Annotated in this window: 114 protein-coding genes and 1 tRNA gene (1 of these 115 running past the window's edge); 52 read left to right on the top strand and 63 right to left on the bottom strand. The window is 38.5% G+C overall.

What is annotated here, in order from left to right:
- From A3854_RS07415 to A3854_RS07380, 8 genes are all read right to left on the bottom strand, one after another.
- Positions 1-274: the 5' portion of a YwqG family protein gene (locus tag A3854_RS07415; RefSeq protein WP_084041944.1), read on the bottom strand. The gene continues 578 nt to the left of window position 1, outside the view; the window shows 274 of its 852 coding nt (coding positions 1-274); the start codon lies at positions 272-274; the stop codon falls past the left edge of the window.
- Positions 275-284: 10 nt separating this feature from the next.
- Entirely contained in the window at positions 285-1,139 is an 855-nt protein-coding gene (locus tag A3854_RS07410; protein ID WP_084041943.1) for a CbrC family protein, read from the bottom strand.
- Between the two features lie 192 nt (positions 1,140-1,331).
- On the bottom strand, positions 1,332-2,267 hold the full coding sequence (gene accA / locus A3854_RS07405; RefSeq protein ID WP_084041942.1) for an acetyl-CoA carboxylase carboxyl transferase subunit alpha: 936 nt from the start codon (positions 2,265-2,267) through the stop codon (positions 1,332-1,334).
- A gap of 1 nt (position 2,268) precedes the next feature.
- Positions 2,269-3,480 carry a beta-ketoacyl-ACP synthase II gene (locus A3854_RS07400; protein WP_084041941.1) on the bottom strand — a complete coding sequence of 404 codons (1,212 nt, stop codon included), beginning with the start codon at positions 3,478-3,480 and terminating at the stop codon, positions 2,269-2,271.
- A 34-nt stretch (positions 3,481-3,514) separates the two neighbouring features.
- On the bottom strand, positions 3,515-3,748 hold the full coding sequence (acpP, locus tag A3854_RS07395) for an acyl carrier protein (RefSeq protein WP_021091725.1): 234 nt from the start codon (positions 3,746-3,748) through the stop codon (positions 3,515-3,517).
- A gap of 88 nt (positions 3,749-3,836) precedes the next feature.
- Positions 3,837-4,580 (bottom strand): 3-oxoacyl-ACP reductase FabG, encoded by a 744-nt coding sequence (fabG, locus tag A3854_RS07390; protein WP_084041940.1) that lies wholly within the window; start codon positions 4,578-4,580, stop codon positions 3,837-3,839.
- Positions 4,581-4,636: 56 nt separating this feature from the next.
- Positions 4,637-5,056, bottom strand: coding sequence for a pyridoxamine 5'-phosphate oxidase family protein (locus A3854_RS07385; protein ID WP_084041939.1), 420 nt, complete (start codon positions 5,054-5,056; stop codon positions 4,637-4,639).
- Positions 5,057-5,425, bottom strand: coding sequence for an L-arabinose ABC transporter (locus A3854_RS07380; RefSeq protein ID WP_257639893.1), 369 nt, complete (start codon positions 5,423-5,425; stop codon positions 5,057-5,059).
- 84 nt (positions 5,426-5,509) lie between these two features.
- Between A3854_RS07380 and A3854_RS07375 the strand changes: the two genes are divergently transcribed.
- Complete coding sequence (locus A3854_RS07375; RefSeq protein ID WP_072594531.1) at positions 5,510-6,031, top strand: ATP/GTP-binding protein; 522 nt, start codon at positions 5,510-5,512, stop codon at positions 6,029-6,031.
- 18 nt (positions 6,032-6,049) lie between these two features.
- On the opposite strand, the gene A3854_RS07370 is transcribed toward A3854_RS07375, so the two are convergent.
- Both A3854_RS07370 and dut read right to left on the bottom strand, forming a co-directional pair.
- On the bottom strand, positions 6,050-6,790 hold the full coding sequence (locus A3854_RS07370) for an EI24 domain-containing protein (protein WP_084041938.1): 741 nt from the start codon (positions 6,788-6,790) through the stop codon (positions 6,050-6,052).
- Positions 6,787-7,482 carry a dUTPase gene (gene dut, locus A3854_RS07365; protein WP_084041937.1) on the bottom strand — a complete coding sequence of 232 codons (696 nt, stop codon included), beginning with the start codon at positions 7,480-7,482 and terminating at the stop codon, positions 6,787-6,789. Before dut ends, A3854_RS07370 begins: the two co-directional genes overlap by 4 nt.
- 129 nt (positions 7,483-7,611) lie before the next feature.
- Here dut and A3854_RS07360 point away from each other — a divergent pair, with 129 nt between their 5' ends.
- Positions 7,612-7,800 carry a hypothetical protein gene (locus A3854_RS07360; protein ID WP_021091806.1) on the top strand — a complete coding sequence of 63 codons (189 nt, stop codon included), beginning with the start codon at positions 7,612-7,614 and terminating at the stop codon, positions 7,798-7,800.
- On the opposite strand, the gene A3854_RS07355 is transcribed toward A3854_RS07360, so the two are convergent.
- Positions 7,797-9,869, bottom strand: coding sequence for a bifunctional diguanylate cyclase/phosphodiesterase (locus A3854_RS07355; protein WP_257639892.1), 2,073 nt, complete (start codon positions 9,867-9,869; stop codon positions 7,797-7,799). The genes A3854_RS07360 and A3854_RS07355 overlap by 4 nt on opposite strands.
- A 373-nt stretch (positions 9,870-10,242) precedes the next feature.
- On the opposite strand from A3854_RS07355, the gene A3854_RS07350 reads away from it, so the two are divergent.
- Positions 10,243-10,782: a hypothetical protein gene (locus A3854_RS07350; protein WP_084041935.1), complete on the top strand. Its 540-nt coding sequence runs from the start codon at positions 10,243-10,245 to the stop codon at positions 10,780-10,782.
- Here the strand turns inward: A3854_RS07350 and A3854_RS07345 are convergent.
- Positions 10,775-12,577 (bottom strand): putative bifunctional diguanylate cyclase/phosphodiesterase, encoded by a 1,803-nt coding sequence (locus A3854_RS07345; protein WP_257639891.1) that lies wholly within the window; start codon positions 12,575-12,577, stop codon positions 10,775-10,777. The genes A3854_RS07350 and A3854_RS07345 overlap by 8 nt on opposite strands.
- A 534-nt stretch (positions 12,578-13,111) precedes the next feature.
- Positions 13,112-14,953 carry an invasion protein CiaB gene (gene ciaB / locus A3854_RS07340; RefSeq protein ID WP_084041933.1) on the bottom strand — a complete coding sequence of 614 codons (1,842 nt, stop codon included), beginning with the start codon at positions 14,951-14,953 and terminating at the stop codon, positions 13,112-13,114.
- Between the two features lie 90 nt (positions 14,954-15,043).
- Here ciaB and A3854_RS07335 point away from each other — a divergent pair, with 90 nt between their 5' ends.
- Together A3854_RS07335 and A3854_RS07330 are read left to right on the top strand one after the other, a co-directional pair.
- Positions 15,044-15,457: an acyl-CoA thioesterase gene (locus tag A3854_RS07335; RefSeq protein WP_084041932.1), complete on the top strand. Its 414-nt coding sequence runs from the start codon at positions 15,044-15,046 to the stop codon at positions 15,455-15,457.
- 143 nt (positions 15,458-15,600) lie between these two features.
- Positions 15,601-16,239, top strand: a complete 639-nt coding sequence (locus tag A3854_RS07330) for a Crp/Fnr family transcriptional regulator (RefSeq protein ID WP_084041931.1) — start codon at positions 15,601-15,603, stop codon at positions 16,237-16,239.
- An 80-nt stretch (positions 16,240-16,319) separates the two neighbouring features.
- On the opposite strand, the gene A3854_RS07325 is transcribed toward A3854_RS07330, so the two are convergent.
- The 11 genes from A3854_RS07325 to A3854_RS07275 all read right to left on the bottom strand — a co-directional run bounded on the left by A3854_RS07325 (position 16,320) and on the right by A3854_RS07275 (position 26,825).
- On the bottom strand, positions 16,320-17,186 hold the full coding sequence (locus tag A3854_RS07325; protein ID WP_072594540.1) for a formate/nitrite transporter family protein: 867 nt from the start codon (positions 17,184-17,186) through the stop codon (positions 16,320-16,322).
- Positions 17,187-17,349: 163 nt separating this feature from the next.
- Complete coding sequence (locus A3854_RS07320) at positions 17,350-17,796, bottom strand: hydrogenase 3 maturation endopeptidase HyCI (RefSeq protein ID WP_072594541.1); 447 nt, start codon at positions 17,794-17,796, stop codon at positions 17,350-17,352.
- Positions 17,796-18,140: a formate hydrogenlyase maturation HycH family protein gene (locus A3854_RS07315; RefSeq protein WP_021091884.1), complete on the bottom strand. Its 345-nt coding sequence runs from the start codon at positions 18,138-18,140 to the stop codon at positions 17,796-17,798. The genes A3854_RS07320 and A3854_RS07315 overlap by 1 nt, the downstream gene beginning before the upstream one ends.
- Positions 18,137-18,961, bottom strand: coding sequence for an NADH-quinone oxidoreductase subunit B family protein (locus A3854_RS07310; RefSeq protein WP_021091627.1), 825 nt, complete (start codon positions 18,959-18,961; stop codon positions 18,137-18,139). The genes A3854_RS07315 and A3854_RS07310 overlap by 4 nt, the downstream gene beginning before the upstream one ends.
- On the bottom strand, positions 18,958-19,497 hold the full coding sequence (locus A3854_RS07305) for a formate hydrogenlyase complex iron-sulfur subunit (RefSeq protein ID WP_054197155.1): 540 nt from the start codon (positions 19,495-19,497) through the stop codon (positions 18,958-18,960). Before A3854_RS07305 ends, A3854_RS07310 begins: the two co-directional genes overlap by 4 nt.
- On the bottom strand, positions 19,494-21,230 hold the full coding sequence (locus tag A3854_RS07300) for a hydrogenase large subunit (protein ID WP_084041930.1): 1,737 nt from the start codon (positions 21,228-21,230) through the stop codon (positions 19,494-19,496). The genes A3854_RS07305 and A3854_RS07300 overlap by 4 nt, the downstream gene beginning before the upstream one ends.
- Positions 21,227-22,708, bottom strand: coding sequence for a hydrogenase 4 subunit F (locus tag A3854_RS07295; RefSeq protein ID WP_084041929.1), 1,482 nt, complete (start codon positions 22,706-22,708; stop codon positions 21,227-21,229). The genes A3854_RS07300 and A3854_RS07295 overlap by 4 nt, the downstream gene beginning before the upstream one ends.
- Before the next feature lie 2 nt (positions 22,709-22,710).
- Complete coding sequence (gene hyfE, locus A3854_RS07290) at positions 22,711-23,355, bottom strand: hydrogenase 4 membrane subunit (RefSeq protein WP_072594544.1); 645 nt, start codon at positions 23,353-23,355, stop codon at positions 22,711-22,713.
- A gap of 1 nt (position 23,356) precedes the next feature.
- Positions 23,357-24,277, bottom strand: coding sequence for a respiratory chain complex I subunit 1 family protein (locus tag A3854_RS07285; protein WP_084041928.1), 921 nt, complete (start codon positions 24,275-24,277; stop codon positions 23,357-23,359).
- Positions 24,278-24,286: 9 nt separating this feature from the next.
- On the bottom strand, positions 24,287-26,254 hold the full coding sequence (locus A3854_RS07280) for a proton-conducting transporter transmembrane domain-containing protein (protein WP_084041927.1): 1,968 nt from the start codon (positions 26,252-26,254) through the stop codon (positions 24,287-24,289).
- Position 26,255: 1 nt separating this feature from the next.
- Positions 26,256-26,825 (bottom strand): 4Fe-4S dicluster domain-containing protein, encoded by a 570-nt coding sequence (locus A3854_RS07275; protein ID WP_021091760.1) that lies wholly within the window; start codon positions 26,823-26,825, stop codon positions 26,256-26,258.
- 414 nt (positions 26,826-27,239) lie between these two features.
- On the opposite strand from A3854_RS07275, the gene A3854_RS07270 reads away from it, so the two are divergent.
- From A3854_RS07270 to A3854_RS09845, 3 genes are all read left to right on the top strand, one after another.
- Entirely contained in the window at positions 27,240-28,325 is a 1,086-nt protein-coding gene (locus A3854_RS07270) for an MBL fold metallo-hydrolase (RefSeq protein ID WP_084041926.1), read from the top strand.
- A 44-nt stretch (positions 28,326-28,369) separates the two neighbouring features.
- Positions 28,370-28,657 (top strand): hypothetical protein, encoded by a 288-nt coding sequence (locus tag A3854_RS07265; RefSeq protein WP_021091759.1) that lies wholly within the window; start codon positions 28,370-28,372, stop codon positions 28,655-28,657.
- Positions 28,658-29,284: 627 nt separating this feature from the next.
- Positions 29,285-29,410 (top strand): hypothetical protein, encoded by a 126-nt coding sequence (locus A3854_RS09845; protein WP_257639890.1) that lies wholly within the window; start codon positions 29,285-29,287, stop codon positions 29,408-29,410.
- Here A3854_RS09845 and A3854_RS07260 read toward each other — a convergent pair.
- The 4 genes from A3854_RS07260 to mnmG form a co-directional block, all read right to left on the bottom strand.
- Complete coding sequence (locus A3854_RS07260) at positions 29,407-30,450, bottom strand: c-type cytochrome (RefSeq protein WP_084041925.1); 1,044 nt, start codon at positions 30,448-30,450, stop codon at positions 29,407-29,409. The genes A3854_RS09845 and A3854_RS07260 overlap by 4 nt on opposite strands.
- Positions 30,451-30,452: 2 nt before the next feature.
- Complete coding sequence (locus tag A3854_RS07255; protein ID WP_084041924.1) at positions 30,453-31,697, bottom strand: cytochrome b; 1,245 nt, start codon at positions 31,695-31,697, stop codon at positions 30,453-30,455.
- Positions 31,698-31,707: 10 nt separating this feature from the next.
- Positions 31,708-32,211 (bottom strand): ubiquinol-cytochrome c reductase iron-sulfur subunit, encoded by a 504-nt coding sequence (gene petA, locus A3854_RS07250; protein WP_021091707.1) that lies wholly within the window; start codon positions 32,209-32,211, stop codon positions 31,708-31,710.
- 345 nt (positions 32,212-32,556) lie between these two features.
- Positions 32,557-34,419, bottom strand: a complete 1,863-nt coding sequence (mnmG, locus tag A3854_RS07245; RefSeq protein ID WP_084041923.1) for a tRNA uridine-5-carboxymethylaminomethyl(34) synthesis enzyme MnmG — start codon at positions 34,417-34,419, stop codon at positions 32,557-32,559.
- 169 nt (positions 34,420-34,588) lie between these two features.
- Between mnmG and A3854_RS07240 the strand changes: the two genes are divergently transcribed.
- The 6 genes from A3854_RS07240 to A3854_RS07215 all read left to right on the top strand — a co-directional run bounded on the left by A3854_RS07240 (position 34,589) and on the right by A3854_RS07215 (position 41,385).
- Complete coding sequence (locus tag A3854_RS07240; protein ID WP_084041922.1) at positions 34,589-38,041, top strand: acyl-[ACP]--phospholipid O-acyltransferase; 3,453 nt, start codon at positions 34,589-34,591, stop codon at positions 38,039-38,041.
- Between the two features lie 178 nt (positions 38,042-38,219).
- A complete protein-coding gene (locus A3854_RS10030; RefSeq protein WP_257639889.1) occupies positions 38,220-38,432 on the top strand; it encodes a transporter substrate-binding domain-containing protein in 213 nt (70 codons plus the stop codon).
- 9 nt (positions 38,433-38,441) lie between these two features.
- A complete protein-coding gene (locus A3854_RS07230) occupies positions 38,442-39,194 on the top strand; it encodes an amino acid ABC transporter substrate-binding protein (RefSeq protein ID WP_084041921.1) in 753 nt (250 codons plus the stop codon).
- Between the two features lie 9 nt (positions 39,195-39,203).
- Complete coding sequence (locus A3854_RS07225; RefSeq protein WP_084041920.1) at positions 39,204-39,956, top strand: amino acid ABC transporter substrate-binding protein; 753 nt, start codon at positions 39,204-39,206, stop codon at positions 39,954-39,956.
- A 23-nt stretch (positions 39,957-39,979) separates the two neighbouring features.
- Positions 39,980-40,648, top strand: coding sequence for an amino acid ABC transporter permease (locus tag A3854_RS07220; RefSeq protein WP_084041919.1), 669 nt, complete (start codon positions 39,980-39,982; stop codon positions 40,646-40,648).
- Positions 40,648-41,385, top strand: a complete 738-nt coding sequence (locus tag A3854_RS07215) for an amino acid ABC transporter ATP-binding protein (protein WP_084041918.1) — start codon at positions 40,648-40,650, stop codon at positions 41,383-41,385. The genes A3854_RS07220 and A3854_RS07215 overlap by 1 nt, the downstream gene beginning before the upstream one ends.
- A 33-nt stretch (positions 41,386-41,418) precedes the next feature.
- On the opposite strand, the gene fldA is transcribed toward A3854_RS07215, so the two are convergent.
- The 4 genes from fldA to A3854_RS07195 form a co-directional block, all read right to left on the bottom strand.
- The gene (gene fldA, locus A3854_RS07210) at positions 41,419-41,910 is read right to left on the bottom strand and encodes a flavodoxin FldA (protein WP_084041917.1); all 492 of its coding nucleotides are present in this window, start codon (positions 41,908-41,910) and stop codon (positions 41,419-41,421) included.
- A gap of 11 nt (positions 41,911-41,921) precedes the next feature.
- A complete protein-coding gene (locus tag A3854_RS07205) occupies positions 41,922-42,635 on the bottom strand; it encodes a UDP-N-acetylmuramate--alanine ligase (protein WP_084041916.1) in 714 nt (237 codons plus the stop codon).
- Positions 42,636-42,638: 3 nt separating this feature from the next.
- Entirely contained in the window at positions 42,639-42,950 is a 312-nt protein-coding gene (locus A3854_RS07200; RefSeq protein ID WP_084041915.1) for a DUF2325 domain-containing protein, read from the bottom strand.
- A gap of 132 nt (positions 42,951-43,082) precedes the next feature.
- Positions 43,083-44,246, bottom strand: coding sequence for a sugar transporter (locus tag A3854_RS07195; RefSeq protein WP_084041914.1), 1,164 nt, complete (start codon positions 44,244-44,246; stop codon positions 43,083-43,085).
- A gap of 169 nt (positions 44,247-44,415) precedes the next feature.
- On the opposite strand from A3854_RS07195, the gene nifJ reads away from it, so the two are divergent.
- From nifJ to A3854_RS07170, 5 genes are all read left to right on the top strand, one after another.
- Positions 44,416-48,018, top strand: coding sequence for a pyruvate:ferredoxin (flavodoxin) oxidoreductase (gene nifJ / locus A3854_RS07190; RefSeq protein WP_084041913.1), 3,603 nt, complete (start codon positions 44,416-44,418; stop codon positions 48,016-48,018).
- Positions 48,019-48,152: 134 nt separating this feature from the next.
- Positions 48,153-48,659: a DNA-deoxyinosine glycosylase gene (locus tag A3854_RS07185; RefSeq protein ID WP_084041912.1), complete on the top strand. Its 507-nt coding sequence runs from the start codon at positions 48,153-48,155 to the stop codon at positions 48,657-48,659.
- A gap of 107 nt (positions 48,660-48,766) precedes the next feature.
- On the top strand, positions 48,767-49,912 hold the full coding sequence (locus tag A3854_RS07180; RefSeq protein ID WP_084041911.1) for a toxin-antitoxin system YwqK family antitoxin: 1,146 nt from the start codon (positions 48,767-48,769) through the stop codon (positions 49,910-49,912).
- A gap of 321 nt (positions 49,913-50,233) precedes the next feature.
- Positions 50,234-51,628 carry a C4-dicarboxylate transporter DcuC gene (gene dcuC, locus A3854_RS07175; RefSeq protein ID WP_084041910.1) on the top strand — a complete coding sequence of 465 codons (1,395 nt, stop codon included), beginning with the start codon at positions 50,234-50,236 and terminating at the stop codon, positions 51,626-51,628.
- Positions 51,629-51,637: 9 nt separating this feature from the next.
- Complete coding sequence (locus A3854_RS07170; protein ID WP_084041909.1) at positions 51,638-53,365, top strand: peptidase M3; 1,728 nt, start codon at positions 51,638-51,640, stop codon at positions 53,363-53,365.
- A gap of 9 nt (positions 53,366-53,374) precedes the next feature.
- Here the strand turns inward: A3854_RS07170 and A3854_RS07165 are convergent, their stop codons facing one another.
- From A3854_RS07165 to A3854_RS07125, 9 genes are all read right to left on the bottom strand, one after another.
- Positions 53,375-53,797 (bottom strand): Sua5 YciO YrdC YwlC family protein, encoded by a 423-nt coding sequence (locus A3854_RS07165; RefSeq protein ID WP_084041908.1) that lies wholly within the window; start codon positions 53,795-53,797, stop codon positions 53,375-53,377.
- Complete coding sequence (locus tag A3854_RS07160; RefSeq protein ID WP_084041907.1) at positions 53,794-54,681, bottom strand: DMT family transporter; 888 nt, start codon at positions 54,679-54,681, stop codon at positions 53,794-53,796. The genes A3854_RS07165 and A3854_RS07160 overlap by 4 nt, the downstream gene beginning before the upstream one ends.
- A 5-nt stretch (positions 54,682-54,686) precedes the next feature.
- Positions 54,687-55,364 carry a DUF799 domain-containing protein gene (locus tag A3854_RS07155; RefSeq protein WP_084041906.1) on the bottom strand — a complete coding sequence of 226 codons (678 nt, stop codon included), beginning with the start codon at positions 55,362-55,364 and terminating at the stop codon, positions 54,687-54,689.
- Positions 55,354-55,758, bottom strand: a complete 405-nt coding sequence (locus tag A3854_RS07150) for a DUF4810 domain-containing protein (RefSeq protein WP_084041905.1) — start codon at positions 55,756-55,758, stop codon at positions 55,354-55,356. The genes A3854_RS07155 and A3854_RS07150 overlap by 11 nt, the downstream gene beginning before the upstream one ends.
- A complete protein-coding gene (locus A3854_RS07145; RefSeq protein WP_084041904.1) occupies positions 55,743-56,411 on the bottom strand; it encodes a CsgG/HfaB family protein in 669 nt (222 codons plus the stop codon). The genes A3854_RS07150 and A3854_RS07145 overlap by 16 nt, the downstream gene beginning before the upstream one ends.
- A gap of 47 nt (positions 56,412-56,458) precedes the next feature.
- Complete coding sequence (locus A3854_RS07140) at positions 56,459-57,817, bottom strand: MATE family efflux transporter (RefSeq protein WP_084041903.1); 1,359 nt, start codon at positions 57,815-57,817, stop codon at positions 56,459-56,461.
- A gap of 78 nt (positions 57,818-57,895) precedes the next feature.
- Positions 57,896-59,227, bottom strand: a complete 1,332-nt coding sequence (locus tag A3854_RS07135) for an acetyl-CoA carboxylase biotin carboxylase subunit (RefSeq protein WP_084041902.1) — start codon at positions 59,225-59,227, stop codon at positions 57,896-57,898.
- Complete coding sequence (gene accB / locus A3854_RS07130; protein WP_084041901.1) at positions 59,227-59,673, bottom strand: acetyl-CoA carboxylase biotin carboxyl carrier protein; 447 nt, start codon at positions 59,671-59,673, stop codon at positions 59,227-59,229. The genes A3854_RS07135 and accB overlap by 1 nt, the downstream gene beginning before the upstream one ends.
- A gap of 109 nt (positions 59,674-59,782) precedes the next feature.
- Positions 59,783-60,625 (bottom strand): DUF3737 family protein, encoded by an 843-nt coding sequence (locus A3854_RS07125; protein WP_084041900.1) that lies wholly within the window; start codon positions 60,623-60,625, stop codon positions 59,783-59,785.
- Positions 60,626-60,743: 118 nt separating this feature from the next.
- Between A3854_RS07125 and dcd the strand changes: the two genes are divergently transcribed.
- The 8 genes from dcd (at position 60,744) to A3854_RS07085 (ending at position 68,676) form a co-directional block, all read left to right on the top strand.
- Complete coding sequence (gene dcd / locus A3854_RS07120) at positions 60,744-61,304, top strand: dCTP deaminase (RefSeq protein WP_084041899.1); 561 nt, start codon at positions 60,744-60,746, stop codon at positions 61,302-61,304.
- Positions 61,305-61,521: 217 nt separating this feature from the next.
- Positions 61,522-62,517, top strand: coding sequence for a UDP-N-acetylglucosamine 4,6-dehydratase (inverting) (gene pseB, locus A3854_RS07115; protein WP_084041898.1), 996 nt, complete (start codon positions 61,522-61,524; stop codon positions 62,515-62,517).
- Positions 62,514-63,626: a UDP-4-amino-4,6-dideoxy-N-acetyl-beta-L-altrosamine transaminase gene (gene pseC, locus A3854_RS07110; protein WP_084041897.1), complete on the top strand. Its 1,113-nt coding sequence runs from the start codon at positions 62,514-62,516 to the stop codon at positions 63,624-63,626. Before pseB ends, pseC begins: the two co-directional genes overlap by 4 nt.
- 3 nt (positions 63,627-63,629) lie before the next feature.
- On the top strand, positions 63,630-64,307 hold the full coding sequence (gene pseF, locus A3854_RS07105; protein ID WP_084041896.1) for a pseudaminic acid cytidylyltransferase: 678 nt from the start codon (positions 63,630-63,632) through the stop codon (positions 64,305-64,307).
- On the top strand, positions 64,308-65,180 hold the full coding sequence (gene pseG / locus A3854_RS07100; RefSeq protein WP_084041895.1) for a UDP-2,4-diacetamido-2,4,6-trideoxy-beta-L-altropyranose hydrolase: 873 nt from the start codon (positions 64,308-64,310) through the stop codon (positions 65,178-65,180).
- Positions 65,165-65,623, top strand: a complete 459-nt coding sequence (gene pseH, locus A3854_RS07095) for a UDP-4-amino-4,6-dideoxy-N-acetyl-beta-L-altrosamine N-acetyltransferase (RefSeq protein ID WP_084041894.1) — start codon at positions 65,165-65,167, stop codon at positions 65,621-65,623. The genes pseG and pseH overlap by 16 nt, the downstream gene beginning before the upstream one ends.
- A 3-nt stretch (positions 65,624-65,626) precedes the next feature.
- Positions 65,627-66,658 carry a pseudaminic acid synthase gene (gene pseI / locus A3854_RS07090; RefSeq protein WP_084041893.1) on the top strand — a complete coding sequence of 344 codons (1,032 nt, stop codon included), beginning with the start codon at positions 65,627-65,629 and terminating at the stop codon, positions 66,656-66,658.
- Entirely contained in the window at positions 66,655-68,676 is a 2,022-nt protein-coding gene (locus A3854_RS07085; RefSeq protein ID WP_084041892.1) for a motility associated factor glycosyltransferase family protein, read from the top strand. The genes pseI and A3854_RS07085 overlap by 4 nt, the downstream gene beginning before the upstream one ends.
- Positions 68,677-68,992: 316 nt before the next feature.
- Here A3854_RS07085 and A3854_RS07080 read toward each other — a convergent pair whose 3' ends face one another.
- Positions 68,993-70,498, bottom strand: a complete 1,506-nt coding sequence (locus A3854_RS07080) for a flagellin B (RefSeq protein WP_021091720.1) — start codon at positions 70,496-70,498, stop codon at positions 68,993-68,995.
- Between the two features lie 187 nt (positions 70,499-70,685).
- Between A3854_RS07080 and topA the strand changes: the two genes are divergently transcribed.
- The 3 genes from topA to crcB all read left to right on the top strand — a co-directional run bounded on the left by topA (position 70,686) and on the right by crcB (position 74,685).
- On the top strand, positions 70,686-72,806 hold the full coding sequence (topA, locus tag A3854_RS07075) for a type I DNA topoisomerase (RefSeq protein ID WP_180378668.1): 2,121 nt from the start codon (positions 70,686-70,688) through the stop codon (positions 72,804-72,806).
- Between the two features lie 686 nt (positions 72,807-73,492).
- On the top strand, positions 73,493-74,332 hold the full coding sequence (locus A3854_RS07070) for a biotin synthase (protein ID WP_084041890.1): 840 nt from the start codon (positions 73,493-73,495) through the stop codon (positions 74,330-74,332).
- Positions 74,332-74,685: a fluoride efflux transporter CrcB gene (crcB, locus tag A3854_RS07065; RefSeq protein WP_084041889.1), complete on the top strand. Its 354-nt coding sequence runs from the start codon at positions 74,332-74,334 to the stop codon at positions 74,683-74,685. Before A3854_RS07070 ends, crcB begins: the two co-directional genes overlap by 1 nt.
- Before the next feature lie 669 nt (positions 74,686-75,354).
- On the opposite strand, the gene A3854_RS07060 is transcribed toward crcB, so the two are convergent.
- A complete protein-coding gene (locus A3854_RS07060; protein WP_084041959.1) occupies positions 75,355-75,837 on the bottom strand; it encodes a hypothetical protein in 483 nt (160 codons plus the stop codon).
- A gap of 117 nt (positions 75,838-75,954) precedes the next feature.
- Here A3854_RS07060 and A3854_RS07055 point away from each other — a divergent pair, with 117 nt between their 5' ends.
- From A3854_RS07055 to A3854_RS07045, 3 genes are read left to right on the top strand one after another with little or no spacing between them, the layout of a single operon-like run.
- Positions 75,955-77,118, top strand: coding sequence for a cation:proton antiporter (locus A3854_RS07055; RefSeq protein WP_084041888.1), 1,164 nt, complete (start codon positions 75,955-75,957; stop codon positions 77,116-77,118).
- A 2-nt stretch (positions 77,119-77,120) separates the two neighbouring features.
- Positions 77,121-78,398 (top strand): citrate synthase, encoded by a 1,278-nt coding sequence (locus A3854_RS07050; RefSeq protein ID WP_084041887.1) that lies wholly within the window; start codon positions 77,121-77,123, stop codon positions 78,396-78,398.
- Positions 78,395-79,201, top strand: coding sequence for a 3'(2'),5'-bisphosphate nucleotidase CysQ family protein (locus A3854_RS07045; RefSeq protein WP_084041886.1), 807 nt, complete (start codon positions 78,395-78,397; stop codon positions 79,199-79,201). The genes A3854_RS07050 and A3854_RS07045 overlap by 4 nt, the downstream gene beginning before the upstream one ends.
- Positions 79,202-79,204: 3 nt before the next feature.
- Here A3854_RS07045 and A3854_RS07040 read toward each other — a convergent pair whose 3' ends face one another.
- The 7 genes from A3854_RS07040 to A3854_RS07010 are packed head-to-tail and all read right to left on the bottom strand — an operon-like array spanning position 79,205 to position 84,773.
- The gene (locus tag A3854_RS07040) at positions 79,205-80,761 is read right to left on the bottom strand and encodes a class I SAM-dependent methyltransferase (protein WP_084041885.1); all 1,557 of its coding nucleotides are present in this window, start codon (positions 80,759-80,761) and stop codon (positions 79,205-79,207) included.
- An 8-nt stretch (positions 80,762-80,769) separates the two neighbouring features.
- Positions 80,770-81,267 carry a redoxin family protein gene (locus tag A3854_RS07035; RefSeq protein ID WP_084041884.1) on the bottom strand — a complete coding sequence of 166 codons (498 nt, stop codon included), beginning with the start codon at positions 81,265-81,267 and terminating at the stop codon, positions 80,770-80,772.
- Positions 81,268-81,314: 47 nt separating this feature from the next.
- The gene (modB, locus tag A3854_RS07030; protein WP_084041883.1) at positions 81,315-81,992 is read right to left on the bottom strand and encodes a molybdate ABC transporter permease subunit; all 678 of its coding nucleotides are present in this window, start codon (positions 81,990-81,992) and stop codon (positions 81,315-81,317) included.
- On the bottom strand, positions 81,989-82,846 hold the full coding sequence (locus A3854_RS07025; protein ID WP_084041882.1) for a sulfate/molybdate ABC transporter ATP-binding protein: 858 nt from the start codon (positions 82,844-82,846) through the stop codon (positions 81,989-81,991). Before A3854_RS07025 ends, modB begins: the two co-directional genes overlap by 4 nt.
- Positions 82,843-83,238 carry a TOBE domain-containing protein gene (locus A3854_RS07020; RefSeq protein WP_084041881.1) on the bottom strand — a complete coding sequence of 132 codons (396 nt, stop codon included), beginning with the start codon at positions 83,236-83,238 and terminating at the stop codon, positions 82,843-82,845. Before A3854_RS07020 ends, A3854_RS07025 begins: the two co-directional genes overlap by 4 nt.
- Positions 83,235-83,990: a molybdate ABC transporter substrate-binding protein gene (gene modA / locus A3854_RS07015; protein WP_084041880.1), complete on the bottom strand. Its 756-nt coding sequence runs from the start codon at positions 83,988-83,990 to the stop codon at positions 83,235-83,237. Before modA (A3854_RS07015) ends, A3854_RS07020 begins: the two co-directional genes overlap by 4 nt.
- Positions 83,991-84,773 carry a TOBE domain-containing protein gene (locus A3854_RS07010; protein WP_084041879.1) on the bottom strand — a complete coding sequence of 261 codons (783 nt, stop codon included), beginning with the start codon at positions 84,771-84,773 and terminating at the stop codon, positions 83,991-83,993.
- A gap of 160 nt (positions 84,774-84,933) precedes the next feature.
- Between A3854_RS07010 and A3854_RS07005 the strand changes: the two genes are divergently transcribed.
- Genes A3854_RS07005 through A3854_RS06995 form a run of 3 tightly spaced genes read left to right on the top strand, consistent with a single transcriptional unit; the run spans position 84,934 to position 88,693 of the window.
- Positions 84,934-85,644 carry an MlaA family lipoprotein gene (locus A3854_RS07005; protein WP_084041878.1) on the top strand — a complete coding sequence of 237 codons (711 nt, stop codon included), beginning with the start codon at positions 84,934-84,936 and terminating at the stop codon, positions 85,642-85,644.
- A gap of 2 nt (positions 85,645-85,646) precedes the next feature.
- Positions 85,647-86,249: a Tgt2/MlaC family protein gene (locus A3854_RS07000; protein ID WP_084041877.1), complete on the top strand. Its 603-nt coding sequence runs from the start codon at positions 85,647-85,649 to the stop codon at positions 86,247-86,249.
- Positions 86,249-88,693 (top strand): efflux RND transporter permease subunit, encoded by a 2,445-nt coding sequence (locus A3854_RS06995; protein WP_084041876.1) that lies wholly within the window; start codon positions 86,249-86,251, stop codon positions 88,691-88,693. The genes A3854_RS07000 and A3854_RS06995 overlap by 1 nt, the downstream gene beginning before the upstream one ends.
- On the opposite strand, the gene A3854_RS06990 is transcribed toward A3854_RS06995, so the two are convergent.
- The gene (locus A3854_RS06990) at positions 88,690-89,265 is read right to left on the bottom strand and encodes a BON domain-containing protein (RefSeq protein WP_084041875.1); all 576 of its coding nucleotides are present in this window, start codon (positions 89,263-89,265) and stop codon (positions 88,690-88,692) included. The genes A3854_RS06995 and A3854_RS06990 overlap by 4 nt on opposite strands.
- Before the next feature lie 75 nt (positions 89,266-89,340).
- Here A3854_RS06990 and A3854_RS09650 point away from each other — a divergent pair.
- Positions 89,341-89,438 (top strand) — tRNA-Sec (locus A3854_RS09650).
- 6 nt (positions 89,439-89,444) lie between these two features.
- Here the strand turns inward: A3854_RS09650 and A3854_RS06985 are convergent.
- Together A3854_RS06985 and modA (A3854_RS06980) are read right to left on the bottom strand one after the other, a co-directional pair.
- Complete coding sequence (locus A3854_RS06985; RefSeq protein ID WP_084041874.1) at positions 89,445-90,104, bottom strand: molybdate ABC transporter permease subunit; 660 nt, start codon at positions 90,102-90,104, stop codon at positions 89,445-89,447.
- Between the two features lie 8 nt (positions 90,105-90,112).
- Positions 90,113-90,811 carry a molybdate ABC transporter substrate-binding protein gene (modA, locus tag A3854_RS06980; RefSeq protein ID WP_084041873.1) on the bottom strand — a complete coding sequence of 233 codons (699 nt, stop codon included), beginning with the start codon at positions 90,809-90,811 and terminating at the stop codon, positions 90,113-90,115.
- A gap of 124 nt (positions 90,812-90,935) precedes the next feature.
- Here modA (A3854_RS06980) and A3854_RS06975 point away from each other — a divergent pair, with 124 nt between their 5' ends.
- The 11 genes from A3854_RS06975 (at position 90,936) to A3854_RS06925 (ending at position 99,717) form a co-directional block, all read left to right on the top strand.
- Entirely contained in the window at positions 90,936-92,024 is a 1,089-nt protein-coding gene (locus tag A3854_RS06975) for a nicotinate phosphoribosyltransferase (RefSeq protein ID WP_084041872.1), read from the top strand.
- Between the two features lie 8 nt (positions 92,025-92,032).
- On the top strand, positions 92,033-92,530 hold the full coding sequence (locus tag A3854_RS06970; RefSeq protein WP_084041871.1) for a chemotaxis protein: 498 nt from the start codon (positions 92,033-92,035) through the stop codon (positions 92,528-92,530).
- Positions 92,531-92,642: 112 nt separating this feature from the next.
- Positions 92,643-93,458: a menaquinone biosynthesis family protein gene (locus A3854_RS06965; RefSeq protein ID WP_374057406.1), complete on the top strand. Its 816-nt coding sequence runs from the start codon at positions 92,643-92,645 to the stop codon at positions 93,456-93,458.
- On the top strand, positions 93,455-93,724 hold the full coding sequence (fliQ, locus tag A3854_RS06960) for a flagellar biosynthesis protein FliQ (RefSeq protein WP_223154231.1): 270 nt from the start codon (positions 93,455-93,457) through the stop codon (positions 93,722-93,724). Before A3854_RS06965 ends, fliQ begins: the two co-directional genes overlap by 4 nt.
- Positions 93,721-94,518 (top strand): UDP-N-acetylmuramate dehydrogenase, encoded by a 798-nt coding sequence (locus A3854_RS06955; protein WP_084041869.1) that lies wholly within the window; start codon positions 93,721-93,723, stop codon positions 94,516-94,518. Before fliQ ends, A3854_RS06955 begins: the two co-directional genes overlap by 4 nt.
- An 8-nt stretch (positions 94,519-94,526) precedes the next feature.
- Positions 94,527-95,015 carry an addiction module antitoxin gene (locus tag A3854_RS06950; protein WP_084041868.1) on the top strand — a complete coding sequence of 163 codons (489 nt, stop codon included), beginning with the start codon at positions 94,527-94,529 and terminating at the stop codon, positions 95,013-95,015.
- A 63-nt stretch (positions 95,016-95,078) separates the two neighbouring features.
- Positions 95,079-96,176: a recombinase RecA gene (gene recA, locus A3854_RS06945; protein ID WP_002940852.1), complete on the top strand. Its 1,098-nt coding sequence runs from the start codon at positions 95,079-95,081 to the stop codon at positions 96,174-96,176.
- Positions 96,176-97,426, top strand: a complete 1,251-nt coding sequence (gene eno, locus A3854_RS06940; protein ID WP_084041867.1) for a phosphopyruvate hydratase — start codon at positions 96,176-96,178, stop codon at positions 97,424-97,426. Before recA ends, eno begins: the two co-directional genes overlap by 1 nt.
- A gap of 104 nt (positions 97,427-97,530) precedes the next feature.
- Complete coding sequence (locus tag A3854_RS09935; RefSeq protein ID WP_180378667.1) at positions 97,531-97,713, top strand: hypothetical protein; 183 nt, start codon at positions 97,531-97,533, stop codon at positions 97,711-97,713.
- Between the two features lie 5 nt (positions 97,714-97,718).
- Positions 97,719-98,579 carry an AMIN domain-containing protein gene (locus A3854_RS06930; protein WP_084041865.1) on the top strand — a complete coding sequence of 287 codons (861 nt, stop codon included), beginning with the start codon at positions 97,719-97,721 and terminating at the stop codon, positions 98,577-98,579.
- Positions 98,580-98,655: 76 nt separating this feature from the next.
- Positions 98,656-99,717 (top strand): tyrosine-type recombinase/integrase, encoded by a 1,062-nt coding sequence (locus A3854_RS06925; protein ID WP_084041864.1) that lies wholly within the window; start codon positions 98,656-98,658, stop codon positions 99,715-99,717.
- Between the two features lie 222 nt (positions 99,718-99,939).
- On the opposite strand, the gene A3854_RS06920 is transcribed toward A3854_RS06925, so the two are convergent.
- From A3854_RS06920 to A3854_RS06890, 7 genes are all read right to left on the bottom strand, one after another.
- Positions 99,940-102,930 (bottom strand): molybdopterin dinucleotide binding domain-containing protein, encoded by a 2,991-nt coding sequence (locus tag A3854_RS06920; protein ID WP_084041863.1) that lies wholly within the window; start codon positions 102,928-102,930, stop codon positions 99,940-99,942.
- Positions 102,931-102,943: 13 nt separating this feature from the next.
- On the bottom strand, positions 102,944-103,681 hold the full coding sequence (locus A3854_RS06915) for a 4Fe-4S dicluster domain-containing protein (RefSeq protein ID WP_084041862.1): 738 nt from the start codon (positions 103,679-103,681) through the stop codon (positions 102,944-102,946).
- Between the two features lie 192 nt (positions 103,682-103,873).
- Positions 103,874-105,007, bottom strand: coding sequence for a glycerate kinase family protein (locus A3854_RS06910; protein ID WP_084041861.1), 1,134 nt, complete (start codon positions 105,005-105,007; stop codon positions 103,874-103,876).
- Entirely contained in the window at positions 105,004-106,398 is a 1,395-nt protein-coding gene (locus tag A3854_RS06905) for a GntP family permease (protein WP_084041860.1), read from the bottom strand. The genes A3854_RS06910 and A3854_RS06905 overlap by 4 nt, the downstream gene beginning before the upstream one ends.
- Positions 106,399-106,563: 165 nt before the next feature.
- Positions 106,564-107,532 carry a phospholipase A gene (locus A3854_RS06900; protein ID WP_257639888.1) on the bottom strand — a complete coding sequence of 323 codons (969 nt, stop codon included), beginning with the start codon at positions 107,530-107,532 and terminating at the stop codon, positions 106,564-106,566.
- Positions 107,522-108,097: a molybdenum cofactor guanylyltransferase gene (locus A3854_RS06895; protein ID WP_084041859.1), complete on the bottom strand. Its 576-nt coding sequence runs from the start codon at positions 108,095-108,097 to the stop codon at positions 107,522-107,524. The genes A3854_RS06900 and A3854_RS06895 overlap by 11 nt, the downstream gene beginning before the upstream one ends.
- A 105-nt stretch (positions 108,098-108,202) precedes the next feature.
- Positions 108,203-108,691, bottom strand: coding sequence for a DUF7832 domain-containing protein (locus tag A3854_RS06890; protein ID WP_084041858.1), 489 nt, complete (start codon positions 108,689-108,691; stop codon positions 108,203-108,205).
- A 127-nt stretch (positions 108,692-108,818) separates the two neighbouring features.
- Between A3854_RS06890 and A3854_RS06885 the strand changes: the two genes are divergently transcribed.
- Complete coding sequence (locus tag A3854_RS06885) at positions 108,819-109,076, top strand: SemiSWEET family transporter (RefSeq protein ID WP_021091682.1); 258 nt, start codon at positions 108,819-108,821, stop codon at positions 109,074-109,076.
- Positions 109,077-109,141: 65 nt separating this feature from the next.
- Here A3854_RS06885 and A3854_RS06880 read toward each other — a convergent pair whose 3' ends face one another.
- The 3 genes from A3854_RS06880 to A3854_RS06870 all read right to left on the bottom strand — a co-directional run bounded on the left by A3854_RS06880 (position 109,142) and on the right by A3854_RS06870 (position 113,079).
- A complete protein-coding gene (locus A3854_RS06880) occupies positions 109,142-109,609 on the bottom strand; it encodes a hypothetical protein (RefSeq protein WP_084041857.1) in 468 nt (155 codons plus the stop codon).
- Between the two features lie 8 nt (positions 109,610-109,617).
- The gene (gene leuC, locus A3854_RS06875) at positions 109,618-110,883 is read right to left on the bottom strand and encodes a 3-isopropylmalate dehydratase large subunit (RefSeq protein WP_084041856.1); all 1,266 of its coding nucleotides are present in this window, start codon (positions 110,881-110,883) and stop codon (positions 109,618-109,620) included.
- An 84-nt stretch (positions 110,884-110,967) separates the two neighbouring features.
- Positions 110,968-113,079: a TonB-dependent siderophore receptor gene (locus A3854_RS06870; protein ID WP_084041855.1), complete on the bottom strand. Its 2,112-nt coding sequence runs from the start codon at positions 113,077-113,079 to the stop codon at positions 110,968-110,970.
- Positions 113,080-113,313: 234 nt separating this feature from the next.
- Between A3854_RS06870 and A3854_RS06865 the strand changes: the two genes are divergently transcribed.
- From A3854_RS06865 to A3854_RS09700, 3 genes are read left to right on the top strand one after another with little or no spacing between them, the layout of a single operon-like run.
- Positions 113,314-114,636: an NFACT RNA binding domain-containing protein gene (locus tag A3854_RS06865; protein ID WP_084041854.1), complete on the top strand. Its 1,323-nt coding sequence runs from the start codon at positions 113,314-113,316 to the stop codon at positions 114,634-114,636.
- Between the two features lie 3 nt (positions 114,637-114,639).
- Positions 114,640-114,984, top strand: a complete 345-nt coding sequence (locus tag A3854_RS06860) for a hypothetical protein (RefSeq protein WP_084041853.1) — start codon at positions 114,640-114,642, stop codon at positions 114,982-114,984.
- Positions 114,981-115,247: an Rrf2 family transcriptional regulator gene (locus tag A3854_RS09700; RefSeq protein ID WP_084041852.1), complete on the top strand. Its 267-nt coding sequence runs from the start codon at positions 114,981-114,983 to the stop codon at positions 115,245-115,247. The genes A3854_RS06860 and A3854_RS09700 overlap by 4 nt, the downstream gene beginning before the upstream one ends.
- The last annotated feature ends 96 nt before the right edge of the window (positions 115,248-115,343 follow it).

The raw sequence follows: 115,343 nt of genomic DNA, 5'->3' as shown, positions 1-115,343 counted from the left end.
TTTTTGGCAGTAGTGAGTCAATGTCAAATTTGCTAGCTTCAGCAAAATTTATCTGTGCCACAAAACTCAAAGCGCCGTTTTCATTTGAAGGCCACGATAAACCATCTGGTAGATCTGGCGAGCCGCCAAATTTAGACGCTCCAACGGCGATATCATCGTCATTTTTAGCTTGGGTATCTATCCTTATGGCATTTCTTGCTAGTGGCGATAAAAGCTTAAAAAGTTCATCCAGCCCACGTTTTTTACAACCTTTAGAAATTTTTATAATATCCATATTTTCCTCTTTAACAAGCATCAACGTATATATGATACTTCTTACAATGCAAACAACGAAACAAATATCCGGCAATATCGCCAGCTTTAACAAGATGTTCGCGTAGCATTTTATCGTCATATTCGGCTCTTTTTGCGTAGTCCTCAAAAACCTCGTCTGCTATACCCATTTCTTCAAGCTCTTTTGTGCCAACGTTACCTAAAAATTCGCAGTAATCATCACAACAAACTATCCAATGCTCGCCCTGCCAGCTCTCGTAGCCCGGGGTTCTTCTAAAAAGTTCGTCATCCTTTTTAGCATCACTTGTAGTTAGTTTATCAGCATCTTGCACAAATGTTGCGTCAAATTTCTTAGCAGCCTTACCACTAGAAATACAAGTAGGACAAAGATACGAAATATCCTGCTCGCAATAAATGCTACCGCTATAATAAACTTCAGTATCTTTGCCACAACACTCACACAAGATACTAATATCATCTTTAAATGCGCCAGTTTTTAAAGGGTTAGGATGGTAGATAAATTTTGGTAGTGTGGAGGCTTTATCTTCTTGAGCCAAAATTTGACCTCTACTTTTTGGGCGAGGCAGCGCCCATTTATCATTTTCGTCAATGAATTGCACTAGATAGCCAAGTGTCTTTAGCTGCTTTTTATCACTTTTGTCATGTATTTTTAAAAGTAAGTCGTAAGCACTCTTTCTCATAGATAAAAGCTGATAAACATCGACTAAAACATACTTTGCGTGAATGTCATCACAATTTTCCAACTCTTCTTTAAACTGATAGAGCGCCTCAATACTAGAAGCATTGCCATTATTTTTATAATATTCTTTTGAAAGAGTGATATATTTTTCTTGAAATTTATTCATTAATACTCTTTATATGGATTTGATATTAACAATTTTAGTGTTTAAATCTTAAAGATATAAAAGCTAGTGTAAAAATTATGGCCGTTAAAGCGACTAAATTTATACCGATTTTTAAATTGTTTTAGTATTTTAGTAGATGATGCCACAAACAAATTTGATAAATACTCTTATAAAATTGTTGTGACTATAAATTTATTCTTCAAATGCTCCGATAGAGAGAATTTTTTCTATTCTTTTTGCAACAAGATCATTTATATCAAGCTTTTCAAGCTCAGCTAGCTCTGAGATAAAATAATTTGCAAGTGCTTTTGCAGCACCATCTTTATCTCTATGGGCTCCATTTATCGGCTCATCTATAACGGCATCAATCAGCGATAAACTTTTTAAATCATCAGCTGTTATTTTCATAGATTTTATAGCTTGTTCTTGTTTAGCTGGGTCATTCCAAAGTATTGCCGCACAGCCTTCTGGAGAAATAACTGAAAAAACGGAGTTTTTCATCATGGCAAGTCTATCAGCCACACCAATAGCTAAAGCACCGCCACTTCCACCTTCGCCGATAACAACAGCAATTATTGGAGTTTTTAAATTTGCAAACTCGAATAAATTTCTAGCTATAGCTTCACTTTGTCCTCGCTCTTCAGCTCCAACACCTGGATATGCGCCTGGAGTGTCTATGAGAAATAAAATAGGTAGATTAAATTTCTCAGCCATTTTTGCAACTCTAAGAGCTTTACGATAACCCTCAGGATGAGGCATACCAAAATTTCTTCTTAATTTGTTTTTAGTGCCACGGCCTTTTTGCTCGCCTATAACGACAGTCTTTTTGCCTCCGATATAGCCGATGTAGCAAACTATCGCTGGATCATCTCTAAAAGCCCTATCTCCATGAATCTCATATCCATCAATTAAAAACGCATTAATATAATCAATAGAATATGGTCTATCTGGATGACGAGCAAGTTGTAAACGTTGATATTCGTTTAAATTTTTATATACTTTTGAGATTTCTTTAGATAGGTTTTTATTTAAAATTTCAACAGCATGTTCATCGCCTCTGATCTTAGCATTTGCTATGTCTTCATCAATTTGCTTTATGCTCTTTTCAAAATCTAAATAATTTGACATCTTAATCCAACTTTTTAAATATCACGACACCATTCGTGCCGCCAAAGCCAAATGAGTTACTCATAACAGCTTTTATATCAGCTTTTCTAGCTTTATTTGGAACGTAGTCTAGATCGCACTCTGGATCAGGAGTTTCGTAGTTTATTGTTGGAGGGATAATGCCGTCTCTCATTGCCATTATAGATATAACTGCCTCGATAGCACCAGCACCACCTAGACAGTGTCCAGTTTGACCTTTTGTTGAGCTAACTGGTGGACATTTATCACCAAAAACCGCTTTTAGTGCCGCAGTCTCATTCTTATCATTTACAGGTGTTGAAGTACCGTGCGCATTTACATAATCTATCTTTACACCTTTTGCCATATCAAGTGCTTGTTTCATCGCACTTAATGGACCTTCAAGTGTTGGTGACGTGATATGATGAGCATCTCCACTCTCACCAAATCCAACCACTTCAGCATAAATTTTAGCACCTCTTGCAATAGCCGACTCATACTCTTCAAGCACAAGTGCACCGGCTCCTTCACCCATTACAAAACCATCACGATTTGCGTCAAATGGCCTTGATGCCTTACTTGGTTCATCATTTCTAGTTGAGAGAGCTTTCATTGCTGCAAAGCCACCTATGCCTACACCACAAATAGTAGACTCAGCACCGATAACTAACATATTTGTTGCTTGACCGATCATAATGCATTTTGCAGCTTGCGATATCGCATGAGTGCTTGCTGCACATGCTGTTACGCTAGACAAATTTGGACCCTTAAGTCCGTGATTTATAGAAACTATGCCACCTAGCATATTTACAAGTGCAGATGGAATGAAAAATGGTGAAATTCTCTTTACGCCTTTTTCAAAGTATGTGATTGAATTTTTTTCAATATTTGGCAAACCACCTATGCCAGCTGCCGAACTAACGCCAAATTTATGAGCATCAAACTCTTTAAAATTTGCATCAGCCATAGCTTCATTAGATGCTTTTATGCCAAGCTGTATGAAACGATCTACTTTTTTCACCTCTTTGCCGTCCAAAATACTATTTGGATCAAAATCAGTTATCTCTGCAGCAATTTTAACAGGAAAGTCACTTACATCAAAACTTGTGATCTCTTTCACACCTGTTTTACCCTCACAAATAGCCTTAAAAGAGCTCTCTTTATCAAGACCAAGTGCGTTTATCATGCCTATACCAGTTACAACGACTCGTTTCAATACATCTCCTTAAATCAAACTGTGCAAATTTAAATTATTTACCTAGTTTTTCTATATAATTTACAACGTCTTGAATGCTTATTAATTTCTCTGCTTCGCTATCAGGAATTTCTACTTCAAATTTCTCTTCTAAAGCCATAACTAGCTCTACAACGTCAAGTGAATCAGCGCCTAAATCTTCGATGATTTTAGACTCTAGTTTTACTGCTTGTGGATCTACACTTAGTTGCTCTACAACTACGTCTCTTACGTCTTCAAATACTGCCATTTTAAGGTCTCCTTATAAAAAATGTCTGTTATCTTATAATATTTACGCTTTTATTTATTTTAAATTTCAAAACTTGTCTGAAATTTACCTACATGTAAAGTCCGCCATTTATTTTAAGCGTCTCGCCAGTTACGTAGCTTGCGTGATCACTTAGTAAAAACGCCACTGACTCAGCTACTTCACTAGCACTGCCGAAACGTTTTAACGGGATGTTATCGCTATAAGTTTTTTTCACCTCATCACTTAGTCCATGCGTCATATCAGTCTCAATAAAACCAGGAGTTACACTATTAAAGCGGATATTTCTGCTTGCACCCTCTTTTGCAAAGCTCTTGCTCATGGCGATTAGTCCACCTTTGCTAGCTGAATAATTAACCTGTCCTGCATTTCCCATCTCACCAACGATAGATGCGACATTTACGACCGCTCCAAAGCGCTTTTTGCTCATCACTTTCAAAGCCTCTCTACATCCTATGAAAGCTGAAGTTAAATTTGCATTTATCACATCTGTAAATTCGCTAGTTTTCATGCGAAGCGCTAGCTTATCGTTTGTGATGCCAGCGTTATTTACAAGGTAGCTTAGCTCGCCGTCGCTATCGACTATCAAATTTATACCTTTTATAAACTCATCTTCGTCAGTTGCGTCAAATTTTATCACTGCAGCCTTGCCACCATTTTGCTCGATCTCAGCCTGCAAAGCGTCTGCTATCTCAGGCTTTGAGCGGTAATTTATCCACACTTTTAAGCCCATATTTGCAAGCGTCTTTGCGATCTGTGCGCCGATACCTCTACTTGCACCTGTTATTAGCACGTTTTTTCCGCTAAATTTCATAAATTCTCCTTATTTTTCTAATTTTTCAATGATTGTAGCTTATATAAGCTTAACGTCTAAATTTTATCGTTTCTTTCCCACCTTATCTTTTTGCCAAAACCAAGGACATTACTCGTAAATTTTAGTTTTTCAAGGCTTATAGACCAAATTTTTGGATTCATTGCCTTTGAATAAAAAAACCTTTTGAAATAAATTTCTATTTCGTTTTCTTTAGCTTCTCTCATCACTCCTTGAAACTGTACGCCCTCTATCTTGCCAACAATCTTTGTATCAAGAGCGACCGTACCAGCAACAAGCTTTGAGTTTTTTAAAAATTTAACATGTGAGCTCTCATCAGAGCTAGCTAACAAAAGGCTAAAATTTAGCTCATCAAAGGCGTAAAATGCGCTAAAAGCATAAGGCTGCCCCTCATCATCAATGGTGCAAACACTTGCAAGATGCATCTTTTTTAAAAATTTTACTATCCTCTCATCCATCTAAATTCCCCTAAAAATGTCAAGAATGGCTTGAAATTTAAAGATGACTATGGCGATTATTAGCACCCAAAGCGTAAAAATAATAAGCTCTATTAGAGTAAATTTATCTTTTGCGACCTTTTTAAAAACAAGCATCGTTAAAAATGCCCCTAAAAAGCCGCCGATTAGCGAAAAATAGTGGATCGCATTAACCTTTACAAAGCTTGGCAAAAGCCCTTTAAAAAATAGTGAAAACATCAAAATAGCAAGCAAATTTGCAAGTATCAAATAATAGCCAACGACTGGTAAAACTGGGTAGAGCCTAGCAAAGCCAAAGCTTAAAACAGTGATAAGCATAAGCAAAAAGATCCTAGTCCCAAAACAACACATCGCCCGTCCTTTTTTGACGCATTTTACAAAATTTTGCTTTATGAAATTAAAATTTTGCCGATTTAGCCTCAAAAGGATTTAAAAATGCAAACAAATTTTTACTCTCAAGGAAGCTACAACAACATGAGCTTTTCGATGAAAACTAGCTCAGGCGATGAGATAAGCTTTTCGATGTATGACAACAAAAGTTTGGAATTTTCCAGCCAGAAAAATGGCACTTCTAGCCAAAGAAGTCTTACTCTCACGCACGAATACGGCTATGAGTTTTTATATAAAGGAAACGGCATAGACGAGCAAGATATGAAAGAGATCGAAGAGGCGATGAAGCAAATTCGCCCACAAGTTGATGAATTTATGAAAAACGTCAAAGAGGGCGACAAGATCGCTGGTAGTAGCCAAAGCATAAGTGATCTTTCAAACAAGATCAAGCAGATGCTGCCTGACGCAAAAGATCTAAATCACAAAAATTTCATAAATGACAATATGCTAAAGATGTTTGACGAACTTTTAGCTAAAAATAATGCGAACAAAAATCTACTAAGTGCGACAAAAAGACTATTTGATACCTTACTTGACGAGAGCAAAAAAGTATCTTACTATGCGTAAATTTAGGGCCTTTTGGCTCTAAATTTTTATAAGTGCTTCTTTCTCAAAAAAGAGGTGCGACAAGACTATCACGAAATAAAGCTGAAAAAATAGTCCCACAAGCGGCACAAGCGAGATGAGATAAAACAAAAGCGTAAAAGCTATAAATTTTATCCCGCCACCTTCAAGCAGTGCTAGCTCAAATTTATCACTATCAAGAGTGTTTGAGCCAACGTCTATCAGTAAAAGTTTGTAATAGATATAAAAAAACGGCACATTTATGATGAAAAAATTTAATACTGGTACAAATAAAAGCGGTAGGCAAACGAGCAATATCCCAAGAAATTTCATAATCTCAATCATCATCACCTTTAGCACTCTAGCCGTGCTAGCCTCGCTTTTAAGCACGTAGTTGTAGTGCCTTTTGTTTATCTCTTTAGCCACAACTGGTGTTAAAAAGCCAGCTACGATTAGAGCAATCACGATGCTAACAATGATCGTTAAAAAGGTGCTCAGAATATAAAAAAGTATACTAACTATCCATTTTGTGGCGCTAAAGCTTAAAATTTTAATAGCGATAAAAGAAAGCGCCGAGTTTGTCTCTAAAAAGGTAAAATTTTCATTTTTGGCACTATCACTTAAAAAATCAAATATCTCACCGCCACCCCAGATCGTAAGCCACGCAAGACTAAAAATACTAAGGCAAAGCGGCAAGATGGATAGCACTATAAATTTGGCTGTAAAAAAATCTTTAAACCCAAGGCGAAGAAGGTTTATCATTTCACCTTTTTATATTCATGCTCAAGTGCTGCGTAAATTTCACCTATCTTACTAACGCCATTTGACAAAATTTCACTCATCACTTCATTATCTTCGCGTCCGTTCCAATTTTTCTTATAGCTACCTTCTTTGTAGCCATTATTTTGACGGAAGCGATTTAGCACGTTTTTAGCGATGTAGCACTCATAAAGTGAGTATAAATTTACGCCACATTTTAAAGACATAGAGAAGTAAATTTTTAAAATATCAAATATATCGTAGTCAAACCCGCTGCACTCATGTATAAGCATCTCAACATCATTCATTATCTCATAAATGCTCTCGTCTTCGATCTTTAGTGGCTCTTTGCAAAACTCACTAAATCCGCTTGATTGACAAATATCATCAGCTAAAGTTTCTATATCCCCAAGCTGTTTTGATTTATAAATTTGCAAAGCCAGACTCATTATAAAGTGCCAGATATCAACAACTTCTATGCGTAAATTTTGCTCATCAGTCTTAGCATCGATGCTCTTCCAGTGTTTCCATGCAAAGCTATCAATCAGCTCAGCGCACTCCATATATATGCAGCGTCTCCAGCTAATTAATTTATTTTTATTAGTATAACCATTTTCCCAGCCAAGTCCATTTGTCTCATCATTTAGGCTTTGCTGCATCTTTAACATCTCTAAAATAATCGTTCTTTCATTCATTTTAGGCCTTTTAAAATTTTAAAGGATTATAACAAAAAATTATTAAATGCCACGAGACAAGCTTGACTTAAATCATTTTATGTATAAAATTTAGGAGCTAAAATAGGCAAAAATTTCAAAGGAGAAAAAATGAGAGAAAAAGATCTAGTGGTTTGCAATGTTTGCGGACTAAAAAGCAGTGATGATACAAATGCAGTTTTTATCCACGCTCATAAAAATGGCGAAGAAGTTGATATCTGCACCAGTTGTGTTCCAAGCGTAATCCATGGCTCAGGCATGGTTGTAAAATCAAACGAAGAGATAAAGGCTGAAATTTAAGCTTTAGCTATCATTTGAGGATCTTGTCTTACAAGGTCTTCAAATTCTTCTGCACTCATAGGACGAGATAAGAAAAGTCCTTGCACCTCATTACAATCAAGCTCTTTTAAGAAACGAATGTCTTCTTCTTTTTCTATGCCTTTTGCGCCAACTTTTATCTTCATTGCCTTTGCTAAATCGATAATTGCAGATACGATTTGTGCATCTATTTTGCTATTTGATGCTTGAGCAACAAATTCACTCGCTATTTTTATACGCTTAACACCGTATTTTCTAATATAAATAAATGAAGTATATCCGGAGCCAAAATTATCTATGCAAACATTTATATTATTTTCTTTAAGAATAGAAAAAATTTTATCAAGCGTCTTAGTATTGTTTGTCCATATTTCTTCGCCAAATTCTATTTCAAAAAGCTCTGGATTTATATGATGCGAACGTAAGCTAGAAACAAAATCTAAAACAAATTTTTCTGATTTACTTTGAATCTGCGCAACATTTATGCTTATTTTTGGTATCAAGAGTTTTTCTTTTTGCCATATATCTATATACTCTATAGTCTTTGAAACCAAAAGCGAGCAAATATCGTTTAAAATATCACTATTTACATTGACCTCTTTCATAAATTTGCTTGCTTCCATCAAGCCAAATTTTTCTGACTTCCAATATAAAAAAACCTCCGCATAGATCATTTTTTCGATTTTTAGATCAAATATTGGTTGAAAATATACATGAAGGTCTTCTTGTAAATTAGCTTTTTTAAGTGCGATCTCAATACTTGAGCTTAGGTGCATTTCATTGCTAATTTTATCACTATAAACCATAGGATTTAAAGCTGGATTTTTCTTGGCGTAATACATTGCCATATCTGCATTTTTTATAATATTTCTTGGATTTGACGAGCTATTTTTTGTTGCTACGTCTATGCCTATTATGCACTTAAGTCCAAAGTGATATCTATCTATTTGAATTGGTTTTTCAATAGCATCTTTTAAGGCAATTCCAAGATTTAAGCGTTTTGTATGACTATTTATCTCCATTTTTGCTAGTACGATAAATTCGTCCGCACTAATCCTTGCTATGGCTTCTTGTCTATTGCAAACTTCAAGTATCCTTTTTGCAACTAGCTTTAAAATTCTATCGCCTATTTCATGCCCGTAAGATGTATTTATGCTTTTAAAACGGCTTAAATTTATATAATAAACTGCGTTTTCCTCATCTTCGGAGATGCTTTTGCACATTCTTTCAAGCTCATTTACTATAAAATTTCTATTACCAAGATCTGTCAGATAGTCTTTCTCGGATATATCTTGAAGTCTTAAATTTGCGAGCATAAGTTCATTGGTTCGCTCATGCATCGACTTTTCCATCTCTCTATGAAGATTTCTCTCATAATCTAATATTTTTCTACTTGCGATAGAGCTTTTAACGTAGTAATTAACAATAGCATTTACAACCAAGATAAATAGTGAGATAAGTGCGCTAAAAGATGTTAGATCTTCTTGTAATAGCAAAGGTAGAACTATTATTATTGGTAGCCATTTTGATCCTATTGAGATATCTTTATCGGTATTTGTAACATATTCGTTTTTAGCTTTTAAATGAAAAGCTCCTATCATCAAAAAAAAGAAAGGAACGATATACAATAAATCTATTTTATGGCCAAAATTTACATTTGAGATCTGACTATAGAAAATAAATAAATTTAGCATCGCAAATAAAATACTAGCTGATATAAGGTAAAAGCCGCTAATTTTTATATGAAGCAAACTGCTTGTAAAAATTTCACTTAAAGTAATAAAAAGTATAAGAAAATTTATGGCTACAATAGAGAGAAAAACGATATTTGACCTATTATTTATCATCGATGAAATATCTATTTCGTCAAAAATACCATATATTAACATTGCTATTAAAAAAAAGACACTTATGCTATCCATAATAATGGCTAGTTTTTCTTGACTGGCTGCAAATTTAGAATACAAAAATATACTAATGCCAGCCAAAATAGATATCATCGGCAACATAAAAAACACATCAAGATACGCATAAGAACTATGAGCCCGCAATAGTACATCTTGATTTAACACCATTAATGCATCGCAAATAGACCATAAAAAAACACCAAAACATATTGCAAGCCAATGCGTTATTTTGGTTTTTACTTTATCCATTGAAGTATAAATGCCAAAAGTTATTATAAAGAAACTAAGCAAAATAGATATTTTTCCAATTAGATTATAGTCTAGCAAAGATGCTAATAGTGCAAATACGAATAGAGCTACAACTGCAACTAAGATCCATTTTCGCATGCCAGTTATAGATGATTTTGATATTAAAAAAATAGTGTCCCTCTCCTAAGAAATAGTCCAAATTATACAAAAATTGACTTTGCTTTTGGTTATAATTTCCCAAAAATTTTAAAATTCACAAAGGTATCTTATGAAGTGCAATATCGTCATAAATGGACAAAATTTAATAGATTATAAATCTTTTATCTTATTTTTCTCAAAGGCAGCAAGAAAGCAGTATTTTATAAACACATTTATGATATTTACTGAAGCCATCATAGCTGGTTTTGTTGCTGATATGCTATTAAAAAGTAAAATTTTTACTGTTATTGGGGCTGTTTTTGCTATATTTTGGATCATTTTTTATCCTATTTTTTTAAAAAGAAGTCGCATAGCTGCATTAAAGAGAATTGAAATTTCAGACGTTCAAAAGCAAATGAATTTTGAAGTAAATGAGAAATTTCTGGCTTACTATGAAGGCGAACCCAAAGAAAATGAAAAATTTGACCTAAATGAAGTTAGTGAAATTTATGAGCTAAAAAATATCTTTATCATTTTTTTAGAAGAAAAAATTCATCTAATAATCCCAAAAGATGAAGTTAGCTCAAAAATGATAAATGAGCTGGCCAAACTTTGCTATAAAGATATTTTGAAATTTGAAAATTTTAGCGCAAAAAGCGTGCTTAAATAGCACTTATTATAAGCTTTTCAAAATCCTCTGCACTCATTGGCTTGCCCCAAAGATACCCTTGCACCTCATCGCATCCAAGCTCTCTTAAAATTTCAAGCTGGGTTTCATCTTCGACGCCTTCAGCAATAGTCTTTAGCTCCACATTTTTAGCCAAAGCTATAACGCTTTTTACTACGTCTTTATCTATATCATTTTTAGCAATATTATCTATCAGCTCTTTAGCGATCTTTAGGCGACTCATAGGATATTTTTTGATGTAACTCATCGATGAAAAACCGGTACCAAAATCGTCTATGGATATGCAAATTCCTCTATTTGAAAGCTCAGATAACGCACTTTGCATCATCTCTTCAGCATTGACAAGACTGGCCTCAGTGATCTCGACATCTACACAAGATGGATCGATGCCGTATCTATCTATATAACTTAAAAATTTAGATGCAAAATTTATATTATCAATCTGTTTTGGTGAGATATTTATACCTATTTTTAGGTTTGTATTATATTTTTCATTCCAAAAGGCCATTTGTTTTATAGCATTTTTTGCCACCCATTTTCCTATCGCATTGATAATAGAGCTTTGTTCGGCTATTGGGATAAATTTTGATTGATCTACCGGACCTTTTATAGGAGAGTTCCACCTAACAAGAGCCTCTGCTCCTACTATTTTTTTACCTTCTATTAGATACTGAGGCTGAAATTTTAGTTCAAATTCTTCATCAAAGCTTATGCTATTTAGCAATATTTCTATGTAGTTTCTATCCTGAATCATGCTTTTTATATCACTATAAAAAACGTACTTTTCAGATGCATCTTTCTTTGCTGCTTCTAGTGCTGCTTCTGATTGCATGATAAAATCATCAGCTAAAATTTCACTAGTTTGTGTCGAGCTAATCCCTATTTTCGCATCAAGTACAATTTTATAATCATCTATAACGATTGGCTCTGAAATAGCTTTTAGTAGATAGTGCAAAAATTCTCTGCAATGCACATTTTCGTTTTGCTTGATAACAACAATGAAGTCATCTCCACCAGACCTTGCAAATAAGGAATCGTTTAGTGGTAATATTGACTCAATATTTGAAGCAAACTTTGCTATTACATCATCGCCTATATAATGCCCATATGAGTCATTTATCGCTTTAAAATGGTTTATGTCAATACTATAAATATCTATCTTTTCGCCAAGTGCCTTTGACTTTATCATCTCTTCAAGCCTTGCGATAAAATACTGGCGATTTAGAGCATTCGTTAGATAATCATATTTACTGATCCTTTGTAGGTGCCTATTTGTCTCTTCAAGCTCTTTTACTTTACTTTCTATCTGATTATTTAATACTTTTTTGATGTGTATTTCACGTTTAATTAAAATATCCATCTTTCTAACATTAGAAAATGTATAAGATAATGCCCCGTATGCAAGCAAAGTAACTAAAATAGAAAATAACCATGTCAAATTTATCTTCCAAGAGTACAAGATCATGATCGTCAAAAATGCGGCAAAAACAAATAGCTTTTGTATTAAAATTTTATCAAAATCGTTTCTAAGTGCCCTAAATTTTAGATTTGCCTCACCCTCTCTTAAATGAAGCGCAGCAACAAACAACATAAAAAATGAACTCTTAAATACAATGTCGTATCCAGAAAAGGATATTTCATCTATCCAAAAGTCCATTGTAGTGGTAAAAATATCATAAGTGCTTATTGCAATAAGCGCTATCAAGCATAAAAGTATAGATAGTCTTCTTTTTGAAAATTTAAGTGAAAAAAACGCAGTAAATGAAGTACAAAACATAAATAAATCTATGGCGATATAGCTTAGATTAAAAAAATCTTTTTGACTTAATACTTGAGTTAAATTTCTATCAAAAATCATAAACCACATAAAGCTAAAATATATTGCGGAAATAGAAACTGAGTCCACAAATACTTGCATTAAAAATAAATTTTTCAAATTTTTGATCAAAATGTAAAAAGCAGAAAATGCAAACATAAAATATGAAACTACGTATGAGATTTGTATAAAATTGACTTTAGAAAGAAATTGTTTAAGAAAATCAACCTTATCATATAGCATCCACATAGTATCTGATGCTACCCAGCAAGTAAGGCCTAGTAATATATATATCCAATATGTTTTTAAATTTTTTGTCTCTTTTAGCTTTAAAAAGATAAATAATGTGATCATAAAATCAAATAAAGCAGTAATTATGTCTTCATAAAAACCACTAGCAATAAAATAACTAACAACATATACACAAAAAAGTATCAACATAAATAAAAAAGATACTTGATTTTCGTTGCTTATTTTACTTATCATGTTCCGTCTTTATATATCTTTCTCTGCCTTTTTGGCTAAGCTTTGCCACCTTTGCCACTCGCCGCTATCATCGACGTCGTTGCCGATAGCTTCATATCTAGCGTAAAAATACTCAACAAATTTCTTACACTCTTCATCTTTTGGTAGATAGCTTTGCTCATCTTTTTGACAAAATTTCTCTAAAAATGTGCTCGCATCAACTTTTTTAGCGTATGTTTGCGCTAGATCATAGTAGTTTTCTAAGCAAATTTCTTTAAATTTAGCGTAAGCTTGCTCGCTCATATCCACACTTAGTTTGCTATCAAATTTAAGCACACCAGCTCTAAAAAGCAAGCTAAGATGTATGAGCCCCTCGCAGTAGTATGCCCTCACCTCATCGACCTTTCGCCACGCAATAAGCCCAACCGCACGGGCGATTAGCTCGTGAAAGACAGCCATTTTATACTCCGCCTCTTCGTGCAAGAAGAAATTTACTAATCCACCAGTCGTCGCCTTATACTCTTCTATAAATTTAAAGACGCCACTTTTATTCATGCTCATCTCAGTATCAAGCCCGATAAAGAGGATGTGTCCAAACTCATGGCCGATCGTTGAAATTTCATAGACTTTTTTCCAAATTTTTGGCTTTAGAAATAAAATTTCCCTACCAAAATCCAAAAATTCCTTGCTAAAAATTTCAGCCCCAAGCTTCATAAAAGGCTTTGCCTTGGCACTTTCGTAGACGTGATTTACAAAGGCAAAAATTTTCTTACCACATTTTGCACTCACACTCTCATCATTTGGCACGACCTGAGCGCTAAAAAGTCCGTTTAGCTCCGCACCATAATAAATCATCGGCACGCTTATATAAAGCTGCGTTCTAGCGATATTTTCGCTAACTGCCCTATTTGTCCCAGCGTTATCAAATTTTATCTTTTCACAAACACTTTCGTAAGTTTTTGCCACTTTTTCTTTAAATTTAAGCTCATCAATACCCTCGCTATCAACAAGCCTGATATCCCACTCAAGTGCAACTGCGTGCGTGTAAGCGTCCTCGTAGTACTCTAGCGGATGGCCTGGCTGAAGTGCGCCTTTTACATCCATCCACGCTATCTCGGCCTCTTGCCATGCATTTATCACCTTTGCATTGTCCTCTTCGCAAAAGGCGTTTTGTAGTTTTTCAAGGTATTTTACGTAAGATTTTTGCTCGTCGTTTTTGGCTAAATTTCTTAAAATTTCAAGATTTTTAGTAAAGACTTTTTTAAGCTCCCTCACCTCATCTTTAAAAGCGAGTGCATAAGGCAAAAAGCTAAATTTATCACCTTCTTTTACTACCGCGCCATACGTTCTATCAGCCCTAGCGCCACTAGCGTCGCACTGAAATAAAGCGTTTTTAGTGATAAACTCATTTGCCTGGCTTAAATCTTTAAATTTAGCCTCAAACTCTTTGTTTGTAGTGTCGATAATACGATCCTGCCATGAAATTTGCCACGCATTTAGACTAAGCCCAAGTTCATGCATCGCCTGCACAAAGGCTTGGTTAAATGGATCTAAAATTTTCTCTTCTTTGGCCTTTTCTAAAAGCTTGGCGTGCAGATTTTCATATAAATTTCTAACGTAGCCATACATTAAATTTAGCACTCGTTTTTGGTCATCTTCGCCTAAATTTAGCTTTTTTAGCTCATTTTGAAGCGGATCAACTTTAAGATCTACTATCCTTCTTGCAAGGGCTAGTTTCTGACTTGGTGTGCCAGCAAGGCCACAAATTTTAACAGCCTCGTTTATGATATCATCGTCTAAATTTTTATAAATAGCATTTAACTTGTTTTTTTGCTCTTTTGTGAGTTCATTTAATCTTTTAAAATCGTTCATTTTTTCATCCCCTGAAGTTGCAAGATTTTAGCATAAAGCCTTAAAATTTGCTACAATCAACCAAAAATTTTAACATCTAAAAGGCAAAAAATGGATATTTTAAAGGATTTTGGTGAGCCACGTATCAAACAAGTTATGTTGCCAAAGGACACAAACTCGGCTGGAAATATTTTTGGTGGCTGGATAATGAGTCAGATAGACCTTGCAGGTGCACAAGCTGCAAGAGAAATTTCTCCCGAACGCGTTGTGACAATTTCTATGAAAGAGATCATTTTCAAGCAACCAGTCTTTGTTGGCGATGTGTTAAGCTGCTACGCTAAAATCATCTCTGTTGGCAAAACTTCGATAACAACGCAAATAGAAGTGACTGCACTTAGGCTAAATGACGGTGGCTTTAGAGAGACTATACATGTCACAAGCGCTATTGCAACTTACGTAAGCGTGACGAAAGATGGACTTAAAAAGCCAATCGATGAGAAGCTAAAACAGCTTCATGGATTTTAAAAATTTGGTTGCATTTTATGCAACCTTCCTTGAAAATTAATACTACTTTTAAAAATTATTGAAATTTAAAAATTAAAAAGCAAAAATTTCAACTTGATTAAATACTTTCTAAGATAAAATCCAAAACTACTTTTGGGAGAATCATGAAAAAGTCGCGTCTAGGTCTTTTGCAAACACAAATCACAAAGATCCTAACTCAAAATGAGCTTGATAAATTTGAGTATAAAGAGCTACCAAAAACAAGCATAATCTACACAGAAGAGATCAAGATCATCATCTTAAAAAGTGGCTGTGCAAAGCTCTCATTTTTTGAAGATGGAGAGGAATTTATCCTTTATCATTTAGAAGCGAGCAACATCGCCGTGCTTGATGATAATTGCGCTTTTGAAATACTTGAAGATGCTGAAATTTATGCTATAAATTTAAACAAAATAGGTGAAATTTTATCAAATTCAAATGTCGCAGATGAGATTTTAAAAGCTGTATTAAATGCAGTGATCGTGCAACGCCAAATCATAAAATCCATACTTTTTGAAGATGCAAAAGGTAGGATTGCAAATTTTTTGATCGAGCTTGCAAAGGAGCAGGATCTAAAGCAAAATGGATATCACTACATATTTTTACCATTTTCTCTAAAGGTGCTTTCAAGCTTTGTGGGGCTCAAACGACAAAGCGCTTCAACTGCTTTTAATGAGCTTATAAAAGATGACATCATAAGAAAGATCACACCACACGAGTTTTTAATAATTGATTATGAAAAACTTGAAAGTTACACAAACTAAAAATCAAAAATTTTTATAATAGCTAGCAAAGAGTAGTCTTAGAGGATTAGTCTTTGCCAAGAAGCAAAGACTAAAAATTTTTAAGCTTTTTTCTTCATATCAAATTTATTCGCCATAAAGCCAACTAAACCAACAAAGAAAAGTCCGCCACAGATATTACCAAGTGTAACTGGAACTAAGTTTTTACCGATGAAATTTCCCCAGTTTAAAACTTCTAGTTTTTCAGCCGTAATTCCATGTCCTAAAGCTGCAGCTGCAGCAGCGATATCTCCGCCGTTTGCTGCTATATAGTGAGCTTTTGAGATGATGGCTTCAGTGATGATGAACATATTTGCCACGCAGTGCTCCATAGAGCAAGCTACAAATGCGCCGATCATCCACATAATAGCAAAGAATTTACCAGATAGATTGCTCTCACTTGTCGCAGTCCAAATAGACATACAAACAAAGACGTTACAAAAAATTCCGCGGATAAATAGCTCATGAAATGGTGCTGTAATCTTGCCAATACCAGCTGGTATAAAGTGCTGTAAGATGTAGCCATCATACTTTAGTGGCAAGCCTGAATAGTAGTACATATAAGCGATCAGTGCGCCGCCAACGAAGTTAAATATCCAAACGATAGCCCAGTATCCGATAGTCTTACCTAGTTTTAGCTTTCCTTCATATGCGCTAACGCCACTTAAAACTGAGCTTGTAAAAAGATGTCCGCCATAAAAGACAACCATCATAAGGCCACAGCTAAATGTGATACCGCCGATAAAATTTGAAAGACCAATAGACTGATTTTCAGCCATACCAACTGTCGAGTGAGCCCAAAAAATATCACCCATAGCAATAGCAGCTCCAGCCATGATAGCAAGGAAGATAATACTAGTAAGCGGCATATGAGCCTTATGCTCCATAGAGCTTGAGACCGCTTGAGCGGTTTCTGCCGGATTTAACATCACATTCTCCTTTTTATTTTCAATCTCGCACATGAGCCAGGCTCATCTTTGCGACCAAAGTTTAACACTTTGTAAAATCACTAAAGTCAAATCAATGCTTGCGATTAAAAGCAAAATTTTGCCTTTAGTAACCAAAAAGACTAAATTTAGCTATTTGCTAAATTTAACCGACTAAATTTTTATCAATCTCTACAATTCTTAAAAAAGCTTTTCTGGCACTTTTTTTAGCCTGCTCGCTTAGTCCTTCTTCAAAATTTAAGACATTTTCGAGCAATACGCTAATGCCTAAAAAAAGCGTCTTTGGGCAAATTTTTCGCAAATAGCTTAAAAGCACTGGCGTTGGGAGGTTGTGAGTTGAGTAGATGTAATCTCTATCGTCACTTAGGTCGAAAAACTCTATCTTATCCTCATCAAAGCCGCTCATCGCATCAACTACTATCAAGATATCAGGTGCAAATTCTCTAATAGCTGAAAATTCATTCTCAGGCACATCTTGCCCAAAAAAGACCTTCCATTCTTTTAGCTCGTGCTCCACGATGCGACCTACTTCATTGCCCACATCATCATCGCCACGCATAGGATTACCGATGCAAAGGATGGCTTTTTTCATCAAAAGTCCTTCCTAAGCACGATATATCCCTCTTTTAAATTTGCCAAAATTTCTTTAAGCTTACACTCACAAAGCTGTGGCAAGAGTTTAGCGATATGCTCGGCAAAAATTTCAACTTCAAAATATTTGCTTAAATTTCCGATTTTAAATTTCACGTATTCGCCTGAGTTTTTGATCATCTCGTCAAATTCCTCATCGCTTAGCTCTAAAATTTTCTCGCTAAAATCAATCGTGCCAACGCCATGTCCTACGCAAGTGGAGAAAATTTTTATCTCCTTTAGCTCGCGTGGAAGTTTGTCATTATCGTCCATATGCCTTTTTGTAAGCTTATAAACTTGTATCATCTCTTACTCCAAACCTCGCTATCAACGTCTATCGCAAAGCTTTTATCAGCTTTTGCATATTTTAGATAGACATCATTATGCAAAAGCCCCATGCACTCAGCATATCTAGGATCTTCCTCTTTTTTGATAGCTGTAAGCACAGCCTCTCTTGAAATGCTTGGGTCATGGACATCTTTTGAGCATTTGATAGCATTCATATATTTTTCAAAAAGGATTCTACCAAAGATATAGCTCATTAGTCTTCTGCTTTCAGCTTGCAAGTCACGCTCGAACAAGATATCGCCTATAACCGACTTCTCAACTGAAGGTGGCAATGTATTATCTTCTTCATAGCTTTTTTTATGAAGCTTTTGATCTATGATACCAAGAGCCATGCCAAGGCCGTAAATAATGCTTGCTGGGTGTGGAGGACAGCCTGGGATATAGACATCGACTGGGATTATCTTATCGATGCCGCCCCAAACGCTATAAGCGTCGTGGAAAATTCCGCCACTGCTTCCGCACGCACCAAGAGCAACTACGATCTTAGGATCTGGAGTCGCTTCATAAGCACGAAGAAGTGGATAATACATCTGTCTTGTTACAGGACCAGTACAAAGCAAAATATCAGCGTGTCTTGGGTTTGCTACAAGCTTAAAGCCAAAGCGCTCAGGATCCCACATCGGCGTAATAGCTGCAAAAATTTCTATCTCACAGCCGTTACAGCTTCCGCAGTCGATCCTATAAACGCTAAAGCTTCTTTTGATATTTTTTAGATGCTCTAGCTTTGCAGTTAGATCATTTGCTGTTTTTATGTCCTCTGGAACTTGATATAGACTCATTTTATAGCCTCCTCAATGCCTTTTGTTAGCCTCTCAGCAGATTGATTTTTCTTGCACTCTGGGCAGATGTAAAGGTAGTCTTTTGCCTCTTCAAGTCTGCCTGGGAGTAAATTTGCTGTGCCAAGCTTTTCAAGTGTGAAATTTATAAGCCTTTTTGGCGTAAATGGCTTGCCGCAGCATTTGCAAGTTTGCATCTCAAGCTCGCCTCTTTGTATAAGAGCGCTCTTGTCAAATTTAACCGCAAGCTCAAAGCTATCGCTAAGTCTTACAGCTCCAGTTGGGCAAACCTCGTCGCAGCGACCGCAAAATATGCAGCGTCCGCAGTCAAATTCCCAAACAAGCTTTGTTTGCTCCTCGTTCATCTTAAGCTCTATCGCGTTACTAGGACAAGCGATACCGCAAGCTGCACAACCTATGCAAAGATCGTATGTATAGTTTGGCTGACCACGGAAATTTTCAGGAACAATATATGGCTCAAATGGATAGGCGTATGTCGCTTTTCCATATTTTTCTGTGATGTCAAATAACTTCATCATCTTAAATCCTTTTTACTAACCCCGCCATCTTGACAGAATTTTTTAAGGTCTTTCTCTGTTAAAATTTTGCTCTTTTTAGTCCTTACATCGACTAATGTAACACGCTCAGTGCATGAGTAGCAAGGGTCAAGTGAGCAAACGATAAGCGCAGCGTCACTTATGTTGTTTCCTCTGAATTGATATCTTAGGCTTGGCCAGTTGTTATATGTTGCTGCTCTGCATCTCCAGCGATATACTTTTTGAGCACTGCCTTGCATGATCCAGTGAACATTTTCGCCACGTGGTGCTTCATCATGACCAAGTGCAAAATTTTCAGGTTTGATCATAGTCACAGGATCGATCATGATCGGAGTTTGAGGCATTAGCTCAAAGCATTGGCGGATGATGTGGATAGAGCTTTTTAGCTCTTTATATCTAACCATCTCACGAGCAAAAACATCGCAACCATGCTCAACTGCTACTTCAAATTCTATCTGTTTGAAGAAATCATATGGATGATCGTAGCGGTTATCACGTTTAAAGCCAGAGCCTCTCATATTTGGACCAACTGGGCTAAAGTCACGTGCTATTTGGCGATCTAGGATTCCTACACCTTTCCAGCGTCCGATCTGGCGTTTATCCTCCATAACTGCGTCCCAAATTTCTGAAATTTGAACATCAAGTTTATTTATGATCTCGATACCTTTTTTGATCTCTTGGTTTGTCATATCACGTCTTAAGCCGCCCATAACGACGTTACCGTATGTTTTACGTCCGCCAGTTACTAGCTGAGCTAGCTCCATAGAGTACTCACGAACCCTAAAGATGTGCATGAAAGCGTTGTAGTTACCAGTGACCTCACAAGCTAGACCGATATTTAAAAGGTGGCTGTGAAGACGCTCGATCTCAAGACAGATGACGCGTATAGCCTGAGCTCTTAGTGGAATTTCAAGCTTGATAGCTTTTTCTGCTGCTTCAATACAAGCGATAGCGTGAGCATAACCACAAATTCCACAAACGCGCTCTGCAAGATAGCCCATTTGATCATAGTTCATTCTGTTTTCAGCTAGCTTTTCCATACCGCGGTGTTGATAAAAGAGGCGGTAGTCAGCGTCGATGATCTCGTCGCCGTCACAGAAAAGTCTAAAGTGACCTGGCTCATCAGATGTGATATGTAGCGGTCCAAGTGGCACATCAACTACTGCATCACCTGTTGGGAACAAAAACTCAGAATCAGGCTCATCTCTATGATCAACCGGATCAGGGCGGTAGCGATAATCCATCGCATCTTTTCTAAGTGGATGAAGTCCATCTGGCCAGTCATCGCTTAAAACTAGACGCCTTTTATCAGGCAGACCCTCAGCTACTAGACCAAACATATCATAAGCTTCTCTTTCATACCAAACACAAGCTGGCACAAGCGGAGTAACTGATGGAAATGTCGGATCGCTTCCTGGGATAAGGGTTTTAACTGTGATAAAGCACTTATCTTCAGCTGCAAAGTCGTCCACCTCAGTCATCTTGCTACCTTCCATTGAGATAGCATAGTAAAGCGCATAGCAGCCATTTATCTGACGCTCGTCGTTTGGTATCATAGTGCTTATAAAACCACCGATATCATAATAAAGTGTTTTAACAGCTAGTGGAAGATCGTTTCTATCCACCAAAACTGTGATCTGATCGTCTGCTTGACGAGTTACTTCTAAAATTTTTACCTTTGTTTTTAGGATTTCAACAAATTTATCGCCTCTCATTTTAAAGCTCCCATCATTATATTAACACCGTTATTTACTAGCGTATAAAAGCTATCTACGTGCCATACGCCAAAGATTATGATAAGGGCACAAAGTGCTATAAGAGGTAAATTTTCAAATAAACTCATCTCTTTATTATGAACAACCACACCTTTTGGCTCGCCAAAGCTTGCCATGTTAAAGTGCGCAAAGTCAGCTATGAAAATAACTGCAAGTGCAATAGCAAATAGCGCAACTGCGATGTATTGACCACTTGTGATAGCTCCAACGAAGACGTTATACTCGCTAACAAATATAGCAAATGCTGGAACACCGACAAGTGAGCAAACAGCCGCGCCAAACATTATAGTGGTGATCGGTGCGATCTTAACCATGCCGCCCATCTTACTCATATCTTTGTGACCATAAATTCTTGCAATGTTGCCTGTTGAGCAAAATGCCAAAGCTTTTGTAAAGCTGTGAGCCAAGCAGTGGAATATCGCTGCAAATAGACCAAATTTACCGCCAACACCAAGTGCAAATGCGATAACACCCATGTGAACGATTGAGTGGTATGCAAACATTCTTTTTACGTTGTGTTGTCTGATTAGGAAAAATCCCGCTACAAAAAGAGTGATAGTTCCTGAAACGATCATTATGCCCTCAACGAAGCTAAATCCAACTGCTTGAGCTGTGATAGCATAGTATCTCAAAAGCGCTAGCATCGCACATTTTAAAAGTACGCCTGAAAGCAAGGCTGAGATAGGTGCTGGACCTTCAGCGTGAACGTCTGGTAGCCAAGTGTGAGTTGGAGCAAGACCAGCTTTTGTACCAAAACCAATTAGAGCAAATACAAAGATAAGTTTTGCTGCATCTGGGTTTAAATTTTTAGCGTTTGCCATTATGCTTGAAAATAGCATAGAAGCTTCGCCATCTCCTAGAGTACTAAATGTGGCTGAATATAAAAGAACAGTCGCATAAAGTGCAAATGCTAGACCGATTGAGCAAAGAACAATGTATTTGTAACCACTCTCTGTTGATTTTTGATCTTTGTGGATAGCGACCAAAAATACTGAAGCAAGAGTTGTTGCCTCGATAGCTGCCCACATAAACGCAACGTTGTTGCAAATAACGCTTAAAGTCATTGTAAAGATAAATACATGGCTTAATGCATAATATTTTTTAAGATCGCTTAAGTGGATGTGTCCATCTTCAAGCTCCCATCTCATGTAGTGGATAGAGTAGAAATTTACTATAAATCCAGTTACTGCTATAAGCACCAAGAAAACACAGCCTAAGCTATCTAAAAACAAAAATTTATCAAAACTATAAAAAGTTCCGCTACTTAAGACTTTAAGAACATTGTTAAGTAAAGCCACCGATGTCACAGCAGAAAACAAAACGTGAAGTCCGCTTAATACCGCATAATTTTTAGGACTCAAAAACAAGACCAAAGCACCAAGGAGCGGTAAGATAAGTATTAAAGCTAAACTATCCATCTCTAACCCCTTAAATTTGAAGCTTTAGAAGTATCTAAGCTATCATAAGCTTTATAAAATCTAATCGCTAAGACGCTCATGATGATAACGGCAAATATCGCATCTGTTAAAATTCCAAGCTCGACTAACTCATGTGAGTTATAAGCCATTAGAGCAAGGCTTAGATGGATACCGTTTTCAAACAAGCAGTAAGCTAGAATTTGTTTTATAAATGAGTTTCTTAGCATGAAGCCAAAAATTCCCATCATAAAGACCGTTCCAGCTGCGATTAGCATGATCTCTTCTTTAATAAGAGAGAATTTTAAAAATATAGGGTGGATACTCATTGAAAGAGCTAGAGAAAATCCCATAGCAATAACAGGGCTTACAAAAAATCCACCAACTGGCTCATCTTCGCTAACTACGCCAAGTTTTTTGATAAGCCAGAATAAAATTCCTGGCACAAGCAAAACTTTGGTAAAAAATGCAACGATCGCCCAAGTTTTGAGCTGCTCGGCATTAAATTTCTCAGATAGCAAGAAAAATATGCTAACTAAAAGTAGTGTCTCAATCGCATAAGCGATGATTGAGAGTTTTAAGCTTCTAAGACCAAAAACCGCAAGCGAAGTTACGATCATGCAAATGGCTAAAATATCAAGTGTTTGCATCTCACACTCCTACTACATAAAGTGTTAGTGCAACAAACGAGATAGCAAGTGCACCAAGTGCATTTTTGCGTAAAGATGAAGTCATTTTAAAGCGTGGTCCAAAGTTGTCTATAAAGACAGCCGCTACGTAAAATACTCCAGTTTTTATCACAAAAACGATAATAGCTAAGAAAGGATTGCTAAAATTCCATGGCTCAAATATAGTTAGGAAAAGTCCGATCATAGCAAACTGTTTTAATATAAGTGATGCTTGAACTAAACCAAGGTCGCTACCTGCATACTCGCCAAGTAAGCCCTCTTGAAGCTCTTGCTCAGCTTCAGCTACGTCAAATGGTTTTCTACCGGTCTCAACATACATACACCATAAAAATGCGATAGAAGCTACGGCAAAACTTGGGATTTGATATCCTATAACGCCAGTTTTTACCATCTCTTGGATCTCAATTAAATTTGATGTTTTAGCTGCAAGCATTACTACGATTAGGCACATGATCATAACTGGCTCGACATATACGCCTAGCATTTGCTCCCTGCCGCCGCCTGTTGCTGCAAATGGGTTGCCGCTATCCATTGAAGCTGCACCAAATACAAATCTAAGCAATGCGCCAAGATAAAGGATCACAAATATATCTGAATATGCTCCAAAAACAGTATCTTTGCTATATGTTATAGGTATAGCAGCTAATACTGCAGCTGAAGTTGCAAAAAGGAAAAATGGAGCCCATCTAAATACCCAGTGTGAGCACTCAGGCACGGTTCTTCCTCTTCTAAAGAGTTTTATAATATCGCGATACGTTTGAAAGAAATCGCTACCTTGTTTTGATTGAAGTCTAGCTCTTAGTTTTCTTGCCATACCATCAAACAAAGGAGCTACCAAAACGATAACGACTACTTGAAATATCATTAAAAGTATAGTTTGCATTTTCGTCTCCTAAACTAAAAAGTAGCCCACAGCAAGTATGGCACAAAGATAAATTAGGATATAAAGCGTATAGATGTTTGTGTATCCGCTTTGAACGATGCCTAGTTTATCGGCAAATTTCATACACCATTTGATGACTGGCTCATAAAACATTCCCCACCAGATATCTTTTGGATGGTTGTGATATTCAACCGCGTCAAAATAATTTCTAGTAACGATCTTTTTATCAGCTCTAAATAGCCATTGCATGATCTTTCTAAGATCGCCTGTAAATGGACCACCTGTCATTTGCATACGTGAGCTATATTTAAAGCCGCATGCCCAAGGATCAGTCTCGCGTGGTTTATCTCTATTTGCTTTCATAACAGCAAGGATGATAAATGGCAAAATCATTGTTGAACAAAGAACCAAGGCTATCAACGGAGTTGAGATCATACTGCCTATAGGTGAAGTTACATTTATAGCACCAAGACTAGCTTTATAGTCACTTATAGCGATAGAATTTACAGCTTGCATGATGTAATCAACTATGTAGTTTGCGCCAAGGCCAAAGCCAACGCAGCCTATCATTAGGATGATCATACCAAGAACCATGCCTATTGGACTCTCTTTAGCATTTTCCCAAATTTTTTGATCTCTTGGAGTACCTGCAAAGATAACAGCGTAAAGTTTGAGGTGCATGCCGACCAAAACGCCTGTTAGCGCAAGAGCTACGACGCCAAGCGTAAATGCATATCTAACTAATGTTCCTTCTCCCATCGCACCTTGAAGCATACCTTGATATGTAAACCACTCTGAAACAAAGCCATTTACTGGAGGTAAAGCTGCAATACCCATGATACCTATAAACATACCAAGGCTTGTCCATGGCATCTTTTTGGCAAGACCACCAAGGATATCCATATTTTGTGTATGAGTAGCGTGGATGACTGAACCAGCGCAAAGGAAAAGCAAGCCTTTAAATATAGCGTGGTTAACTACGTGGTAACAACCTGCTAGAAAACCTACTGCTGCAAGTGTTAAATTTCCAGCTGCAACGCCATAAATTCCTGTGCCAAGACCTAGCAAGATGATGCCTATGTTCTCAACTGAGTGATAAGCAAGCAAAGCCTTGAAGTCGTGTTGGCAAAGAGCGTATAAAACACCAAATAGTGAGCTAGCTGCACCAAGAGCTAGAATCGTAAGGCCAAAATATGTGCTAAGTGGCAAGTAAAGTGTAAATTTAACTAGTGTAAATAGAGCAACTTTGATCATAACGCCTGACATAAGGGCTGAAACGTTTGATGGTGCTGCTGGGTGAGCTTGTGGAAGCCAAACGTGAAATGGCCACATACCAGCTTTACTACCAAAGCCGACCAAAAATAGTGCAAATACAGCAGCAGAAGCGCCAAATGGCATCTTAACACCCATAAATGCGCTAAAGTCAAAGCTTCCTGCATAGTAAGCAGTGATAAGCAAACCACAGGTGATACAAAATGCTCCAATTTGTGCGATACCAAGATATACCATAACCGCTTTAAGTGTATTTTTACCGTCATTGACGATGATAAGAAATGATGAGATAAGAGTCATAAGCTCCCATAAAACAACAAAGCAAAATACATTATCAGCGCTAATTACTAAAAGCATTGAGAGTATAAATGTATTAAACAAACATGCAAACACACCAACGTTTGCTTTTTTGATGTACTCATCTGCATAGCTCATACCATAAACGCTACTTGCAAATCCGATGAAAACAACGACAAAGCTAAAGAAATTTCCAAGTGGATTTAGCGCAAATTTTGGCGAATACAAAAATCCATCCATAAGAGCAAAGCTATCACTTACTCCCATATTTGCAACAAAGTGGCACATCGCGTAAAAACAGCTTAAAGCGCTTAGTCCAAAACCAACCTTTACAGCGGCCTTTGGAGCACAATAAAGCAAAATGCTAACGACGGCACTTACAAGAAATAGCATATAAACCGTAGTCATCTTATGCTCCTTGTCCGTTTAAAATTTTAGTAGCAAATTTATTCGCTGCTTCATAGTCTATCCTCTTACCAAGTTTATGTTTGCCTTCTTCTGGATCAATCATAACAAGAGCACTCGTCGGACAGACATCAACGCAAGCTGGTCCGTTCTCACGACCAAAGCACATATCACATTTAACAGCGATATTTTTTGCGCCTGATTGTGACTCTATCTCAAGGTTGTACTTTGGCTCGACAGCGTAATTTACTGAAGGCATAAGCTCTGCACTTGAGCTTATCGCACCGTAAGGACAAGCGATCGTGCACATCTTACAGCCTATACAAATTTCCTCGTGAAGCTCGATGCAATTATCATTAAATCGCAATGCTCCAGTTGGACACACATTCGCACAAGGGCCATCGTCGCATTGTCTGCACTGAGTTGGCATAACGCCAGTAGCTTCTCTTAGCACACTTAGCCTTGCACGTGACAGCTTGCCGCGTTCATAAGCGCTCTTAAAACATGCAGCCATGCAGGTCGCACATCCTATACAGCGTTTATAGTCGGCAATCACAAATTTATGTTTTTTCATAAATTCCTCCCATTAAACAAGGCTAAACTGCCCTGCACACTTTTAAAGTGATGGTTAGTCACCAAAATAGAGATAGTTAAATTTTTATTTAACATCTCAAACGCTCCTTCCTAATTTTTGTAATAATTCTATAACTTACAATGAATAAATTCCGTCATCTATCTGACAAATTTTGTATTTTTAGAATTAAATTTTTATTTTATATATCTTTAAGATTATCTACTTAATATCGATTTTTAGGTATGTTTATTTGCTAAAGGATAATATTTATTAATAAAATTTTCCTATAAAGAGTAAAAATATCTTAATTAAGTTTAAATTTAAAAGTTAATTATTTAAGCTCGGGTTAATTAAATAAAGCTGAAATTTAAAAATCTAAAATATAATCCGACCTTTAAATTTAAAAGGCTTTTTATGGGAATTTTTATAGTTATACTTTTGCTTATTGTTGCAGTTTTTGTATTTATAAAATTTGCCCCTGTTTTTGGTGGCGTGCCAGATATTAAAAGCCAAAAGCTGATAAGTGCTTCGCCAAATTTTAACGGCAAAGTTTTTATAAATTTAGAACCAACGATTGATATGGTAAAAAATAATCCACAAGCATCTATGTTAAATTATATTCCGCAAGCGCTCTTTCCACCAAAGGGCAAACTACCAAAGCGACCTTTGCCAAATTTAAAATTTGATGCAAAAGCCCTCAAAAATGGCGAGTTTATCTGGCTTGGGCACGTTAGCCTCATCTGTAAGCTTGATGACAAAACCATCGTCACAGATCCAGTTTTGCACCGAGCATTTCCACTACCAATTGGCGGTAAGCCCTTTGCCTATAAGCATGCTATCACCGCTAGTGACTACCCAGATGTGATCGATATCGCCCTCATCTCGCACGATCACTACGATCATCTTGATCATAAAACGATACTCGAGCTAAAAGATAGAATTTGCAAGTTTCTAGTGCCGCTTGGTGTAAAAGCTCACCTTGTAAAATGGGGCGTTGATGAAGACAAAATTTATGAGTTTGACTGGTTTGGTGAGCAAAAAATAGGAAATTTAAACTTCACGTTTTGTCCTTCAAGGCACTTTAGCGGGCGCACATTTAAAAGAAATACGACGCTTTGGGGTGGCTGGGCGGTTGAAGAGGCTGGCTTTAGCTTTTATTTTAGCGGAGATGGCGGATACGGCAAGCATTTTAAGATGATAAATGAGAAATTTGGTGCCTTTGATCTAGTTTTTATCGAAAATGGTGCTTACGGCGATGGCTGGCCTTACGTGCATATGAAGCCAGAGGAGTCAGCGCAAGCGCTAAAAGATCTTGGTGCAAAGCTTGGTGTACCGGTGCACTGGGGCAAATTTGATCTATCTTATCACGCTTGGGATGAGCCGATCAAGCGTTTTGAAAAGGCAGCGATAAAACTTGAGCTAAACTACGCAACGCCGATGATCGGAGAAGTTTTCACTACCCAAAATCCGCCTAGAAAAAAGTGGTGGGAGAAAATTTAGGAATAAAATTTGCTGTAAATTTTAAAATCCAAAAGGAAATGCTGATGAAAATTTCTGAAAATTTAGCAAATCTAAAAAATGTCATCGATAAAGCTGCAAAAAACGATCTTGATATGAGCGCAACTGGAAGCTTTTTACAAAATTTAGAAAAAGCGAATAAAGAGACTGAAAAAATTTATAAACAGCTAGAAAAAGAGCTAAAAAGCGATGCACAAATGTTTAAACAATTTGACTTCATGCAGATGATAACAAAGCTTCAATACGGCAACCTAAAGCCAAATGAACGTGAAAAACTGCTCAATAAAATGAGCAAGATCGCCAAGGAAATTTAATTTAAATAGGCTTGATGCGGAGTTAAATTTTACTATTTTTGTAAAATTTGGTGGGTTTTAGTGAGTGATTTGCTTAAAATAAATTCATTTAAATAGCGACCGTTAAAACTCAGATATATTTCTATTTTCTACTGAAACGATTGTGTATTCATAGCCTTACATGGTAGCATAGGCATGCTACTGCTTTTAGGCTTTTAGGTAAATTTTTAAAATTTCATAAACGAGTAATTTCGGCTCTAAAATTTGAGCTAAGCAGTAAGCGAAGCTAGATTTTAGTAGTCAATTTTTGCAAGTGAATGAAAGTTTTAAAATTTACAAAATAGTAAATTTCTATTTTTAAAAATATAGACTTTAAATTTAAAAACTTTATTCGAAAGGGAGGGGACTTGAATTACGAAGCCGTACCCTTATCCCTTTTTTTAATCCCCTGTCTGCTTGCAGTTACAAGACGAAGTCGAAGTAAAAACCTCTCGCAAGCTAGAGGGCATGCGATAGCGCTTTGCGCCGCATGCATTTTACATCAAGCAAGTGTCAGGTAAATTTTAAAATTTATGAGCGAGCATATCACGCTTCCAAATTCAGCGGCAAGTAATAACGAGACCTGAATTTGGTAAGTTGCTAAGGCGAGTGAATAAGATTTTAAAATTTGTAAGAGTATTTGATCAAATTTACAAAAACGAATTTAAAGAATACCTATTTATATGTAAATTTACCAGAGAAGATTTAAGAGCCAAAAAGGCTCTTAAATTTTAGTGTAGTTCGCTCCAAACTTTGCGTTTCCAAAGCCAAGCAAAAATTCCCAAGATAAAGAAGTAGATCATCACATAAATACCAGTGCTCTCGCGCTCAGCCTTTTTCTTGTCACCTACTTTTTGGATATAAGCTACCACATCGTCTTCAGCGGCTTTATTTAAACCAACTCTTGGCATTGCAGTACCTGGTAGCATCTTTTGAGTATCGTTTATAAATTTATGTAAATACTCATCGCCTTTTGAACGAATCATCATCGATAGGTCAGGTGGGTTTGAGCCCATATAAGCAGCAAGGCTTACTTTATTGCTAAATGCATATTTTTTGTCATATTTTATATCATGACATCTTTGACATGCATCAGCGAAAACCTTTTCTTCAGTGATCTTATTGTTTGCCTTTTCATAATCGGCAGATACCTTTTTCAAATAAGCTACTATATCGGCAGTCTCAGCATTTATATCACCACCAGCACCCATAAATGCGGTCATCGGAAATGGATGCTCGTCGTTAAATTTATGAGTTAGCTTTAAAGCCATATTTGGATTTTTAATGAGTGCGGCCAAGAATTTATCATCATAAATTTTACCAGCGGTACTAAGATCTGGTGGCACTACACCAAAGCTTTGACTAGCTGTCTCAGCATCCATACCAGCTGGCATACCTGCTGCCTCTATACCGTGGCATCCTGTACATCCAGCTGCTACAAAAGTATCAGCACCCTTTGTAGCGTCACCTTTTGTAAGATCAATAGAGTTAATGTCATTCCAAAATGCTGTATAGTCATCAAGAATTTTTTGTGCTACTTCTACATCTTTTGTAGCCGCATCTATACTTGCCTTATTTCCGCTAGCCTTAGCAGTCTCAAGTGCTGTCTTTTTTTGCTCTAAAAAGTGCTTTGCATAGTCAGTATCTTCTTTTGAGAAGTTATACTCAGCATTTGCAGTGTGTGGATGAAGTTTTGTGTGAGCATAAGGCTCGATACCCCAATATAAAACACCTGAAAGAATAACAACAATGGCAAAAATTTTAAGTTCTTTCATGATTAGCCCCTTTTTCTTTCAAGTATTGTTATAACTGGCAACGCAATTATAAATAAGAACAAGAATAGCAATGATGAATAAAATCCTATCCAGTCATTATAACCACCTGTTGGGAGCTTACCATATATAGATAAAACGATAAGATCGACAACTAAGACCCAAAACCATATAAAAAATAGTGGTCTTTTATGAGCTGGAGCTACAAGGTCGCTTCTATCAAGAAGAGGTATAAGCATAAATGCAACACCCGCAAACGCAAACGCGATAAGACCAATATTATAAGCAGAAATTCCAGCTATATCAAAGAAGAAGCCACGTAAAATTTCATATTGCCACAAGAAATACCACTCTGGATAGATATGTGGTGGGGTTTTTAGTGGATTTGCTGGCTCAAAGTTGATAGGATCCATTGCAAAGTTGAAGTGATAGCAAACAAGATAGATGACAAATATCATAAAGAATGATACATACATAAAGTCTTTTGCCAAAAATCCTGGCCAAAATGGTATAACTTTAGATTTTGCTCTATCGCCGTGTAGATACTCTTGTGCCTCTACTTCAAAGTCGATATCTTCGCTTGTTAGGTTATTAACGTGTGGAACTCTTAAAGAGTAGAAGTGAATAACCAAAACAGCTATCGTTACAAGTGGCAATAAACAAACATGAAGCATAAAAAATCTAGTAAGTGTTGAGTCGCCAACTGCGTAATCGCCTCTAATCCACTCAACTAAAGCGTCACCAATAACTGGCACACCGCCAAAAAGCTGAGTGATAACAGTTGCCGCCCAGTAGCTCATCTGTCCCCATGGGAGCATATAACCACTAAATGCCTCTGCTGAAAAACAGATAAATAGCACCATACCACTTATCCAAATGACTTCCCTGCCTCTTTTGTATGAACCATAGTAAAGTCCAGTAAGCAAGTGAATATACATAATAAGAAATATCGTAGAAGCTGAAACTGCGTGAATGTGACGCCAAAGCCAGCCATACTCGACCTCTTGCATGATAGTATAATTTACACTATCAAATGCCAAATTTACATCTGGTTTGTAATACATTAAAAGTAAAAAACCAGTAACAATTAAGAGCATAAAAAGCGTTGTTAAAATAACGCCCATTGCCCAAAGGAAATTTATATTTTTTGGAATCCAGTATTCGCTAACTAGAACCTTCATAAGTTTTGTAAAAGCTAGGCGTTGATCAAGCCAGTCAATAACGCCAGTTGATTTATGAGCTAAAGACATTGCTATCCTCCTAAGCTTTTGCTACTAATTTTTCGTATTCTGGGCTTGTTTCGCCTAGAACTAGCTTGGTTCCATCGATCTTAAATGGTGGTATATCAAGTGGTCTTGGAGGAGGTCCATATGTTTGCATTCCGTCGGCATTAAATTCGCCGCCATGACAGGCACATACAAACATTTGTTTACTTGCTTTATACTCAGGTATACAGCCAAGATGCGTGCAAAGTCCGATAAGAACTACGTATCTAGCATCCCCTACGACAACATCTCTTTTGTCATTTTTAGCCATATCAGGACTTTTTTTAAGGATGAAAATAGGCTTTTTACGCCATTCAACCTGCCTCATTTCTCCATCTTTGATCGGACTTAGATCAACTGTTGTGAAACCAGCAGCTTTTACGCTTGGAAGCGGATCCCAGGTCTTTTTAACAGCCACTAGTGACATAGCGCCGCCGACAGCTGCCACAGCACCAAACGCAAGGCCGATAAAGCTACGTCTTTCTTGCTTTACTGACATTAAATTCCTTTCTATAAATAAATTCTTAACGATTATACTCTCAAAAAATTAAAAAACTATAATCTCACAATATAGTTTGTAAAAATAAAGTGAATTTAAGCTTTTTTTACACCAAAATTTGAGATAAATTTATCTAAAAGTACCTATATATCGTAAATTTAAACTTTTTATAAAAGAGAAATTTGATCTAATATCTAAACATTAAGATAAAAAAATTTTCTATTTTAGCTCTCGTAAAATAGAAAATTTTAATAATAAAATTTATTAATCTTAAAAAATTATAAATAACAACTATTAAAAATGATAAGCTTTGTTTTAAATTTTAAAACCATAAAAGGCTTAAATTTAAGCCTTTTTCTCGCTCATCTTTATGTAGATATGCAAGATATCGATCGCTGCTGGCGTGATACCTGAGATTTCACTCGCAGCAAAAAGCGTAGGCGGTGCAAATTTCTCAAGCTTTTCGACCACTTCATTACTAAGACCACTCACACCTCTAAAGTCAAAATTTTCAGGAATTTTCACATCCATCATGTCTTTCATTTTTTCTATTTGATTTTTTTGCTCATTTATGTAGTGCTGATATTTACACTCGGTTAAAATTTGATCCACACTCGCATCATCTAAATTTGCAAATTTCTGATCAAGCCTTCTTAGTTTCTCAGCTGTAAAGCTCTTGCGCGCGACAATCTTTTGAAGGCTAACATTTTGACTGATCGGCTCTTCATCAAGGCTAGCTAAAAGCTCTAAATTTTGCTTGCTCGGCGTAATTTGAGTATTGTTAAGGTAAGCAAGCCCATCTTTTAAATTTTGCCTGATAGCTTCAATTTCATTAAAAGTTTCGTCATCAATAAGTCCAAGCTCATGACCATATCCGCCAAGCCTTAAAATGGCATTTTCTTCACGCAAAAGCAAGCGATACTCCGCCCTACTCGTAAACATCCTATATGGCTCTTTTGTCCCTTTTGTGACAAGATCATCTATCAAAACGCCGATATACGCCTCATCACGGCGCAAGATGAGCGGTTCTTTGTTATCAAGCGAAAGCGCTGCGTTTATACCAGCCATTAGCCCCTGAGCGCCGGCCTCCTCGTATCCAGTCGTGCCGTTGATCTGCCCTGCCAAGTATAGCCCTTTTACCTTTTTGGTCTCTAAGCTATGTTTTAACTGCGTTGGCTCGACGTAGTCGTACTCGATAGCGTATCCGTGCCTTACTATTTTGGCGTTTTCAAAGCCCTTTACAGAGCGGAGCATCTGCACTTGCACCTCATAAGGCAGGCTCGTTGAAAAGCCGTTTATGTAGTACTCTGTCGCTTCAAGGGTCTGAGGCTCGATGAAAAGGTGGTGTCTGTCGCGGTCGCCAAAGCGGTTTATCTTATCCTCGATACTAGGGCAATATCTTGGTCCGATACCCTCGATCTGACCTGTAAAAAGTGGCGCTTTGTCGAAATTTGAGCGGATTATCTCATGCGTAGTTTCGTTTGTATAGGCGATGTAGCATGGCAGCTGCGTTGGTGAGAAATTTTTAGTTCTAAAGCTAAATGCAACTGGCTTTGCGTCGCCATCTTGCTTTTCTAAAATTTCAAAATTTATCGTTTTTGCATCGATCCTTGGACATGTTCCAGTCTTTAGCCTACCTAAATTTAGCCCAAGCTCTCTTAGACTGCCACTAAGATCCTTTGCACTTAGTTCGCCCACGCGGCCAGCTTCTAGTTTATTAAATCCAACATGAATTAGCCCGTTTAAAAATGTGCCAGTGGTGATTATCACCTTTTTTGCACTATAGATATTATTTAGGTGGGTTTTAACGCCAGTTACTTCGCCATTTTCGCTTAAAATTTCAGTAGCGATCTCTTGAGAAATTTCTAAATTTGGAGTGTTTAAAAGTAAATTTCTCATATAAACTCTATATCTATCCATATCTATCTGAGCGCGGCTACCACGCACAGCTGGACCTTTGCTCTCATTTAGCACGCGAAACTGGATGCCAACAGCATCGGTTGTAAGTCCCATTTGACCGCCAAGCGCGTCGATCTCTTTTACAAGATGTCCCTTTGCAAGGCCTCCAATGGCTGGATTACAGCTTGCAGCACCTATTTGCTCGGCCAAGATCGTGATAAGTAAAGTTTGCTTGCCCATTCTAGCAGCCGCAAGACTTGCTTCAATGCCTGCATGCCCGCCGCCAACGACGATTATTTCATAATTCATGATAAATTTTTCCTAATTTTTTGATTGCGTGATTTTATCCAAAAGCATATAAAATTTAAATTTTTTAAAAATTTTTATTACCAAATTTAATGTAGAGTTTTTTATTAATAATATTTTAAATATTTTGCTGTTAGATTTACAAAATTTTTAAAATCACAAAGGTCTTTCTATGATGAGTTTATTAAAAGTTGCTGGCTTTTTGCCCTACCTTGCGATCGCATTTTTAAATGCAAGTGTCGATCTAGCACACAAAATCACCATACAAAACGTTCTTTTAAAAACATACGATGGCGATATACTTTTTATCCTAACAGCCGTCATAAACGCAATGATCTTGCTACCATTTATATTTTTATTTTCGCCCTCAAGCTTTATAAATGATAAATTCTCAAAGACAAAAGTCATAAGAATTTGTGCCATTTTTGGCTTTATCATTAGTGTCGCGGTGCTTTTTAGCTATCTTGCAGGTGCTTTTGGCGTAGCTTTTGCACTCACACTCATACTAGCCGCTCAAAGTGCGATCTACTCACCAGCAAAATACGGCATCATCAAAGCCCTAGTCGGCCCTGAGCGCCTTGGCACAGCAAATGGCATCATCCAAGCGCTTACCATCGTTGCGATACTTTTTAGCTCATTTTTATTTTCATTTATATTTGAAAATTTATACATCCAAGGCGAAAATTCAGAAGAAATTTTAAAAAGCGTCTATCCTATTGGCATCTTTTTAGTCGTATTTAGCGCACTTGAAGCATATTTCGCCTATAAGTTACCTTGCATCGATGAAAAAGACGAAACAAACGAAAATTTTGATATTAAAAAATATATTCGCCTTAGCTATTTAAGAGAAAATTTAAAAGAAGTAAGGTCAGATAAAAATATCTGGCTAAGCATCGCTGGACTTAGTATATTTTGGGGAATTTCTCAGATCATCATCGCAGCTTTCCCAGCTCATTACAAAGCCGTTTTTAACGACGACAGCTCGCTAGCGGTGCAAGCAATTCTAGCAGCAAGCGCCATAGGTATAGCATTTGGCTCATACGTGGCTGGCTCTATGTCAAAGCTACATATCGAGCTTGGTATCGTGCCGATGGGTGCTATTGGTATATTTTTCTCGCTTTTATTTTTCGCATTTGGCTCAAGCATCAGCGTAGTGAGCCTTAGCTCATTTGCATTTGGCTTTTTTGGTGGAATTTTTATAGTACCGCTAAATGCGATGATCCAGTACTTTGCCCCGCAAAAGACCACCGGCAAGATAATGGCGGCAAACAACTTCTTACAAAACGTCTCAATGCTGCTATTTTTAGCCATTGGCATAGGTTTAGTATATTTTAAAATTTCAACCACTGGGCTCTTTGTCTTTACAGCCCTTGTTTGCTTGATCGGCAGCTTCTACGCCATTTTGCAGCTTCCACACCTTTTTACAAGGCTACTTTTGTTGCCATTTTTAAAGACAAAGTACCGCTTTTTCGTTGAAGGACTTCAAAATTTACCACAAAGTGGCGGCGCGTTACTTCTTGGCAATCACATCAGCTGGATCGACTGGCTCGTGCTTCAAGCTGCAAGCCCAAGGGGCATAAGATTTGTCATGTATAGAACGATCTATAACAAATGGTATCTAAAGCAAATTTTTAAATTTTTTAAAGTGATCCCAATAGGTGCAGGGGCAAGCAAAGAGTCGATCGAGCTAGTTAGAGAGTGCCTAAAAAATGGCGAAGTAGTCGCGCTTTTTCCAGAGGGCCACATCAGCTACAACGGCCAGATAAATGAGTTTCAAAAGGGCTTTGAGCTTATCATCAGAGATCTAGAAGAAATTTGCATCGTGCCATTTTACCTTCGTGGCCTTTGGGGATCTAGCTTTTCAAGGGCTAGTAAATTTTACAAAGATCTCACTTCTAAAAACGGCAGACGCGACATCATCGTCGCCTTTGGCAAGCCAATAACCACATTTATAAACGCTGCAAAGATGAAGCAAAAGGTGCTTGAGCTTAGCTTTTCATCGTGGGAGAGCTTCATCTCAAGGCAAAAACCGCTAACAAGCGAATGGCTAAATAACGCAAAAGAGGATAAATTTAAAGAGTGCGTGAGCGACAGCACTGGGCTAAATTTAAGCAACTTGAAATTTATAACAGCCGTTTTAGTATTTATCAAAATTTTCAAACGCGAGCTAAAAGATGAGAAAAATATAGGCATCTTGCTACCTAGCTCAAGCATCGCAGCTATCGTCAATATGGCGCTTCTTGCCATGGGCAAAGTGAGCGTAAATTTAAACTACACACTAAATGAGACCTCGCTAAATCACGCCCTAAGAAAGGCAAATATAAACACAGTCATCACCTCTAGCAAATTTCTTGAAAAACTAGCACTTAAGGGCTTTGATCTAAAAGATGCGATGAGCAAAAAGGCTAAATTTGCAGAAGATCTCTCAGCTAGCGTCTCAAAAAAAGAGAAATTTTTAACGCTTTTAACTGCGTTTTTTGCTCCAGTTTGGCTTATTAAGCTTTGCTATTTTAAGCGTGTAAGCTTAGAGGATACGGCTACCATTTTATTTAGTAGTGGCAGCGAGGGCGAGCCAAAAGGCATCGAGCTAAGCCATAAAAATTTACTTGCAAATATTAAACAAATAAGCGAACTTCTAAATTTCAAAAAAGATGACGTGATATTAAACTCACTCCCAGTATTTCACTCATTTGGCCTAACAGTCACCACGCTCATGCCGCTTTGCGAAGGCATAAAAATGGTAAGCGTGTCTGATCCAACAGATGGAGCGACTATCGGCAAAATGGCCGCAAGACACAGCGCTAGCATCATCTTTGGCACCTCAACGTTCTTTAGGCTCTACACAAGAAATAAAAAGCTTCATCCGTTGATGTTTCAAAGTGCCAGAATGGTCGTAGCTGGGGCTGAAAAGCTAAAACCTGAGATAAAAGACGAGTTTAGGCTCAAATTTGGCATAGAAATTTATGAAGGCTATGGCGCGACCGAAACGGCGCCAGTAGCTACTGTAAATATGCCAAATATCCTAGAAAAAGAGAGCCTAAAAGAGCTTACATTTAATAGACCTGGCAGCGTTGGCATGCCTCTGCCTGGCACTATCATCAAGATAATCGACCCAGAGACGCTTGAAGAGCTAGAAACTGGCACAGACGGGCTCATCGTCATTGGCGGATCGCAGGTGATGAAGGGCTATCTAAACGACGAAGCTAAAACAAGCGAGGTCATCACGCACATTGATGGCGTAAGATACTATAAAACTGGCGATAAAGGCCACATCGATGAAAACGGCTTTGTATTTATCGTCGATAGGTATTCAAGATTTGCCAAGATAGGCGGCGAGATGATAAGCCTTGGAAGCGTCGAAGAAGAGCTTGCAAAGGTGCTTGGAGGCGATGTTGTCTTTAGTAGTGCAAATGTACCAGATAGCAAAAAGGGTGAGGCGATCGCGCTTTTAGTAAAAAGCGGCACAGAGCCCAAAAATTTAGAGCAAATTTTAAAAGAGAGTAGCCTTGCTCCTATAATGATGCCAAGCTATATCTTCATCGTTGATAATATCCCAACACTTGCGAGCGGCAAAGTTGATTTTAAGGGGGTAAAAGCTCTAGCGGTCTCACTTTTAGCGGAGTGAGGCACCGCCCTCTTTTTTTCGTGACAAAATGCGACAAAATACTACCTAGATCGCAGTTGCGACTGACATTTGCATAAATCTTAAAAATTTTTCTTTTTTTGCAAATTCCATTATTGATTTTATTTTTTAGAAAGAGTTTTGTATAAAATTTCTAGTGCTTTTAAATTTGGTGCCATTCGTGCAATTGTTTGCTAAATTCTACCTTTGCAAAATTTTACTAGCAAGCATAAAAGATAACGCCATACAAATAGTGAACAAAATGGGCTATAACGTAGAAAAAGGTAACAAAGAGCTGCTAATTAAGATAAACTTTGCCCTAAATGAGCTTAGCAAAGAAGGAGCTTTAAGCGAAATTTCGCTTAAATACTTCGGCAAAGACATTTCTAAATAAGGAGAATTAATGAATTTTAAGCCCATTTTTGGCTTGATCGCAGGTGCTTTTTTAGCTTTAAATTTAAATGCTTCAACTATCAAAAAAGGCGAACTTATCGTCGCAACTGAAGGTACTTACTCACCTTACTCATTTTACGATGAAAAGGGCGAGCTAGTAGGATATGACGTAGATATTGCAAGAGCCGTAGCGCAAAAGCTAAATTTAAAAGTTGAGTTTCTAACAGCTCCTTGGGATGCGATGCTAGCTGCATTTGATGCTGGTAAAGCTGATGTTGTGTTTAACCAAGTAAGTATAAACGAAGATAGAAAGAAAAAGTATGGTATGAGCGTGCCTTACACTATGCCATATCCTGTAATAGTCGTGCATAAAGATAATAACGACATCAAAAGTTTTGCTGATCTAAAAGGCAAAAAAAGCGTGCACTCTGCGACTAGCAACTGGGCAGCAATAGCCGAGAAAAATGGCGCAACAGTGGTTGTGGCTGATGGCTTTAGCAAAGGCGTGGAGCTTATCATCTCAAAAAGAGCTGACGATACGATAAATGACAACGTCACATTTTTTGACTACATCAAACAACGCCCAAATGCACCACTAAAAATCGCATACACAAGCAACGAGCCGATGCCAACAGCTGCAATCGTTAAAAAAGGCAACACTGAGCTATTAGAGGCGATAAACAAAGCGCTTGATGAACTAAAAGCCGAGGGTAAGATAAGCGAAATTTCTATGAAATATTTTGGAAAAGATATTTCAAAATAAAGGATCAAAATGAAATTTACAAATTTATTAAAAGTAGTAGCTGTGCTTGCGATGGCTTTAAATTTACAAGCAAAAACTATAAAAGATGGCGTGCTAACAGTAGCAACTGAAGGCACTTACGCGCCTTTTACATTTTATAATGATAAAAATGAGCTAGTGGGATACGATGTAGATATCGCAAGAGCGGTAGCGCAAAAGCTAAATTTAAAAGTTGAGTTTCTAACAGCTCCTTGGGATGCGATGCTAGCAGCATTTGACGCTGGCAAAGCAGACGTGGTGTTTAACCAAGTAAGCATAACTGATGAGAGAAAGAAAAAATATGCTTTTTCAGTGCCTTACACTGTGACATTTGGCGCTATCATCACTAGAAAAGATAATAACGATATAAAAAGCTTTGCTGATCTAAAAGGCAAAAAAGATGCCGACTCAGCGACAAGTAACTGGGCAAAAGTAGCCGTAAAATACGGCGCTGAGCTAGTTGTGACTGATAGCTATGCTAAAAGTATGGAGCTTCTTATATCAAGACGCGTAGATGCTGTTGTAAGAGACAACATCGTATTTTACGACTTCATAAAAGAGCGTCCAAACGCACCCGTAAAGATAGCCGCCTCACTTGATGAGAAAGACTACACAGCAGTAGCTGTTAAAAAAGACAATGCTGAGCTTGCAGAGCAAATTTCAAATGCTCTAAACGAACTTTCAAAAGAGGGTAAATTAGAAGCCATCTCAAAAAGCTACTTTGGCAAAGATGTCTCAAAATAAAATTATAAACCAACAAGGCAAAAATGGAAAATTTAGATAGAGTGATCGAGCTTGTTTCAAGCTCGACACTACCGATGATCATCGCACTTTTAAAAGTGACGATCCCACTTACTTTGCTCTCATTTTCGCTAGGGCTTGTCATCGCCATTATCACAGCAGTAGCAAGGCTTTCAAATATAAAAATTTTAAAATTTATATTTGCCACCTACGTTTGGATATTTCGCGGTACGCCACTTCTCGTGCAGCTTTTTATAGTATTTTATGGGCTTCCTAGCATTGGCGTCACGCTTGATACTTGGAGTGCTGCTACCATAGCATTTAGCCTAAACGTGGGTGCTTATGCCTCTGAGTCCGTAAGAGCTGCCATTCTTTCTGTGCCAAAAGGTCAGTGGGAGGCTGCCACATCGCTTGGCATGACGCATTATCAAATTTTAAAGCGTATCATCGCACCTCAAGCAGTAAGGATCTCGTTACCGCCACTTTCAAACACATTTATAGGCCTTGTTAAAGACACTTCACTAGCAGCTTCTATAACGATGGTTGATATGTTTATGGTCGCTCAAAGGATCGCAGCAAGGACCTTTGAGCCACTCATCCTCTACATCCTAGCAGCGCTCATCTATCTAGTGGTTTGCACACTTTTAACCTATCTTCAATCAAAGCTTGAAAAAGCTGTCTCAAGGTATGTCTAATGGCTATAAATTTTAAAAATATAAGCAAATCTTACGGCGATCATTTGGTGCTAGATAACATAAATACAAGCTTTAAAGAAGGGCAAACGACCGTGATAGTTGGCTCATCTGGTTGTGGCAAATCAACGCTTCTTAGATGTATAAATTTACTTGAGATCCCACAAAGTGGCACTTTAGAGGTAGATGACAGAGCTGTAAATTTTAAAGATAAGCTTAGCTCAAAAGAGCTTTTAGAAATTCGCAAAAAAACAGGCATGGTCTTTCAAAGTTTCAACCTCTTCCCGCACCTAACAGCGCTTCAAAATGTCACTGAAGCTCCGATCTACGTTCAAAAAAAGGATAAAAACGAAGCAATAAAAGAGGCAAAAGAGCTTTTAGCCAAAGTGGGGCTTAGTCACAAAGAAGATACCTATCCAAACAGGCTCTCTGGCGGTCAAGCACAGCGTGTAGCCATCGCTAGAGCACTAGCCGTAAATCCATACTTTCTACTACTTGACGAGCCTACAAGTGCTCTTGATCCAGAGCTTGAGGCTGAAGTTTTAAAGGTCATCTTATCTCTTGCAAAAGAGAAAAAGTCTATGATCATTGTCACTCATAATATGAATTTTGCTAGAAAGATAGCTGATAGAATTTTGTTTTTAGATAAAGGTGTGATCGCGTTTGATGGCTTGGTAGATGAGTTTTTCAATAGCCAAAACGAAAGAATAAAAAGCTTCATCTCAGCTATGGATATATGAAAATTTTAGCTAGAAAATCTAGCTAAAATTACATTAAGCAAAGTGAGGCTTTATCTGCTCTATCCAAGCTGAAATTCTACCCTCAGTTTTGTCACTTTGGTTATCAGCATCAAGTGCTAAACCTACAAATTTTCCATTTTTTACGGCATCAGAGCCATCAAATGTATATCCGTCAGTGCTAACCTCACCAACTACCTTTGCGCCAGCTTTTACGACCTCATCATAAAGCTTTGCCATGCCATTACAGTACTCATCAGAGTAGCTCTCGCTATCACCCATGCCAAAAACAGCGACTGTTTTTCCGCTTAGATTTAGCGCTTTAAAGTCAAACGCATCCCAGTCATCTTGAAGATCGCCACTACCCCAGGTTGATGTACCAAGGATGAGCTTATCAAAGCTATTTAGTTTTGCTGCGTCTACATCGGCAACGTTTAAAAGCTCATTTTCAAGGCCTAGACCCTCACTTATAAGTTTTGCTGCATCTTCGGTATTTCCCATGCTGCTTCCATAAACTATACCTATCATTTTTATCCTTTTTAAAAAATTTTACTAATAATCGTATAAGGCACAAGCTTGATCAAACCTCTCGCACAACAGTGCCTAACCTCAACGTGTCGCCTAAATTCCTCATTTCTAGGAAAAACGATATAAACCATCTCACACTCGTGACCAAGCACACCGACGGCTCTATCTATATCGTCGTTTAAATTTCTCATATCATCAAAGCTCACTTTTTTAAAGCTTGGCATGATGCTGAGCAAATTTTTACCATCTTTTTTAACCGAAATGACACCGCTATTTAGCATGACCTCTTTATCTTGATGGCGGAGGCGTATTTTATCATAAACAAATTGACAAAACATCTGTGCCGCATCGATGCAAAACTCAAATTTTCCACTTGCATAAAGCATTTTTATCATCTTTGCAGCCGTCATTTTCGGCTCTTTTGCTATAAATTTTATCTTTGAAAAGTCACCTTTTAAATAAGCATTTATGATGATATTTGATGAAATACAAAAGCGGTCTGCTGGCTTAAAATTTAGACATTTCTCACGAAGTAGGAAATTTATCCTAGCTTCAAAAATTTCTTTGAAATTTAGAAATTTAGCGTAAGAAAGTGGTATTTTTAGCTCACTTTCTACACCAGAATTATAAAGTGCAATAAAAATTTTTGCACGCGAAAGCCTATCAAGCTTTGCAAAAATATTTGGAGTTATTTCGCCAATATCTGATAAAAGCCCGAATCTCATTGATTATTCTTTGCATCCAAATTCCTTATCTAGCCCAAAGACCTTGCAGTACTCGCAAAATACGCAACTAACGCTTCTTTTTGCACAAACAATTGGAATATTTCTCTTTTTTGCTTGAGTTTTAATAGTCTTCATCGTGTTGTGGTTTAAAAAACTAGTTAGCATCACCACGCACTCGGTATCTTGAGGAATTGGCTTGCGATTTACACGGTTTTCATTTCTAGCATCCCAGTGCTCTATCTTCTCAGCTCCCAAATCATATAAAACTGCCTTGATAGGCGTTATCTCATCTGCACCGATAACTAAAACTGACATAATAAGCTCCTAAAATTTATTCGTTTTCTGATAATGATTATAAGGAAGCTTAACTAAAATTTTTCTTAGTTATGATATTTATTATCACTTATATGTAGAAATTTGTAACGTTTTGCTTAGATATTTAAACATCTAAATTCTCTTAACCTTAGATACCGTAAACAAAAATATAATAAGTCCGCTTGCGGCGAAAAAACTACCAACATTACCGATATTTTGCTCGCCTAAATGAACTATCGTTTGATGCCCTATTAGCGCCCCTGCTCCGATACCTATGTTATAAATAGCCGAAAATATCGCCATTGCGGCATCAGTAGCGTTTGAGGCAAGACTTAGCACTTTTATTTGAAAACTCATATTTACACCAGCTATGCCAAGCCCCCAAATAAAGGCCAAGACTAGCATTAAAACTTCATTTTTAGCAATAAAATTTAACACAAGCAAGCAATATAAAATAAGCATGATAGAAATTGCAGAAAATGCATTTGGAATAAGCTTATAAAATTTAGAGAAAAGCAGGCTTGCGACTACACCAGCAACTCCAAATATAAGCAAGAATATTGTGATAAATTTTCCATCAAAGCCACTAATATCTTTTGCAAATGGCTCAATGTAGCTATAGGTGCTAAAATGCGCGCTTATGATAATTGCCGTTAGTAAAAATATGACCATTAAAAGGCCATTTCTTGCAAGCTCTGGCAAGCTTTTAAGTGAGCCTGAGTTTTTACTTGGCAGAAGTGGCAAAATTTTATATAGCCAAACTCCAACACCAACAGCAAAAATTCCGATCAGTCCAAAGGTCACACGCCAGCCAAGTGCGTCACCTAAAATTCTTCCAAGTGGCAGACCAAGTATCATCGCTAGTGATGTACCAAGAGCTAGCAATCCAAGAGCTTGCGAGCTTTTATTTATCGGAGCTAGCCTAACAGCAAGTGAAGCAGTAATAGCCCAAAAAATGGCATGAGCAATAGCTATCATCAACCGAGCAATAATTAAAATTTTAAAATTCCAAGCAAAGGCGCAAAGCGTATGAGCTACAACAAATACGATAAAAACCTTTAAAAGAAGAGATCTTCGCTCTAAATTTGCAGTCAAAAGCATAAGTGGCAAAGAAAGTATCGTGACACTCCATGCATAAATCGTGATGATAAGACCGGTATCAGCCGTGCTCATGTCAAAATCTTTTGCAATATCACTTAAAAGTGGTACTGGGACAAACTCAGTAGTGTTAAATATAAAAGCACAAAAAGCAAGAGCTATAACCCTTAAATAGGCTACCCTATGAACACTTATCAAATTTTATCCTTAATTTTTTTCATTAAGGTAATGGAATTTTGCTTAAAGTTAGTAATTCAAAAGGCAAAATCCTCAGAATTTATTAATGACATAGATTAATAGTAGATTTTGGAAACTATCTCTATAATAAAAGATTTTTAAAAATCGTAAGAAAATTTAAGGCGGAAAAATGGCTAAAATAATGAAAACTATGGACGGAAACGAGGCTGCGGCGCACGCGGCTTACGCATTTACGGAGGTTGCGGGCATCTACCCGATCACCCCTAGCTCGCCGATGGCCGATTACACCGATATGTGGGCGGCTCAGGGCAAGAAAAATTTATTCGGCATGCCCGTTAAAGTCGTCGAAATGCAAAGCGAGGGCGGAGCTGCCGGTACCGTGCACGGCTCGTTGCAAGTAGGCGCGCTAACTACGACGTATACGGCTTCGCAAGGACTTTTGCTAAAAATCCCGAATATGTACAAAATCGCGGGCCAGCTACTACCCGGCGTTATCCACGTGAGCGCGCGCTCTATCGCTGCTCAGGCGCTTTCTATCTTTGGCGATCATCAGGACATCTACGCCTGTCGCCAGACGGGGTTTGCCATGCTAGCAAGCGGCTCCGTGCAAGAGGTCATGGATATCGCGGGCGTCGCGCATCTAGCAGCGATCAAAGGCCGCGTGCCGTTTTTGCACTTTTTCGATGGATTTCGCACGAGCCACGAGATACAAAAGGTTGAGGTGCTTGACTACGCGCACTTTGATAGGCTGTTAGACCGTGAGGCGCTGCAAAAATTTAGAGACGAGGCGCTAAGCCCCGAGAGTCCGAAAACTCGCGGCACGGCGCAAAACGACGATATTTACTTTCAGACGCGTGAGCTAGCTAACCGCTACTACGACGCGGTGCCTGATATCGTGGCCGAGTATCTAAAAGAAATTTCAAAAATCACGGGACGCGACTATAAACCGTTTAATTATTACGGCGATCCGCATGCTACGCGCGTCGTGGTCGCGATGGGCTCGGTCACACAGACTCTGGAAGAAGTCGTCGATCACCTACGCGCAAAGGGCGAAAAAGTAGGCGTGCTAAAAGTGCATCTATACCGCCCGTTTAGCTTAAAGTACCTATTTGACGTGATGCCTGAAACGGTAGAAAAGATCGCCGTGCTAGACCGTACGAAAGAGCCTGGAAGCCTCGGCGAGCCGCTATATCTGGACGTCAAGGCGGCGTTTTACGGACGCAAAAATCAGCCCGTTATCGTAGGCGGCCGCTACGGTCTAAGCTCAAAAGACGTCGATCCTGCTCAGATGCTAGCCGTCTTTGAAAATTTAAATTTAGAGGGGCCAAAAAACGGCTTTACCGTCGGTATCGAGGACGACGTGACATTTACATCGCTAAAAGTCGGCGAGAAAATTTCGCTAAGCGACGCAAGCGTGAAAGAGTGCCTATTTTACGGTCTTGGCGCGGACGGTACAGTAGGAGCCAATAAAAACTCCATCAAAATCATCGGCGATAAAACCGAGCTTTACGCGCAGGCGTATTTTGCCTACGATAGTAAAAAATCAGGCGGCTACACTCGCTCGCACCTGCGTTTTGGCAAAAACCCGATCCGCTCGACCTACCTCGTCTCAAATCCGCATTTTGTAGCCTGCTCTGTCGCGGCATATCTTGAAATTTACGACGTCATAGACGGCATCCGCGAGGGCGGGACATTCCTGCTAAACTCGATCTGGGACGCCGAGCAGACGGTCGCTAAACTGCCAAATAAAGTAAAGAAAATTTTAGCCGCTAAAAAGGTAAATTTCTACATCATCAACGCCACAAAGCTAGCTCGCGAGATCGGGCTAAAAAACCGTACGAACACCATCATGCAGTCGGCGTTTTTTAAACTCGCGGACATCATCCCATTTGCCGACGCGCAAAAATACATGAAAGAGTACGCGCACAAAGCCTATGCCAAAAAGGGCGAAGCGATCGTAGAGATGAACTACAAGGCTATCGATATGGGCGCGGACGGGCTGGTTAAGGTCACGGTCGATCCTAGCTGGCTAAATTTTACGGATGACGCGAGCGCGGAGGAAAAATACGTCGGCGACGAATTTATAGAAAAAATCGTTAAGCCTATCAACGCCGCTAGGGGCGACAGCCTGCCTGTTTCGGCGTTTGTGGGCTTTGAAGACGGACACTTTAAATCAGGCACTACGGCCTACGAAAAACGCGGCATCGGCGTGATGGTGCCAAAGTGGATCGAGAGCAACTGCATCCAGTGCAACCAGTGTGCCTTCGTCTGCCCGCACGCGGTCATTAGGCCGTTTCTCATCGACGAAAACGAGCTCGCCACCGCGCCGCAAACCGTGCAAGATCACGTCCTAGACGCCAAAGGCAAAGAGGTAAAAGGGCTAAAATACAAAATCCAAGTTAGCCCGCTTGACTGCACGGGCTGCGAGCTGTGCGCTCAAATTTGCCCAAGCAAGGAAAAATCGCTCGTCATGGTACCGCTAGCCGAGGAGATGGAGCGGTACGAGCAGGAAAACGCCGATTATTTATTTAAAAAAGTAACCTACAAAGACGACCTGATGAGCAAAGATAGCGTCAAGGGCGTGGGTTTTGCGCAGCCGCTGTTTGAGTTTCACGGCGCGTGCCCAGGTTGCGGCGAGACGCCTTATATAGGGCTTGTTACGAGACTGTTTGGCGACCGTATGATCGTGGCAAACGCCACCGGTTGTAGCTCGATCTACGGCGGTAGCGCACCTTCGACGCCTTATACGACGAACAAAGAGGGCAAGGGCGTAGCGTGGGCGAACTCGCTGTTTGAGGATAACGCGGAGTTTGGCATGGGTATGAACGTCGCGATAGAGACGCTGCGCCACCGCATAGAAGACGTAATGCTACGTACCAAAGACGCCGCACCAAATGCCCTAGCCGCGCTATACTCCGACTGGATAACGCACAAAAACGACGGCGAGAAAACGACTCAAATCGCTAAAATTTTAACGCCGATTTTGGAGCAAAATTTAGACGTAGAGGGCGTAAAAGAAATTTTAGAGTTAAAAAGATACCTCGTCAAAAAATCCCAGTGGATCATCGGCGGCGACGGCTGGGCGTACGACATCGGTTTTGGCGGACTTGACCACGTACTAGCTAGCGGCGAGAACGTAAACGTGCTCGTACTTGACACCGAGGTCTACTCAAACACCGGCGGTCAAAGCTCAAAATCCAGCCGCGCGGGCTCGATAGCGCAGTTTACCGCTAGCGGTAAGCCGATGCAAAAAAAAGATCTTGGCTACATCGCGATGACCTACGGAAACATCTTCGTCGCTCAAATCAACTCAAACGCCAGCCAAGCAAACACGATAAAAGCCATCGCCGCAGCCGAAGCCTACGACGGGCCTAGCCTCGTGATAGCGTATTCGCCGTGTATCGCGCACGGTATAAAAGGCGGCATGGCCTACTCCGGCGGTCAAGGCGAGCTAGCGACCAAGTGCGGCTACTGGCCGACCTACGTCTACGATCCGCGCCTAATCAAAGAGGGCAAAAATCCGCTCAAAATGACCTCAAAAGAGCCCGACTGGTCGCTTTACGAGGAGTTTTTGCTAAACGAGGTTCGCTACAACTCGCTTAAAAAAACTAACCCGCAGCACGCGGACGAGCTGCTAGCTAAAAATAAGGCCGACGCGCAAAGACGCTACCGTCAGCTAAAACGCCTAAGCCTAGCCGACTTTAGCGATGAGGTCGAGTCTAGCGCACCTAGGAGCGCCGAGGATGCCTCTGACGGCACCGCAACCGAGTAATGCGCAAATTTCTCTCGCTCAAATTTGACGGGCGAGGGGCAATATCCGTAAATTTAGCCGCTCGTTTGGGCGGTTAAATTTGCTTTCAAATTTGAAAATTTTAAATTTAACGCGGCAAATTTAAAAGGCGCAAAATGAGCCAAACCCATCCTTTTAAACCGATTTTTGATAAAAACTCTAAAATTTTAATCCTCGGCTCTTTCCCTTCCGTCGTTTCTCGTAAATTTGGCTTTTACTACGCAAATCCGCAAAATCGTTTCTGGCGGGTGCTGGCCGGGATTTTAAACGCTCCGTTACCAGGAAGCACGGATGAAAAGATAGATTTTCTACTCGCTCACCGTATCGCTATCTACGACGCTGCGATCTCGTGCGAGATAAAGGGCTCGAGCGATGCTAAAATGACCGCCGTCGCGCCTGCAAATTTAGAGCCGATTTTTAGCGGAGCGCGCATAGCGCAAGTTTACGCAAACGGCGGTAAGGCGCACGAAATCTGCGAAAAATACCTAAAAACTCAAATTTTAAACGCAACGGGTAAAGAACCCGTCAAGCTACCCTCGACTAGCTCGGCGAATGCAAATTTTAGCTTTGAAAGGCTAGTACAAGAGTGGAAGGTCGTCGCGGAGGCGCTAAAAGACGGCTAAATTTGACGCGAATTCTAAAATTTAACTCATCCGAAATAACCGCACCTTCACCTTAAATTTAGTTTCAAATTTTAAAATTACCCAAATCAAACAAAGCAGGAAAGACCATGAAAATCCTAAAATTTCTATTTTTACTTCCGCTTCTAGCCATCGGCGCACAGGCACTGGAGCCAAAAATCGTAATGAAGCCAGAAGCGAGCCTAAAAAACGGGCTTTACTACGTAAAAGGCAAGCTCTACGACGGCACGCTAAAGATGCTTCGATACAGCGTCGAGGACCTATATGACGTAAATGCGATGGGCATGGTCTATCCGAGGCTAAAACCTCTGCCGCCCACGCTCATACGCGAGATCGACGTGCAGGGCGGCACGGCGGTGCGATATAGAGACTATTTTGACGGCAGGGATAAACCCTCAAACGAATACCCCCTAAAAAACGGCGTTCGCGAGGGCACGGCGAAGCACTACCACGCAGATAGCGGCGCTCTGATGGGCGAGAGCGAATACAAAAATGACGTCCGCGACGGGCGCTACCGCCGCTACTATTTTGACGAGGGCGGCGCGTTAAAGCAGGAGGGCACCTACAAGGCGGGCAAGCGAGAGGGCGTATTTACCGACTATTACGTTAGCGGCGAGGTTAGCGCGCGCAGTCCATACGCGGGCGGGCTACGAAACGGCGAGGACATCGACTACTACAAAAGCGGCAAAATCCGCGGCAAGCGAACGTATAAAGAGGGCAAGCGAGAAGGCGCGGAGACGTGGTACTACGAAAGCGGCGCCGTGGAGGAGACGGGCGAATACAAAAATGACCGCAAAAACGGCGTTTGGAAGCGATTTTACGAAAACGGCAAAACGCGCGTGGTAGAAAACTACAAAGACGGCGAAAAGGACGGCGTCGCGCGCGAATATTACCCAAGCGGCAAGCTACGAGGCGAATACGAGTACAAAGACGGCCACCAAACGGGCGCGGGGCTGGACTACTACGAGAGCGGGGCGCCGGCGGCAAAAGTGATGTTTAAAAACGGGCGCTATCACGGCCTATACGAAGAGTATCACGAAAACGGCAAGCTAAAAGCCAGAGTGATGTTTGAGGACGGGCTGGAAACCGGTACGGCGAAACACTACTACGCAAACGGCAAACTAGAGGCCCAGGGCGAGTTTGAGCGCGGTAGGCTCATCCTCGCCAAAAAATACGACGAATCGGGTAAGCTAATCAGCGACAAGTCTGATAAAAACGGACTTCCGAGGGAGTAAATACTAAAATAAGTTGTTACTGGCATCATTTGAATTTTTACCAAACCAAATATTTACGTCCTTTTGTATTTTGAATATTTTAATTAGCTTTAAATCACACTACAATAGTCGTGCTTAATATTAAAATTTTTATATTTACCTTTTACATCTTAGTCATAAAAGTAGCAATCTCATCTATAAAATTAATAATATTTTTATAAATAAAAGCGAAATTTCAATATAACAAGTAGTATAATTGCAAGTATATAAATATTATTTTTATATTTAAGTGTATTTTTGATTTTGTATTCTGGTTTTTAAATATCTTAATAAGGAGCAAAAATGCATACTCTTGGTCTAATCATAGCCTTACTTACGCTTTTTGTTGTAGGTTGGGCGATTTTAAAAGGCAAATACGCCACTTTCGTACTTTTACTCTCTGGCGTTATCATGCTTGTCTCTTCGGTCATTCTTGATACGGGAAAATTTTTACCAGAAAAGGTAAAGAGTACTGGAAATCCCTTACTGGATGTAGTTGAGTTTATCCGCTATATGCTCTCAAATAATTTTTCGCAACTTGGACTTTTAATTATGTTAATGGTCGGTTTTGCAAGTTATATGACTCATATCGGAGCAAATCAAGCCTTTGTAGGCATCGCCACAAAAAGGTTTAAAGCCATAAAAAGCCCATATTTTATGATATTCATAGCTTTTTGCGTAGCAAAACTTATAAGCATGGTAATAACCAGCGCAGTTGGGCTTGGCGTGCTTTGTCTTGCACTTCTTGGACCAGTTCTTATATCACTAGGACTAAATAAACTAAGCGTTGGTAGTATTTGTGCGATGAGCGGAGCTAGCTCAATGGTACTTCTTGGCTCATCGACAGCTGCTGCTGCAAAAGCAACTGAACTTGAGGTACTTGATTATGTTTTTATCTATAAAATTCCAGCGGCTTTTCCAACTGCGCTCGTGATCGGCATTGCATTAGTTCTTTGGAATAGATACTTAGACAAAAAAGAAGGTTGGGTTTGTAGCGAGCATGTAGGAGAGAGCATTAGTTTTGACGATAAGGTAGATGTTCCAAAAGAGCAAGCACCTATGATCTATGCTCTTTTACCATTTTTACCGATGATTTTAGTAGTAGTTTTTTCGCCATATTGTTTAAAAACTATAAAACTAAACATATCAAGCGTCATAATCCTTTCTATGATAATTGCTATGGTTTTTGAAGCATTTAGGCATAAATTTAGCTTTGAAAAGCTTGGCGAAGGGCTAAAAGTATTTTTTAATGCCATGGCAAAAAGCTTAAGCGGTGTTGTTATGCTAGTTGTGGCAGCTGGTATATTTGCTGAAGGTTTTAAAGCTCTTGGCATGCTTGATGCTATTGTAAATTTGGCAAAAAGCATAGGCTTTGGGGGGCTTGGCATGTCTATACTTTTTGTATTTATAACAACCATCGTTACAATCATAGCTGGCTCAAATGGTGCAAGCTTTTATCCGCTTTTAAATATGGTGCCAAATATAGCTAAGAGCTTAAACATCAACTCTGTTATGCTCGTGCTTCCTATGCATCAAGCCTCCACAATAGCTAGACCACTTTCACCTGTCTCTGGCGTAGTGGTAGCCATTTCAGGTATGCTTCACATTAGCCCGCTTTCGCTCATTAAAAGATGTAGCGTGCCAGCTATTTTAGGTCTTATAAGCCACCATATATTTGTATTTTTACTATCATTTTAAGGAGAAAATATGAGATGGAGCTTTGATGATTCTTATGTAGATTTTGATAGTGAAATTTTTACCTCATCGTTTGAAAATCTAAAAGCACAAAATGAAAATTTGGTTAATTTTTTAAACAATAGTGAGCTTACCAAAGCTATCATCTCATACAAAGAAGCATACAAGGAAGCAGCTAGCCTACTCGCATTTTGTCGTTGCAAAAGTAGTGATAATACAAAAGATGAGCTAGCTAGTAAATTTGAGTTAAAAATAAAAGAGCAAAAAGCTAGACTTGATACGGCAAAGGAGCTACTTTTTGATAAATTTGATAGCCTAAAAAATGATGACAAAATTTTTCAAAGTACTCAATTTAAACATATAAAATTTCTATATTTAGAGCATAAAAATAGTAAGAGTAAAATACGAAAAAAGAGTGAAAGAGATTTTTTTGCAAATTTAGCACTCACAAATTTTTTTCCACTTTTTGCAAATTTTAGACATCTAAATAATTTAATAAATATCTCTGCTGCCAATAAAAATGCAAATACACAAAGCTATAATCTTGCAAAATGTATGGGTATATTAAAAGGATCAGATGATGAAATTTTACGCAAAAACGTGTTTGATGCCCTGAGTTTTCACTATGATAAATTTGCCGATCTCTACCTTGATGTCTTAAATATGCTTCATGGATTTAGACTGGCTAAATTTAAGGCAGCAAAAGTTGATTTTTTAACTCCAAGCCTTGAAGAAAATAAAATGAGCCTTGACACTTTAAACGCCATGCAAGAAGCCATTAGCAAAAGAGTTGAAAAAATAAGAGAATGCGTAAGAGTAAGAGCTAGTTTTTTAGGTGGCAAAAGTATGAGAAGTTGCGATCTTTTGGCACCTTATCCACTTAGCAAGCATCACGAAATTTCTCATGACGAGGCTATTAAAATCATCAAAAAAGCATTAAAACCACTGGGCGAAGATAATTTTATCGAGCTTATGATAGACAAACACTGGATAGAAAGCGATGTACGAGAAAATAAAGCTGGTGGAGCATTTTTTGTAAGTTTGCCAAAATTTAAGCAACCAAGAATTTTTACCACATACATGAATACTCTTTCGCACTTAATCCAGCAAGCACATGAACTGGGGCATGCTTGGCACTACTATTTGATGCGTGATCTTCCGGTTTTAAGCGCAAATTTTCCAATGAGCTTAGCCGAGAGCGCGAGTACATTTAATGAGACTCTTTTACGAAATGAGCTAAAAAAAGATGACTCACTTAGGGTAGAAATTTTATGGCAGGAGCTAAAAAGTGCTGCAAATTTTTTACTACACATAAGCGTTAGATATGAGTTTGAAACTGGTTTTATAAAGCTGCGACAAAAAGGTCAAGTCAGCAAAAAAGATGCAAACGATCTTTTAAAACAAGCTTGGGATAAATTTTATAAAGACAGCACGAGCGATGTTGAAGAATTTTTGCCATATTTTAAGCCACATTTTTATAAAACAGATAATTATATATACAACTATCCTTATAGTGTCGGCTATCTGCTATCACAATTTTTTCTAAGTGAGTTTAAAAAAGATGAAGCAAAATTTTGCAAAATTTATAAACAATTTTTAATAGAGTGCGGCACAAAAAGCGTGGAAGAACTAATAAAAAAACACTTTAAAAAAGATACGACAAAGTGCGAATTTTGGCTGATTGGCATAGATGAAGCGCTAAAAAATTTAGATGAGTTTAAAAAGGTAGTGACTGTATAAATTTACTAGTTATCTTAAACGTTTTATTTTTTTTCGAGAAATTTTATAAATTTTTGATGGAGTATCTTCGAAAAAATGATCATCTACTATTTCATCAGCCACGCTCATAGCCCAAGCTTCATTAAAATTTTGCCCATTTTTGTTCGCACTGCTTGAATAAAGCCAGTCAAATTTAGCTAAAAATTTTTCGTGCTTGCACTCTTTTACGACTCTAATAGCCTTTAAATTTGGATACAAAAATGTGGCTTTCCTTGAACGGCGTATAAAATTTTTATATTTTTTTGGTACTCTAACAAGCTCATTTAAAACACTAAATTTCGCTGTCGTGATAAGGCAAGGTTTATTCTCATCACGCATTTTGGCCTTATTTATCTCTTTATAATCTTTACTCAAAAAGCCAGCTGTCGTATCAGTTTGTGCTAGAAATATCATAATTTTTCTCTTTTTGATAGTAAAAATATACAAGAGATTATTAGAGCAAATCCTAAAAAATCCCAAAATACAAATTTTGTCCCAAGCCAAAAGTAGCCAAAAAATGCTGCGCTTAGCGGTTCTATGCAGGCTAATAAACTAGCTTTTGCTGCGCCTACTAGCTTAACACCTATCATATAAAAGCTAAATGCAAAAATTGTGCCAAGCGCAATAACAGCAATAAATGCCAGCCATTGATTTATCCCATTAAGCCCAGCAAATTCCCAAACTCTCATATAGCAAGCAAGCACTACTCCGCCCATAACCATACCCCAGGCAAGCGTGAGAGTGACTGAATATTTAGCATTTAGCCTTGCTGGAGCAAGATTATAAACACAAACGCAAATGGCGCTCACCAAGCACCAAAACAAGGCCTTTGGCGAAATGACAAGAGATGAAATTTGCGCATGTGTGCTTAGGAAAAATACGCCAAGCATAGCTAAAAATAGAGCTAAAATTTCAAGTTTTCTTGGGGTGCGTTTTTCTTTTATGCAAATGACCATTAAAATTAAAGCAGGAGCAGTGTATTGAATAACAGTTGCAACTGCGGCATTTGAAAGCTCAATGGAGTAAAAGTAGGCATACTGCGTCATCATAAGCCCAAGCAGGGCATAGACTAAAAACTCACCAAGGAGCTTTATATCTTTAATCGGAGCAAAAACAGCACTTGGTTCTTTAAAAGCATAAAAAATTACAATAACAATGCCAGCTAGCATCAGTCTATATGGCACCAAAAAATCAGAACTTATACCAAGTGAAAATAGATACTGTCCACAAACCCCGCTAAATCCCCAAAGGATACCGCCAACTAAAGTAAGAAGTATCCCAAGACGATGAGTATTCATTAAATTTATCTATCTTTATGAAGCTGTGCATCTTTGCCATAATACGGCGAATATGGTCCATAAAGTATGCAGTTATGGCAATCTCTTGAAAATAAATAAGCATCTGCCATCACTGCTAGATCGTATGATCTATCTGAGATGGTATTTGCCACCTGTGAGATGACAGCTGAGACTAACATACCAAGTAGGCTACTTTGGCCACTGCTGCTATCCTCTGCTGCTATGGCACTGCCTTGCCAAAGAGTAGCGCCACTTTTTATATCGATAAGCTTTGCTTCAAGGACAACCTTTGTTGAGCTTGAGATGACCGCATAGCTCGTACCATAATCTTTTATATTGATGTAAAGCACACTATCAGCATGAAAAATTTTATCAAGCTTATTTAGTGACACGGCTGCGATCTCGCTTGGCTCGGTTATACCATTTAGCTTAAAGGTATCATTTACAAGAGCCACTGGAAATACGTAGTATCCTGCCTCACTTAGTGGTGCGACTGCATTTGCCAAAACTGCTGCTGGACCTGAAATTTCTGTGCTATCGTTTGTTGGCATAAGCACTAAGATAGAGTGAGGTCTTTTTTGTAAAAATTCTGAGTAGTCGTATGGCTCAGGCTCTTTTATAGAGCAACCAGTAAAAAATACTACCAAAAATATAGCGGCTATAAATTTAAGGCTATTTTTCATTATTTGCCCCCTCTTTTTGCTCTACTTTTTTCGGAGTTAAATTTTTAGAGCCTTTGATGAAATTTATATACTCCCTTGACTCTGGGAAATTCTCTACTTCTTTGTCAAAATTTGCACTTGCAGCACCTAAATTTCCATTATTTAGATACAAAAGTCCAAGGTGTGCGTATACGCCAGGAGCGATCTTATAGCCCTTTTGTGTTGATATCTGCACCAGATTTTCTAAGCGTGAAATTTGCTCGTTTGTATCGCCCTCTTCATTTAGATAGCTATATAGCGAGCTACTATATGATCCATCCCAATAATAAAGCGACCTTGGAGCGTTTGAATGACCGCAACCTGCTAAAAATAGTGCAAAAAGCGCAAAGCTGGCAAGCCTTATTTTACTTGCCATGCTCCACTTTCTATGCCATTTACTAGATTATTTACCGCTTCAATAATAGCTAGACTTAAAACCTTGCCATTTAGCGTAGAGTCGTATCCTGCTGTGCCGCCAAAACCGATGATCTCTCTGTTTGAAAGGGTGTATTCGCCAGCGCCGCTAACCGAATAGACAACCTCAGCTGTTTTGGTATCAACGATATTTAAATTTACCTTTGAATAGGCGGTTTGTTGCTTACCTTTGCCAAGTATGCCAAATAGCTGATGATCACCAGTAGTTTTTCGTCCAAACTCGGTCACATCACCAGTTATCACGTATCTTGCACCTTTTAGATTTTGAGCAGTTTTACTTAGCTCACTCTCTTGTTTGATCACCTTCATATTTGATCTATCAAGCACCAAAAATCTACCGCTTTGCTGTAAATTTGTGATCAAAATACTTTGAGCTTGGTTACCAAGCCTATCCTCGCCATCAGCAAATACACCATTTTGGTAAGCTGATTGATTATTAAATCGACCTATCGAAACTGAAATTTTTTGACCATTGTAAACTGTGCCGTAGCTTGCTACTTTTGGAGTCTCGACAACTCTTGAGCTCTCACTCGCACATCCAGCAAAAAGAGCTGCCGTAAGCAAAACTGCACCAACTTTAAATACATTTTTCATTTTTTATCCTTTGCGACAAAATCGCTTGTATATTACTAAATTTCTTTTTAAATAGCTTTAAATTTCATCCATGTGCCTTTTAAGTATCTAATCGTAAAAAGCACCGCCTTTACAGCCCAGTCAGCAAACATTGCAAACCAAGTACCTATCATGCCAAGATCAAATGTAAGTGCAAAAATATAGGCCAAGATGACTCTACAAGCAAACATACAAACTAAATTTACAATCATCGGATATTTAGCGTCCCCAGCTGCTCGAAAAACGGTTGGATATGTGTAGGCAAGTGGCCAGATAAGACACATAGCGATACCGTGATACCAGACGATCTGCCTTGTTAAATTTATGGCTTCGCTTGAGAGATTATAAACCCTAAGTAGTGGCTCAAGAAGTAGTAAAATCACAGCTGTGCTAAAAAGCTGGACAATATAGATGCTTATCATCGATTTTCTTACGTAAAATTTAGCCTGAGCAAAGTCGTTTGCGCCAACGCACCTTGAGATAACCACACTAAGCCCTGTTCCTATCGCCATACCAGGAAGCACTTGAAACATCACGATCGTCCCACCCACGGCATTTGCAGCGATACTTGCTGTGCCAAAGAGAGAAACTAAACTTAAAACAATAATGCGCCCTACGTAAAACATCGAATTTTCAAAACCATAAGGCACTCCGATATTTAAAATTTTCTTGATGATCTCGTAGTCAAATTTATAGATAAAGCTCTTTCTTATGTGAAGTTTTAGCCTTATATCAAGGAGCAGATAGACTATGACAAAGCAAGCGAGCGCCTTGGCCATAAGCGTGCTAATAGCAATACCTAAAATGCCTGTATGAAATGTATAAATGCTAATGGCAGTGAGCAAAACATTTAATAAATTTGCAGCCGCCATAATATACATAGGAAGCTTTGCGTTTGACATCGTACGAAAGATCGCCGCAGCTGCTGCATAGACAGCCAAAAATGGTGCAGAAATAGCTGAGAAAATAAGATAGTGACTAGCATCATGCCTTACTTGCTCACCAATATCGCCAAAAACATAATCTAGGATAATATCTTTTAGAACTATGATGACCGCTGCGATAAAAAGGGCAAAGATAAAACTAAACCAAACGAGCTGATTTGCTGTGATTTTGGCATTGCCACTTTGTTTATTGCCAATATACTGGCTAGCAACCACTGAGCCGCCAGTAGCGATAGCTGTAAAAATGCTGATGAAAAGTGCCATGACAAACTCCACAAGACTAATCGCACTTACAGCGCTTTCGCTAACACTTGCTGCCATTAGCGAGTTTGCAAGCCCTAAGCTATACTCTAAAAACTGCTCAACCGCAATAGGAAAAAATAGCTTTGTAAGGTCGGCATTTGAGAAAAATTTTGTATTTTGATCTTTGATTTTGTTTACCATGCTTCCCCTAAGATAAACTTAAAAATTTTAATATATTTAAGCCAAGATCTGCTTTTTGCAAATCCTGACTTAAAAATTTTAATGCCTTGAAAGATAATTTGTATCGTAGTTATTGCTTAAAAAGTCTTTGTTTTCCATCATAGCGATGTGAAAATCTTTTGTTGTTTTTATGCCATTTATTATGAGTTGATCAAGAGCTACTTTCATCTTATGGATCGCCCTATTTCTATCAGTGTCCCAAACTACCAGTTTACCGATCATGCTATCGTAATATGGTGGTATAGAGTAGTCTTGATAGATATGGCTATCCATTCTTACATTGCGGCCACCTGGACAGACATATTTTGTGATCTTGCCAGGACACGGAGTGAAGGTGTTTGGATCCTCAGCTGTGATCCTGCACTCGATCGCATGGCCTTTTAGCTCGATGCTCTTTTGTGACGGTAGCTTTTCGCCCTCGGCCACTTTTATCATAAGCTCGATGATATCAAGTCCGCTTACCATTTCGCTTACTGTGTGCTCGACTTGGAGCCTTGTGTTCATCTCGATGAAGTAAAAGTCTAAATTTTTATCAACCAAAAACTCAAACGTACCTGCTCCCTCGTAGCCGATCGCTTTTGCCGCTTTTATGGCAGTTTCATGTAACCTCTCTCTTGTTTTTTCATCAAGCAAGATAGCTGGGCTCTCTTCGATCAGCTTTTGGTGACGGCGCTGCATAGAGCAGTCGCGCTCGCCTATGTGAAGCACGTTGCCGTGGCTATCGCCGATGATTTGAACCTCGATGTGGCGTGGATTTAGGATATATTTTTCCATATACATCGTGCCATCACCAAATGCACTCATCGCCTCGCTCTCAGCAGACCAAAACGCTTTTTCTAAATCAGCCTCTTTTTCAACCACGCGCATACCACGTCCGCCGCCGCCTGCCGCAGCTTTTAAGATGACAGGATAGCCGATCTTTTTGGCTAGTTCTTTTGCAGCTTTTGTATCAGCCACAGCGCCGTCTGAGCCAGGGATGACTGGCACGCCAGCTCTTTGCATGACCTGTTTTGCCTTGCTCTTGTCGCTCATCAAAGCCATCGCAGCAACGCTTGGTCCAATGAATTTGATCTTGTGGTGTGAGCAAATTTCAACAAAATTTTGATTTTCACTTAAAAAGCCATAACCTGGGAAGATAGCGTCTGCTTCGCTGATCTCAGCTGCGCTTATGATAGCTGGGATGTTTAGATAGCTGTCACTTGAGCGCTCTTTACCGATGCAAATAGCCACGTCGGCGTATTTTACATAAAGTGCGTCTTTGTCAGCGGTTGAATAAACTACAACGGCTTCTTTACCCATCTCCTTTATCGTTCGCAAAGCACGAAGAGCGATCTCGCCGCGGTTTGCGATTAAAATTCTTTTTAATTCCATTAATTTTTCTCCACGCCAAACAACGGCAATCCAAACTCAACTGGCTGTCCGTCAGAGACTAGCATCTCAGTGATCTGGCAGTCAAATTCAGCCTCGATCTCGTTCATGATCTTCATAGCTTCGATGATGCCCACTACATCGCCTTTTCTTACTCTTTGGCCTACTTTTACAAACGGAGCAGCGCCCGGGCTTGGAGCAGCATAGAAAGTACCTACCATAGGAGATTTTATGCTATCTTTTGGCGAGTTTGCAGCTGGTTTTACCTCTGAATTAACGACTACATTTACAGGTGCTGGAGCTGGTGCTTGTGCTGCTGGTTTAGCAGGCGCGCAATAATCTGAAAATTTTTCAAGCTCTACCTCAAAATCGCCACTTTTTATTTTGATATGATTCATCTCCATATCATTAAAAAATTCGATAAGCTCTTTTATATCTTCTTTTTTCATAGAAATTTCTCCTAAATTTTTATATAAGCGTCTAATTGTAGCGAAAATTAGATAAAAAATTTTTTTATGAAGCAAAAACTGGAACTCAAAGTTACTCTTTTTTGCTAAGTTATTTTTCAGTAATAATTATCTTAATACCTTTAGTATCCACTAATCTTTCATCGATGATGATCTCATCTATCTTTGCTGCCCTTATCACGCCGCTTTTTGGATTTTTCACACTTTTTATCGCTCCGCTTGTGCCTACATCGACACTTGAATATTCAAACGCAAGACTCGTATCCATAAAAATGCAATCTTTTACGACCAAATTTTCCACATAGCAAAGTGCTTGCAAGCTCTTTATCGTGCAGTTTATGAGCGTTACATTTTTTGAGTTCCAAGCCAGATATTCGCCTGAAATTAGGCAGTTTTGCGCGGTCACGTTTTCGCAGTTCCAAAAAGCATCTTTTGAGATAAGTTTTGAGTTTGTGATATGGACATTTTTACAACCATCAAAGCAGTAGTTTCCGTCTAAATTTAGCCCATCTATCTCTAAATTTTCGCTATTTGCCCCAAAGTAATCGCCCCTGGCAAAGACATTTTTTATCTTCACATCCGCGCATCCCCAAAGTGTTTCAATAGCATCTGAAAAATTTATATTTTCTAGCGAAATTTGCGAGCTTTTTCTAAAGCTTTTTGGAGCGTTGATGAGCGCGTCTTTGAAGCTTAAATTTGCACTGTACCACATGCCAGCTCTTGCTAGAGGCTCCAAGTATCCGCCATTTAGCGTGATATCATTTGCGTACCAAAGTGGATATTTGTAGGCAAAAACGCACTCATTTAGCTTTAAATTTGAGCTGTGTTTTAGCGGCGACTCGCCATCTTCAAAGATACAGTTTGTAAAATTTACACTTTTTGCCCCAAACATCGCACGCTCGCCAGTAAAAATTTCTGCATTTTTCTCTTGCATTTTTGTCCTTTATTAATTTTTGCTGTTAAAATTATACTAATTTTCATCTAATTTATTCGCTTTATTAAATTTACTTTAAAGACGTAAATCGTTATAATCGCCCAAAAAAGGAGCAAAAATGGGTTTAAAGTCAGACTCTTGGATAAGAAAAATGTCGGTTGAGAAAAATATGATAGTGCCGTTTGCCGAGGAGCAAGTCGGACGCGGCGTGGTTAGCTACGGTGTTTCTAGCTACGGCTACGATATCCGCGTGGGAGACGAGTTTAAAATTTTTACAAACATCGGCGGAACCGTAGTCGATCCGAAAAATTTCGACGAAAAAAACGTGGTCGATTTTAAGGGTGATATCTGTATCGTGCCACCAAATTCTTTTGCTTTGGCGCGCACGATCGAGTACTTTAACATGCCTGATAATGTTCTAGCGATCTGTCTTGGCAAGAGCACATACGCAAGGTGCGGTATCATCGTAAACGTCACGCCTTTTGAGCCTGGATTTAAGGGGCATATCACGATAGAAATTTCAAACACGACGCCACTTCCTGCAAAAATTTATGCGAACGAAGGTATCGCGCAGGTGCTATTTATCGAGGGTGATGAGCCTTGCGAAGTGACGTATGCTGATAAAAATGGTAAATACCAAGCCCAAGAAGGCATCACACTACCAAGAATTTTGAAGTAATTTTTTAGCCTTTGCGACCTTGCAAAGGCTAAATTTAAATACTGCTTTTATAATTTCCTCTAAACATTAATTAAAATTTGACGAAATAGAATCTAGAAAGGTAAAAACTTTTGTAATAAATTTTAAAAATTTGGCATAGCTTTTGCTTAAATTTTTATAAAATACAATTTAGATTTAGCTATTTATACCCCAAAAATAGTTAGTAAAGGGTGCAATAATGTTTAATGATAAATCAATACTAATCACCGGCGGAACAGGAAGTTTTGGTAAAAAGTACACCGAAATTTTGTTAAAAAAATACAAGCCAAAAAGGCTAGTTATCTACTCACGCGATGAGCTAAAACAATACGAAATGGCACAAGTCTTTAAAGACAAGGCGATGCGTTTTTTTATAGGCGATGTGAGGGACTATAAGCGCTTAAGAACCGCGATGAATGGCATAGACTACGTCATCCACGCAGCTGCGATGAAACACGTACCAATCGCAGAATATAATCCAATGGAGTGCATCAAAACAAATATTGACGGCGCTCAAAACGTTATCGATGCCTCTTTGGAGTGTGGCGTTAGCAAGGTAATCGCTCTCTCGACTGACAAAGCATGCAACCCTGTAAATTTATATGGAGCCACAAAATTAGCAAGTGACAAGCTTTTTGTTGCTGCAAATAACATTGTTGGGGATAAAAAGACAAGATTTAGCGTCGTAAGATATGGAAATGTCGTTGGCTCTCGTGGCTCAGTAGTGCCACTCTTTAAAAAGCTAATCGCACAAGGTGAAAAAGAGCTTCCTATAACTCACGAGAAGATGACAAGATTTTGGATCACGCTTGAGCAAGGTGTAAATTTCGTCCTTAAAAATTTTGAGAGGATGAAAGGCGGTGAAATTTTCATACCAAAGATCCCATCAATGACAATGGTCGATCTTGCAAAAGCCCTTGCACCAGACCTTGGCGTCAAGATCATAGGCATTCGCCCAGGTGAAAAGATGCATGAGATGATGATCTCAAGAGATGATGCACATCTTACATATGAATTTGATGATTACTACGTTATTAGTCCGTCTATCCAGTTTTTGACAGCGCAAGACTTCTCTACAAATGCTCTTCATCAAAAGGGCAAACCAGTGAGCGAGGACTTCGAGTATAGCTCAAATACAAATAAAATTTGGCTCGATAGAGCAGGCCTTCTTGAGATGATAGGAGATGCTAAATGATCCCTTACAGCCGTCAGCAGATCACAGAAGAGGACATAAAGGTAGTCACAGATGCCTTAAAAGATGACATCTTAACAGGTGGCCAAAAGGTCAGTAAATTTGAAGATGAGCTGGCAAAGTATGTTGGCGTAAAGCACGTGATCGCTATGAACTCAGCCACTTCGGCCCTTCACGTAGCCTATCTTAGCCTTGGAGTAAAGGCTGGCGATGAAGTGATCACGACGCCTATCACCTTTGCAGCCACTGCAAATGCAGCTTTGATGGCAGGAGCGCAGGTCAAATTTTGCGACGTAAAAGCAAATGGCAACATCGATGAAGAGAAAATTCCAGCTCTTATCACCCCAAAAACAAAGGTTCTAACCGCAGTTGATTACGGTGGCAATCCAGTGGAGCTAGATAAGATCATAAATTTAGCCAAAAAACACGGCATAAAAGTGATAGACGACGCCTCTCACGCCCTTGGTAGCGTGCAAAATGGCGTAAAAGTGGGCGTTAAGGCTGATATTAGCATATTTAGCTTTCATCCAGTAAAGCCTATCACTACGCTTGAAGGCGGCGCGCTTGCTACAAACGACGATGAGCTAGCAAGGCTAGCAAGGCTATATAGAAGCCACGGCATCGCTAAAACAAAGCTTTGGGATAGCGACATGAGCCTGCTTGGATATAACTACAGGATCACAGACGTGGCCTGCGCTTTGGGGCTTAGCCAGCTAAAAAGGCTAGATGGCTTTATCACCAAAAGAAACGAGATAGCTAAATTTTATGATGAGAAATTTAGCGGGTGTGAATATCTTAAAACCATAAAAATCCCAGCAAATACAACTAGCTCAAGGCACCTATATCCAGTGCTTTTGGATGAGAAATTTTGGGATAAAAAAGAGCAAATTTTTGAAGCACTCTTGCAAAAAGGCGTTGGTGTGCAGGTGCATTACAAACCAACATATAAATTTAGCTTTTATAAAGCACTCCTTGGTGAAATTTTACTGCCAAATGCGGAGAAATTTTATAGCGCTGAGCTTAGCATCCCTTGCCATCACGGCATGAGCGTAGATGATGCTAAATTTGTCGCAAGTACGCTTTTTGATGTGCTAAAAAGCTTTAGCGAGTAAAAAATGATCTGTATTATCCCAGCAAGAGGCGGCAGCAAGAGAATACCTAGCAAAAATATCAAAGACTTTTTAGGCAAGCCTTTAATCGCATATAGCATCGAGGCTGCACTAAATTCTAAAGTTTTTAACGAAGTAATAGTAAGCACCGATGATGAAATGATCGCAAATGTGGCTAGAGAATTTGGAGCTAGCGTGCCATTTTTTAGAGATACGAGCCTAAGCGATGACTACGCGACAAGCACTGACGTGATAAAAGACGCGATAAGGCGCGTAAATTCTGACTTTGACGTCTGCTGCCTCTATGCTACAGCACCGCTTATAAGGGCTGAAATTTTAAAAGAGGCTGCAAGTGAGTTTAAAAAAGATGAGTGTAAATTTCTATTTTCGGCCACTGCGTTTGATTTCCCTATACAAAGGGCGATAAAACTTGATGAAAACGCTAGCGTTAGCATGTTTTATCCTCAGTTTGAAAAGACACGCTCGCAAGATCTTGAGCCTGCGTTTCATGACGCTGGGGCATTTTATTTTGGTAAAAAAGAGGCTTGGCTGGAGTGTAGTGCTTTGTTTGCGCCACACTCAAAGGCATATTTGCTGCCAAGAAATTTAGTCTGTGACATAGATACGCTAGAGGATTTTGAGTTTGCTAAGAAGCTTTATTTGATAAATAATGGAAAGATCTGATTGAAAGAATTTAAAGGACTCCTCTTGCTAAAAACGCTCGTGCGCGCTGATAGTAGCAGCAAGATAGGGCATGGGCACATCAGGCGAGACCTTTTGCTTGCTAAAAAATTTAAAGACATCTCATTTGCATCTTTGAGGCTAGATGGTGACATTTTTGATGAGATAAACTACCCTAAATTTAGTTTAAGTAGTGGCGAGATAGATGAACTTTGTGAACTTATAAAAGATGATAAATTTGAGCTTCTCATCATCGACCACTACGGCTTTAGCTTTGAAGACGAAAGAGCTATAAAAGAAAAAACCGGCGTTAAAATTTTATCATTTGACGACACTTACGAAAAACATTTTGCAGACTATATTTTAAATGTAAATTTATATGCGCAAAAGGCAAGATATGAGGGGCTGGTAGAAAAAGATAGCGAAGTTTTTTGCGGAAGCGAGTTTTTGCTGGTTAGAGATGAGTTTTATGAAGAAGCGCAGGTAAAAAGGGATAAAATTTATGACTACGCTATTATTCTTGGAGGCACTGATATCTCAGGGTTAAGTGCTAAAATTTCAGAAAAACTGCTCTTAAAAGGACTAAAAACAGCCGTCATAACAACTAGCGGAAATAAAAACTTAAGCGCTCTAAAAGAGATATCTAGTAAAAACGAAAATTTTAGCCTTTTTGTAGATAGTAAAAAAGTAGCAAGGCTGATGAATGAAGCCAAAATACTCATCATAACAGCAAGCTCGCTTGTAAATGAAGCTTATGTTTTGAGAGCTAAATTTAAAGCCATTTGCGTAGCGGATAATCAAAAAGAGATATTTGCTTGGCTAAAAGAAAATGGATATGAGGCTTACTGGGGAGATGAAATTTGCTTGAGCTTATAAATTTTATCTCGCTTAATGACGAGCAAAAGCTGATGGTCTTAAAGTGGCGAAACGACGAGCGGATAGCTAAATTTATGAAAAATAAAAGCATTGGCAAAGAGGAGCATTTTGCTTTTTTAGAGAGATTAAAGAGCATTCAAGATAAGATCTATTTTTTAGTAAAAGATGAGGGTGAATTTATCGGAGTGGTAAGCTTCGTTGATATAACGAAAGAGAGTTGCGAATTTGGCGTTTATAAAAACCCAGAGCTAAAAGGAGTGGGTAAAAAGCTGCTTGATCTCATAAAAGACTACGCTTTTTTTACGCTAAAAGTTGGCTCGCTAAAAGCAAAAGCTTATAATAACAACGAAAAAGCGCTTGCACTTTATGAAAATTTTGGCTTTAGGATCTACGCAAAAGATGATGAATTTAGCTATCTTGAGCTTAAAAAAGAAACGGACTAGCGGATGAAAATAGGAAATTTTGATACAGACAAAAAGGTCTTTATAATAGCAGAGCTCTCTGCTAATCACAGCGGTAGCCTAAAAACGGCAGTAGATACGATAAAGGCGGCTAAACGAGCTGGAGCTGACGCGATAAAGCTTCAGACATATACGCCCGATAGTTTGACTCTAAATTCGCACCTAGACGACTTTGTCATAAAGGGCGGACTTTGGGACGGGCGAAATTTATACGAGCTTTACCAAGAGGCGCTAACGCCAAAAGAGTGGCACGCTGAGCTTTTTAAAGTAGCAAAAGAAGAAGGACTTGCCTGCTTTTCAAGCCCATTTTGCAAGGATGATGCCAACTTTTTAGAGCAGTTTAACCCGCCAGCTTATAAGATAGCAAGCTTTGAAGTGACGGACTATGATTTTGTAGAGTTTGTGGCCAAAAAAGGTAGGCCCATCATCATCTCAACTGGCATAGCCTACGAAGAAGAGATACAAGACGTGGTGCAAATTTGCAAAAATGCAGGCAATAGCGACATCGCCCTTTTAAAATGCACTTCAAGCTACCCAGCACCGCTAAATGGCATGAATTTACAAACGATAGCTAATATGAGAGAGAAATTTGGCGTCGAGGTTGGCTTTTCAGATCACACTTTGGGTGTGACTGCTCCAGTAGTGGCGGTTAGTTTGGGTGCTAGGATAGTTGAAAAACATTTTATACTTGATAAAAGCGTAAAAAGCGTTGATAGCGCATTTAGCCTTGATGAGAGCGAATTTGCTCTTATGACAAAATGCGTTAGAGAGGCCGAGGAGCTTTTGGGTGTGGTAAACTACGAACTAGATGAAAAAGCGGTTTTAAATAGGAGATTTTCACGCTCACTTTATGCAAGCGCAGATATAAAAAAGGGTGAAATTTTTAGTGAGCAAAATATAAGGAGCGTGCGTCCAGGGTACGGCCTGCACCCTAAATTTTTAAAAGAGCTGATCGGTAAAAAAGCAAAAAGAGATATAAAATTTAGCGAGAGATTAACAAAGGAGGATTTGATATGAATAACAAAAACGATAAGGCATCCAATAAAAAGGCAAAACCATCTAAAGATAATGTATCAAATATCCAAAATCCTATCTTTCAAAAAAATCTTCAAGCACTATTTCAACAAGATGAAATTCTAGCAGCAAGGCTTTGGTCTATTGCTGGTAATGAAGACTATGAAATTTTTATAGGGAAAGATCCAATTGATATAAATTTAATAAACAAGCATACTTTTAAATATATCTATGAAAATCCTGGAGCAGACATTTTAAAGCTACTTGAAGATATAGAAAGTGACTATAAACGTTATCCGATACTATTTTTTTATGGACTAGGCAATGGCGTACTCTATAAAGCACTAGCAAAAAATGAAACACACCAAAAAATCGTGGTCATAGAGCCAGAGATCGAGATCATATATCTTGTTTTAAATGTTATTGATCTATCAAGCGAACTAGAAAGTGGGCAGATAATACTTTTTTATTCAAAATTTGCAACCTATACACATTTTTATTATCTGGTTACAGAAGCAAAACTAAACTCATATGCAAAAACCTATGATAATCTTATGATTCATATGCCTTTTTATGATCAATTTGAAGAGGACTACATAAGAATAAACAAAGAGATTACAAGATCATTTTCTCAAATAGTAGTTGCTCACGGCAATAGCATAGACGATCTTTTATTAGGCACAAGACAAAATTGTGAAAATTTAGTGCCTATGATTAGCAATTACTGCTACACAAGTCTTGTTAAAAAAAGATATGGTCTTATGGATACAGCTATAATTGTATCAACTGGTCCAAGCCTAGATAAACAGCTTAATACACTTAAAAAATTTGCTCCATATGTTAGCATTATAAGTGTTGATGCCTCTTATCCAATCCTTGCAAGGCATGATATCAAGCCTGATTATGTAATGTCGATTGAAAGAATAGAACCAACTTCTAGTTTTTTTGAAAAAAAACATCCAAATATTGATGACAATATACACTTTATTGTTGCCTCAGTTACACACAAGCAAACTATTAAAAATATCTTGCCAAGAAAACTAGTACTAACTATGAGACCTCAACAAGAGGAGTATATGTTTGGCCTAAAAAGATATGGGTATTTGGGTGTGGGGCATAGTTGTGCAAACATGGCCTACCAGCTAGCCTATGTCTTAGGACATAAAAATATCGTTTTCATAGGACAGGATCTAGCATTTGGTAAAGATGGAGCGAGCCATGCAAAAGGTCACGCCTTTGCACAAGCGGATGAAAATATATTTGTTAAAGCCTATGGCGGAGAGGGAGAGGTTAAAACAACATATGTTTGGACTCTATTTAAAAATCAGTTTGAAAATGACATCGCCCAATCAAGCTTAGAGAATATAAAATCATATAACTGTACCGAAGGTGGTGCTAGAATAGAAGGAACTATAGAAAAGCCATTTTTAGAAGTAATGCATGAACTTTGCAAAGACAAAGATATTAAAAAACTACCTAATATAAAAAAAGATAGTGAAACGACGGTAAATAAAAATCTTTTAAAAGCTTATAAAGTCATACTTGCAAAAATAAAAGCTCAAAGTGAAGTAAAACAACAAATAGAAAAAGTCTTTTTAGAAGTAGTGCCTAGTATAGATAAATTGCTTGAGCTCAATAAAGAAAATAAAATAGAAAAAAAGCATTTTGATGAGCTTCTTAAAATAACAAAAAAGATAGATAAACTAAAAGATGTAATCGCAAAACGTAATTATCAAAAATATGTAGATAATATATTGCAAATTTCAGTCTATTATCAAGAACTTGAGCTTGCAAAAATTTCTGTAGCGCCAAGCGACACAACTATCCAAAAAACTAACAAACTTCTTATGTGGGTAAATATGCACAAATACTGGATGTTCTCTGCAGCTGGTGGTCTAAATGCCGACATTGAAGTTACTAAAAAAGCTTCAAAAGCACTTGTTGCTGAGCTAAAAAAGAGAAAACTAATAACTAAAAACGAGATAGGAAAAGCAAAAGAAAATTTTATACTGAGTATATAAGCTAATTTGTAAGTAGAATTATTTTACTTACAGTCTTTTTATTTGGCTTACTAGTTTTAGTAAGCCTCTGTCACAATTATAAATTTATAACACAACCCATTATTAAACCACTAGAGCAAAAATGAAATAGATACATTACTATTTATTTTTAGTAGATAAAGCCCCAAAGTTAAACTCTGGGGCGTGGGTTTGCGTATTGTAAAAGCATTAAACACTCTTAAGGCTTTGTTACTACTACAAAGCCTCTATCTAAAACCTTAATGAAACTATTGTAGTAGCTTCATTACGTTTTCGAGGAAACTTCACTCAGCTCCTACTATTGTAGAAGCTTCATTACGTTTTGTTGTACGCTGTTTGCTTGACTCATAGCATAAGCACCTGATTGAGCTAGGATGTTATGTTTTGAGAAGTTAGCAGACTCGCTAGCAAAATCAACATCTCTGATTTGAGATTCTGCTGATTTTACGTTAACTTGAGTTACAGTGATGTTATTAACTGTAGCTTGAAGTTGGTTTTGAACTGAACCAAGGTCTGAACGAACTTGATCTAGTGTTTTTTGAGCAGACTCAGCGATACTCATAACAGCCATCGCACCGCGAAGTGTCATAACACCAGCAGATTGAGCTACTGATAAAGCTCCACTCATTCTTTGAAAGCCCATAGCAGTTGCTAGGGTTTTATCTATTTGGCCTCTTATATCTCTTAGTGATACTGATTGTTGAGCACCACCATTAGCAGAGAACGCTAGCGATAGTTTAGCAACACCACCAGCATTTAGCTTGATATCTCTACCGTCAAGACGAACTAGATTTAGTCTACCTACGAATCCAGTTAAAGATGTACCTTTAGCAGCTGCACCTTTACCGCCAAGACCCTTTGAGATGTCTTTACCAGAAGCTACGATAGCACGGCCATCACGGCTTGTTAGTACCATTTTACCTGTTTCAGCATCAACAGAAGCTTCAACACCAGTTTGGTCTTTTACAGAGTTGATAGCATTTACAAGTGCACCGTTTGCATCATTTGCTTTAACCTCTAGATCACCAATTTTAACACCGTTGATTGTTAAAGACTGAATTAAACCACCGCCAATAGCAGCGCTTGCTTTCCAAGTAACGTCAGCTGTAGCTCTAACACCAGTTCTATCAGCAACTTTGTTGATATTCTCAGCTAGAGCACCAAGACCTTTACCGATACCTGTTGAGATAGTAGCAGCTGTAACGCCAACATCATTTACACCATCAACGTTTAAGAATTTAAGATTTACTGTGCCCATAGCTGTAAGTAGTCTTGAGCTCTCAAAACGTGTAAGACCTATCTTATCAGATGTAGTCGCACCAATACTTGCTTTAACAGTTTGGTTTGAGTAAGCACCTATTTGGAATTCTTTATTAGAGAATGTTCCGTTTAGTAGTTGCTGACCGTTAAATGAAGTAGTGTTACCGATATTGTCAAGCTCTTCCATTAGACGAACGATATCAGCTTGCAATGCTTGGCGTGATTGAGTTGTTTGGCCGTCTTGGGCTGATTGAGTAGCTTTTGTCTTGATAGTATCAAGAATTTTTAGCTGCTCGTCCATAGCTTTATCGGCAACTTGAATGATACCAATAGCATCATTACCGTTTGCAATAGCTTGACCTAAAGCTGAAGCTTGACTTCTTAAGCTATCCGCAATAGATAGACCTGAAGCATCGTCTGCAGCTGTTTGAATCCTAAGACCTGAGCTAAGTTTGTTAAGTGACTTAGATAAGTCAGTGTTGTTGCTAACTGCGTTAGCGTGTGTGTTAAGTGCGTTTACGTTTGTGTTAATACGAAAACTCATTGTAAATCCTTTTAATTTTTAGTTACGACTTCTTGTCGCACAAAAACTATATCGTGAAATTTTTTAAAAACTTTATAGGTATGAATGAAAAATTTTTAAAATAATGAAGACGGATTTGATTTTTATGTCTTGATACTTTAAAAATTATTTTTGCTACAATTACGCCAAAAAAAATTAAAGGCTATATATAATGAAAAGCTTAATCATCGTGGAATCTCCCGCAAAAGCAAAGACTATCAAAAATTTCCTAGATAAAAGCTACAACGTCATCGCCTCAAAGGGCCACATCAGAGACCTGCCAAAAACAAGCTTTGGTATCAAGATAGAGGATGATAAATTTACCCCAGAGTATCGCATCAGCAGTGATCACTCCGCCATCGTAAAAGAGATAAAAGAGCTTGCTAAAGGTGCAGATGAAATTTATCTCGCGACCGATGAGGATAGAGAGGGTGAGGCGATCGCATTTCACATAGCAAACGCCATCGGCAAAGAGCCAACCAGTCTGCCTCGCATCGTCTTTCACGAGATCACCAAAAGCGCCATACAAAACGCTCTAAAAAGCCCAAGACGCGTCGATATGAACAGCGTCAATGCCCAGCAAACAAGGCGCTTGCTTGACCGCATAGTTGGCTACAAGCTAAGCCCGCTTTTAAATTTAAAGATACAAAAAGGCTTAAGCGCTGGACGTGTGCAAAGTGCGGCCCTAAAGATAATAGTCGATCGTGAGCGTGAGATACAAGCGTTTAAGCCGGTTGAGTACTACACTATCGACACCATTTTTAAAAAAGATCTAGACGCTGAGCTAGTTAAATTTGAAAACCAAAAGATCGAAAAGCTCACTATCCAAAATCCAGACCGCGCAAAATACATCATTGAAAATTTACAAAATGAGAAATTTAGCGTCCGAGAGATCGAGAGCAAGGATAGAAAGATCCAGCCAAGCCCGCCATTTATGACCTCAACACTTCAGCAAAGTGCGAGCAACCGCCTTGGCTTTAGCCCTAAAAAGACGATGATGATCGCACAAAGCCTCTACGAGGGCGTGCAAACAAACGAGGGCTTCATGGGTGCGATCACCTATATGAGAACGGATAGCTTAAATTTAGCCAAAGAGGCCGTTGCGGCAGCTAGAGAGCACATCCTGCAAAACTACGGCAAAGAGTATCTGCCAACCAAAGCGATAAGCTACACGACAAGCTCAAAAGGCGCGCAAGAAGCCCACGAAGCGATCCGCCCTACAAATTTAAACTTCACACCGCAAATTGCTGCTAAATTTCTAGAAAAGGATGCGCTAAAACTCTACACACTCATCTACAATAGATTTTTAGCCTGCCAAATGAGCGCATGTGTGAGCCAAACGCAAAACGTCTATGTCGCAAGCGAGAAAGGTGAGTTTAAGATAAGTGGTAGAAAGGTGCTATTTGACGGCTTTTACAAGGTTTATGGCGAGCTTGATAAAGATAAAATTTTGCCAAATTTAAAAAAGGGCGACGAGATGAGTTTGCAGAGCATAAAAAGCACGCAAAATTTCACCGAGCCACCAGCTAGGTACTCAGAAGCTGGACTTGTTAAGAAGTTAGAGAGTCTAGGCATCGGCCGCCCAAGTACCTACGCACCGACTATCACGCTACTAACTTCAAGAGACTACGTGAGAGTTGAGAAAAAGCAGCTCATACCAAACGAGATCGCTTTTAGCATGATAGGCGTTTTGGAGGAGCACTTTAGCAATATAGTTGATAGCGAATTTACCTCACATCTTGAAGAAAAGCTCGATGAGATCGCACTTGACAAGGCTGACTGGCAAAAGGTACTAAGCAACTTTTACTATCCATTTATGGAAAAAATTAGCGCTGGCAAAACTGGCATAAAAAGCCTAAAAACAGCCACTCCGATCGGAGAGAAGTGCCCAGAGTGCGGAAGCGAGCTAGTACTTAGAAAGGGCAGATACGGCGAATTTATCGCTTGCTCAAATTTCCCAAAATGCAAATACTCAAGAAACATCGCAAAAGATAATGAAAAGAGCGCGGAGGCAGGCACTACTACTGCGGCAGCTAAGCCAAAACGTGAGCTTAAAAAGCTTGATGTGCCATGTCCAAAATGTGGCGGTGAGATCGTCGAGAGATTTAGCAGGCGCGGTAAATTTTACGGATGTGCCAACTATCCAAAATGCGACTTCGTCTCAAACTACGAGCCAGTTGAGCAAAAATGCGACGAATGTGGCGGCGATATGATCAAAAAAAAGCTTAAAAAAGGTACATTTATAGAGTGCACAAAGTGCAAGAAAAAGACGCTTATCTCTGAAAACTAAAAACTTTTAGCCAAATTTGAGTCCTTGACCTAAATTTGGCTTTTATAAATTTGGGCTTCAAAGTGTCTGATACCACCGCTAAGCTTGGCTAGTATAAAGGGCAAAAACCTCGTCATCAACTACACTTAGTCAGATGGTAGCTTCACATCGCAGTACGCACTTTTTTTGGTGAGCTTAGCGCTTTGCCAAATTTAAAAATAGATCTTTTAAAAGAATGAGCGGAAATTTATAAGAGAAAGTAATGTCATAAGATTTAAGCTTTTCGCATAGTTTTTAATAAGTTTATATCGTGGAGCAATTTTAAAATTTCACTCACTTGCAAGAATTGACTGCTAAAATTTAGCTTCGCTTACCGCTTAACTTAAATTTTAGAGCCGAAATTACTCGTTCTTTAAATTTTAAAATTTACTTGACACTTGCCATATATACGAACGCATGCAGTGCAAAATCGCTATCACATGCACTTCTAACGTGCGAAGGGCTTAGATGATTTAAAGGGGGATAAGGGGACGGCTTTGCTTCGTTAGCTCACAGCTACAAGCAAACCGTAACTCAAGCCCCCTTGCCCCCCCTTGTATAAAAATAAATTTATATATTTCATCAAACTATTTTTGCAAATTCATAAACCATCCTACTTAAATTTTAAACCTATCAAAGCTATAATACGCCCCAAAAAAGGATGAAAAATGAAAACAATTATGCTCTGTGCGATATGTTCAGTCACTCAAGGAAACTGCGCTGAGGACTGCGCTTACTGCACACAAAGCGCCAAAGCTGGTGCCGATATCTCAAAATTTAAAGAAAAAAGCGTGCAGCAGGTGGTGGAAGAGGCCAAAATGGCTTATAAAAACCACGCTCTTGGCTTTTGTTTAGTCACAAGCGGTGCTAGACTAAATGACAAAAAGACCGACTATATCGCATCTTTAGCAAGAGCCGTGAGCAAAGAAGTGCCAAATTTGATGCTCATCGCATGTAACGGCATGGCTACTTACGAGCAGCTTTGCGAGCTAAAAAAAGCTGGCGTTTTTAGCTACAACCACAACCTTGAAACAAGCCGAGAATTTTTCCCAAAAATTTGTAAAACTCACACTTGGGACGAGAGATATCAGACAAATTTAGATGCAAAAAGGGCTGGACTCATGCTTTGTACTGGTGGTATTTACGGCGTTGGCGAGAGTGAGGCTGATAGGGTGAGCTTTAGAGCTAGTCTAAAAGAGCTTGAGCCATTTTCGTCACCGATAAATTTTTTCATTAAAAATGAAGCGCTGAGTCTTGATCTGCCTCCTCTTAGTACGGATGAAGCCCTAAAAATAGTGCGTGAGACTAAAAGAGATCTACCAGAAACTAGAGTCATGATAGCTGGTGGCAGAGAGAAAATTTTAGGCGATAGACAATACGAGGTCTTTGAAAATGGCGCCGATGCGATCGTGATAGGCGACTACCTCACCGCAAAAGGCGAGAAAGCTAGCAAGGATATCGAGGAGCTTACAAAGCGCGGTTTTAGCTTCGCTAGTATCTGCCACTAATGCTTGTAAATTTGCTTTTCGCAGGGCTTGGAGGCTTTATAGGAGCTGGATGCCGGTTTTTAGCTGGCGAGCTACTAAAATTTAGCCACTTTCCGCTAGCTACACTTGGTGTAAATGCGCTTGGCAGCTTTGTTATCGGCATTTTGTTTTGTCTAAATTTAAGCCAAAGCGTGAGAGTATTTTTGGTCATTGGCATACTTGGCGGATTTACAACATTTTCAAGCTTTAGCCTTGATAGTGTGAAATTTTTAATAGAAGGCGAGCTGGTAAAAGGCTTTTTAAATATCTTTTTAAACCTTGTCCTTTGCCTACTTGCAAGCTATCTTGGCATTTTGCTTGGTAAAAATTTGTGAGGTTTTTAAGGTACGCAACAAAATAACTTTATCTATACCATTTTTAAATTTTAAAGCTTCACTCACTCGCCACTAAATTTAGAGCCGCGATATGCTCGCTTTAATTTACTCAAATTTATCTGATAACAAATCGCATGCAGTGCGTTAGCACTGGAGCATGTCACCTCTAACGTTGTCGGGGTTAGGGGATCGTTAAGGGGGAAGGGAGCGACTTCGTAATTCAAGCCTCTTCCCTCTTAACAAAGAAACAAAACTTTAAATTTCTAAAAACCTTAATTTATAAATTTTAAAATTCCATTCACTCGCAAGAATTGACTACTGATTTTGGGTCTTACAAAGCTTGTCGCTAGAGCCGAAATTACTTGCTTATAAAATTTTAAAATTTGATAGAGTTTTAACCGCATTCAGTGCGCCAGCACTATTGCGTGCACTTTGAGCGTATTAAGGGATTGGGGATATAAAAGGGAATAAGTGGGCGACTTCGTGTCTGCCTGCAGTTGCGAGCTTGCAAAGCAAAATTCAAGCCCCTTTGCCCCCTTTTTTTTTAAGTAAATTTCATCAATCTATGTGCAAATTTTAAATTTCATTCACTCACAAGAATTGGCTACTAAAATTTGATGAAATTTAACAAAACCACATGCAGTGCAAAATACTGCCACATCCACCTTTCTACCTAGCTTCTACCTTTGGCATCTGAAGCATAAAATTTCTAGCCTCACTTAAAAGTACAGGCTTAAGCCCATCTACCAGAGTTTTTGGATCATAAATTCTTTCATATGAAAGTATTAAGACTCCATCTTTTTTAAGTAAAAAGTGGATTATTTCTATATTTTTACTGCTAGTTTCATCTTTTATGAGAGCTAAAATTTGATCATTCTCTTCACTATAAAGCACCTCTTTAGCCTCTTTTATCTTTCTTTTTAGCTCAGCAAGCATACTTTCACTTTTTATATTTTTGTCAAATTTCACTCTAAATCCTACAAAATGCTCATCAAAATTTTCATTTTTTAAAAAGTAAAAACTCTCATCTTTGGCTGTATTTTTCTTATAAAAAACGCTTCCATCAAATTTAAAACTTTGAACCAAACTTAGCTCATCTGCAAAGCCAAAAATTCCAAAAAACATCAAGACAAAAAATAGAAATTTACGCATAAATTTGCACTCCAAATTTTTAAAAATTTGTCGCCATTTTGCCCAAAAATCGCTTAGCTTAATCAAAAAATAACAAAGCTTTTTATACAATCAAACATTTTTAATTTAAGGATCTTTTTGCAGTTACATCAAGCTAGCGAGCTTAGTATTCTTGTCGTTTTGGCATTTATCGTCTTTGCTTCGCCTTATATTTCTAAAATTTTACGCATTCCTGTCGCTCCTGCTGAGATAATACTTGGAGCACTGGCTAGCTACATCGGACTTGTCGGCGAGAATGAGATGTTTAAGCTAATTAGCGAAGTTGGCTTTTTCTTTTTAATGTTTCTAGCTGGCATGGAGATTGATCTTAGAATGCTTATAAACATTGACCGCAAAATTTTACGTCTGGGGCTTATCTATCTTGCGCTCATTTACTCGCTAGCAACTGCACTTACGTTTAGTCTTGATCTTAGTTTGCTTTATATTATCATTATCCCGATAATGGCCGTTGGCATGATATTTACGCTATTTAAGGAGTATGGCAAGCAGCAAGAGTGGCTAAATTTAAGCATGCTAATCGCAACTATCGGCGAGCTTTTAAGCATCACGCTTCTAACTTTTACCGCTGCTTACTTGCAGTTTGGAGCGAGCATAAATTTATGGCTAACGATTGGATATTTGATCCTATTTTTGGCTATTAGCGTGCTTAGCTTTAAAATTTTGGACGTGCTTTTTTGGTGGTATCCGGGGCTTAAAGTGGTGCTCATGCCACACTACGACAAGGACGAGAAGGATATCAGGCTTTGCATCGCGGTATTTTTCACGATGATAGCATTGATGCTCTATCTAAATTTAGAAGTTGCCTTTGGCGCGTTTATCGCAGGTATGTTTATCACGACATTTTTTGATCACAAAAAGGACCTGCCACACAAGCTTTCAAGCTTTGGATTTGGCTTTTTGGTGCCGATATTTTTCATCCACATAGGCTCGACTTTCAAGCTTTCAAGCCTAGGATCTAGCGAAGTGATAAAGGATGCTATTTTTATATTTTTAGCGATGCTTGGCACCAGAGTTATATCTAGTTTGCTCTTTTTGGGCAAGCTTGGCTTTAGAGGGATATTTTTATTTTCAGTTTCGCAGTCTATGCCGCTCACTCTTTTGATCGCAGTTGCTACTATCGCACACAAATCAGGCGAGATAAGTGACTATTCTTACTCATCTTTCATCCTAGCAAGCCTCGCACAAGCTATAATAGGAGCTATAATCATCAAAATTTTAATGCAATCAAAAAGCAAGGAGTAAAAATGTCATCAAATACAGCCACACTAATCGACAACCGAACTGGCAAGAGCTATGAATTTCCTATACTAAAAGGCACTATGGGACCTGATGTGATAGACATCTCGACATTTTTTAGTGATACTGGAATGTTTACTTTTGACAGAGGTTATACTTCAACTGCGATGTGTCGCTCGGCGATAACTTATATAGACGGCTTAAAAGGCGAGCTAATGTATAGAGGTTATGATATCGCGTATTTGGCTGAAAATAAGACATTTTTAGACGTGGCATACTTACTTTTAAACAAAGAGCTTCCAACAAATGATCAGTATATAAATTTTAAAACCGAGCTTAAAAAAAGAAGCTTTATACATGAAGGCATGATGAAGCTATTTGACGCATTTCCGGACAAAGCCCACCCTATGGCGATCTTACAAGCAGCAGTCTCAGCGCTAAGTGCGTTTTACTCAGACCACCTAAATATGGATAAACCTGAAGAGTATCACGAGATGGCTATGCGTATAATCGCTAAAATTCCAACGATCGCGGCCTTTAGTTACCGCTACTCACGCGGGCTTCCTATCATATATCCAAATTTAGATCGTGGCTTTACTGAAAATTTCCTCTATATGATGAGAGGCTACCCTTACGAGCATGTCGATCTTAAGCCTATTGAGATAAAGGCACTTGATACGGTCTTTATGCTGCACGCAGATCACGAGCAAAATGCTTCAACAACGACTGTTAGAACCGTTGGCTCAACGCACGCTCACCCATACGCATGTATAAGTGCAGGTATCGGAGCGCTTTGGGGTTGGGCTCATGGCGGTGCAAACGAGGGTGTCATCCGCCAGCTAGAAGAGATCGGCTCGGTTGCAAACGTCGATAGATACATCGCTAGAGCAAAGGATAAAAACGATCCATTTAGGCTAATGGGTTTTGGTCACAGGGTCTATAAAAATTTTGACCCTCGCGCAAAAGTACTCAAAAAAATGAGAGATCAGCTTATGGATGAGATAGGTATTAACTCAGAGCTTATTAAAATCGCAAACCGCATCGAAGAGATCGCACTAAATGATGACTATTTTGTGAGTAGAAATTTATATCCAAACGTTGATTTTCACTCAGGGCTCATCCTAAAGGCGCTTGGCATACCAAACAATATGTTTGCCGTCATCTTTGTCATCGGCAGGACTCCAGGCTGGATTAGCCAGTGGATCGAGCTAAAAGAGCAAGATACGATAAAGATCGTCCGCCCAAGACAGCTTTATGTTGGAGAGACAAACAGAACACCAAAATGAGCGAGCTTCTAAATTTAGCTAAAAAAGCAGCCGTTAATGCTGGAGCGCAAATAATGAAATTTTACTCTGCAGATAATACGGCTCTTAAAGTCTGCCTAAAAGATGATAGCTCGCCACTAACTAGCGCTGATCTAGCCGCAAATGAAGCGATAATAAAAATTCTAACCAAAAGTGGGATAAAAATTTGCTCTGAAGAGAGCATCCTGCAAGAAAGCGATAAAGACGAGTTTTGGCTCGTAGATCCTCTTGATGGCACGAAAGAATTTCTAGCTAGAAACGGTGAATTTTGCGTTTGCATAGCTCTTATAAAAAAAGCTAGACCGGTGCTTGGTGTGATATTTATCCCAGTTAGTAAAGAGCTTTTTTATGCTGATGAAAATGGCGCTTTTAAAGAAATTTTAGGTGACAATAATGAAATCATAAAGAGAGTTGATTTAAATAAAAAAGATAAAAATTTAGACAATCTAATCTTTTCAAGCAGAAGAGGCGACGCCAAAGAGATAGAATTTATAGGACAGAGCTTAAATTTTGAGCAAAAATGCATCGGCTCAGCCATAAAATTTTGCCGTTTGGTTGAATTTGGTGGAGTTTATTTGAGATTTGCTCCAAGCTATCTTTGGGACAATGCAGCAGGAGATGCGCTCGTAAATTTTTGTGGTGGAAAAGTATTTGACGCTAATAGTAGCAAAGAGATGAGCTATGAGCTTGCTGATTTAAAAAGCCCATTTTTCATAGCTCTCTCAAAAAACACACTAAATCTAAAAGATAAAATCACACAGCTATATAAGCAAAGTAAAATTTAAATCTTAAATTTCTTCTAGTAGATAAAGCAGACTAGCTATTTTTGCTGTGCCTAGCACGTAGCTCATTATGTTTGCTGCGACTTTATCTTTTTTAAGCACTTTGCCATTTATGTCAAATATATCTTCGTTGTTCTCTTTGATAAATTTTAAGGTTTTTGCTACGACATCTTCTAAGCTATTTTTGCCGTCAAGCAATAAAAGTATGTAATAATCGATATTGTTAAGCTTTCTTGAAATGCTAAATTTATTAGCAAAAACAACATCGGCATTATTTTTATGATTTAAAAAATATCTTACATAATTTATTAAATTTTGACTAAGCCTTGAATAGCCGGGCCTATACTCGATATTTTTTTGCTCATCTTTTAAAATCATTGCATCAGACGAGTTTGTTAAAATTCTTACAAAGGCGCTATAAACCATGAGCTTATCTTCTGGCAAAATTTCTAAAATCTGAGAAAGGTTTATGCTAGCTGGATACATCTTATAAAAGACCTCGCAAAGCCATGATATATCTTGTGGCATAGCGCCATAACTATCTTGCCACTGGTTATCTTTCTTTATAAAATCTGCCACAACGTGAATTTTATTGATATCGCTTGGGCCTATTTGTTTATTGGCTATGCTCTCATAAGTTTTGCTATGGACTATTAGGCTTTGTCTAAAGACTTTGTTACTAATCATATCCATGAATTGCTCTAGATCGATCCTGTCTTTAAATTTATTGTTTTTGTATTCATCTACTACAGCTGTGCCAACATCTGGGGTAAAAATATCATCAAGCGTATATTCACAAAGATAAGTAAGATCATTTTTTGCAAGCATGGCATTAAAATCTTTAAAATAAAATGGATCATTTGTGTATTCTAAAAACTCATGAGCTATGTAAAAGTCATCTTTTGAGAGCACATGTTCTGTTACAAAAAGAAGCATCTTAAGAGGTATCTTCCCCTCATAAATTTCTTCATCTCTTGTTAGCAAATATTCTTTATAGACTAAAAGTGCTTCTTTGGCTGCTTTTAACCTCTCTTGCATGCTCTCTTTGTCTTTTGCAGCAAGTAGCATTATATCCCTTACGATATCTTTTACTTTCCAGCCAGGATAAACATTATAAGAGATAAATGCCACGCCGTTCGTGCTTAAATTCTCTCTTACAACTTTTAATATAGCTTCTTTTACAAAGTCAGGTACCCAGCTAAAAACGCCATGAGCGATGATATAGTCAAATTTCTCATCACTTTTAAATTCGCAAATATCGCCGTGTATAAGCTCTAAATTTGTAAGCCCCATTTCTTTAACGATCTCTTGTCCGCGCCTTATCTGCTCGCCACTAAGATCTATGCCAATTACTTTTGCGTTTTTGTTATTTACTGCAAATGGGATCAAATTTCCGCCAAAGCTACATCCTATCTCTAAAACTCTTGCATTTTCACATGGCGGTGGAGTTATGCCAAGAAGTGTCGCACAAGCTTCAAGCCTGTAAGGCGATGATTGGGCAAAGGCTATTGATTTATAAGTTAGCTCGTCATAAGACTTTTCGATTTTGCTATTTTGGCTCATTTTAGCTCCTAGTAGTCTTTTTCTTTGAGTTTTTCTAGCATATTTTTAGCATCATTCTCAGGATCATCCACTATATATGCGCGCCTTATCTTACCATCTTTTATGATGAGTGTTTGTCTAAAGTAAAATTTATGTCCATTTGATGCAGAAAAAACTGGAAGTTCAAGCGCCCTTTCAAGCATAAACTCACTATCGTTTAGAAACATGACTCCAGTTGAAGTCTCTTCTTGAAATTTCTTTTGAGCTGCGATATCTTGTGAGCTAATGGCCACTACCATGAAACCAAGATCGTTAAAATCTTTTAAAAATTTCTTGTAGTTTATCGCTTGTTTGGTGCAGCCCTTCATACCAGGTGTATTTTGTAGTTGCTCACTTAAAAGACTAAAGTCCTCGCCTATCTTTGGGTAGATAAAAATGACGCAGTCGTGCGTTCTTGCAAAGGCGGAAAAATCAAATTCCTTACTATCTAAGGTATTTAAATATATACTTGTAGGCACTTTTATCATACTTCATCCTTTAAAATTTTTACTATTATATCTTTATAAGCTTTGTCTTAAGCTTTTTTAGAATTTAAAAGATAAACTACGAAAAGAACAAAAAAGCTAATTATTAGCATCAAAAGTGCATAGATATGAGCCTTGGTGTAATCAAGCATTTCAACCGCTTCAAATATCGCGATGCTAGCGACCTTGCTCTCTCCAGCTACGCTACCGCCTATCATTAAAACAACACCAAACTCACCCATAGTGTGAGCAAAACTAACGACAATAGCTGTTAATAAATTTGATCTAATACTTGGCAAAATCACCCTAAAAATAGTCGTGAGCTTATTTTTACCAAGACTATAACTTGCTTCAAAAAGGCTCTTTTTTAGGCTATTTAGCCCAGCATAAATCGGCCCAAACATAAATGGCAATGAATAGATACAACTTGCCACAACAAGACCTGTGAAATTAAAAACTAACCTAACCCCAAAATTTTCTTCAATAAATCTACCAAAGGCCGAATAAGGTGAAAGAAAAATGAGCAGATAAAAGCCAAGAACGCTTGGTGGCAAAACTAAAGGCAGTGAGATTACTGACTCTAAAAATGATTTGCCGAAAAATTTTTTCTGAGACATAAAATAAGCAAGTACGATGCAGACAAAAAATAAAATAAAAGTTGTTATAAAAGATAATTTTAGCGATAGCCAAAATGGCTCGTAATCGATACTTTTTAACTCGTCTATCATGCTTTTTCCAAATTTACACTAAATGCTTTTGTGCTAACTACTACCATATCGCCTGCTTTTAGATTCATTGCTTCGCTGCTACTTAGCACCACTTCACAAATTTGGCGGTTTATTAATACATTTGCCACGTAAATAGCATCACGTTTTTTTATCTCTAAAATTTTAGCGTTAAAGGCAAATTTCTGCGATCCTGCACTCTTTAAAAATATCTCACTTGCACTACCTGATCTTGAAATTTTTCCATTTTCAAGGACAAAGACTTTATTGCAAAGCTTATAAATTTCAGCGATATCATGGCTTACTAAAATAATGCTCATCTTAAACTCATCATGAAGTGTGAGTAAATAGTCTTGAAGTTTCTCACGCATAGCATTATCAAGCGCGCTTAACGGCTCATCAAGTAGCAAAATTTCAGGCTTCCTCATAACCGCACGAGCTAAAGCAACACGTTGCTTTTGACCGCCAGAAAGAGTGCTAATTTTTGCATTTTTTAGACTTGTTAGACCGCAGATATCAAGAAGTTTATTTGCCAGGCTTATGTCATCTTTTGCAAAGAGCAAATTTTTAAAGACATTCATATTTTCAAACAAAGCATAATCTTGAAATAAAAAGCCAATATTTCGTTTTTGTGGAGCCAAATTTGTCTTTTCATCAAAGAAAATTTTATCTCCAACCTTTATAAAGCCACTTTGTGGTGCTTCAAAACCAGCGATCAAGCGTAAAATAGTGGTCTTTCCGCCACCGCTTGCTCCATAAAGTGCGACAAAATCACCACTTTCAAAGCTAAGGTCGGCCTCAAGTAAAAATTTTCCGCCACCGCCATTTAGCTCTTTTTTACAAGAAATTTCTATCATTTTTGTGTACTTATGTGAATGCTTGTAGATTTTATATAGGCAAAGACTTCATCGTTTTCACCTATGTTCATAGTTTTTAATGCGTGATTTGAGATAATAGCTTCGAAATAAATTTCGCCACACTTTAAGCTAATAACACTTAAAATTTCACCAAAATTTATAGCTTCAATCACGCACTTTAGCTCGTTTTCAAGCGAGCTATTATTTAGTTTGTCTTTTGCCAAGATAACATCGGAGCTTTTAAAACCTAAGTCAATCTCATCATTTAAGGCGAATTTGCTAGCCTCATTTAAGACTAGCATAAATAAATTCGCCTCTAAATTTAGACCTTTTAGCTCAAATAAGTTAACGTCATCTTTAGTTAAAATTCCAACGATCTTTGCTCTTATCATTTAGCTGGAACGTTGTAACCAAATTTCTTGAAAATTTCTCTTGATTTATCACCTAAGATAAACTCATAAAATGCTTTTGCATCATCATTTTTTTCAGCATGTTTTAGAAGAACGATACCTTGATCGATCGGAGTGTATAGCTCTTGTGGAACAAGGATGTAATTAACGCCCTCTTTGTATTTTGACATTTTCTCATCAAAAAGTGCGCTAGCAGCGATAAAACCTACATCAGAAGCACTTAATGCTTGAGATAGAGTTTCAGAAATTTTTTGAGCATAAACGATATTTTTTTCTACTTCGTCATAAAGTTTTGCATTTTTAAGTGCTTCTATGCTAGCCTTACCGTATGGTGCTGTTTGTGGATTTGCAATAGAAATCGCCTTTAGGCCACGAACAACTTCGATGCCTTTTTTAAAATCAACATCTCTAATAGAAAAAATAGCCACAGCACCTTGTGCGTAAACTTTTGGTTCAGTGCTTGCAAAACCTGTATCATAAGCTTTTTGCGCAAAGCCCATATCAGCAGCCATGAATATATCGGCTGGAGCTGAGTTTTGTATCTGTGTAACAAGGCCACCACTTGCACCAAGTGTTAAGTTGATCTTGGCATTTGGATGAAGCTTGTTAAACTCTTTTATAAGCTCAGGAAATGCATATGTCGTATTTGCGGCAGCATAGACATTTACTTCAGCACCAAGTGCGTTTATGGCAAAAAAGGCTGCCAAACATAAAAATTTAAAAACTTTTCTCATTTAAACTCCTATAATGATTTGTGATGATTTTACTATTGCTAAAAGCGTATCGCCAACACCTATTTGCATATCCATCGCACTATCTTTTGTGATGATAGCAGTAAGTGTTTGCTCATCGCTTAATTTTAAAGTGATTTCAGCATTTACAGCACCTATCTTTGCTTCGATCACTTCGCCTTTTAGCTGATTTTTGGTGCTTATGCTTATATTTAGATCTTTGGCTAAAATGACAGCTGGAGCTTTAAAAATAAAAATAACTTTTTGACCAACTTTTAGACCTAAATTTTTCTCACTCTCGACCGTGATATTTGATTCAAGCGTACAGCCATTGCTTAGCTTTGCGATTATTTGAGAATTTACCGCACCATGGTTTATGCCAGTGATTTCACATGAGAGCTGATTTCTAGCACTTAAATTCATGCTCATCCTTTGAAGGTTTATGATATCCACATCCTCAACATCTACCTTTTGACAAATTTTTTGCAAAAAATCCTTTTGAGTCTCAAGGATCGTGTCATAAATTTTTATCAGTTTATCGGCATACTCACTTAGCTCAGAGCCACTATTTTTCTTATTTCCATCGGCTCTAATGATAAGGGGCTTACTGCTTTTATTGTTTATCGTATCAAGACAGTCCCAAGCATTTTTGTATGATATGCCAACCAGTTCCGCTGCTTTTGTAATACTTTTTGTCTTTTTTATAGCCTTTAATAAAGCAATATGTTTTGCTAAAACCTGTGTGTCTTCACCTAAAAATAGTTCTAAATTTATATCTGCTTTCAAAATTTACCTTCTAGTATAAAAGAATAATTTATGAAATATATCTAATTATATTAATTCTAAAGCTTAAATTTAAGTTGATTTATAAATTTTTCTTAATTTCTTGTAAAGTTTTTAAAAGATAAAATCTAGCAACATTTTGTAAATAAAAATAAGGGTTGGTATGAAATTTTTACTTGCTATCTTTTTTAGTTTGCTTTTAGCCTGTGCTAATACTGACATAAATGCGAATAGTGAAAGCGATGAATTTGATGTTGAATTTGAGGCAAGAAAAGATGTTTTTGACCCACTTAGTGGCTACAATAGAATGATGACACATGCAAATGACTTTATCTATGTAAATATGCTAACTCCGGTGGCAAAAGGCTATGCCTATGTTGTGCCAAAAACAGCTAGAACAATGGTTTCAAATTTCTTTGATAATCTGCTTTTCCCGGTTCGCTTTGTAAATAATTTGCTTCAGTTTAAATTTCAAAATGCTGGTGAAGAGGTATTAAGATTTTTGGCAAATACAATAGTTGGTTTTGGCGGATTAACCAATGGGGCAAAATATTACGGCTTAAAGCCACATAATGAAGACTTTGGGCAAACACTTGGATACTGGGGAGTTGGGAGTGGCTTTCATATAGTTTGGCCGCTACTTGGACCATCAAACTTAAGAGATACTGGCGGTATGATCGGAGATTATTTTGCCGATCCTATTAGCTACGTTGATCCTATACTTTTATCAACTGGTATCAAATCATATAGAGCATTTAATAGCTTTTCGCAAGATCCAACTGCTTATGAAAAACTAAGAAAAGATGCTATTGATCTTTATCCATTTTTACGCGATGCTTACGAGCAAAGACGCGATAAGCTTATCAAGGAGTAAATATGAAAATTTTAAAAATTCTAACTATGATTTTACTTTTTACAACTAGCCTTTTTGCTATTTCCAAAGAGCAGATCAAGCCTGAAGTAGAGATGAAAACAACAAAGGTTATTGAAATTTTAAAAGATACAAATTTAGACAATAATGCAAAGACAAAAGAAATTTTTGCACTTCTTGATCCATTTTTTGACTATAAACAAATGGCAAAAATAAGCCTTGGTAAACGTTACAACAGCTTAAGTAGCGATGAGCAGGCTAAATTTGACGCAGCATTTGAGCAAAAACTAAAAAGCTCATACATAGATAAACTTTTAGGGTATAAAGATCAAGAGATACGTATAACTGGCGAGAGTGAGCCACAAAAAAATAGGTACTGGCTAACATCTGAGCTTGTAAACGACGGAAAAATTTATGAGTTTGTATATAAATTTTATGACGCAAAAGAGCGTGGCTGGCTCATTTACGATCTTGATATCGTTGGTGTAAGCATCATTCAAACATACAGAAGTCAGTTTGGTGATGTGCTAAATAACGCTGATTTCAATACTCTTTTACAAAAGCTAAACGAAGCTGTTTTGCCTGATCAAAATAAAACAAACCCTTAATGCGACAAATTTTTAAATTTATCATTGCTAAAAACAAGCTTATTATTGCTCTAATTTTAGCTTTAAGCGTAGTTTTTGGCTATCTTAGCACCAAGCTTAGCGTTGATGCATCAGCTGAAACGCTACTGCTTGAGCATGATCCTGACTTAAAAGCTTATAGAGAGATAGCCAAACGCTACAACTCACCCGGATTTTTAGTGGTTGCTTTTACACCAAAAGATGATCTTTTTTCACCTAAAAATTTAGAACTTATCAAAAATTTAGGCGATGAACTAGCTAAAAACGATATGGTAAATAGCGTCATCTCTATAATAAATATTCCGCTTTTAAATAGTGTAAAAGGCGGGATTACGGGCATCTTAGATCATACTCCAACGCTGCAAGATAAAGATATAAATATTTCAAAAGCAAAGCTTGAGTTTGCCAAAAGTCCGATTTACAGCGGAAATTTGATAAGCAAAGATCTAAAAACCACAGCAATTGCTCTAAATTTAAAACAAGATGAGAAATTTAATGAGCTTGTAAATGAGAGAAATTTACTTAGCCAAAAAGAGTCAAACGGCACTATCACAAAAGCCGAGCGACTTAAACTAGAGGCTCTTGCCTATGAGTTTAAAGCCTACCGAGATGAGCTTAGAAAGAGCGATCACGAAAACCTTGAGGCAATAAAAGCAACCATAGCTAAATTTAACGCAAATGACGAGCTATTCTTAGGCGGTGCAAATATGATCGCTGATGATATGATAGGCTTTATAAAGAGCGATCTTTTGGTCTATGGCTTAAGTGTACTTGCTCTTCTTAGCTTTAGTTTGTGGCTATTTTTCAGGCAGATTAGATGGATAGTTTTGCCGATGTTTATATGTGCCATAAGTTCCATTTTTACGACCGGAATTTTTGGCATATTTGACTGGGAAGTGACGGTCATTAGCTCAAACTACATCGCACTTCAGCTCATCATTACTATTTCAACTGTGATTCATCTTGTCGTTAGCTACCGAGAATTTTACGCAAAGCATCCAAAATATAGCCAAAATCAGCTAATTTATCTAACGCTTCGTGATAAATTCTCTCCATCTTTTTGGGCGATATTTACCACAGTTATTGGCTTTAGCTCGCTTATGAGTGCTGACATAAAGCCAGTTATCATGCTTGGCATTATGATGAGCACTGGCATTAGCGTTTCGCTTGTGCTTGCGTTTTTGCTATTTGGTGCGATAAATGTAAATTTAAATAAATTAGCTCCCATTAGAACCTTTGAAAATAGCTTTAAATTTACAAAATACTGCGCGAATTTGGCTCTAAACTCAAGAAAGATTATTTACGTAGTTTGCGCTCTAGTTGTCTGCTTTGGTGTTTATGGTATCAGCAAGATAAAGGTTGAAAATAGCTTCATTGGCTACTTTAAAGAAAGCACAGAAATTCGCCAAGGAATGCAAGTCATTGATACTAAGCTTGGTGGCACGATACCAGTTGATGTGATAGTGAAATTTAAAGAGCAAAAACAAGATAAAAATACCGAGCAAGATGAGTTTGAAAATGAGTTTGAAAGCAACGCTAAGGATGCAAAATACTGGTTTAATAGCTATCACACAAGGGTTGCTGAGAAAATTCACGACTATTTAAAAGAGCAAAAATTTGTCGGACATGTAAGCTCGCTAGCAACCCTTATAAAAGCCATAAAAGAGCTAAATAACGGTGCGAGTGATGATTTTTTATTAGCTGCGATGTATGAGAAATTACCACAAAATTATAAAAATATCTTATTAAGTCCTTATGTAAGCGTTGAAGATGATGAGCTTAGATTTAGTATAAGGATCGTCGATAGTGACTCCGAGCTTAGACGAAATTTATTTCTAAAAGAGCTTAGAGAAGGGCTAGCACAGCTTACTAAAAATGACAATGTAAGCATAGAAGTGGCCGGCATGATGGTGCTTTATAATAATATGCTTCAAAATTTACTTAGCTCACAAGTTGATACTTTTGGACTAACTGTCGCTATACTTTTTGTCATATTTTGCTTTATTTTTAGAAGCATAAAGCTAGCAACCATTGCGATAGTTTCAAATTTAATCCCGCTTTGCACACTCTTTGGTGTGATGGGATTTTTTGGCATCCCGCTTGATGTGATGAGTATCACGATCGCAGCCATTAGTATTGGTATCGGCGTTGATGATATCATTCACTATATCCACCGCTTTAAAGAAGAAATGCTTACAAAAAGCGTTTTTGAGAGCATTAAAGTTGCACACGCAAGCATCGGATATGCGATGTATTACACATCGTTCACCATTTTTCTTGGCTTTAGTGTGATGATAACTAGCAATTTTATTCCAACTATATATTTTGGCTTACTAACCGATCTTGTTATGGTTTTTATGCTTCTTGGCGCGCTAATCATATTGCCAAGCCTAATAGCAAGCTTTGTAAAAAAGAGCGATATTTAATTGATAACTTTGATGAACGAGTAGACATCTGCCACGCCATCAATATGCTTAGCGTACCAAATAGCATGTTTTTCTTGTTCAATGCTATCAACTACGCCGCTAAATACGACATCGCAGCCAACTATGCTAACACGCACATTTGTGCCCTCAACTATACTATCTTTAAAAAGATTTTGCTTTAAGTTTGCAATAATTTTTAGACTATCACACGGATATTCTGGCTTTTTGATACGAAGATAGGTATAAATTTTTCGCACACCATCTGTACTTTTGGCTAGTTCTACTAGCTTATCTTCAAGCTCTTTACTATCAACAAGTCCGATCAGATAAGCATCTCCGTAAAAAACCTCTATCTCGATATCAATATTACTAAGCCCTTTTGAAAATAAAATTTTGCTTTGCAATTTGCTTTGTATAAATTTATCTCTTGTGATCGAGTAAATACCGCGTTTATCACGTGAAATAGAGTACGCATCATAGACATTTAGTGGCGCAGTTGCTGGGGTTAGTACTGAAGAGCAAGCGCAAAAAAATAGAGCCAAAAATGCAAAAACGCTAAATTTTAAAATCAGAAATCCTTTTGTAATTTCAAAAAGTTTATAGAAAATGGGCTAAAATTTATCTAAATCTGCTAAAATAACGCACACGGAGGATAAAGTAATCTGGTGATGCTCACGGGCTTCAAACCCGATGACTGGGCGGTTGACCGTCTGGTGGGGAGTTCGATTCTCTCATCCTCTCGCCACTCACTTTAAATTTTACTTTTATCAAGCAAATTTATAATCTCAAACAAAATAAAGCTTAATACAACCAAAACAAGGCTTAAAATCAGCGCTTCATCGCTTTTACCATCGTATACGGCATTATAAATGGCAAGCGAAATAGTGTCTGTTTTGCCTATGATATTGCCACCCAAAATTAGTGTTATGCCAACCTCGCCAAGCCCACGCGAGATCGCTAAGATAAAAGCTGCTGCTACGCTTTTTGCAACGCATGGAAAGAGCACAAAAATAGCTGTTTGAAATTTATCTTTCCCAAGGCTGTATGCTGCTTCACTTAGGCTTTTTGAAAGTGAGCCAAGAGCAGAAGCAACAGGCTTTACAAAAAGTGGTAGCGAAGCTATAAAAGCAGCTAACACAAGAGCTTTAAAACTAAAAATAATTTCTAAATTTAAAGCCTTGCCGACGATGCCATTTTTGCCAAGCAGATAAAGCAGTAAAAATCCAGTCGCAATGGGCGGAAAGATGAGTGGAAAAGTTACGATCATCTCTAAAATAGCTCTAAGCTTTGTCTTACTAAAAGCTAAGTAATAAGCCAAAGCCAGCCCAAAAACGATAAGCAAAGCCCCTTGGCACAAAACGACCTTTATGCTTAAAAATAGCGGATCAAAAAGCCAAGAGAGCTCTTGCAAATTTCGCCTTATCTTATGCCAAATTTAGTGTAAATTTCTTTTGATCTCTCGCTTTTTAGCTCATTTAAAAATTTCTCGCAATCAGCCTTTTTATCGCATCCTTCAAGCTTTGCAGCTACGATGTTTGCTGGAGCGTAAAGCGATTTGTCTATCAAGACAAAACTACCAAATTCATCTTTGTGTGCATTTAGTTCGGTCTGATTGATAAATCCTGCTTCAACTTCGCCGTTTAATATATAAGTAACGACTTGTGGCACACCAGCAACTGCTAAAATTTTATCCTTTAGCTCGCTGCTTAAATTTGCTTTTTGCATAAATTCATTCGCTCTTTTGCCATAAACTGTCTTTACAGCATCTGGCATAGCGATCTTAGAAAGAGTTTTTAGCTCATCAACTTTTTCTATTTTCACACCTTTTTTGGTAGCCAGCACCAAAGCACCTGAGCCTAAATTTACATATTCAGCGATCTTTAGATCAGATTTTTTCAAAAAGTCCTCATCGCCCACGATCACGTCAGTTTTGCCCTCTTTTGCCTGAGCCATGATCGCTGTGATGTTTGCAAAAGAAGTGTCGATATTTACGCCATCTTTTTTGAGATTTTGCGCGACTGCTTCGACTATCTTTTTATATCCGCCACCAGCACTTACTAGCAAATTTTCATTGCCAAATGCAAAAATTGCAACCATTAAAAGTAAGAACTTTTTCATATTTTTCCTTTAAAAGTAAAATTTCAAGATTTTATAAAATATACTCTTATACATTCTTAAAATATATTTTTATAATTTTTACTTTTCTACCAAAATGCTATAATCACGATAAAAAAGGACAGACATGAACGAACTTGAGCTAAAGATGCAAGGCAAGATAGATAGGCTAACAGATAAGACTTTTAGGCTAGATCCAAGGATCGGCGAGGGCTACTTTACTGCGAAATATTTTCTAAAAGTAAATGAGATAATTAAGCAAAACCTGCCAGATCAGCACGTGACGATGCAGTTTTTCCAAAGGCGCGATGATATCGTGCTTTGTGGCATTGACGAAGTTTTAGCCATCATCAATAAATTTGCCAAAGACCCAAGTGAGCTTGAAATTTACGCACTTGATGATGGCTATATCATAAACGCAAACGAGCCAGTTTTAAAGATAAGCGGCAAGTATGAAAATTTTGGCTTTTTAGAAAATGTGATCGACGCGACGCTCACCAGGAGAAGCTGCGTGGCGACAAACTCAAGAGACGTGATAAGAGCGGCAAATGGAAAGGACGTCTTTAGTATGGCAGATAGACAAGATGACATCTGCACGCAACCAGGCGACGGCTATGCATCATTTGTAGGCGGCATCAAAAAGGTCGCCACAGATGCTCAGGGCGAGCTTACTGGGCTAAAAGGTGGTGGCACCATGCCTCATGCACTCATTCAAATGTGCGGCGGGGATATAGTAAAAGCCTCAGAAATTTATGCTAAAACCTTTAAAAATGAGAAGATCACGGCATTGGTTGATTACAACAACGACGTAATCACAGACGCATTAAAAGCTGCAAATGCCTTAAAAGAGAGGCTTGGCGCGGTTAGAGTCGATACTAGTAAAAATTTGATTGATAAATATTTTGAAGGCAAAGATACGAGTAAATTTGACCCACATGGCGTTTGCAAGGAGCTTATATTTGCTCTAAGAGAGGCGCTTGATAAAGCTGGTTTTAAATACGTTAAAATCGTCGTTAGCTCAGGCTTTAGCCCTAAAATTATAAAAGAATTTGAAGCTTATAATACGCCGGTTGATACTTATGGCGTGGGAAGTTATCTTGTTAAAAATGACATTTGTGGCTTTACAGGCGATCTAGTCGAGCTAAATGGTAAAAATGAGGCTAAATTTGGTAGGAAAAATTTCGCCTCAGATAGGCTAAAGAGAGTGAAATTTTAAGAGAAAAGATGAAATTTATAAAAATTTTAACGTTTCTAGCGCTTTTTCTAACCGTTTGCACCTCCGCAAACTATGCTAACACCTTTGAAAAGGTTGGCATCTTTGAAGACGGAGTTTACCGATTTAGTGAAAATGGACTTGGCGTCAAAAAAGACCTGCTTGTAAAGGTGATCTCGGTTCAAAACGCGGACAGTTCACGCAAAAAGATCATCTCCATGCTAAATATCCCTAAAAATTCTAAAATTACGGACTTTAAAACAAGCGACGTTGGCGTGATAGTCTGGCCGTTTTACGAGTTTGAGGGCAAATTTATAACGACAATAATCGTTGAAAATATAAAAAAAGAAGATAGCGATCAAAAGTTACTTAAGATGTTAGAGCTTAAACATCCGTTTTACTCAACGCTCCAAGCTCGAAGAAAAGGGGCTAAAGACGCCATAGATGTGAAATACAAACTAAATTTCAAAGAGGCAAAGCTGGTAAAATCGTTTCAAAGTCGCCCTTAAAACTTTATTTTAAATAAATTTCATTAAAATGGCATAATCAAAAAAAGGATCGTCTTTGCAAAATTTCAAGAATATAAACGTCGCTCACTCGCCTGATGCTGACGATATTTTTATGTATGCCGCGGTCAAATTTGGCTGGGTTAGCAGTAAAAATTTAGCCTTCACATCAAAGGCGCTTGATATAGAAACGCTAAACGAGGAGGCGCTAAAAGGCACTTATGAGGCCACAGCGATCAGCTTTGCACTCTATCCAAAAATTTGCGACGAGTATGCGCTTTTACGCTGTGCTGTAAGCTTTGGCAATGGATATGGCCCAAAGCTTATCAAGCTAAAAGGCAAGCAGCTAAAGCGAAATTTTAAGGTCGCACTCTCTGGCAAAAATACGACAAATGCCTTACTTTTTCGTATCGCCTATCCAGAAGCGAGAATTATTTATAAAAATTTCTTAGAGATAGAAAATGCCGTGCTTAGCGGCGAGGTCGATGCTGGGGTGCTTATACATGAAAGTATCTTAAATTTCTCCGACCAACTCTGTGTAGAACGTGAAATTTGGGACATCTGGAGTGAGCTAAACGGCGAAAATTTACCTCTTCCACTTGGCGGCATGGCGCTTAGACGAAGCCTGCCGATAACCGATGCGATCGAGTGCGAGAGAGTGCTTAGCGAGGCCGTTAGGATCGCCACTTCACACAAGCCATTTTTATCTCACATGCTAATGGAGCGAAATCTCATCAGAGTTGGCAAAGAGGAGCTTAAAACGTATCTAAATTTATACGCAAATGACGAGTCTATAAGCATGAACGAAACGCAGCTAAAAGCGCTAAATAAGCTCTATCAAATAGGCCATGACAAAGGTTTTTTTGAAAAGCCAATCGACGTAAACGACTACCTCATCCCAACTGAATACAACGAAGCAAGGTTTAGCTGATGCAAAGTACGCTTGTCTCACTTGGAGTTGAAACCTTTAAGATCGCTCTTTACATAAGCCTTCCGATGCTGCTAAGCGGGCTAATCGCTGGTCTTATCATCTCCATTTTCCAAGCGACTACGCAGATAAACGAAACTACACTAAGTTTCGTGCCAAAAATTTTGCTAGTCGTCGTTGTCATCATATTTTTAATGCCCTGGATGATCTCGATGATGGTTGAATTTACCACTCGTATGCTTGATTTTATACCGGAATTTATCCAGTGACGAGGCTTATTGATTTTTCTAAATTTACCTCAGTTAGGATAGGTGGCGTGCATGAAATTTTCGAGGTTGATAGCCTTGAAGATCTAAGCTCGCCTCACTTTTTAGGCGCTGTGATGATAGGCGGAGGCAATAACCTACTCATCTCGTCAAATCCCCCAAAAATGGCGATGCTTGGCAAGAGTTTTGACTATATAATTTTAGAAATTTGTGATGAAAAAATTTACCTTGAGATAGGTGCTGCGACAAAATCAGCTAAAATTTATAACTTCTGCAAACAAAATAACATAGCTCACCTAGAGTTTTTAAAAAATATCCCAGGCACACTTGGCGGACTTATAAAAATGAACGCTGGACTGCTTAAATTTAGCATAAGCGACAACCTCACACATGTGCGTCTGGCTCGTGGTTGGGTACGCAAAGATGAGATAAGCTTTAGCTACCGCCACAGCGGCATAGATGAGGCCATTTTGGGGGCTAAATTTGAGCTTCGTAGTGGCTTTGATGCGAGCATTTCTGAAGCTATCAGTGCAAAAAGGGCAAATCAGCCAAAAGGAGCTAGCTTTGGTAGCTGCTTTGTAAATCCAGAGGGGCACTTTGCAGGGGCTTTGCTTGAGTCGGTTGGGCTAAAAGGATACGCGATAGGCGGAGCGAAATTTAGCGAGGAGCACGCAAATTTTTTGATAAATTTTAAACACGCAAGCTTTGAGGACGCCACTAGCCTTATAAATTTGGCTAGAGCTAGAGTTTTAGAGAAATTTGGTGTAGAGCTTAAGACTGAAGTTTGCATTTTATAAGGATGATGGTGAGTGAGTTTTTAATAGAAGTTTTTACCCTTTCAGTTTTGTTTATGATTATTGGTCTTTACGCTGTTTATAGGGCCAAAAAGGCGCAAAGCGAGCATGAGAAAAATGTGGCTGATTATGATAAAAATTTACTAAATTTTGCCAAAATTTTAGGCATAAAAGATCACATAGACCTAGTTAAATTTGATGAAATTTTAGTTCAGGCCTTAGAAGAAAAACTAATTTTTAAATTTAATAAATTAACCTCACAAGAGGAATTTGCCTCTTTTATAAAAGATGAGAATTTCAAAACCAAACCCCAAATTTCACAAAACAGTATCGACGAAGCCTTTCTTACACTTTGCACTAGCTCTCTTGTGGAGCCGCTTAAGCTTGCAATACTAAAAAATGAAGATCAAATTTATGGATTTTTGTTTGAAAAAGAGCACCTTTTTGCTCTTATTGATAGCGCTGCGCTGCTTGGCGAAAATATTATAATTTGCGAGTAAATCAAGTAAAATTCATCTCTTTTTAGATAAAATCAAGCCAAATTTCAACTTATAAGGTAAAAAATGGCAAAAGAAAAAGATAGTGACAAAAAAATAGCTATCCCAGAGAGCGAAGCGGACAAGAAAAAGGCGCTCGAGCTTGCACTAAAGCAGATCGATAAAGCTTTTGGCAAAGGCACGCTTTTAAGACTTGGTGACAAAGAGGTTGAGGCTATCGAGTCGATACCTACTGGCTCGCTAGGACTTGATCTAGCTCTTGGCATAGGCGGCGTTCCAAAAGGTAGGATCATCGAGATCTACGGGCCAGAGAGCTCTGGTAAGACCACACTCACACTTCACATCATCGCTGAAGCGCAAAAAGCTGGCGGAATTTGTGCATTTGTCGATGCAGAGCACGCATTAGACGTAAAATACGCTTCAAATTTAGGCGTAAATACCGACAACCTTTACGTCTCTCAGCCAGACTTTGGCGAGCAGGCACTTGAGATCGTTGAGACGCTTGCAAGAAGCGGTGCGATCGATCTTATCGTAGTTGATAGCGTCGCAGCTCTTACTCCAAAGAGCGAGATAGACGGCGATATGGGCGATCAGCACGTTGGCCTGCAAGCAAGACTAATGAGTCAGGCGCTTAGAAAGCTAACTGGAATTTTAAGCAAGATGAAGACAACTGTTATCTTCATCAACCAAATTCGTATGAAGATCGGTATGATGGGATATGGCACGCCAGAGACCACGACTGGCGGTAATGCGCTTAAATTTTACTCATCTGTAAGGATCGATGTCAGAAAGATAGCCACACTTAAACAAAATGACGAGCCTATCGGCAACCGCACAAAAGCAAAAGTCGTTAAAAACAAGGTCGCGCCTCCATTTAAAGTGGCTGAATTTGACATCATGTTTGGCGAGGGTGTGAGCAAAGAGGGCGAGATCATCGACTATGGCGTAAAGCTCGACATTATCGACAAATCAGGCGCGTGGTTTAGCTACAAGGCCGAAAAACTAGGTCAAGGTAGAGAAAACGCCAAAGCCTATCTAAAAGAGCACCCAGAAATTTCTGATGAGATAGTAGCGGCGATCAAAGGCTCAATGGGGATCGATCACCTAATAAGCAGCGGCGCAAAAGACGAAGACGACGACACAAACGAAGCAGGAGATGAATAATGGTATTTATTGAAGATGTAGAAGCTCACGAGGTTTTAGACAGCAGAGGCAACCCAACAGTTCGTGCTACAGTTAGACTAAGCGACGGAACCGAGGCAAGCGCGATCGTACCAAGCGGCGCAAGCACTGGCAAGCGTGAGGCGCTCGAGCTTCGCGACAAAGACGAGAGATATGCTGGCAAAGGCGTTTTAAAGGCTGTTTCAAACGTAAATGAAAAGATCGCAGAAGCGGTGATAGGACTTGATGCTTACAACCAAAAAGCAGTCGATGCTGAGATGCTTGAGCTTGATGGCACGCACAACTACTCAAATTTAGGCGCAAACGCAGTCCTTGGCGTATCTATGGCGGTAGCTCGCGCAGCTGCAAAGAGCCTAAATATCCCGCTTTATCGCTACCTTGGCGGTGCAAACGCTAGCATCTTGCCAGTACCGATGTTTAACATCATAAATGGCGGCGCGCACGCAAACAATAGCGTTGATTTTCAAGAATTTATGATCATGCCATTTGGTTTTAGCACATTTAGCGAAGCACTTAGAGCTGCAACTGAAATTTATCACAAGCTAAAATCTATCCTAAACGCAGCTGGCCATAGCACTGCTGTCGGCGACGAGGGTGGTTTTGCTCCAAATTTAAAAGACAACGAAGAGCCACTAAAGCTTATCTCGCAAGCTGTAAAAGAGGCTGGATATGAGCTAGGCAGCCAAATCAAACTTGCCCTTGACGTCGCTTCAAGTGAGCTTTATAAAGACGGCAAATACGAGCTTGAGGGCAAGAAATTTAGCAGTAACGAGCTCATTAGCTACTATGAAAAACTTTGCGAAAAATATCCGATATTTTCTATCGAAGATGGCCTTAGCGAGGATGACTGGAGCGGCTGGGCTGAGCTTACAAAAAAGCTTGGCAGCAAAGTGCAGCTAGTTGGCGACGATCTTTTTGTCACAAATGAGAAAATTTTACGCGAAGGCATTGAGAAAAAGATCGCAAATGCAATCTTAATCAAGCCAAATCAAATAGGCTCAGTCACACAAACTATGCAAACTGTCCGTCTTGCTCAAAGAAACGGATATCGCTGCATAATGAGCCATAGAAGCGGCGAGAGCGAAGATGCGTTTATCGCTGACTTTGCAGTCGCACTAAATACTGGTGAGATAAAGACAGGCGCCACCTCAAGAAGCGAGCGCAACGCAAAATACAACCGCTTGCTTGAGATCGAACTTGAGGCTGGAGAGTTTTTGGGGGATAATATTTGAGTGAAATTTTAGACGAATATGGCAACACTGATGGCATATTTCATAAAATTTTAAAATACATTAGACCGACATTACGCTACGTCATAGCCACCATTTGTGTGGCTATGTTTGCTTTTTATGTAGGCAATATGATGTTTGGCAAACGCTCGCTTGATGTTATGCTAAGCCTTCAAAGTAAAAAAGAGAGGCTTAGCGAAGACGTGGAAATTTTAAAAAAAATGAACGCGCGTCTGCAAAAAGATTATTTTGAATTACAAGGCCTTGAGCCAGACTTTAATAAAAAGTAGGAATGATGAAAAAATTTTGGTTAGTTTTATCTATATTTGCAGCAAGCGTCTTTGCTAGAGAGAACCCATTTATGCCTATTAGCGAGCTAAATACAAGCGTTATGACAACAAATATCATAGAAAAATTTGATAGATTTGATTCTCTTTCGTTTAAATTTCCAAGCGATGCGGCACTTTTACTAGATGTCACCATAAGATATAGAGCAAATGACGGCACCATAAAGGAAAAAAGACTAGCTGATATAAATAAAACTATCGATTACAGCGATGAATTTGCTTTAAATAAGGTAAAAAATCCAGAACCAGTCGTGGCAAAAAAGCTAGATGTTTCAGTCACAATGGCAAATATGCCTAGTCAAAAAGTAAGCACTCCTGTGATAATAGAAAAAAATGAAACTAAAATTTCAAATAGAGATAGAAATAAAACTTCAGATATGCCAACTCCAAATGTTGTAGTAATCGATCTTAGCACAGACAAAACAAAAGAAACTACCATAAAGCCTGAACAAAAGGTGGTCGAGATAAAGATCGAGCCTAGTGCAAAGCCAGTTGATAGTGTCAAAAATGGAAAAGATGTTAAATTTCTAGGTTTTATAAGCTTTCTAGCCAACGACAAAGAGCTAAAAATCGCTACAAAAGCTAAAAATTTGAAGCATTTTGCTTATGAGAAAAATAAGATTGTTCTTGACTTTGCAAGGCCGCCAAGAAGCTTTAAAACTAAGAGCTTAAAACTTGAAAATGAACATTTTAAAAATGTGATCATAGGCTGGCACGATAGATATTTCAGAGTGGTTTTAGAGCTTGATAAGATGCATAAATATAAGCTTGAAGCCGCTGAAAATGGATATTTGCTTAAGCTTTTATAGTTGAATTTTAAAAAGAGTAGATTTTATAAAATTTCAAATATAATACTTTTCAAAATAAAATTTTAAGGTTATTGGTTTGAAATATCCGCTTGATTGTAAAGATAATTTTGAAAACTCATTTATATTTTGGCTTACTCGCTATGTCAAATTTAAACTTAGCTCACTTTCAAATAAAGAGCTTAGGGATCCAAAGGCACTTTCGAGTGTGAATTACGCTCTAAGCCGTGAGGTAAAGAACATTGACCAGCTTGATGGCTTGGTAAAAAGCGCGAGAAATGCAGGGCTTACCGGCATAAATACCTACTTTAATCCACTTAAAAAAATATATGAAACAATGAAATTTTACGAGCTTAGCAGCCTAAAACAGATCGACGAAGAGCTGCTAAGCGAAATATTAGCTAGTACGACTGGTGGGCTAAGTGATGCTAGCAAGAAAAATTACCGCATCTCAGTGATAAATTTCTTTGCGTTTTTAGACAAACAAAACGAAGAGGATGGCAAGGCCCATGTTTTTGATATAAATTTAAAAAACTGGGGTGGAGTGAGTGGCAATAAAGGGCAAAAGTTACCTGAGTTTATGGGCGAAGATGAGGTCAAGAAATTTCTTGATGCGATCGAGGAGAGTGATTTTAAGCAAAACTCAAATCGAAATAAGCTCATCATCAAAACTATCATTTTTACTGGCATTCGTGTGAGCGAGGCTCTAAATTTAAAGCGAAAGGACATCACTGAAGATGGCGATCTTTTTATCATTAGGATCCGAGGCAAAGGCAACAAATACCGCATCGTTATGATAAAACGACACTTAATAGAAGCTCATCTAAACGCGATCGCAATAAACTACATAAACAAAGAAGGCTATCTTTTCATCAATAAAAAAGGTACCAGACTGACGCAAGCCTATGTAAGTCGCATAGTGGAGCAGATCCTTTTTAAGGCTGGCATCAGAAAAGAGAAAAATGGTGCTCACATGCTACGCCACACCTTTGCAACGATGCTTTACAAAAAGCAAAAAGACCTAGTCTTAGTGCAAGAAGCCTTAGGCCATGCAAGCTTAAATACCTCACGAATTTACACTCACTTTGATAGCGACAAGCTAAAACTTGCTGCAAAAGTGGCTGAGGATCTAGCAAACTAGAGCGCTTAAAGCCAAAGCAAACTAGCAATACTAAATTTAACTCATGCAAAATTTAAAATATTATCTAACTATGAAACCCTATAAATATATGAGGAAATTTTAGCTTGCAAGCAGCCTAAAAGCTTGCTCTGTATCTAAATTTACAATCCACCAGTCAAAAGCTCTTACAAAAAGTGAAATTTGGCAAGCAAATTTTACTCTACTCACCAAATTTATATCAAACTAGCTGATTTTCCTTATCTTTGCAGGAAGTGCTTGTCTAGCACAAGTACCAACCAACCAGTCATTTAGGCTAAATTCGCCATTTCTTTTTGGATCAAGAAGTCCGAGCTTGTTGTGATTGACCCCTTTTTCTAAATTTGCGATCCCAAAAGCTGACTTTCCATCGACGATGTGCGTTCTTATACCAAACTCATCATGACCAAATCCATGCTCGATACTAATAACCCCGCTAGCAACGCCGTCTGTCACAAATGCCTCACCAACTTGCGCACCATAAGGCGTAGTTACTTTAACCTTATCGCCTGAGCGAATGCCCTGCTCACTTGCAACATCTGGTGCTATCCTTATGAAGTTGCTAGGATGAACAGCTCTTAGCCTTGGGCTAACAAAGGTGTAGAAGTGTTGGATATTTGACTTTCTTGAGCTCACTGTGTATTTCCACTCAGAGCGTGGGAAAAATTTCTCAAGCGGTGTGCCATCACTTGCTACTGGTAGCATCAGACTTGGCACTCCTGGCATAAATTCGCCTGTTATTGAGTGCCTGTGTCCGCCAAGTGGCTCATAGTAGATAGAAGCTGGCGTAGGCGCTGGCACTTTTACGGTTGCTTTATCACCCTTATATGCGCTCTCGTAGCTACCATATCTGCCGCCTTTTGCTAGTATGTGCGCTACTTTTGGCTTCTCTTCGTCTTTTAGATAAGGATCGAGTTTTGTCATCACTCTTGATATCTTACTAAGCTTTTTGTCCTCGTCGCTTATATCTTTCACACCCTCACCATCAAAGGCTAAATTTGCTAGTGCAGCCGCGTAATACTGCTCTTTTACGTCAAGGTCCATGAAATTTCCGTCTTTGTCTTTGAAGGCATTTTTGCCAAAGCCTTTTAGTCCAAGCCTCTTTGCCACGGCTATATAAAATGCCTCAACGTCGATCGCGCCGCCGTTTTTATCCTTTGCCTGCTTTGAGCTAACAGCTGGATAGCGCACGACTGAAGTTTTAGCGATCGTTCCCCAAAGAGAGTTTGGAAGCGCCCAGTTTTCTAAATTTACCCCATCTGGTACGATGTAGTCAGCATAGGCGTTTGTCTCGTTCATAAAGGCGTCTATGCCCACAAAAAGTGGTAAATTTTTACTATCTTTTAGTACGTCTAAAACCGCTTTTTCAAGTCCTGCTTGGCCGTAAAGTACGTTTGTCATGTAGTTTATGAAAACTTTTACTTTGTATGGATAGCCAGCCTTGTGGCTCGTAAGAGTTTCGTTTACAAGTGGCATAGAAATAGGATACCATGGCTGAGTTGATGGATAGCCGCTGCCGCCAGCTGCTACTTTGCGTTTATACTCAGAGCTTGTTTCGTAGTATTTGCCTGATCTTGATAAATTTAGACCATTTGGCTTATAAGCACCCTCAAAGCTCTCAAGGTCATATCTGCCCTTTAAAAACTCGTGTGTGCCAGCACTTGCATTGACGTTGCCGCCTTTGTAGCCGTAAGTACCCATTAGTGTGTTTAGACAAAGGATCGCAAAAGTAGTCATACCAGCTTGTGTATGCATCATACCGCCATGTACGTTTGTACTCACCTGTCTGCCATTTTTGGTGAAATTTTCGCAAAGCCAAATGATATCTTCAATGCTTACACCACAAATTTTTGAGTACTCCTCTAAGCTATGCTTATAAGCTGACTCTTTTAAAAGCTGCATCGAGCTTTTAACCTCGACTTTTTTGCCGTCTATTAAAATTTTGCCTTTGTAGTAGAGCTTGGCTGGTTCATTTACCTTGTAGCTTTGTATCTTGCCATCTTGCGAGCAGACCTGCCACTCGTTATTGATAAGTGCAAATTTGCCGTAGTCTTTGTGGTCTTTTTCGGTGATGACTAGATGCGTGGCGTTGCACCAGTGTATCTCGCCTGCTAGCTTTGCTTGGTCTAAATTTGGCTGGATAAGGTAGTTTGTAGCGTATTTTTCATTTTCTATTATCCAACGTATCATCGCCATAGCTAGAGCTGAGTCGGTGCCTGGCTTTATCGCTATCCAGCGGCCTTTGTCCGAAGAGGCGTATTTTACAGCATTTGTAACACTTGGATCAACTACTGCATAGGCAAAGTCATCTCTAGTGCCTCTTGCATAAGAGAGCATTTTTGCCTGTTTTTGGAAAGGGTTGCCGCCATTTGACGGCGAAGTGCCCCAGTAGATGACAAATTTAGAGTTTTCATAGTCTGGTTTTGTATGTGCAAAGCCCTTTGCGTTGTGCGCAATCTTACCACCGACCCTAAAGCCGCCGCCGCAAATTCCGCCGTGTGAGTAGTGATTTATAGTGCCAAATGACTTTTTGACAAAGCGATCAACGATGTCAGAGCGTCCGTCATATAGATAAAAACTTAAAAATTGATTGCGTTTGGTACCATATTCTGGGTTTTCGCTGTCGATTAGCTCGTCGCTATATATCGCTCTTAGCCCATCAACATGCCCCTCGCCAAAGAGATCTCCGCCCTCCACTACCTCTTCTACTAGCTGCTCAAAGCTTATGCTCTTCCACTTGCCTTCGCCTCTTTTGCCAACTCTTTTTAGCGGAGTTAATATCCTTGCAGGTGAGTCTATCATCTCAGGCAATATCGCTCCTCTAGCACAAACTGTGGCTCGCTTTTCGTCTTTGCCGCTTAGTGTTGTGGCAAGAAGTGCATCATTTATAGATGTGTTAAAATTTGCCCAGTGTACGTTTGAGAGTGGGTGGTATGGGTTGCCACTACATCTTAAAACTCGGTCGTTTTTATCGTCCACATGAAGCCTTATGCCACACTTCGTTGTACAGCCGTGGCACATAGAAAAGACAACGCTATGTCCATCGCTAAGTGAAATTTTGCCGTCCTTTACTCGAAATTCAGGCTCTAGTGAGTTTGCCTGCGGTTTATAGTCGTCTTTTCCCCCATCTGCTAGCACAGCGCTCGTAGCTACCGTTGAGAGTACAGCTGATCTTTTTAAAAATTCTCTTCTTTGCATTACTTATTTCCTTTTACTGTGCTATCTCTTCGCTCCAGCTGATAACCTTTTTATATCCATTATCAAGCTCGAGTTTCTTATCGTTTTTAGCCAAAATTTCGCTAACGCCGTGGTAGAACACCTGCGGATTTGTATTTTTAGGGCTATCTATAACCATAGTCTCATGTGTGGCTAGAAATTTTCTAATATTTGAGTTAGGATCATTAAGATCGCCTATTATACGGCTACCACCCACACAGCTCTCTACACATGCTGGCTGAAGCCCTGCTCTTAGTCTGTGATCACAAAAGGTACATTTATCGGCCTTATAGGTATGCAGGCTAAGATATCTTGCGTGATATGGACAGGCCTCTACGCAAAGCGCACAGCCTATGCACTCTTTTGTATCAATCTTTACTATACCATTACTTCTTTGATGGCTAGCACCAGTTGGACAAACACTAATACAGGCTGGATTGTTGCAATGGTTGCAAAGTCTTGGAAGTGACGCAATGACTGCCATTTTGCCGCTTTTATCTCTTGCCTCGTACTCGGAAACAATGGTTCTAAAAGCGCCTGGCTGAACGTCGTTTTCTAACATACAGCTCATAGTACATGACTGACATCCAACACATCTTGTTAGATCTATCGCCATGCCGTAGCGAACACTACTACCGCTAAAGTCCTTTGGTGCAGCCTTTAGTGCGGTCGTAGCAAAAAATAATCCTGCAGCTGCAATGAAGCTGCGACGAGAATTTAAGGTCTGTTGCATAAAATTCTCCTTTCTTTTTAGAATTTTTTCTTATTTTAGCATAGTAAATATTTTTTCTAAAGTTTATTTTATATTTTTGCAAAATGTATTAAATTTTGAGAATTTTTGTAGCACTTAAAAGATAGAATTTGGATAGTAAAATTTAGAAAGAAGTGGAAAAAAGATAGAAAATAAACTTCTATCTTCTTAAATTTATGCTTTGTAGTTTAGCATATAAAGGCGAATGACTTGCTCCGCTGTCATCTTTAAATTTCTAATCGCGACATCTTTTCTCATCGCTTCTTCAAGACTCACTGGCTCATTTAATATACAAAAATAGGCATCAATCCCATTTTTGTGGCAATCTTTGGCACATTTTTGCACGCTTCCAGCAAATGCGATCACTGGCTTATGATACTTTTTTGCTAGTTTTGCAACCCCAGTTGGTGTCTTGCCCATTGAGCTTTGAAAGTCCATACGGCCTTCACCAGTGATGACTAGATCAGCCTTTTTGATCTCATCTTCAAGCGCGATAGTCTGCGTAATGATCTCAATACCTGGGCGAAGTTTCGCTCCTAAAAATGCCACGAATGCAAAGCCAAGTCCGCCAGCGGCACCAGCACCTTTTTGTGTATGAAATTTGCTATTAGTCTTTTCCTTTACAAGAGTTGCAAAGTGTTTTAGTCCATCATCAAGCTCTTTTACCATACGGCCATTTGCACCCTTTTGAGGGGCATAAACGTGAGCTGCTCCATTCATGCCATAAAGCGGATTATCTACATCGCAGGCGATTAAAAATTCGCAATCCTTTAGCTCTTTTAAAGCATCTTCATCTGTAAACTCATAAATTTTGGCTAAATTCTCACCTTTTCCTTCAAGTAAAGCACCATTTTTATCATAAAATTTAAAGCCAAGTGCGCTAAGCATGCCTGTACCAGCGTCATTTGTCGCACTTCCGCCGATGCCAATGATAAATTTTCTAGCGCCTTTAGCAATGGCATCTTTTATCATCTGACCAAAACCAAATGTGCTAGTCTTTAGTGGATTTCTCTCATCTGGATTTATGAGTGTAAGGCCAGAAGCACTTGACATTTCAAGTATTGCAAGGTCATCTTTTAGTGCATATCTAGCTAAAATTTCAATTCCAAGTGGATTTTTAACTATCGTATCTATAAATTTTGCACCAAGTGCATCAGCCATCGCCTCTACACTACCCTCGCCACCATCTGCGATAGGCTTGACAACGACCTCGCAGCCAATCTCTTCTAGTCCTTCTTTTACAGCAAGGCCCGCTTCAAGAGAGCTAAGCGAGCCTTTTAATGAATCAATCGCAACTAAAATTCTCATAAAAGCACCAAAGATAAGATATAAACGCTAATTATACCAACGATGCCCATTATAAACGTCATAGCTGTTTGTGTGCGATATCCTTGTTCTGCGCTCATCTTGCTAAAATTTGTCACAACCCAGAAGTAGCTGTCATTTGCGTGAGATACGCACATCGCACCAGATGCTATCGCCATGACACAAAGTGCAGCTGAAATTTCACTCGTAAAGCCAAGTATTTGCATGAGTGAGTTGTCGGCACTAAACGCACCCATGATAGACGCTGTCGTGATGATAGCCACGGTCGAGCTTCCTTGAGCGGTTTTTAGTACGGCCGAGATGATGAATGGGAAGAAAATTCCTATCGCTTTTATGGCGGTTGCGTTTTCTTTTATGAAATTTACAAAGCCAGCCTCAGTGATGACATTACCCAAAACACCGCCAGCTGCAGTGATAAAGAGTATCGGTCCAGCGATCTTTAAAGATTCGTTCGTGATGTGGTCAAATTCTCTTATCTTTCTGGCTTCTACTAATAAAAACACGCAAAAGATCACGCCGATTGCAAGAGCAATGATAGGGTTTCCTAAAAATAAAAGTATCTTTGGCAAGAGAGCCGTTTTATCAAACATGCCTTGTTTTGCTAAAACATCGACAATAGAGCCGATCGCCATAAAAATGATAGGCATGATGATAGGTGCAAGACTCAAAAATCTACTAGGTAGCGTGCCAAATTTCTTTAAAAGCTCTTCGTAGCTAGCTGTTATAGTAGCGTCAGCATCTTTGTCGCTGATAGTCACGCTTTTGCCAACACTCTTTGAAAAGAAATAAACAGCTATCAACACAGGCACTGAAACGACTGTTCCCATGATGATAACAAGGAGTAAATTTCCGCCAAGACCAAGTGTTCCTGCAGCTGCTATTGGGCCAGGAGTTGGCGGGATAAAGACGTGAGATGCGTATAGACCACCACTAAGTGCGACTGACATAGCGACTGGGCTTGCTGAAATTTTCTTATAAAGTGCCTCGCGAATAGAGTTTAAAACGACAAATCCACTATCGCAAAATACCGGTATACCAACAACCCAGCCCATGATGAGCATAGCAAGCTCTGGACGCTTTTGTCCAACTAGCTTAACAACCATATCAGCTAGCTTTAGTGCAGCTCCCGTTTTTTCAAGCACGGTACCGATGATCGTTCCAAAGATAATAACGATACCGATACTCTTAAATGTGCCACTAAAACCGACACCTATCATCGCTGGGATCTTGGACAGATCAATGCCTGCGACGATCGCAAGAACCAAAGAAATGCTCATAAGTGCCAAAAATGGATGCACTTTTAGCTTAGAGATCATAACGATCATAAGCATGATAGCTACAACAAAACAGACAATTAGTGAGATTCCGCTCATAAAAACTCCTTTGCTCTGAGATTTTGCTTAAGATTTTAGCAAAATTTGCTTGTATTTTTTCTAATATTTTTAAGTTTTTTGATTAATTAAATTTTTTGACATATTTGAGTAAATTTATGACTATTTGCCTAAATTTAGCCATTTTATAAGCTTAAAATTTTTAGCTTATTTTAAAACAACAAAACCAAGACCAAATTTATCAGTATGCCTATTATAATCAATCAAACTCTCGCCATATCCAGTAAAATACTGCAAATAGCCATAAACTCCGGTTGAGAAGATAGGAAACATATATGAAATTTCAGCAGCACCTTTATTTGTTTTATCAAAATGTAAGTTATTTCTTAGCATTAGGCTAAAAATATGATCATTAAGGTTGTAGCTAAGCCTTACATCGCCATGCCCGATGTATTTTAATATATCTTTATTGTCACCCTTATTGCCCACTACCATCCAAGCTCTTGGCGAAATGCTAAGCTTGCCAAAAACAAAATCACTTTGCACATAAGCTCTATTCCAGCTTCTTGAATTGCTACCATCTCGTCCATTTGACTCATGCAAAAGTCCAAATTTTAGGTTTTTTACACCTATTTGATCCAAATATTTTGGCGAAGCAAAATTTAGAAAAATTTCTGGCTGATAGTTTGTCTCACGAAACGGTGCTGAAGTTCTTGTTATCTGCCACCAAGATGTCTGTGTGTAGGCTGCCACAAGGCTCTCTCTAAATCCAAACAGGTCATAAAACAACGGCTTTGCAAGGCTTATTTGAAACTTGGTTTCAACGCTCTTTCGCTCATCGTTTGGCACATTTTTGGCATAAGTTACTGGCAAAAGGTAGTTAAATTTATAAAGCTCGATACCAAGTGCATTTTGTAAATTTTTACCACTTTTATCTTCTCTTAAAAGATCAGCTTGCTTTAGCTTCGCCTCTCTTGGCGCTGGCTCGCTCTCTTGCACATTTTGCACAACATTTTGCTCGCTTAAAGAGCTTTTGGCTAGCTCTTTATAAATTTGCATCGCAGCCTTTATGTCGCCACTTTGCTCCAGCTCTTGTGCTCTTTTAAAATCATCTAGCCCACTTGCCATCAAAAAACTAAGACTAAGGCTTAAAAATAATAAAATTTTACTCATCATCTATCTTCTTTTCTTGGATTTTCTTTGCCATTTCGTATTCGTCAGGGAAATTTACATTAAAAAACTGCTCACTATCTTTAAAATTTACGACTTTGCATTTACAGCCTTTTCTCAAAAGTCCGATTTTATGCTCATTTTTTAAATAAAACTCATGAGCCAAAATGGCAAGCCTTGGACTAAAAAAACCACAAAGTGAGTGGATGTGCTCATTATCACTGGCCACAACCATATCAAATTCATCTTTAAATTTAACAAGCTCTTTAAGGCTAGAAAGATCAAAAAATGGCATATCAGCTGGTATCACAAAAATGCTATGATCAAAATTTTTAAGAATGGAGTAAAGTGCGAGCATTGGCGAATAGTTATTGCTATTTTCATCTTTTATAAGCTTTAGTGGCGGGCTAAATTTCTCAAATTTTGAGCTTACATAAACTTCGTCAAAAACTTTGCTAAATTTCGCAACCTCATAATGAGTAAGCGTTTTAAAACCACCAAATGGCAAAAGTGTCTTATCTTGCCCCATACGCGAGCTTTTGCCACCTGCTAAAATCACGCAAGTTTGCATCTTTTCCCTTAAGAAAGTTATGAGGCTAAATTTAGCTAAAAGCGGCTTTGATCTACCAAAAATATGTGATAAAAACTTATTTTTGTTTATGCTACTTGTAAAATTTTAAGCCTGCTTTGCCATTTTCATTGTTAAAAATTCCTCGTAGCGACGATCAATGATGGCTTTGATCAAGGCATAGTTTTCTTGTGAGTTTTCTATATAAAAATAGGCGTTATCAAAGTATTTTTCACCAAATTTTTTCGAAACAAAATCCGTATAATCCTGCAAATACCAACCATACATTTTGGCAAATTTTGTCCGATCAGTCGTATAGTAAGTTTTTGCAAAGGCTTTACCAGCAGTATTAAGCTCCGCGCTTCCAAGTACACCGTCCATAGCGTCAAAAAGATACTGACGATAGTTAAAATTTTCGTCCATCTGTGCTATATCGTCCGCAAAATCTGCCGCAAATTCCTTTGAATAAAATTTGTGTTCCATGCACCAGCGAAAGAAAAATGCAATGTGTGTCGCACCGTTTTCATGCGGTATATCAGTCGGCGCATCTTTCGCACCCCAATGCCATTTTGCTTTGTCATATACTATATCTGGCATTTTTATCCTTTTAAAATGCTCAATTTTACTAAAACCATCTTAATCGCAGTAAAAATTATGGCTATTTTATCCATTTGCTTGCTACGATTTAAAAAGATATAATGGCGCTTTTATTTAAGGAGAAGCAATGAGCGAAAAAAATCTACAAATTTTAGGCTGGATCGGCACATGCCTATCAGTTGTTATGTACTTTTCATACATCCCACAAATAATGGGCAACCTTGATGGCAACAAGACGCCTTTTATACAGCCACTGGCAGCCGCACTAAACTGCACAATCTGGACAAGCTACGGCCTATTAAAAGCTAAAAAAGACTATCCACTTTCTGCTGCAAACTTTCCAGGTATAATCTTTGGTCTTTTGGCAACTATAACAGCGTTTTAATGCACCGTTTAGTTGTTGTGGCGATTTTACAATAAAACATTATTTGCTTCGCCGAAACAACTAATTTATAGTGTTTGCGCTATTTTGGCTAACTTTTCTTTAATTATATTGCCTTTTGAGCTTAGCGAAAAGATCATTTGTACTAGCTCCTCAGTTGTTGCCTCTATTCTTTTGTCATCACTATCTAAAGTTCTGAATTTGTTTAGGATAAGCGGACCGAATTCTTGATATGTAGACATAAAATCCTTATGGTCCTCTTGCAGTTCTGGTGCGTAAAAACTGATAAGCGAGTGTAATTTACCAATTTCAAATTTTGGATTTTCTATATTTAAATTTGGATTTATTAATAAAGCTACTTTGTAATGTATTCCCCCTAAAATATCCCCAACTATAATAAACGCTTCCTCTAGCTTTTGTCGCCTGAGTTTATTTTTCTCTTTTTTCGTGTTTAGATTAGCGTACACCCATTGCGCACACATTGTTAGGACTGCACCAAGTACAATTTTCAATGAGTCAGATATCAAACTATCCATATTATTTTTTATAAGTCCCTTGGATCGGCGATTTTACCTGCTATGGCTGAAGCCGCCACAACTGCTGAGTTAGCTAGATAAATTTCACTCGTTCTATCGCCCATACGTCCGACAAAATTTCTATTTGTTGTTGAGATACAGCGCTCATTTGCGCCTAAAATTCCCATATATCCGCCAAGACAAGCGCCACATGTTGGATTGCTCACGACCGCTCCTGCTTCGATGAAAATATCGATTAGTCCCTCTTTTTCGGCAGCCCTTGCGATCTTTTGCGTCGCTGGAGTGATGATGAGCCTTGTCTTGCGAGCTACTTTTTTGCCTTTTAAAATTTGTGCTGCGATGCGAAGGTCGCTTAGGCGGCCATTTGTGCATGAACCGATAAATGCTTGATCAATGGCTAAATCGTCACGAACCGCTTGTCTTACGCTCTTGCCGTTGCTTGGCAAAAATGGATATGCGATAACTGGATCAAGATTAGTCACATCTATCTCTAAAATTTTGTCGTATTTTGCACCCTCGTCTGAGTAGAAAAATTTTGGTTTATCGCGTAAATTTTTATCTTTTAAAAACTCTTTTGTGATCTCATCAACCGCGATGATACCGCTCTTTGCACCAGCTTCGATCGCCATGTTGCACATTGAAAATCTATCATCCATGCTAAGGCCCTCTATCACCTCGCCGCTAAACTCAAGTGCCTTGTAAAGTGCACCATCAACGCCTATTTGGCGGATGATCTCAAGGATAAGGTCCTTGCCGTAGACGTGCTTATCAAGCTTGCCTTTAAATATGACTTTAATGCTCTCAGGCACTTTAAACCAGTTTTTACCAGTGATCATCGCATAAGCTAGGTCGGTACTGCCCATGCCGGTGCTAAACGCTCCAAGAGCGCCGTGTGTACAGGTGTGGCTGTCTGCGCCGATTATGACGTCACCTGGGATGACTAGCCCCTTTTCAGGCAAAAGTGCATGCTCGATGCCCATATCTTTTTCATCAAAATAGTTTTTAAGGTCGTGTTTGTAGACAAATTCGCGTGAAATTTTGGCTTGATTTGCGCTTAGGATATCTTTTGTCGGGATGTAGTGATCCATCACGATAGCAAAGCCGTCTGGATTGGCTAGCTTTTTAGCGCCGCTTCGCTCAAACTGCTTGATCGAAATAGGCGTCGTGATGTCGTTGCCTATGATCATATCGATCTTACTTTCGATGATCTCTCCAGCGCTTACCTCTTTGCCAACGTGATCTGAAAATATTTTCTCGGTGATAGTTTGTTTCATAAATTTCCTTTAAATTTTTGAGGCGATTTTAACGAAAATTGCTAAATTTAAAGAAAATTTACTAAGCCAAAAGGCCTAGTAAATTTAGAATTTAACGCTAGCGGTCAGCATAAACTGGCGAGCATAGCCTGGTTGTATCGGTATGATATTAGCCTGCGTGCCGGTCGATGAGGACGTATAATAAAGCTTGTCGGTTAAGTTTTTGACGTTAAACGAGAAATTCGTCTCGTAGCCCGCGATCTTGGTATCGTAGCTGATAAATGCGTCGTAAACGACCGCGTCGTCCATCTTAAAGCCAGTTCCCGCAGGTACGGCCAGTAAATTCGTCCTCATGTAGTAGGTGTACCATGAGCCAAAATACCTCGCTCCGCCGCCGATCCTTAGGCCTTTTGCGCCTAGGTGGCTAAAGTCGTAGTTGGCAAAGAGACTAGCTTGGTGCTTTGGCGTTGCTTCTAGCGGTTTGCCCACTAGCACGGCAAACGCTCCGCTATCCTTTCGCACCTCAGTTTTTGTGAATGCGTAGCTAGCGCCCACGCTTAGCCCTTGCGTCACGCGGCCGTTAAAGTCAAACTCAAATCCTCTCGAGCGCGCCTCGCCCACTGGCGTACTTACGCTATTTACGGTGCGCATGATGTTTTTCTTATTGATATTAAAAACCGCCGCGCTAGCCGTTATGCTATCGTTTTGAAATTTAGTTCCCAGCTCGACACTTTTGCCCTCTTCAGGCTTTATATCGCCGATATCGCCTTTCATAGCCATTTGCGGATTGAAACTTTGTGCGTAGTTGGTATAGACCGACCACTGAGGCGTTAGTAGATATAAAAGCCCAGTTTGCCACGTAAATTTGCCATCTTGCTGATCTGTGCTATTTGGTCCACTAGTTGTGCCGCGAGCTACTTGGTCGTAGTATTCATACCTAGTTCCTAAAGAGTAGATTAAGTTTTCAGTTAAATTTATGCTATCTTGTGCGTAAAATCCGATAGTTTTTAGCTTTTGGTACTGGATGCTTGACTCCCTGGCAGTTGGTAGTCCTACTCTTCCATAGATAGGATGATATATGTTTATGCTTAAGTGGTTACCCGTATCTTTTAGGCCACCTGGTCTATAGCGGTAGTATTCCTTTGCGTCGATGCCAAAGAGCAAGTTGTGTTCTATCTCACCTGTTTTAACATAGCCGTTTAAATTTAGTGATCCAGCATGTGTGCGGTGGATAAATCCGTCGTAATATTCGTTTCGCCTAGTTGCTGTGCCATTATTTAATACATTCATTAGCCTGATGTGGCCATACTCGTGCTTTGAGCGAGAAAATGCATAAGCGCCCTTTAGTAGCCAGTTTTCGCCGAGATTTTTCTCAAAATTTACATCTAGCGTGTCAAGCTTTGTTTTTAGCTTATTAAATGGCTCGTCAAGGCGTCTTTTCTTATCTATGGGTAGTAGTTTTCCAGTGCTTGGAATGAGATACATGCCTCGGTCAATCGGATCGGTCGAGCGTGTGTGCGCATAGGCTAAATTTATGCGGTAGTCATCGCCTTTATACGAAAGTGATGGCGCAAAGAGGAGGTTTTTATATTCGCCAAACTCTCTCCAGTAGTCCTTTTGCATAGTATCAAATATAAATCTATACGCAAACCCGCTCTCCGCAATAGGTCCTGTAGTGTCAAAGCCTGTATTCCAGTAGTTGCGGTTGCCGATACCAGCCCAAATTTCGTTTGCAAAGTCGTATTTTGGCTTTTTAGTGACCATATTTATGATGCCGCCTGGCTCTTGCGCGCCGTAGAGCAAGCTAGCCGGGCCTTTTAGCACCTCGACGCTTTCTACGGTTTTGTTAAAGCTATGCATGACGCTAGCGGGCACCCCGTTTCGCATGATCGAGCCGTCGCGTCCGCCACCAAATCCTCTTTTTATGATCGAGTCAAAGATGCCGCCCGTGGTATTTCCGTAGCTAACGCCGCTCACATTTTGAAGGCTCTCGGCTAGGGTCTCTGGTTTTTTATCCTTTAGCTGTTGTTGCGTTACGACGTTTACTGTCTGTGGTATCTCAAGAATTGGCGTATTTGTCTTGCCCACCTCACTCGTTGTGGCTCTGTAACCATCATCTGCGCTATCTTCAATGCTGATCCCATCTAAGCTTACATCAGTAGCATTTAAAGCAGAAATAGCAAAACAAAGCACCGCACTAATGCGAAATTTATTCATTTATCATCCCTTAAAAAATTTTTAATATTATAAAAATAGTTATCATTATATAAAAATACATTTTAAATTTTTATGAAAAAAATTTACGAAAAATTTATATTTTAATAACATTACAAATAAAACATTTCAAAAAATTAAACATGGATCAGAAAACAGATTTTTACTATTCTTGTCATAGCTAGCGATAAAGCTTTTATTAAAACATTTTTGCAACATTTCTGATATAATCCCCACATGAAGTACGCACATTTAGTTCAAATAGCAAGTTATTTATCAAATTTTACAAAGATAAACCAAGCAAAACGCATTAATGATATGGCTATTTTAATCGAATTTAATGGTGAGAAGATCATCTTTGATCTAAACAAATCAAACTCCGCTATCTACAAAGATGACGAGCTAAAAGAAGCAAAAATTTATCAAGCGCCATTTGATAACGTCCTAAAAAAGCGCTTTAACGCCTCTCATATAAAAAGCGTTGAGTGCTTGAAAGATAATAGAATTTTAAAATTTATCTGCACGCAAAGTGGCTCATATAAAAGTGAAAATTTTATCCTCTATCTTGAATTTACTGGTCGCTTTACAAATGCTGTGATAACTGATGAAAACAACGTAATAATCGAGGCGTTAAGACACATCGATAATAGCTACCGCAAAATAGAAACTGGTGAAGTTTTAAGAGAGCTTCCAGCTATCTCCATCAAAGAAAAACCGTGCGAGCCTATAACTGACTTTGAGGCGTTTTTTAAGGGCGAAGCGACCAGAGTAAATGAGTCCAGGATAGCTAGTTTAAAAGAGGCAAAGCTTACAAGCGTTCAAAAAAAGATATATAGCATGAGCGAAATTTTAAACTCACTTGAAGACAAAGATGAGCTAATGAGAAAGAGTGAAGAAGCTGCGAATTTAGGATCACTTTTGCTTGCAAATTTGGGAAATTTTAAGGGTTATAAGAGAGAAATTTGCCTGAAAGATTTTGATGGCAACGAGATAAAATTAACCCTTAGCGATACACCAAAAAATAGTGCAAATGAATTTTACGCAAGATCAAAAAAGCTTCGTGCAAAAGCCGTTGGTGTAGATATAGAAAAGAGAAATTTAAAAGAAAAAATCGAGTTTTTTAAAGGACTAAAATCTCTTTTAAAAAAAGCGAGCAGTCTTTATGAGCTTGAAATTTTAAGCCCAAAAAATAAGGCAAAACAAAGAGAGAGACATATAAAAGATGTAAGCGAAAATACTGAAATTTTTTACGTTAGAGAATTTAAAATTTTAGTTGGTAGAAACGAAAAAGGTAATATAAATTTGCTTGATATTGCCAAAAAAGACGATATATGGTTACATCTAAAGGATAGCCCAAGCGCCCATGTCATCATCAAGACAAACAAGAGTAGGGTGCCTGAAGATGTGCTAGAAATGGCAGCTAAATTTTGCGTGGAATTTAGCGTAAAAGGGGCTGGCAGATACGAGGTAGACTACACTAAGCGTGAAAATTTAAAACGTGAAAATGGCGCAAATGTCACTTATACGAACTATAAAACTATCATCATAAATAAAGGCTAAAAAATGGCTGTAACACCTTTAGGAAATAGCAACTTTATAAATCAAAATGCCCCAGTAGTATCACAAGTGCATGCAAATCAACAAGCTAGATTTGACATGCAGTCTTTGATGGCAGCTGAGCTTGCCTCGCAACAAAGTGAAGAGATCAAAGATGTTCGTCCGATGGAAGAGTCTTATAAAATAGATCCAGAAAAGGAGCATGAACGCCAAAAAAATGAAGAAGAGGCAAGTGAGTTTGAGAGCGAAAAACAAAATTCAAGAGATAGTGACGAAGAAGATTTGGACGATATAGCAGATAATGAGGAAATAGTGCCTAACGAACATCATATGCTTGATATAACTATTTGATACCTAAACACCCCAGGCCCACAAACGCCACATCTCAAGTCAGTGATACTCCCCAACACCTAACCCTCCTTCAAATCTTTAACGCAGTAAATGATAAAGAAAAACTTTTCAAGATCCACTCTGATTCACCTAAAGCCTGCCCGCTTGGTGGCAAGATCGAGGGACTCTTAACCAACCACCTCCTAAAAGCACAAGAAGCTTTAGAAGATAGTCTAAGAAGCATTACTTTACAAGATCTATTAGATGAACTTATTAATTTATAAAATTTAAAAAGTAGACAAACTAAGTTATAGAATTTAAAAATTAGGCAAATATATAAAAACCAATCTATTTTTTATTAGGAGCACCATGTGCTCCTA

It is taken from the genome of Campylobacter concisus (genome assembly GCF_002092845.1).
Lineage (GTDB): Bacteria > Campylobacterota > Campylobacteria > Campylobacterales > Campylobacteraceae > Campylobacter_A > Campylobacter_A concisus_AQ.
Note: the sequence above shows the minus strand (reverse complement) of the source record. Positions and strands in the feature narration are given on the sequence as shown.

Coding starts and splice junctions, on each gene's coding strand:
- A3854_RS06860 (WP_084041853.1), top strand. CDS start 114,640: ATGGCTGTAACACCTTTAGGAAATAGCAACTTTATAAATCAAAATGCC.
- A3854_RS07335 (WP_084041932.1), top strand. CDS start 15,044: ATGGATATTTTAAAGGATTTTGGTGAGCCACGTATCAAACAAGTTATG.
- A3854_RS07260 (WP_084041925.1), bottom strand. CDS start 30,450: ATGAAAGAACTTAAAATTTTTGCCATTGTTGTTATTCTTTCAGGTGTT.
- A3854_RS07020 (WP_084041881.1), bottom strand. CDS start 83,238: ATGATAAGAGCAAAGATCGTTGGAATTTTAACTAAAGATGACGTTAAC.
- A3854_RS06865 (WP_084041854.1), top strand. CDS start 113,314: ATGAAGTACGCACATTTAGTTCAAATAGCAAGTTATTTATCAAATTTT.
- A3854_RS07265 (WP_021091759.1), top strand. CDS start 28,370: ATGAAAATTTCTGAAAATTTAGCAAATCTAAAAAATGTCATCGATAAA.
- A3854_RS07315 (WP_021091884.1), bottom strand. CDS start 18,140: ATGATACAAGTTTATAAGCTTACAAAAAGGCATATGGACGATAATGAC.
- petA (WP_021091707.1), bottom strand. CDS start 32,211: ATGTCAGTAAAGCAAGAAAGACGTAGCTTTATCGGCCTTGCGTTTGGT.
- A3854_RS07215 (WP_084041918.1), top strand. CDS start 40,648: ATGGCTATAAATTTTAAAAATATAAGCAAATCTTACGGCGATCATTTG.
- A3854_RS07410 (WP_084041943.1), bottom strand. CDS start 1,139: ATGAATAAATTTCAAGAAAAATATATCACTCTTTCAAAAGAATATTAT.
- A3854_RS06905 (WP_084041860.1), bottom strand. CDS start 106,398: ATGAGCGGAATCTCACTAATTGTCTGTTTTGTTGTAGCTATCATGCTT.
- A3854_RS06965 (WP_374057406.1), top strand. CDS start 92,643: ATGTATGCCGCGGTCAAATTTGGCTGGGTTAGCAGTAAAAATTTAGCC.
- A3854_RS07345 (WP_257639891.1), bottom strand. CDS start 12,577: ATGTTTTGTACTTCATTTACTGCGTTTTTTTCACTTAAATTTTCAAAA.
- A3854_RS06930 (WP_084041865.1), top strand. CDS start 97,719: ATGAAAAAATTTTGGTTAGTTTTATCTATATTTGCAGCAAGCGTCTTT.
- dut (WP_084041937.1), bottom strand. CDS start 7,482: ATGAATGAAAGAACGATTATTTTAGAGATGTTAAAGATGCAGCAAAGC.
- modA (WP_084041880.1), bottom strand. CDS start 83,990: ATGAGAAAAGTTTTTAAATTTTTATGTTTGGCAGCCTTTTTTGCCATA.
- A3854_RS07170 (WP_084041909.1), top strand. CDS start 51,638: ATGAGATGGAGCTTTGATGATTCTTATGTAGATTTTGATAGTGAAATT.
- A3854_RS07070 (WP_084041890.1), top strand. CDS start 73,493: ATGAAAACAATTATGCTCTGTGCGATATGTTCAGTCACTCAAGGAAAC.
- modA (WP_084041873.1), bottom strand. CDS start 90,811: ATGAAAAAGTTCTTACTTTTAATGGTTGCAATTTTTGCATTTGGCAAT.
- A3854_RS06890 (WP_084041858.1), bottom strand. CDS start 108,691: ATGCCAGATATAGTATATGACAAAGCAAAATGGCATTGGGGTGCGAAA.
- A3854_RS06885 (WP_021091682.1), top strand. CDS start 108,819: ATGAGCGAAAAAAATCTACAAATTTTAGGCTGGATCGGCACATGCCTA.
- A3854_RS07360 (WP_021091806.1), top strand. CDS start 7,612: ATGAGAGAAAAAGATCTAGTGGTTTGCAATGTTTGCGGACTAAAAAGC.
- accA (WP_084041942.1), bottom strand. CDS start 2,267: ATGTCAAATTATTTAGATTTTGAAAAGAGCATAAAGCAAATTGATGAA.
- A3854_RS06910 (WP_084041861.1), bottom strand. CDS start 105,007: ATGAGAATTTTAGTTGCGATTGATTCATTAAAAGGCTCGCTTAGCTCT.
- A3854_RS06970 (WP_084041871.1), top strand. CDS start 92,033: ATGAAATTTATAAAAATTTTAACGTTTCTAGCGCTTTTTCTAACCGTT.
- A3854_RS07275 (WP_021091760.1), bottom strand. CDS start 26,825: ATGAAAAAACATAAATTTGTGATTGCCGACTATAAACGCTGTATAGGA.
- A3854_RS07005 (WP_084041878.1), top strand. CDS start 84,934: ATGAAATTTTTACTTGCTATCTTTTTTAGTTTGCTTTTAGCCTGTGCT.
- A3854_RS07295 (WP_084041929.1), bottom strand. CDS start 22,708: ATGGATAGTTTAGCTTTAATACTTATCTTACCGCTCCTTGGTGCTTTG.
- dcd (WP_084041899.1), top strand. CDS start 60,744: ATGGGTTTAAAGTCAGACTCTTGGATAAGAAAAATGTCGGTTGAGAAA.
- dcuC (WP_084041910.1), top strand. CDS start 50,234: ATGCATACTCTTGGTCTAATCATAGCCTTACTTACGCTTTTTGTTGTA.
- A3854_RS06920 (WP_084041863.1), bottom strand. CDS start 102,930: ATGCAAAGAAGAGAATTTTTAAAAAGATCAGCTGTACTCTCAACGGTA.
- A3854_RS07080 (WP_021091720.1), bottom strand. CDS start 70,498: ATGAGTTTTCGTATTAACACAAACGTAAACGCACTTAACACACACGCT.
- A3854_RS06975 (WP_084041872.1), top strand. CDS start 90,936: ATGAACGAACTTGAGCTAAAGATGCAAGGCAAGATAGATAGGCTAACA.
- A3854_RS07200 (WP_084041915.1), bottom strand. CDS start 42,950: ATGTCAGTTTTAGTTATCGGTGCAGATGAGATAACGCCTATCAAGGCA.
- A3854_RS07285 (WP_084041928.1), bottom strand. CDS start 24,277: ATGCAAACTATACTTTTAATGATATTTCAAGTAGTCGTTATCGTTTTG.
- A3854_RS07350 (WP_084041935.1), top strand. CDS start 10,243: ATGAAGTGCAATATCGTCATAAATGGACAAAATTTAATAGATTATAAA.
- A3854_RS06895 (WP_084041859.1), bottom strand. CDS start 108,097: ATGCAAACTTGCGTGATTTTAGCAGGTGGCAAAAGCTCGCGTATGGGG.
- pseB (WP_084041898.1), top strand. CDS start 61,522: ATGTTTAATGATAAATCAATACTAATCACCGGCGGAACAGGAAGTTTT.
- A3854_RS07160 (WP_084041907.1), bottom strand. CDS start 54,681: ATGAATACTCATCGTCTTGGGATACTTCTTACTTTAGTTGGCGGTATC.
- modB (WP_084041883.1), bottom strand. CDS start 81,992: ATGATAGACGAGTTAAAAAGTATCGATTACGAGCCATTTTGGCTATCG.
- A3854_RS07310 (WP_021091627.1), bottom strand. CDS start 18,961: ATGAGTCTATATCAAGTTCCAGAGGACATAAAAACAGCAAATGATCTA.
- A3854_RS07375 (WP_072594531.1), top strand. CDS start 5,510: ATGCAAACAAATTTTTACTCTCAAGGAAGCTACAACAACATGAGCTTT.
- A3854_RS07050 (WP_084041887.1), top strand. CDS start 77,121: ATGTCATCAAATACAGCCACACTAATCGACAACCGAACTGGCAAGAGC.
- fabG (WP_084041940.1), bottom strand. CDS start 4,580: ATGAAATTTAGCGGAAAAAACGTGCTAATAACAGGTGCAAGTAGAGGT.
- A3854_RS07255 (WP_084041924.1), bottom strand. CDS start 31,697: ATGTCTTTAGCTCATAAATCAACTGGCGTTATTGACTGGCTTGATCAA.
- A3854_RS06995 (WP_084041876.1), top strand. CDS start 86,249: ATGCGACAAATTTTTAAATTTATCATTGCTAAAAACAAGCTTATTATT.
- A3854_RS06915 (WP_084041862.1), bottom strand. CDS start 103,681: ATGCAACAGACCTTAAATTCTCGTCGCAGCTTCATTGCAGCTGCAGGA.
- A3854_RS07280 (WP_084041927.1), bottom strand. CDS start 26,254: ATGACTACGGTTTATATGCTATTTCTTGTAAGTGCCGTCGTTAGCATT.
- A3854_RS07325 (WP_072594540.1), bottom strand. CDS start 17,186: ATGTTAAATCCGGCAGAAACCGCTCAAGCGGTCTCAAGCTCTATGGAG.
- A3854_RS07300 (WP_084041930.1), bottom strand. CDS start 21,230: ATGAGAGGCGATAAATTTGTTGAAATCCTAAAAACAAAGGTAAAAATT.
- A3854_RS07140 (WP_084041903.1), bottom strand. CDS start 57,817: ATGGTAAACAAAATCAAAGATCAAAATACAAAATTTTTCTCAAATGCC.
- A3854_RS07035 (WP_084041884.1), bottom strand. CDS start 81,267: ATGATAAAAGTGCCTACAAGTATATATTTAAATACCTTAGATAGTAAG.
- pseF (WP_084041896.1), top strand. CDS start 63,630: ATGATCTGTATTATCCCAGCAAGAGGCGGCAGCAAGAGAATACCTAGC.
- A3854_RS07000 (WP_084041877.1), top strand. CDS start 85,647: ATGAAAATTTTAAAAATTCTAACTATGATTTTACTTTTTACAACTAGC.
- A3854_RS07180 (WP_084041911.1), top strand. CDS start 48,767: ATGAAAATCCTAAAATTTCTATTTTTACTTCCGCTTCTAGCCATCGGC.
- crcB (WP_084041889.1), top strand. CDS start 74,332: ATGCTTGTAAATTTGCTTTTCGCAGGGCTTGGAGGCTTTATAGGAGCT.
- A3854_RS07305 (WP_054197155.1), bottom strand. CDS start 19,497: ATGATGAAGTTATTTGACATCACAGAAAAATATGGAAAAGCGACATAC.
- hyfE (WP_072594544.1), bottom strand. CDS start 23,355: ATGCAAACACTTGATATTTTAGCCATTTGCATGATCGTAACTTCGCTT.
- nifJ (WP_084041913.1), top strand. CDS start 44,416: ATGGCTAAAATAATGAAAACTATGGACGGAAACGAGGCTGCGGCGCAC.
- A3854_RS07270 (WP_084041926.1), top strand. CDS start 27,240: ATGGGAATTTTTATAGTTATACTTTTGCTTATTGTTGCAGTTTTTGTA.
- A3854_RS07165 (WP_084041908.1), bottom strand. CDS start 53,797: ATGATATTTCTAGCACAAACTGATACGACAGCTGGCTTTTTGAGTAAA.
- A3854_RS07380 (WP_257639893.1), bottom strand. CDS start 5,425: ATGTGTTGTTTTGGGACTAGGATCTTTTTGCTTATGCTTATCACTGTT.
- A3854_RS07185 (WP_084041912.1), top strand. CDS start 48,153: ATGAGCCAAACCCATCCTTTTAAACCGATTTTTGATAAAAACTCTAAA.
- A3854_RS07225 (WP_084041920.1), top strand. CDS start 39,204: ATGAAATTTACAAATTTATTAAAAGTAGTAGCTGTGCTTGCGATGGCT.
- recA (WP_002940852.1), top strand. CDS start 95,079: ATGGCAAAAGAAAAAGATAGTGACAAAAAAATAGCTATCCCAGAGAGC.
- A3854_RS07145 (WP_084041904.1), bottom strand. CDS start 56,411: ATGAAAAATGTATTTAAAGTTGGTGCAGTTTTGCTTACGGCAGCTCTT.
- ciaB (WP_084041933.1), bottom strand. CDS start 14,953: ATGAACGATTTTAAAAGATTAAATGAACTCACAAAAGAGCAAAAAAAC.
- A3854_RS09935 (WP_180378667.1), top strand. CDS start 97,531: ATGTTTGCTTTTTATGTAGGCAATATGATGTTTGGCAAACGCTCGCTT.
- A3854_RS07135 (WP_084041902.1), bottom strand. CDS start 59,227: ATGGAATTAAAAAGAATTTTAATCGCAAACCGCGGCGAGATCGCTCTT.
- A3854_RS06900 (WP_257639888.1), bottom strand. CDS start 107,532: ATGATGAGTAAAATTTTATTATTTTTAAGCCTTAGTCTTAGTTTTTTG.
- acpP (WP_021091725.1), bottom strand. CDS start 3,748: ATGGCAGTATTTGAAGACGTAAGAGACGTAGTTGTAGAGCAACTAAGT.
- A3854_RS07320 (WP_072594541.1), bottom strand. CDS start 17,796: ATGAAAAAAGCCATCCTTTGCATCGGTAATCCTATGCGTGGCGATGAT.
- A3854_RS07085 (WP_084041892.1), top strand. CDS start 66,655: ATGAATAACAAAAACGATAAGGCATCCAATAAAAAGGCAAAACCATCT.
- accB (WP_084041901.1), bottom strand. CDS start 59,673: ATGAAAAAAGAAGATATAAAAGAGCTTATCGAATTTTTTAATGATATG.
- A3854_RS07150 (WP_084041905.1), bottom strand. CDS start 55,758: ATGGCAAGTAAAATAAGGCTTGCCAGCTTTGCGCTTTTTGCACTATTT.
- A3854_RS07220 (WP_084041919.1), top strand. CDS start 39,980: ATGGAAAATTTAGATAGAGTGATCGAGCTTGTTTCAAGCTCGACACTA.
- mnmG (WP_084041923.1), bottom strand. CDS start 34,419: ATGAATTATGAAATAATCGTCGTTGGCGGCGGGCATGCAGGCATTGAA.
- A3854_RS07045 (WP_084041886.1), top strand. CDS start 78,395: ATGAGCGAGCTTCTAAATTTAGCTAAAAAAGCAGCCGTTAATGCTGGA.
- eno (WP_084041867.1), top strand. CDS start 96,176: ATGGTATTTATTGAAGATGTAGAAGCTCACGAGGTTTTAGACAGCAGA.
- leuC (WP_084041856.1), bottom strand. CDS start 110,883: ATGAAACAAACTATCACCGAGAAAATATTTTCAGATCACGTTGGCAAA.
- pseI (WP_084041893.1), top strand. CDS start 65,627: ATGAAAATAGGAAATTTTGATACAGACAAAAAGGTCTTTATAATAGCA.
- A3854_RS07385 (WP_084041939.1), bottom strand. CDS start 5,056: ATGGATGAGAGGATAGTAAAATTTTTAAAAAAGATGCATCTTGCAAGT.
- A3854_RS07060 (WP_084041959.1), bottom strand. CDS start 75,837: ATGCGTAAATTTCTATTTTTTGTCTTGATGTTTTTTGGAATTTTTGGC.
- A3854_RS07025 (WP_084041882.1), bottom strand. CDS start 82,846: ATGATAGAAATTTCTTGTAAAAAAGAGCTAAATGGCGGTGGCGGAAAA.
- A3854_RS07370 (WP_084041938.1), bottom strand. CDS start 6,790: ATGATAAACCTTCTTCGCCTTGGGTTTAAAGATTTTTTTACAGCCAAA.
- fldA (WP_084041917.1), bottom strand. CDS start 41,910: ATGATAGGTATAGTTTATGGAAGCAGCATGGGAAATACCGAAGATGCA.
- A3854_RS06880 (WP_084041857.1), bottom strand. CDS start 109,609: ATGGATAGTTTGATATCTGACTCATTGAAAATTGTACTTGGTGCAGTC.
- A3854_RS07155 (WP_084041906.1), bottom strand. CDS start 55,364: ATGAAAAATAGCCTTAAATTTATAGCCGCTATATTTTTGGTAGTATTT.
- A3854_RS07330 (WP_084041931.1), top strand. CDS start 15,601: ATGAAAAAGTCGCGTCTAGGTCTTTTGCAAACACAAATCACAAAGATC.
- A3854_RS07040 (WP_084041885.1), bottom strand. CDS start 80,761: ATGAGCCAAAATAGCAAAATCGAAAAGTCTTATGACGAGCTAACTTAT.
- A3854_RS07240 (WP_084041922.1), top strand. CDS start 34,589: ATGATGAGTTTATTAAAAGTTGCTGGCTTTTTGCCCTACCTTGCGATC.
- A3854_RS07205 (WP_084041916.1), bottom strand. CDS start 42,635: ATGAGATTCGGGCTTTTATCAGATATTGGCGAAATAACTCCAAATATT.
- A3854_RS07125 (WP_084041900.1), bottom strand. CDS start 60,625: ATGCAAGAGAAAAATGCAGAAATTTTTACTGGCGAGCGTGCGATGTTT.
- pseC (WP_084041897.1), top strand. CDS start 62,514: ATGATCCCTTACAGCCGTCAGCAGATCACAGAAGAGGACATAAAGGTA.
- A3854_RS07230 (WP_084041921.1), top strand. CDS start 38,442: ATGAATTTTAAGCCCATTTTTGGCTTGATCGCAGGTGCTTTTTTAGCT.
- A3854_RS06870 (WP_084041855.1), bottom strand. CDS start 113,079: ATGAATAAATTTCGCATTAGTGCGGTGCTTTGTTTTGCTATTTCTGCT.